The 111,990-nt window shown below is 72.4% G+C and carries 101 protein-coding genes, 1 tRNA gene and 5 pseudogenes (2 of these 107 running past the window's edge); 48 read left to right on the forward strand and 59 right to left on the reverse strand.

Annotated features, from left to right (window positions below; translation table 11 throughout):
* On the reverse strand, positions 1-1,663 hold the 5' portion of the coding sequence (locus ACZ4MF_RS00290; RefSeq protein WP_467488340.1) for a helix-turn-helix transcriptional regulator. The gene continues 1,256 nt to the left of window position 1, outside the view; the window shows 1,663 of its 2,919 coding nt (coding positions 1-1,663); its start codon is at positions 1,661-1,663; the stop codon falls past the left edge of the window.
* 155 nt (positions 1,664-1,818) lie between these two features.
* Between ACZ4MF_RS00290 and ACZ4MF_RS00295 the strand changes: the two genes are divergently transcribed.
* On the forward strand, positions 1,819-3,072 hold the full coding sequence (locus tag ACZ4MF_RS00295; protein WP_467488342.1) for a serine/threonine-protein kinase: 1,254 nt from the start codon (positions 1,819-1,821) through the stop codon (positions 3,070-3,072).
* Between the two features lie 203 nt (positions 3,073-3,275).
* On the opposite strand, the gene ACZ4MF_RS00300 is transcribed toward ACZ4MF_RS00295, so the two are convergent.
* The gene (locus ACZ4MF_RS00300) at positions 3,276-4,310 is read right to left on the reverse strand and encodes a LysR family transcriptional regulator (protein ID WP_467488344.1); all 1,035 of its coding nucleotides are present in this window, start codon (positions 4,308-4,310) and stop codon (positions 3,276-3,278) included.
* Positions 4,311-4,434: 124 nt separating this feature from the next.
* Between ACZ4MF_RS00300 and ACZ4MF_RS00305 the strand changes: the two genes are divergently transcribed.
* Positions 4,435-5,838: an MFS transporter gene (locus tag ACZ4MF_RS00305; RefSeq protein WP_467488346.1), complete on the forward strand. Its 1,404-nt coding sequence runs from the start codon at positions 4,435-4,437 to the stop codon at positions 5,836-5,838.
* A 96-nt stretch (positions 5,839-5,934) separates the two neighbouring features.
* On the opposite strand, the gene ACZ4MF_RS00310 is transcribed toward ACZ4MF_RS00305, so the two are convergent.
* From ACZ4MF_RS00310 to ACZ4MF_RS00330, 5 genes are all read right to left on the reverse strand, one after another.
* Positions 5,935-6,972, reverse strand: coding sequence for a rod shape-determining protein (locus ACZ4MF_RS00310; RefSeq protein ID WP_467488349.1), 1,038 nt, complete (start codon positions 6,970-6,972; stop codon positions 5,935-5,937).
* Positions 6,973-7,152: 180 nt separating this feature from the next.
* A complete protein-coding gene (locus ACZ4MF_RS00315) occupies positions 7,153-10,533 on the reverse strand; it encodes an SAV_2336 N-terminal domain-related protein (protein WP_467488351.1) in 3,381 nt (1,126 codons plus the stop codon).
* Positions 10,523-11,605 (reverse strand): AAA family ATPase, encoded by a 1,083-nt coding sequence (locus ACZ4MF_RS00320; RefSeq protein WP_467488353.1) that lies wholly within the window; start codon positions 11,603-11,605, stop codon positions 10,523-10,525. The genes ACZ4MF_RS00315 and ACZ4MF_RS00320 overlap by 11 nt, the downstream gene beginning before the upstream one ends.
* A gap of 44 nt (positions 11,606-11,649) precedes the next feature.
* Positions 11,650-13,404 carry a VMAP-C domain-containing protein gene (locus ACZ4MF_RS00325; RefSeq protein ID WP_467488355.1) on the reverse strand — a complete coding sequence of 585 codons (1,755 nt, stop codon included), beginning with the start codon at positions 13,402-13,404 and terminating at the stop codon, positions 11,650-11,652.
* Positions 13,401-13,943 (reverse strand): CU044_2847 family protein, encoded by a 543-nt coding sequence (locus ACZ4MF_RS00330; protein ID WP_467488357.1) that lies wholly within the window; start codon positions 13,941-13,943, stop codon positions 13,401-13,403. Before ACZ4MF_RS00330 ends, ACZ4MF_RS00325 begins: the two co-directional genes overlap by 4 nt.
* A 204-nt stretch (positions 13,944-14,147) precedes the next feature.
* On the opposite strand from ACZ4MF_RS00330, the pseudogene ACZ4MF_RS00335 reads away from it, so the two are divergent.
* Positions 14,148-14,723, forward strand: a pseudogene (locus ACZ4MF_RS00335) (S8 family serine peptidase); the annotation flags it as partial.
* Positions 14,724-14,953: 230 nt separating this feature from the next.
* Positions 14,954-15,133: a hypothetical protein gene (locus tag ACZ4MF_RS00340; RefSeq protein ID WP_467488359.1), complete on the forward strand. Its 180-nt coding sequence runs from the start codon at positions 14,954-14,956 to the stop codon at positions 15,131-15,133.
* Between the two features lies 1 nt (position 15,134).
* Here the strand turns inward: ACZ4MF_RS00340 and ACZ4MF_RS00345 are convergent, their stop codons facing one another.
* Both ACZ4MF_RS00345 and ACZ4MF_RS00350 read right to left on the reverse strand, forming a co-directional pair.
* Complete coding sequence (locus ACZ4MF_RS00345) at positions 15,135-16,496, reverse strand: carboxyl transferase domain-containing protein (protein ID WP_467488361.1); 1,362 nt, start codon at positions 16,494-16,496, stop codon at positions 15,135-15,137.
* Positions 16,489-17,940: an acyl-CoA synthetase gene (locus tag ACZ4MF_RS00350; RefSeq protein WP_467488363.1), complete on the reverse strand. Its 1,452-nt coding sequence runs from the start codon at positions 17,938-17,940 to the stop codon at positions 16,489-16,491. The genes ACZ4MF_RS00345 and ACZ4MF_RS00350 overlap by 8 nt, the downstream gene beginning before the upstream one ends.
* A 130-nt stretch (positions 17,941-18,070) precedes the next feature.
* Here ACZ4MF_RS00350 and ACZ4MF_RS00355 point away from each other — a divergent pair, with 130 nt between their 5' ends.
* On the forward strand, positions 18,071-18,940 hold the full coding sequence (locus tag ACZ4MF_RS00355) for an ATP-grasp domain-containing protein (protein WP_467488365.1): 870 nt from the start codon (positions 18,071-18,073) through the stop codon (positions 18,938-18,940).
* A gap of 9 nt (positions 18,941-18,949) precedes the next feature.
* Here ACZ4MF_RS00355 and ACZ4MF_RS00360 read toward each other — a convergent pair whose 3' ends face one another.
* On the reverse strand, positions 18,950-19,852 hold the full coding sequence (locus ACZ4MF_RS00360; protein ID WP_467488367.1) for a LysR family transcriptional regulator: 903 nt from the start codon (positions 19,850-19,852) through the stop codon (positions 18,950-18,952).
* Positions 19,853-19,952: 100 nt separating this feature from the next.
* Between ACZ4MF_RS00360 and ACZ4MF_RS00365 the strand changes: the two genes are divergently transcribed.
* Positions 19,953-20,783, forward strand: coding sequence for an oxidoreductase (locus ACZ4MF_RS00365; protein WP_467488369.1), 831 nt, complete (start codon positions 19,953-19,955; stop codon positions 20,781-20,783).
* Between the two features lies 1 nt (position 20,784).
* Here ACZ4MF_RS00365 and ACZ4MF_RS00370 read toward each other — a convergent pair whose 3' ends face one another.
* On the reverse strand, positions 20,785-21,375 hold the full coding sequence (locus tag ACZ4MF_RS00370) for a hypothetical protein (protein WP_467488371.1): 591 nt from the start codon (positions 21,373-21,375) through the stop codon (positions 20,785-20,787).
* Between the two features lie 114 nt (positions 21,376-21,489).
* On the opposite strand from ACZ4MF_RS00370, the gene ACZ4MF_RS00375 reads away from it, so the two are divergent.
* Positions 21,490-22,263, forward strand: a complete 774-nt coding sequence (locus ACZ4MF_RS00375) for an IclR family transcriptional regulator (RefSeq protein ID WP_467488373.1) — start codon at positions 21,490-21,492, stop codon at positions 22,261-22,263.
* Positions 22,260-23,111 carry an SMP-30/gluconolactonase/LRE family protein gene (locus tag ACZ4MF_RS00380; RefSeq protein WP_467488375.1) on the forward strand — a complete coding sequence of 284 codons (852 nt, stop codon included), beginning with the start codon at positions 22,260-22,262 and terminating at the stop codon, positions 23,109-23,111. Before ACZ4MF_RS00375 ends, ACZ4MF_RS00380 begins: the two co-directional genes overlap by 4 nt.
* On the opposite strand, the gene ACZ4MF_RS00385 is transcribed toward ACZ4MF_RS00380, so the two are convergent.
* Both ACZ4MF_RS00385 and ACZ4MF_RS00390 read right to left on the reverse strand, forming a co-directional pair.
* The gene (locus tag ACZ4MF_RS00385; protein WP_467488377.1) at positions 23,103-24,320 is read right to left on the reverse strand and encodes an MAB_1171c family putative transporter; all 1,218 of its coding nucleotides are present in this window, start codon (positions 24,318-24,320) and stop codon (positions 23,103-23,105) included. The genes ACZ4MF_RS00380 and ACZ4MF_RS00385 overlap by 9 nt on opposite strands.
* Before the next feature lie 149 nt (positions 24,321-24,469).
* Positions 24,470-25,078 (reverse strand): annotated as a pseudogene (locus ACZ4MF_RS00390) (toxin-antitoxin system, toxin component family protein); the annotation flags it as partial.
* A 218-nt stretch (positions 25,079-25,296) separates the two neighbouring features.
* Here ACZ4MF_RS00390 and ACZ4MF_RS00395 point away from each other — a divergent pair.
* The 3 genes and pseudogenes from ACZ4MF_RS00395 to arfA all read left to right on the forward strand — a co-directional run.
* Positions 25,297-25,631 (forward strand): annotated as a pseudogene (locus tag ACZ4MF_RS00395) (hypothetical protein); the annotation flags it as partial.
* Between the two features lie 47 nt (positions 25,632-25,678).
* Positions 25,679-25,924 carry a hypothetical protein gene (locus tag ACZ4MF_RS00400; RefSeq protein WP_467489488.1) on the forward strand — a complete coding sequence of 82 codons (246 nt, stop codon included), beginning with the start codon at positions 25,679-25,681 and terminating at the stop codon, positions 25,922-25,924.
* Between the two features lie 14 nt (positions 25,925-25,938).
* Entirely contained in the window at positions 25,939-27,459 is a 1,521-nt protein-coding gene (gene arfA, locus ACZ4MF_RS00405; RefSeq protein ID WP_467488379.1) for an arabinosylfuranosidase ArfA, read from the forward strand.
* Here the strand turns inward: arfA and ACZ4MF_RS00410 are convergent.
* On the reverse strand, positions 27,446-30,412 hold the full coding sequence (locus ACZ4MF_RS00410) for a glycoside hydrolase family 35 protein (RefSeq protein WP_467488382.1): 2,967 nt from the start codon (positions 30,410-30,412) through the stop codon (positions 27,446-27,448). The two genes, arfA and ACZ4MF_RS00410, sit on opposite strands and share 14 nt — an antisense overlap.
* Before the next feature lie 77 nt (positions 30,413-30,489).
* Between ACZ4MF_RS00410 and ACZ4MF_RS00415 the strand changes: the two genes are divergently transcribed.
* The 3 genes and pseudogenes from ACZ4MF_RS00415 to ACZ4MF_RS00425 form a co-directional block, all read left to right on the forward strand.
* Complete coding sequence (locus ACZ4MF_RS00415) at positions 30,490-30,948, forward strand: RrF2 family transcriptional regulator (RefSeq protein WP_467488384.1); 459 nt, start codon at positions 30,490-30,492, stop codon at positions 30,946-30,948.
* A 177-nt stretch (positions 30,949-31,125) separates the two neighbouring features.
* A complete protein-coding gene (locus ACZ4MF_RS00420; RefSeq protein ID WP_467488386.1) occupies positions 31,126-31,773 on the forward strand; it encodes a DUF4360 domain-containing protein in 648 nt (215 codons plus the stop codon).
* Positions 31,774-32,123: 350 nt separating this feature from the next.
* Positions 32,124-32,276 (forward strand): annotated as a pseudogene (locus ACZ4MF_RS00425) (arabinan endo-1,5-alpha-L-arabinosidase); the annotation flags it as partial.
* Between the two features lie 26 nt (positions 32,277-32,302).
* Here ACZ4MF_RS00425 and ACZ4MF_RS00430 read toward each other — a convergent pair.
* The 9 genes from ACZ4MF_RS00430 to ACZ4MF_RS00470 form a co-directional block, all read right to left on the reverse strand.
* Positions 32,303-32,578, reverse strand: coding sequence for a hypothetical protein (locus ACZ4MF_RS00430; protein ID WP_467488388.1), 276 nt, complete (start codon positions 32,576-32,578; stop codon positions 32,303-32,305).
* Positions 32,579-32,697: 119 nt separating this feature from the next.
* A complete protein-coding gene (locus ACZ4MF_RS00435) occupies positions 32,698-34,479 on the reverse strand; it encodes a pyridoxal phosphate-dependent aminotransferase (RefSeq protein ID WP_467488390.1) in 1,782 nt (593 codons plus the stop codon).
* A 101-nt stretch (positions 34,480-34,580) separates the two neighbouring features.
* A complete protein-coding gene (locus ACZ4MF_RS00440; protein WP_467488392.1) occupies positions 34,581-35,744 on the reverse strand; it encodes an aldose epimerase family protein in 1,164 nt (387 codons plus the stop codon).
* Between the two features lie 61 nt (positions 35,745-35,805).
* On the reverse strand, positions 35,806-37,050 hold the full coding sequence (gene mmsB, locus ACZ4MF_RS00445; RefSeq protein WP_467488394.1) for a multiple monosaccharide ABC transporter permease: 1,245 nt from the start codon (positions 37,048-37,050) through the stop codon (positions 35,806-35,808).
* Positions 37,047-38,633, reverse strand: coding sequence for a multiple monosaccharide ABC transporter ATP-binding protein (mmsA, locus tag ACZ4MF_RS00450; protein WP_467488396.1), 1,587 nt, complete (start codon positions 38,631-38,633; stop codon positions 37,047-37,049). Before mmsA ends, mmsB begins: the two co-directional genes overlap by 4 nt.
* Positions 38,634-38,688: 55 nt before the next feature.
* A complete protein-coding gene (chvE, locus tag ACZ4MF_RS00455; protein WP_467488398.1) occupies positions 38,689-39,798 on the reverse strand; it encodes a multiple monosaccharide ABC transporter substrate-binding protein in 1,110 nt (369 codons plus the stop codon).
* Between the two features lie 34 nt (positions 39,799-39,832).
* Complete coding sequence (locus ACZ4MF_RS00460; RefSeq protein WP_467488400.1) at positions 39,833-40,801, reverse strand: hypothetical protein; 969 nt, start codon at positions 40,799-40,801, stop codon at positions 39,833-39,835.
* Positions 40,802-40,934: 133 nt separating this feature from the next.
* Positions 40,935-41,939: a zinc-dependent alcohol dehydrogenase gene (locus ACZ4MF_RS00465; RefSeq protein WP_467488402.1), complete on the reverse strand. Its 1,005-nt coding sequence runs from the start codon at positions 41,937-41,939 to the stop codon at positions 40,935-40,937.
* Positions 41,936-43,096 carry a mandelate racemase/muconate lactonizing enzyme family protein gene (locus ACZ4MF_RS00470; protein ID WP_467488404.1) on the reverse strand — a complete coding sequence of 387 codons (1,161 nt, stop codon included), beginning with the start codon at positions 43,094-43,096 and terminating at the stop codon, positions 41,936-41,938. Before ACZ4MF_RS00470 ends, ACZ4MF_RS00465 begins: the two co-directional genes overlap by 4 nt.
* 201 nt (positions 43,097-43,297) lie before the next feature.
* Here ACZ4MF_RS00470 and ACZ4MF_RS00475 point away from each other — a divergent pair, with 201 nt between their 5' ends.
* On the forward strand, positions 43,298-44,515 hold the full coding sequence (locus ACZ4MF_RS00475) for a hypothetical protein (protein WP_467488407.1): 1,218 nt from the start codon (positions 43,298-43,300) through the stop codon (positions 44,513-44,515).
* A gap of 186 nt (positions 44,516-44,701) precedes the next feature.
* Positions 44,702-45,853 carry a serine hydrolase domain-containing protein gene (locus ACZ4MF_RS00480; protein WP_467488410.1) on the forward strand — a complete coding sequence of 384 codons (1,152 nt, stop codon included), beginning with the start codon at positions 44,702-44,704 and terminating at the stop codon, positions 45,851-45,853.
* A 61-nt stretch (positions 45,854-45,914) separates the two neighbouring features.
* Here the strand turns inward: ACZ4MF_RS00480 and ACZ4MF_RS00485 are convergent, their stop codons facing one another.
* Positions 45,915-46,334, reverse strand: a complete 420-nt coding sequence (locus tag ACZ4MF_RS00485; RefSeq protein WP_467488412.1) for an organic hydroperoxide resistance protein — start codon at positions 46,332-46,334, stop codon at positions 45,915-45,917.
* Positions 46,335-46,442: 108 nt separating this feature from the next.
* Positions 46,443-47,477, reverse strand: coding sequence for an NADP-dependent oxidoreductase (locus ACZ4MF_RS00490; protein WP_467488414.1), 1,035 nt, complete (start codon positions 47,475-47,477; stop codon positions 46,443-46,445).
* Positions 47,478-47,596: 119 nt separating this feature from the next.
* On the opposite strand from ACZ4MF_RS00490, the gene ACZ4MF_RS00495 reads away from it, so the two are divergent.
* From ACZ4MF_RS00495 to ACZ4MF_RS00510, 4 genes and pseudogenes are all read left to right on the forward strand, one after another.
* Positions 47,597-48,055, forward strand: coding sequence for a MarR family winged helix-turn-helix transcriptional regulator (locus ACZ4MF_RS00495; RefSeq protein WP_356031291.1), 459 nt, complete (start codon positions 47,597-47,599; stop codon positions 48,053-48,055).
* A gap of 36 nt (positions 48,056-48,091) precedes the next feature.
* Positions 48,092-48,928 (forward strand): EI24 domain-containing protein, encoded by an 837-nt coding sequence (locus tag ACZ4MF_RS00500; RefSeq protein WP_467488416.1) that lies wholly within the window; start codon positions 48,092-48,094, stop codon positions 48,926-48,928.
* A gap of 4 nt (positions 48,929-48,932) precedes the next feature.
* Positions 48,933-49,597: pseudogene (locus ACZ4MF_RS00505) on the forward strand (glycoside hydrolase family 3 C-terminal domain-containing protein); the annotation flags it as partial.
* 376 nt (positions 49,598-49,973) lie between these two features.
* The gene (locus ACZ4MF_RS00510; protein WP_467488418.1) at positions 49,974-50,690 is read left to right on the forward strand and encodes a hypothetical protein; all 717 of its coding nucleotides are present in this window, start codon (positions 49,974-49,976) and stop codon (positions 50,688-50,690) included.
* A gap of 23 nt (positions 50,691-50,713) precedes the next feature.
* Here the strand turns inward: ACZ4MF_RS00510 and ACZ4MF_RS00515 are convergent, their stop codons facing one another.
* Together ACZ4MF_RS00515 and ACZ4MF_RS00520 are read right to left on the reverse strand one after the other, a co-directional pair.
* A complete protein-coding gene (locus ACZ4MF_RS00515; protein ID WP_467488420.1) occupies positions 50,714-51,691 on the reverse strand; it encodes an aldose epimerase family protein in 978 nt (325 codons plus the stop codon).
* 32 nt (positions 51,692-51,723) lie between these two features.
* Positions 51,724-52,605, reverse strand: a complete 882-nt coding sequence (locus ACZ4MF_RS00520; protein WP_467488422.1) for an SGNH/GDSL hydrolase family protein — start codon at positions 52,603-52,605, stop codon at positions 51,724-51,726.
* Positions 52,606-52,884: 279 nt separating this feature from the next.
* Between ACZ4MF_RS00520 and ACZ4MF_RS00525 the strand changes: the two genes are divergently transcribed.
* Positions 52,885-53,379 carry a DUF3145 domain-containing protein gene (locus ACZ4MF_RS00525; protein ID WP_356031276.1) on the forward strand — a complete coding sequence of 165 codons (495 nt, stop codon included), beginning with the start codon at positions 52,885-52,887 and terminating at the stop codon, positions 53,377-53,379.
* Between the two features lie 72 nt (positions 53,380-53,451).
* Here the strand turns inward: ACZ4MF_RS00525 and fabF are convergent, their stop codons facing one another.
* The 5 genes from fabF to ACZ4MF_RS00550 form a co-directional block, all read right to left on the reverse strand.
* On the reverse strand, positions 53,452-54,714 hold the full coding sequence (gene fabF / locus ACZ4MF_RS00530) for a beta-ketoacyl-ACP synthase II (RefSeq protein ID WP_467488425.1): 1,263 nt from the start codon (positions 54,712-54,714) through the stop codon (positions 53,452-53,454).
* Positions 54,715-54,798: 84 nt separating this feature from the next.
* Positions 54,799-55,047 carry an acyl carrier protein gene (locus tag ACZ4MF_RS00535; protein WP_004001566.1) on the reverse strand — a complete coding sequence of 83 codons (249 nt, stop codon included), beginning with the start codon at positions 55,045-55,047 and terminating at the stop codon, positions 54,799-54,801.
* Positions 55,048-55,126: 79 nt separating this feature from the next.
* Positions 55,127-56,158, reverse strand: a complete 1,032-nt coding sequence (locus ACZ4MF_RS00540) for a beta-ketoacyl-ACP synthase 3 (RefSeq protein ID WP_467488427.1) — start codon at positions 56,156-56,158, stop codon at positions 55,127-55,129.
* Positions 56,159-56,168: 10 nt separating this feature from the next.
* Positions 56,169-57,101 carry an ACP S-malonyltransferase gene (locus ACZ4MF_RS00545; protein ID WP_467488429.1) on the reverse strand — a complete coding sequence of 311 codons (933 nt, stop codon included), beginning with the start codon at positions 57,099-57,101 and terminating at the stop codon, positions 56,169-56,171.
* A gap of 89 nt (positions 57,102-57,190) precedes the next feature.
* A complete protein-coding gene (locus ACZ4MF_RS00550) occupies positions 57,191-58,420 on the reverse strand; it encodes a PucR family transcriptional regulator (protein WP_467488431.1) in 1,230 nt (409 codons plus the stop codon).
* Positions 58,421-58,516: 96 nt separating this feature from the next.
* Between ACZ4MF_RS00550 and ACZ4MF_RS00555 the strand changes: the two genes are divergently transcribed.
* Positions 58,517-59,170: a pirin family protein gene (locus tag ACZ4MF_RS00555; protein ID WP_467489448.1), complete on the forward strand. Its 654-nt coding sequence runs from the start codon at positions 58,517-58,519 to the stop codon at positions 59,168-59,170.
* An 8-nt stretch (positions 59,171-59,178) separates the two neighbouring features.
* On the opposite strand, the gene ACZ4MF_RS00560 is transcribed toward ACZ4MF_RS00555, so the two are convergent.
* Together ACZ4MF_RS00560 and ACZ4MF_RS00565 are read right to left on the reverse strand one after the other, a co-directional pair.
* On the reverse strand, positions 59,179-60,000 hold the full coding sequence (locus ACZ4MF_RS00560) for a serine hydrolase domain-containing protein (RefSeq protein ID WP_356031416.1): 822 nt from the start codon (positions 59,998-60,000) through the stop codon (positions 59,179-59,181).
* A gap of 31 nt (positions 60,001-60,031) precedes the next feature.
* Positions 60,032-60,508, reverse strand: coding sequence for a GNAT family N-acetyltransferase (locus tag ACZ4MF_RS00565; protein ID WP_467488433.1), 477 nt, complete (start codon positions 60,506-60,508; stop codon positions 60,032-60,034).
* Between the two features lie 97 nt (positions 60,509-60,605).
* Here ACZ4MF_RS00565 and ACZ4MF_RS00570 point away from each other — a divergent pair, with 97 nt between their 5' ends.
* Positions 60,606-61,061 (forward strand): MerR family transcriptional regulator, encoded by a 456-nt coding sequence (locus tag ACZ4MF_RS00570; protein ID WP_467488435.1) that lies wholly within the window; start codon positions 60,606-60,608, stop codon positions 61,059-61,061.
* 32 nt (positions 61,062-61,093) lie between these two features.
* Here the strand turns inward: ACZ4MF_RS00570 and ACZ4MF_RS00575 are convergent, their stop codons facing one another.
* The 3 genes from ACZ4MF_RS00575 to ACZ4MF_RS00585 all read right to left on the reverse strand — a co-directional run bounded on the left by ACZ4MF_RS00575 (position 61,094) and on the right by ACZ4MF_RS00585 (position 63,957).
* Entirely contained in the window at positions 61,094-61,945 is an 852-nt protein-coding gene (locus ACZ4MF_RS00575; RefSeq protein ID WP_467488437.1) for a DUF4429 domain-containing protein, read from the reverse strand.
* A gap of 66 nt (positions 61,946-62,011) precedes the next feature.
* The gene (locus ACZ4MF_RS00580) at positions 62,012-63,229 is read right to left on the reverse strand and encodes an alpha/beta hydrolase (protein ID WP_467488441.1); all 1,218 of its coding nucleotides are present in this window, start codon (positions 63,227-63,229) and stop codon (positions 62,012-62,014) included.
* An 83-nt stretch (positions 63,230-63,312) separates the two neighbouring features.
* Positions 63,313-63,957, reverse strand: a complete 645-nt coding sequence (locus ACZ4MF_RS00585) for a TetR family transcriptional regulator (RefSeq protein ID WP_467488443.1) — start codon at positions 63,955-63,957, stop codon at positions 63,313-63,315.
* A gap of 66 nt (positions 63,958-64,023) precedes the next feature.
* Between ACZ4MF_RS00585 and ACZ4MF_RS00590 the strand changes: the two genes are divergently transcribed.
* Entirely contained in the window at positions 64,024-65,643 is a 1,620-nt protein-coding gene (locus ACZ4MF_RS00590; protein ID WP_467488445.1) for an MFS transporter, read from the forward strand.
* A gap of 378 nt (positions 65,644-66,021) precedes the next feature.
* On the opposite strand, the gene aceE is transcribed toward ACZ4MF_RS00590, so the two are convergent.
* The gene (gene aceE / locus ACZ4MF_RS00595; RefSeq protein ID WP_467488447.1) at positions 66,022-68,769 is read right to left on the reverse strand and encodes a pyruvate dehydrogenase (acetyl-transferring), homodimeric type; all 2,748 of its coding nucleotides are present in this window, start codon (positions 68,767-68,769) and stop codon (positions 66,022-66,024) included.
* Positions 68,770-69,125: 356 nt separating this feature from the next.
* On the opposite strand from aceE, the gene ACZ4MF_RS00600 reads away from it, so the two are divergent.
* The 6 genes from ACZ4MF_RS00600 (at position 69,126) to ACZ4MF_RS00625 (ending at position 73,613) form a co-directional block, all read left to right on the forward strand.
* Entirely contained in the window at positions 69,126-69,551 is a 426-nt protein-coding gene (locus ACZ4MF_RS00600; RefSeq protein ID WP_071370382.1) for a DUF3052 domain-containing protein, read from the forward strand.
* Positions 69,552-69,662: 111 nt separating this feature from the next.
* On the forward strand, positions 69,663-70,121 hold the full coding sequence (locus ACZ4MF_RS00605) for a peroxiredoxin (RefSeq protein ID WP_358649532.1): 459 nt from the start codon (positions 69,663-69,665) through the stop codon (positions 70,119-70,121).
* Positions 70,122-70,260: 139 nt separating this feature from the next.
* Entirely contained in the window at positions 70,261-70,836 is a 576-nt protein-coding gene (locus tag ACZ4MF_RS00610) for a TerD family protein (RefSeq protein ID WP_467488450.1), read from the forward strand.
* Between the two features lie 103 nt (positions 70,837-70,939).
* On the forward strand, positions 70,940-71,518 hold the full coding sequence (locus ACZ4MF_RS00615) for a TerD family protein (RefSeq protein ID WP_071370379.1): 579 nt from the start codon (positions 70,940-70,942) through the stop codon (positions 71,516-71,518).
* Positions 71,519-71,621: 103 nt separating this feature from the next.
* Positions 71,622-72,761: a DUF475 domain-containing protein gene (locus ACZ4MF_RS00620; protein WP_467488453.1), complete on the forward strand. Its 1,140-nt coding sequence runs from the start codon at positions 71,622-71,624 to the stop codon at positions 72,759-72,761.
* A gap of 114 nt (positions 72,762-72,875) precedes the next feature.
* Positions 72,876-73,613, forward strand: a complete 738-nt coding sequence (locus ACZ4MF_RS00625) for a TerD family protein (RefSeq protein WP_467488456.1) — start codon at positions 72,876-72,878, stop codon at positions 73,611-73,613.
* 15 nt (positions 73,614-73,628) lie between these two features.
* On the opposite strand, the gene ACZ4MF_RS00630 is transcribed toward ACZ4MF_RS00625, so the two are convergent.
* Positions 73,629-74,393: a TerD family protein gene (locus ACZ4MF_RS00630; protein WP_467488458.1), complete on the reverse strand. Its 765-nt coding sequence runs from the start codon at positions 74,391-74,393 to the stop codon at positions 73,629-73,631.
* A 185-nt stretch (positions 74,394-74,578) separates the two neighbouring features.
* Here ACZ4MF_RS00630 and ACZ4MF_RS00635 point away from each other — a divergent pair, with 185 nt between their 5' ends.
* Genes ACZ4MF_RS00635 through ACZ4MF_RS00645 form a run of 3 tightly spaced genes read left to right on the forward strand, consistent with a single transcriptional unit; the run spans position 74,579 to position 79,007 of the window.
* Positions 74,579-75,748, forward strand: a complete 1,170-nt coding sequence (locus ACZ4MF_RS00635) for an HpcH/HpaI aldolase/citrate lyase family protein (protein WP_467488460.1) — start codon at positions 74,579-74,581, stop codon at positions 75,746-75,748.
* On the forward strand, positions 75,745-78,198 hold the full coding sequence (locus tag ACZ4MF_RS00640) for a phosphoribosyltransferase (protein ID WP_467488462.1): 2,454 nt from the start codon (positions 75,745-75,747) through the stop codon (positions 78,196-78,198). The genes ACZ4MF_RS00635 and ACZ4MF_RS00640 overlap by 4 nt, the downstream gene beginning before the upstream one ends.
* On the forward strand, positions 78,198-79,007 hold the full coding sequence (locus ACZ4MF_RS00645; RefSeq protein ID WP_467488463.1) for an HAD family hydrolase: 810 nt from the start codon (positions 78,198-78,200) through the stop codon (positions 79,005-79,007). Before ACZ4MF_RS00640 ends, ACZ4MF_RS00645 begins: the two co-directional genes overlap by 1 nt.
* A gap of 163 nt (positions 79,008-79,170) precedes the next feature.
* On the opposite strand, the gene ACZ4MF_RS00650 is transcribed toward ACZ4MF_RS00645, so the two are convergent.
* The gene (locus ACZ4MF_RS00650; protein WP_467488465.1) at positions 79,171-79,383 is read right to left on the reverse strand and encodes an FmdB family zinc ribbon protein; all 213 of its coding nucleotides are present in this window, start codon (positions 79,381-79,383) and stop codon (positions 79,171-79,173) included.
* Positions 79,384-79,686: 303 nt separating this feature from the next.
* On the opposite strand from ACZ4MF_RS00650, the gene ACZ4MF_RS00655 reads away from it, so the two are divergent.
* The 3 genes from ACZ4MF_RS00655 to ACZ4MF_RS00665 all read left to right on the forward strand — a co-directional run bounded on the left by ACZ4MF_RS00655 (position 79,687) and on the right by ACZ4MF_RS00665 (position 84,434).
* Positions 79,687-81,792: a transglycosylase domain-containing protein gene (locus tag ACZ4MF_RS00655; protein ID WP_467489450.1), complete on the forward strand. Its 2,106-nt coding sequence runs from the start codon at positions 79,687-79,689 to the stop codon at positions 81,790-81,792.
* 50 nt (positions 81,793-81,842) lie between these two features.
* Complete coding sequence (locus tag ACZ4MF_RS00660) at positions 81,843-83,129, forward strand: polysaccharide deacetylase family protein (RefSeq protein WP_467488467.1); 1,287 nt, start codon at positions 81,843-81,845, stop codon at positions 83,127-83,129.
* Between the two features lie 189 nt (positions 83,130-83,318).
* Positions 83,319-84,434 carry an amidase domain-containing protein gene (locus ACZ4MF_RS00665; protein ID WP_467489452.1) on the forward strand — a complete coding sequence of 372 codons (1,116 nt, stop codon included), beginning with the start codon at positions 83,319-83,321 and terminating at the stop codon, positions 84,432-84,434.
* Here the strand turns inward: ACZ4MF_RS00665 and ACZ4MF_RS00670 are convergent.
* The 3 genes from ACZ4MF_RS00670 to ACZ4MF_RS00680 form a co-directional block, all read right to left on the reverse strand.
* Entirely contained in the window at positions 84,422-84,961 is a 540-nt protein-coding gene (locus ACZ4MF_RS00670) for a DUF4383 domain-containing protein (RefSeq protein WP_467488469.1), read from the reverse strand. The two genes, ACZ4MF_RS00665 and ACZ4MF_RS00670, sit on opposite strands and share 13 nt — an antisense overlap.
* A gap of 89 nt (positions 84,962-85,050) precedes the next feature.
* Positions 85,051-86,403 carry a hypothetical protein gene (locus ACZ4MF_RS00675; RefSeq protein ID WP_467488471.1) on the reverse strand — a complete coding sequence of 451 codons (1,353 nt, stop codon included), beginning with the start codon at positions 86,401-86,403 and terminating at the stop codon, positions 85,051-85,053.
* A 96-nt stretch (positions 86,404-86,499) separates the two neighbouring features.
* Positions 86,500-87,270: a DUF4097 family beta strand repeat-containing protein gene (locus ACZ4MF_RS00680; RefSeq protein ID WP_467488473.1), complete on the reverse strand. Its 771-nt coding sequence runs from the start codon at positions 87,268-87,270 to the stop codon at positions 86,500-86,502.
* 248 nt (positions 87,271-87,518) lie between these two features.
* Between ACZ4MF_RS00680 and ACZ4MF_RS00685 the strand changes: the two genes are divergently transcribed.
* A tRNA-Val gene (locus ACZ4MF_RS00685) sits at positions 87,519-87,590 on the forward strand.
* 44 nt (positions 87,591-87,634) lie between these two features.
* Here the strand turns inward: ACZ4MF_RS00685 and ACZ4MF_RS00690 are convergent.
* Positions 87,635-87,970, reverse strand: a complete 336-nt coding sequence (locus tag ACZ4MF_RS00690) for a hypothetical protein (protein ID WP_467488475.1) — start codon at positions 87,968-87,970, stop codon at positions 87,635-87,637.
* A gap of 158 nt (positions 87,971-88,128) precedes the next feature.
* Positions 88,129-89,109, reverse strand: coding sequence for a ketopantoate reductase family protein (locus tag ACZ4MF_RS00695; protein WP_467488477.1), 981 nt, complete (start codon positions 89,107-89,109; stop codon positions 88,129-88,131).
* Positions 89,110-89,202: 93 nt separating this feature from the next.
* Here ACZ4MF_RS00695 and ACZ4MF_RS00700 point away from each other — a divergent pair, with 93 nt between their 5' ends.
* A complete protein-coding gene (locus ACZ4MF_RS00700; RefSeq protein ID WP_467488479.1) occupies positions 89,203-89,424 on the forward strand; it encodes a DUF2277 domain-containing protein in 222 nt (73 codons plus the stop codon).
* Between the two features lie 111 nt (positions 89,425-89,535).
* Positions 89,536-89,979 (forward strand): DoxX family protein, encoded by a 444-nt coding sequence (locus ACZ4MF_RS00705; protein ID WP_467488481.1) that lies wholly within the window; start codon positions 89,536-89,538, stop codon positions 89,977-89,979.
* A gap of 131 nt (positions 89,980-90,110) precedes the next feature.
* Here ACZ4MF_RS00705 and ACZ4MF_RS00710 read toward each other — a convergent pair whose 3' ends face one another.
* Positions 90,111-90,641 carry a superoxide dismutase family protein gene (locus ACZ4MF_RS00710; RefSeq protein WP_467488483.1) on the reverse strand — a complete coding sequence of 177 codons (531 nt, stop codon included), beginning with the start codon at positions 90,639-90,641 and terminating at the stop codon, positions 90,111-90,113.
* A 227-nt stretch (positions 90,642-90,868) separates the two neighbouring features.
* Here ACZ4MF_RS00710 and ACZ4MF_RS00715 point away from each other — a divergent pair, with 227 nt between their 5' ends.
* Positions 90,869-91,483 (forward strand): DedA family protein, encoded by a 615-nt coding sequence (locus ACZ4MF_RS00715; protein WP_356030680.1) that lies wholly within the window; start codon positions 90,869-90,871, stop codon positions 91,481-91,483.
* 67 nt (positions 91,484-91,550) lie between these two features.
* On the opposite strand, the gene ACZ4MF_RS00720 is transcribed toward ACZ4MF_RS00715, so the two are convergent.
* Positions 91,551-92,204 carry an HNH endonuclease family protein gene (locus ACZ4MF_RS00720; protein WP_467488485.1) on the reverse strand — a complete coding sequence of 218 codons (654 nt, stop codon included), beginning with the start codon at positions 92,202-92,204 and terminating at the stop codon, positions 91,551-91,553.
* Between the two features lie 391 nt (positions 92,205-92,595).
* On the opposite strand from ACZ4MF_RS00720, the gene ACZ4MF_RS00725 reads away from it, so the two are divergent.
* Together ACZ4MF_RS00725 and ACZ4MF_RS00730 are read left to right on the forward strand one after the other, a co-directional pair.
* On the forward strand, positions 92,596-93,177 hold the full coding sequence (locus ACZ4MF_RS00725; RefSeq protein ID WP_467488487.1) for a TMEM165/GDT1 family protein: 582 nt from the start codon (positions 92,596-92,598) through the stop codon (positions 93,175-93,177).
* A 168-nt stretch (positions 93,178-93,345) separates the two neighbouring features.
* Positions 93,346-94,014 (forward strand): HAD-IA family hydrolase, encoded by a 669-nt coding sequence (locus ACZ4MF_RS00730; protein ID WP_467488489.1) that lies wholly within the window; start codon positions 93,346-93,348, stop codon positions 94,012-94,014.
* 153 nt (positions 94,015-94,167) lie between these two features.
* On the opposite strand, the gene ACZ4MF_RS00735 is transcribed toward ACZ4MF_RS00730, so the two are convergent.
* Positions 94,168-95,148 (reverse strand): peptidoglycan-binding domain-containing protein, encoded by a 981-nt coding sequence (locus tag ACZ4MF_RS00735; protein WP_467488491.1) that lies wholly within the window; start codon positions 95,146-95,148, stop codon positions 94,168-94,170.
* Positions 95,149-95,291: 143 nt separating this feature from the next.
* Here ACZ4MF_RS00735 and ACZ4MF_RS00740 point away from each other — a divergent pair, with 143 nt between their 5' ends.
* Complete coding sequence (locus tag ACZ4MF_RS00740) at positions 95,292-97,343, forward strand: MDR family MFS transporter (RefSeq protein ID WP_467488493.1); 2,052 nt, start codon at positions 95,292-95,294, stop codon at positions 97,341-97,343.
* Here the strand turns inward: ACZ4MF_RS00740 and ACZ4MF_RS00745 are convergent.
* Together ACZ4MF_RS00745 and ACZ4MF_RS00750 are read right to left on the reverse strand one after the other, a co-directional pair.
* Positions 97,336-97,833 (reverse strand): GNAT family N-acetyltransferase, encoded by a 498-nt coding sequence (locus tag ACZ4MF_RS00745; protein WP_467488495.1) that lies wholly within the window; start codon positions 97,831-97,833, stop codon positions 97,336-97,338. The genes ACZ4MF_RS00740 and ACZ4MF_RS00745 overlap by 8 nt on opposite strands.
* Positions 97,830-98,249 (reverse strand): DnaJ family domain-containing protein, encoded by a 420-nt coding sequence (locus ACZ4MF_RS00750; RefSeq protein WP_467488497.1) that lies wholly within the window; start codon positions 98,247-98,249, stop codon positions 97,830-97,832. The genes ACZ4MF_RS00745 and ACZ4MF_RS00750 overlap by 4 nt, the downstream gene beginning before the upstream one ends.
* Before the next feature lie 130 nt (positions 98,250-98,379).
* Between ACZ4MF_RS00750 and ACZ4MF_RS00755 the strand changes: the two genes are divergently transcribed.
* The gene (locus ACZ4MF_RS00755) at positions 98,380-98,772 is read left to right on the forward strand and encodes an FHA domain-containing protein (protein WP_376285141.1); all 393 of its coding nucleotides are present in this window, start codon (positions 98,380-98,382) and stop codon (positions 98,770-98,772) included.
* A gap of 24 nt (positions 98,773-98,796) precedes the next feature.
* Here the strand turns inward: ACZ4MF_RS00755 and ACZ4MF_RS00760 are convergent, their stop codons facing one another.
* On the reverse strand, positions 98,797-99,468 hold the full coding sequence (locus tag ACZ4MF_RS00760; protein ID WP_467488499.1) for an O-methyltransferase: 672 nt from the start codon (positions 99,466-99,468) through the stop codon (positions 98,797-98,799).
* A 144-nt stretch (positions 99,469-99,612) separates the two neighbouring features.
* The gene (proP, locus tag ACZ4MF_RS00765; protein ID WP_467488501.1) at positions 99,613-100,998 is read right to left on the reverse strand and encodes a glycine betaine/L-proline transporter ProP; all 1,386 of its coding nucleotides are present in this window, start codon (positions 100,996-100,998) and stop codon (positions 99,613-99,615) included.
* A gap of 341 nt (positions 100,999-101,339) precedes the next feature.
* Here proP and ACZ4MF_RS00770 point away from each other — a divergent pair, with 341 nt between their 5' ends.
* On the forward strand, positions 101,340-103,376 hold the full coding sequence (locus ACZ4MF_RS00770) for a bifunctional glycosyltransferase 87/phosphatase PAP2 family protein (protein WP_467488503.1): 2,037 nt from the start codon (positions 101,340-101,342) through the stop codon (positions 103,374-103,376).
* Between the two features lie 16 nt (positions 103,377-103,392).
* On the opposite strand, the gene ACZ4MF_RS00775 is transcribed toward ACZ4MF_RS00770, so the two are convergent.
* Positions 103,393-103,761, reverse strand: a complete 369-nt coding sequence (locus ACZ4MF_RS00775) for an ATP-binding protein (protein WP_467489454.1) — start codon at positions 103,759-103,761, stop codon at positions 103,393-103,395.
* A gap of 108 nt (positions 103,762-103,869) precedes the next feature.
* On the opposite strand from ACZ4MF_RS00775, the gene ACZ4MF_RS00780 reads away from it, so the two are divergent.
* Both ACZ4MF_RS00780 and ACZ4MF_RS00785 read left to right on the forward strand, forming a co-directional pair.
* Positions 103,870-104,697: a helix-turn-helix domain-containing protein gene (locus ACZ4MF_RS00780; protein ID WP_467488505.1), complete on the forward strand. Its 828-nt coding sequence runs from the start codon at positions 103,870-103,872 to the stop codon at positions 104,695-104,697.
* Complete coding sequence (locus ACZ4MF_RS00785; protein ID WP_467488507.1) at positions 104,678-104,866, forward strand: DUF397 domain-containing protein; 189 nt, start codon at positions 104,678-104,680, stop codon at positions 104,864-104,866. Before ACZ4MF_RS00780 ends, ACZ4MF_RS00785 begins: the two co-directional genes overlap by 20 nt.
* Here the strand turns inward: ACZ4MF_RS00785 and ACZ4MF_RS00790 are convergent.
* The gene (locus ACZ4MF_RS00790) at positions 104,850-106,019 is read right to left on the reverse strand and encodes a steroid 3-ketoacyl-CoA thiolase (protein WP_467488509.1); all 1,170 of its coding nucleotides are present in this window, start codon (positions 106,017-106,019) and stop codon (positions 104,850-104,852) included. The two genes, ACZ4MF_RS00785 and ACZ4MF_RS00790, sit on opposite strands and share 17 nt — an antisense overlap.
* A gap of 248 nt (positions 106,020-106,267) precedes the next feature.
* On the opposite strand from ACZ4MF_RS00790, the gene ACZ4MF_RS00795 reads away from it, so the two are divergent.
* A complete protein-coding gene (locus tag ACZ4MF_RS00795) occupies positions 106,268-107,503 on the forward strand; it encodes a cytochrome P450 (RefSeq protein WP_467488511.1) in 1,236 nt (411 codons plus the stop codon).
* A 40-nt stretch (positions 107,504-107,543) separates the two neighbouring features.
* Here the strand turns inward: ACZ4MF_RS00795 and ACZ4MF_RS00800 are convergent, their stop codons facing one another.
* The 5 genes from ACZ4MF_RS00800 to ACZ4MF_RS00820 all read right to left on the reverse strand — a co-directional run.
* Positions 107,544-108,242: a YoaK family protein gene (locus ACZ4MF_RS00800; protein WP_467488513.1), complete on the reverse strand. Its 699-nt coding sequence runs from the start codon at positions 108,240-108,242 to the stop codon at positions 107,544-107,546.
* A gap of 94 nt (positions 108,243-108,336) precedes the next feature.
* The gene (locus ACZ4MF_RS00805) at positions 108,337-108,753 is read right to left on the reverse strand and encodes an aggregation-promoting factor C-terminal-like domain-containing protein (RefSeq protein ID WP_467488515.1); all 417 of its coding nucleotides are present in this window, start codon (positions 108,751-108,753) and stop codon (positions 108,337-108,339) included.
* 301 nt (positions 108,754-109,054) lie between these two features.
* Complete coding sequence (locus ACZ4MF_RS00810; RefSeq protein WP_467488517.1) at positions 109,055-109,945, reverse strand: ECF transporter S component; 891 nt, start codon at positions 109,943-109,945, stop codon at positions 109,055-109,057.
* Positions 109,942-111,702: an ABC transporter ATP-binding protein gene (locus ACZ4MF_RS00815; protein WP_467488519.1), complete on the reverse strand. Its 1,761-nt coding sequence runs from the start codon at positions 111,700-111,702 to the stop codon at positions 109,942-109,944. The genes ACZ4MF_RS00810 and ACZ4MF_RS00815 overlap by 4 nt, the downstream gene beginning before the upstream one ends.
* A protein-coding gene (locus ACZ4MF_RS00820; RefSeq protein WP_467488521.1) for a CbiQ family ECF transporter T component crosses the window boundary here: on the reverse strand, positions 111,699-111,990 show its 3' portion. The gene runs 791 nt beyond the window's last position; only the last 292 of its 1,083 coding nucleotides appear in the window; the start codon falls outside the window, past its right edge — the gene reads right to left on this strand; its stop codon occupies positions 111,699-111,701. The genes ACZ4MF_RS00815 and ACZ4MF_RS00820 overlap by 4 nt, the downstream gene beginning before the upstream one ends.

A 111,990-nucleotide genomic window follows, 5' to 3' on the forward strand; every position in this document is an offset into this window, starting at 1 on the left:
CGACCAGGGTGAGCGCCTCCTGGAGCGCGGCGTCGGCGGCGCCCGCCTCCCCGGCCAGGGACCGCACCCGGGCGAGCGTGGCGAGCGCCCCGATCCGGGTCTCCGTGTCCCCGGCCCGGTCCGCCAGCCCGGCGGCCCGCCGGGCGTGCCGGGCCGCCTCCGCCAACTCCCCGCACAGCAGGCCGCGTACGGCCGCCCAGTGGTGCAGCCACGCCTCGGCCCGTGGGTCGCCGGCGGCGTCCCGCAGGCCGTCCTCGATCAGGTCGCGGGTGCCGTCGAGCGCCTGCCCGGCGCCCCGCAGCAGGATCAGCCGGGCCCGCACCCGCCGACGGGCGGAGCCCGACTCGGCGAGGACGGTCCTGGCCGACTGCCCCGCGGCCGCCGGGTTCCCGGCGTCGCACGCGTACTCGGCCGCGGTCAGCAGTCGGTCGGCGCGGTCGGCGGGCCGGTCGGCGGGGGTGCGGCGGGCGGCGAGCCCGGCCAGTTCGCAGGCGGCGTCGGGCGCGCCGCGGCGTCGTGCCTGCGCGGCCGCGGCCAGCAGGGTCCGAGCGACGGCCTCGTCCTCGTACGGGTGGGCGTGCGCGAGGTGCCGGGCCTGTTCCAGAGGCTCGGTGACCGCACGGGCCAGCAGGGCGTGCGCCTGCCGGCGGCCGTACTCCGGGGCGTCGGCGTAGAGGGCGGCGCGGATCAGCGGATGGCGGAAGCGTACGGTGCCGTCGGCGCCGGCCGCCGCGACGCCGACCCGTTCGGCCGCCGCGAGGTCCGCGGCCGGGTCGGGGAATCCGGCGGCCCGCAGCACGGTGAGGTTGGGGGCCGCGGCGGCGCTCGCGACGAGGAGGGCGTGCCGCACGGCCTCGGGCAGGGTGCGCGCCCGGTCCAGCACCAGGGTGCGCAGCCGCCGGGGCACGGGCAGCGCCCCGGCGGAGCCGGCGGACGCCCCGTCGTGCAGGGCGGCCCGCCCCAACTCCAGGGCGTACGAGGGATTTCCGGCGGCGGTGTCCTGGACCACCCGCAGCAGCGCCGGAGGCAGGACGGTGCCGAGGGCGGTGCGCAGGAGGCGGTCCGTCTCGCCGTCCGTCAGCGGTGGTACGGCGAGTTCGGCGGTGCCCGGCGGGCAGCAGTGCGGCCGTTCGGGCTGCTCGCCCTCCGCGACCCGTTCCGCGGCCACCATCCGCAGGCCGAGGCCGAGGCCGCCCGCACGGCGCACGGCGAAGGCGAGCACCTCGGCGCTGAGCGGGTCCAGCCACTGGAGGCCGTCGACGACCAGCAGCACGGGACCGGCGGCGGCCAGGGCGCGCAGCACCTCCAGGACGGCGACGCGCAGCGCGAGCCGCCCCTGGTCGCCGGCCGGTTCCCGGCCGCGCAGCAGAGCTGCCCGCAGAGCCGCGCGCGGCTCGGGCGGCAGGGCGTCCAGGCGGCTGTCCGGCACCCGTGCGAACAGGTCGACGAGTCCGGCGAACGGCAGCGGGGCGTCCTCCCGGCCGGGCGCGCAGTGCAGCACCGTGCCGGCCGCCGGGGCCTGCACGGCCAGGGAGTTCATGAGGGCGGCCACGAGCGTGGTCTTGCCGATTCCGGCGGGACCGTGGAAGAGCACTCCGGGACGGGTCGTCAACTCGGCCCGGGCGGTGGCGAGAAGCTCGTGGCGTCCGGTCAGTGGCCGCATGCGCACGGCAGTCGGCCACTTCGTGCCGTGGGGGTGGCACCCGTGGTGTTCGCGCATCGCAGCATGTGTTCATGACAGCCTTCGCGGATTCGGGTTGTCAATGGCGGCGCCGGGGGCACGCGGAGCCGGCGGTGCCCCACGGCCATACTGTGCGCATGGAACGTATAGGGGGGTACCTCGTCGAACGCCGGCTCGGCGAGGGCGGCATGGGCACCGTGTATCTCGCCCGGACGCGCGGCGGGCGGGCCGTCGCGGTGAAGGTCGCCAAGGCCGAGCTGGCGGCCGACGCCGTCTTCCGCGAGCGGTTCCGCAGCGAGGTCGAGGCGGCCCGCGCGGTGGGCGGATTCCACACGGCGCCGGTCGTGGACGCGGACGTCGACGGCGACCCGCTGTGGCTGGCCACGGCCTACATCCCCGGACCGACCCTCGCGGCCCAACTCGCGGCCGAGGGCGCGATGGACGAGCCCCGGCTGCGGGCCCTGGCCGCCGCGCTCGCCGAGGCGCTGGAGTCCATCCACTCCTGCGGGCTGGTCCACCGCGACCTCAAGCCCGGCAACATCGTCATGGCCGTCGACGGCCCGCGCGTCCTCGACTTCGGCATCGCCCGCGCCGTCGAGTCCACCCGCCTCACCGCCACCGGCACCGCCTTCGGCACCCCCGGTTTCCTCGCCCCCGAACAGGCCCTGGGCCACGATGTGACCGGCGCGGCCGACGTGTTCGCGCTGGGCGCCGTCCTGGTCGCCGCGGCGGGCGGCAGCGCCTGGGGCGAGGGCACGCCGATGGGGCTGATGTACCGCTCCGTCCACGAGCCGCCCGACCTGGCCGCCGTACCCGCCGGACTCGCCGGACTGGTCGCGGGCTGCCTGGCGAAGGACCCCGGGGACCGCCCGACCCCCACCGAACTGCTGGACCGGCTGACGGACGGGACACCGGCACCGGCGTACACCCCCGCGTACGGCCCGCCGCCCCTCGTGCCCCCGGCGCCCGCCACACCCCCGCGGCTCACCCCGCCCCCGGCGGCGCCGACCCGGCCGGCGCCGTACCCCGCCCTGCCCGCCGTGGCCCCCACCCCTCCTCCCGTGCCCGCCGCGGCCCCGCCGCAGGTCGCCTACGGGTTCGGGCCGCCGGTCGCGTACGCCGCGCCGGTGGCCGAGTTGACCGACGGGGAGTCCCGCGTCGTGGTGAACGCCACCGGGATCGTCCTCGAAGTCGGGGGCGCGTCAGCGGACTTCGCCTGGGCGGAGATCGCCGGTGCCTGGCGCACCTGGCGCGGCCACCATCTCACCGTGGCCGTACGGCTGTGGGACGGTGGCGTGTACGACTGCGAGCTGAACGCCCGCAGATCGGCGCGGCTCGGCGAGTGGCTGGCCCGGCTCGACCCGGTCCTCGGCCGGTACCTGAGGCGGTAGCGGACCGGCCGCCCCGCTGCCCGCCCTGCCCGCCCCGCTCGAACATCGGTCGGGAAGGACCGGAGCGGCGCTCCCGGCAGGGCGACGAGTTGGCCGGTTCAGGCTTGAAGCGCCGGTGTCATGGGCACGCACCTCCTACCGGCATCCACTGCCGAGTCGTACGGACCGAGGAGGCGTCATGGACGGTCGTATCCGGGTACGTGTCAGCCGGCGTCCTGCCGCCCCGCGCCGCGAGCAGGAGATCGACCGCAGGACCCCGTCCGGGCGGATCCTGCCGTACTGACACCGGGGCGCCGACGGCCGCTCAGGACGCGCGGGCCGATCCGGGTCACCTCGGGCAGGGGGTCCGCGCGGCGGGCCAGGTCGAGCAGGGTGTGCACGGTGCGCTCGGCCGCGCCCAGCCGAGGATGCCACTGGGCGATGATGCTGACCGGCCGCAGCGGCTCCGTCAGCGCCAGCGCGACCAGTTCGCCCTCCCGCAGCTCCCGGGCGACCGTCAGCTCGGGCAGCAGGGTGATGCCGTGCCCATGGCCGAGAAGGCGCAGCAGAGCCGCGATCGAGCCCTGGAGCAGGGTCTGCTGAGCGCCCGCCAGCAGGTCGGCGCCGAAGCGGTCCACCAGCATCTCCGAGGTGCAGCCGGGTTCGGCCACCAGGAACTCGTGGGGCAGCAGCTGCTCCGGCGTCACCGTCTCCTGCCGGGCCAGCGGATGGCCGGGCGCCGCCACCAGGAACGTGCGGTCGTGCCCCACGACCGTGTGCGGGCGGACCGAGCGGATGCCGTTGTCGTACTGGAAGACGAGGTCCAACTCGCCCGCTCCGAAGGCCCGTTCCAGCGCGCCGCGGGACGCCACGGTCAGGGCGACGTCCGCGCCGGCGTCCGGACCGGCGTCCGGGCCGCCCGCGCCGTACTCCAGCGCGGCCAGCACCTCGGGCAGCCAGGCGTGGGCCAGCGACTCCTGTGTGCCGATCCTGAGCCGGGGCCGGTCGCCGCGGGCCGCCCGGCGCATCCGCTCCTCCAGCTCCAGCGCCTCGCGCGCGTACGGCAGCAGCCGGCCGCCGGCCTCGGTGAGCACCGCCCCCGTGCCCGCTCGTACCAGTACGCTCACGCCCAAGTCGGCTTCCAGTCGCTTGAGTTGGGCGCTCACGCTCGACTGGGCGTAGCCCAGGGCCTGGGCGGCGGCGGAGATGCCGCCGTGCTCGACGACGGCGACGAAGGCGCGGAGGTAGCGGGAGTCCACGGGGGAAGGGTAGCCGTGGGGCGCACACGGCCCCGCGCCCCGGGGTGTTGCCATCGGACTCTCCGATGGGGCCATCGGACTTGCGGTGTCACGGGATCGGTCCGCCCGGGGACACGCTGCCCCCATGACCACAGCCGAACCCGTATCCAGACCAGCCACCTCTTCCGGCCCGGCCGCTCCTTTCGGCCCGGCCGCTCCGTCCGGCCCTGCTCCCCGCCGCGCCGCCCGGCTCGCCTTCGCCGGGATCGCCACCGGGAATCTGCTCGTCCTGCTGGACACCTCGATCCTCAACGTCGCCGTACCCGACATCCAGGCCTCGCTGCGGCCGGGCGCCGCCGCACTGCCGTGGACCGTGGACGCCTACACCGTCGTCTTCGCCGGGCTGCTGCTGGCCGGCGGGGTCTTCGCCGACCGCTGGGGCGCCCGGCGGGTCTACGCCGCGGCCCTCGGGCTGTTCGCCGCGCTGTCCGTGGCGTGCGCGCTCGCCCCCGGGGCGGCCGGCCTGATCGCCGGGCGCGCGCTGCTCGGCGCCGCGGGGGCCGGGCTGGTGCCCGCCTCCCTGGCGCTGCTCATCCACCTCTATCCCGACCCCGGCCGCCGTACCCGCGCCATCGGCGCCTGGGCCGCGCTCAGCGGACTCGGCGCCGCGGCCGGCCCCGTGCTCGGCGGCGGCCTGGTCGAACTCGGCGGCTGGCGGCTGGTGTTCCTCGTCAACCCGCCCCTCGCCCTCGCCGCGCTGCTCCTCGCCCGCCGGCTGCCCGCGCCGCCGGTCGGGGCCGCCCGCGCCCTGGACCGGCCGGGTCTGCTGCTGTCCACCGCCGGGCTCGGGCTGCTCACCTTCGGGCTGGTCGAGGCCGGGACCGAGGGCTGGGGCGCGCCGCGCGCCCTGCTGCCGCTCGCCGCCGCGCTCGCCTGCTTCGGCGCCCTCGCCGTCGTGGAGCGCCGGGCCGCCGCCCCGGTGCTGCCGCCCGCGCTGCTCGCGCTGCCGCGGGTGCGGGCCGCGATGGTCGCCGCGGCGGTGTCCTGCTTCGCCTACTTCGGCGGCATGTACCTGCTCGCGGTGTGGCTCCAGCGCACCTACGACCTGACCCCGCTGCGGGCCGGACTGGCCGCGCTGCCCATGGCGTTCCCGGTGTGCGTGATGCCGTTCTTCACCGGGCGGCTCGTGGCCCGTTGCGGCCCCCGTCCCGTGCTGCTGACCGGCATGTCCGCCACGGCCGTCGCCGGCGCGCTGCTGGCCTGCGCGGCCGGCCACCATCCGCCGCTGGCGCTGATCGTCGCCGCCGAGCTGGCGCTCGCCGCGGCCGGCACGCTGTCCATCCCGGGTGCCGCCGCCGCGGTGGCCGTCGCGGCGCCGGCGGAGTACGCGGCGACGAGCCAGGGCGCGCTGAACGGCATCCGGCAGGCCGGATCCGCCCTGGGCGTCGCGGTGCTGGGCACGCTGGGCGGCCTCACCGGGGCCGGGTACCTGCTGGCGGGGGTGGGGGCGCTCGGTGTGCTGCTGCTGGCCGGGACCCGTGACCGGTGACCGGTGGCTGTCGTCATGGTGCGGCGCAGGCGGGCGGCGGCCGGGCGGCGGTCCGGTCCGGAATCAGGTGGTCCGCCGGGCCGCGGGCCTTGTGGCTCAGGCGGCCAGTGGGTTCAGGACCAGCGGCTCGATCCGGCCCTCCAGCATCTCGCCGAGCCCCTGGGCCGCGCAGATGTCGGGCCGTTCGGCGATGTGCACCGGCATCCCGGTGGCCTCGCGCAGCATCTCGTCGAAGCCCGGCAGCAGCGCCGAGCCGCCGACCATCATGATCCCGCGGTCGGCGAGGTCGGCCACCAGGTCGGGCGGGCAGGCGCGCAGCACCTTGCCGATGCCGTCCAGGACACCGGTGAGCGGGGTCTGGATCGCGTCCCGTACGGCGGCGGTGTCGACCCGGACGCTGCGGGCCAGCCCGGTGGCCACGTCCCGCCCGTGGATCTCGGTCTGTGCGGGGCCCTGCGCGGTCAACCCGTTGCCGGACAGGGCCAGTTGCAGTGGCCGTACCGACTGGCTGGGGAGTATCAGCTCGTGTTCGTGCCGCAGGTGTTGCACGATCGCGTGGTCCACCGCCTCGCCGCCCACCGGGACCCGCTCGGCGGTCACGATGGAGCCGAGCGAGAGGACGGCCACCTGGGTGGCCGCCGCCCCGCACACCATGATCATGGTGGCCTCGGGGCGCTCGACGGGCAGCCCGCAGCCGATGGCGGCGGCGATGAGCGTGTCCACCAGCTCGACCTTGCGCGCGCCCAGCCCGACCAGCGTCTCGGTGGTCGCCCGCTGGGCCAGCGGATCCGCGTCGTGCGGGGTGCAGGCCGCCGCGCGCAGCCGCAGGTTACGGCGCAGGGCGCGGCGCGTCTTGTCGCCGAGGAGCTGGCGCAGCATGCGCTGGGCCATCTCGATGTCCACCACCGTGCCCCCGGCGATCGGCCGGACGACCCGGATGTAGTCCGGCGTCCGTCCCGTCATCTGCTCCGCGAACTCCCCGACGGCTATGAGCGCGCCGGTACGGGTGTTCACGGCGGCGGCGGAGGGCTGGTCCACGACGAGACCGGCCCCCTTCACATAGATCCGGGTGCGGGCGGCGCCCAGGTCGACGGCGAAGTGGCAGCGGCGCAACTGCTCCAGACTGACGGTCACGACGATCCTCCCGGTGCGCGGGCGTTGGTGCGCCCGGCCGGATGGCGGGCCTCACACACTGCATCCTGCGCGGGGGCGGGAGCGGGCGCCTGCTGGGGGCGGCCGGGCGGGGTGCCGCTGAACGGGGGTACTTTCCGGCAGCTCCGGCGTGTCTGCCGGAAATCCGGGGCGGCGGCCGGATCACAGTGCGCGGGCGGCCTCCAGCAGGGGTTCCAGGGACGAGAGGGTGATCTCGCTGCCTCCCTCGCGCAGGTGCCGCCGCCCGGTGGCGGTGGGGGCGTACCCGACGAAGGGGAGGCCGAGCTGCTGGGCGGCGGTGAGTTCGGCGACCGACGAGCCGATCAGGACGCCGGTACGGGCCGACGCGCCGGAGGCGCCCAGGGCGCGCAGCAGGCAGTCGGGGTCGGGCATCAGCAGGCCGAGGTCGTCGCGGCGGCCGTGGACGCCCGCGAGGGGCAGGCGGGCGGGCGTCAGACAGCGGTGGACGGCCTGCGTGCCCACGTCCGTCACCACGCTGACCCGGCGACCGGACCCGTGCAGGGCGCGGACGAGCGCGCGGGACCGGTGGGTCGCGGGCGCGTCGGGAACGGCCCGCAGTTCGAGGGCGTCGAGGCGCGCCCGCAGCTCGGGGCCGAGCCGGTCGTGGGCGAAGGCGCGCAGCAGATCCAGCGGATGCACGAACGCCTCCCGGCCGGTCTCGCCCGCGACGGCCGGCGCCCGGCCCGCCAGTGCGTCCCGTGGGTCACGGTGCTCGGCCACCACGGACAGCAGGTCGAGCACGGCCTCGCGTGCCGTCCGCGCCGAGAACAGCCGGGCGAGGGGGCCGTCGAAGCCGATCAGCACGTTCTCGGCGCGGGCGAGGAGGGCCGCCGGCCGGCCCCGCGACGGAACCGACGGTTCCGCCACCGGCTCGGGTGCGCCCTCCGGGACCAGGCGCACGGTGTACGACACCGCCAGCCCCGCCACCGGCCAGCCGCCCACCTGGGCGTTCACCTCCCGCTGGGCCGCGTTCGCACGACGCAGCGGGTGCCGCCCGGTGATGCGCGCCGCCGCGCCGCGCAGATGGTCCAGCAGCGGCCGGCGGACGCGCAGGGTCTCGCCGCGGACGAAGGCGACCGGATCGTCGACGCGCCAGGACAGCTCCACCGTGGCGGTGAAGGTGCCCTTGCCGGAGCTGGGCAGGGACATGGTGTCCCGCGCATGGTGCGGGGTGAGGTCGACCGAGTAGTACGTCTGCGGACGCGGTGGACGCGTGCCGCGCGGCTCGATCGGGTCGAGCACCCGGAGCGGGCCGTCGGACCGGGTGTGGACGATCGCCGTGCGGCCGGGGGCGGGAATGCCCAGCTCGCGCAGGTCACGGGTGATGAAAGGGCCCTGGACGAGGTCGCGTTCGTCGGACGCGGGCGGCCCGCTCGACGGTCCGAGGGCGCAGTACCAGGCGACCGAGGAGGCGTCCGGGGCGTCGTCGGCGTAGAGCGGCAGGAAACGCAGGGTGCCGCGGGCGGCGGAGCTGCCGGTGAAGTCGTCGTACAGCGCGGGAGGTACGACGACCATGGCGTACGCGGGCACCTCCGGCGGCCGGACGGGCGGCTCGCCGAACGTCACCCACAGGCGGGGCGGATCCGTCAGCCGCCGCTGGGCGTGCGGCAGTTCACGCAGCACGGCGACCAGGACGGGCAGGAGGAACGCACCGGGCTCGACGCGCACGAGGTAGCCGTCCGGGCGGACCCGCACCTCGTACTGGCGCGGGGTGAGCGAGCCGCGCGCGAGGATGTCGTGCACGGTGGCTTCGAGGGTGATGCGTGCTTCGGGGCGGCCGGCGAGGGCGTCGGCGACGAAGAGGATCTCGGGGCGGTCGACAGCGGGTCCGGCCTCGGTGGGGACAGCCGGTCCGGCCTCGGCGGGGACGGGGGGTGCGGCGTCGGCGGGGAGCGGGGGTTCGGCTTCGGCCGGGACACCCCGCGCGGCGCGGTCCGTGGCGAGCCGTCGCACGCTGTCCTCGCTGACCGTGGCGAACGGATCCCCCTCCACGGCCGTCCCCGCCCCGCGCGCCGACGGGACCGACACCGGGAACTCGCCCGGTGCCCGGCCCGCCCGGCGGTCGATGAACTCGCCGATCCGGTCGAGGAGTTCGGCGGTCTGCTTACGGGCGGTGCGCGGCAGGCCGAGCAGGAGCAGCTCGCGCACCCCCTCCCGGAAGGCGTAGCTGCCGGGCGCGCCGCCCGGCACCGTGGTGAGCATGCCGCTGAGGACGACCTCCGCCAGGTGCCGGGGCCGCGGATCCGGTTCGACGGCGGCCTGCACCAGCCGCATGACCGGCAGATCGGGGCGCCCCACCGCGAGATGGCCGGCCAGCCGGAACGCCTCGGGGGAGGCCGTCGCGCGAAACCGCAGGACCAGCTCCTCGGCGGACAGCAGGCCGACATCGGTCCGGTCCTCGGCGTCCGCCGGCAGCGGACGGCCCAACTCCGCGACGGCGGCGGGGAATTCGACCCCGCCCGGCGCCGTGAGCAGCCCCGCCCAGTGCCCCAGCCACCGCGGCTCCGGCTCCAGCACGGGCAGCGGCACGGCCCGGTCGGTCCCGGCGGGCCCGCCGAACCCCTCGGCCCCGGTGGACTCCGGCCGCTCGTACGAGGTGAACGTCAGCGTCGCCGTGGGCGCCGCCGGGTACGGGGCTGACAGACGGCCGGGCGTGGTGGGCAGGGCCGTGTCCCGCCACAGGTGCTCCGGGAGCGGCTGCACGACGGCCAGGGGCGTCCGGCGCGCCCACCGGTGCAGCGTGGCGTACCAGAGGGTGCCGGCGGGCCCCTCCCGCCACTGCGGGCCCATGCAGTCGCTGATCAGGAGGGTGACGCTGCGGCCGTCGGCGGGGGCGTGCGGGCCGGGGCCGCGTACGGTGCCGTCGGCGGCGGCGCGGTACAGGGCGACCGTGCGGAAGAGGCCCGACTGGGCGAGGACCGTGTGCAGTTCGTGGATCAGGGGGCGCCAGACCGGCATGGTGGGACCGGCGTCGTACACCAGGTTCAGCCGCAGCCAGCGCTCCCGCGCGGGGCGCAGCACCGGCAGCCACCACTCGGGGTCGGCACCCAGCCGGGCGATGCGGTCGGCGGTCGCCCGCTCCGCCAGCTCGTGGCCCACGGGCGCGTCGACGCGGCGGCCCAGCGGGCGCAGCGCGCGTTGCAGCGCGAGCGGGTGGCGCAGCATCGGGGGTGCCGGGGCCAGGAGCGTGGTGTGCCGCCGGTCCGCCGCCGTGGCGGCGTGCGGGGAGGGCAGGTGCAGGGCGACGCGGGCGGGCGGCGGCTGGGCCGCTCGGGCCGGGGGCGGTGTCTGCCGCTCCGGGGGCGCGGGCGGGGCGGCTTCGCGGCCGGTGACCTCGGGTTCGGCGGCGGTGGCGGGGTCGGGGTCGCGGTCGGCGGCGGGGGCGTCGGGCCGCATGTGCCGGGCCAGCCACAGCAGTTCGGCCAGTTCGAGCGCCGTCGGACGGACCCCGTGGGCCGCCCCGGCGAGGACGTCGGCGAGGCGGGCCAGGGGATCCGGGGAGCCGGGGCGCTCAGAAGACATCGGGCCGCGCGCTCTGTCCGAGGTACGGCATCAGCTGTTCGGCCAGCTGCTCCAGGGACCCGGCGTCCAGGTCGGCGGAGCGGGCCAGGTAGATCGCGTTGAGCAGCTGGTCGGTGGCCAGGTCGCCGGCGCCCGCCCGGGACAGGAAGCGGTCGATCAGGCTCTGCGCGTACGCGTCGGGCTCGCCCAGGTGGGCCCGGACGATCTCGGCGAGGTGCCGGTCGTCCGGCTGCCGCAGATGCAGCGTGACACAGCGGCGCAGGAAGGCGGGCGGGAACTCGCGCTCGCCGTTGCTGGTGAGGACGACGAAGGGGAACGCCCGGCAGCGGACCCGGCCGCGCGCCACCGGGACCCGCTCGTCGGTGCCGTCGGCCATCACCTCGGCGGTGCCGCCGGGGGCGAGCCGGGCGGCGCGCACCAGCTCGGGGATCTCGTACTGGCCCTCCTCCAGCACGTTCAGCAGGTCGTTGGGCAGGTCGAGGTCGCTCTTGTCGATCTCGTCGATGAGCAGGGCGCGGGGGCGGGCGTACGGCAGCAGGGCGGTGCCCAGCGGGCCGAGGCGCAGATGGTGCTCGATGCCGGACGCGTCGTCCGTGCCGTCCGTCCCGTCCGCCCCGTCGGCCGGGCCTGCCGCCCGGTGCGCCCGGCCCGCCTCGACCGGCCGGGTGGCCGTCTGCCGGGCCGCGTACAGCCGGGAGAGCGGGTCGTACTGGTAGAGGCCGTCGTGCAGCGTGCTGCGGCTCGTGATGTTCCAGCGCAGCACCGGGCCGAGCCGCAGCTCGCGGGCGACCGCGTACACGAGCGAGGACTTGCCGGTGCCCGGCGGGCCGGTGACCAGCAGCGGACGGCGCAGGTACAGGGCCGCGTTGACCAACTGGACCGTCTGCTCCGTGGCCTGGTAGGTCTCGGCGCGGTGCATACGGTCCGGGGAGACGGCCGAGGCGTCGGCGGCCGTGTCCGGGGCGTCGAGCACCGGCCGGCCGTCGAAGGCCCGCCAGGGCGGCGGCGGGGGCAGCTTCGTGATGCCGTCGTGCGGCTCGTTCGTACCGGTGTAGACGGGCCACAGGGGCATGGGCTCTTCTTCTCCGTGGGGGGCGGGGGCGTACGGGCGGTCGGTCAGCCGACGGGGGAGTGCAGGCTCGCGGTGGCCTCGGGGAAGCAGCGCGGATCGTCCCAGAGCAGCTGGAGGTCTCTCGCCCAGTGCCGGTCCGGGTCGTCGGCGGCGTCCGCTGTCAGCCGCAACGACAGGATGTGGCGCGGGAGTTCGGCGGGCGGGACCTCGGCGAGCGAGGCGGAGAGCCGGTCGAGGAATTCGCTGCCCGGGCAGGCGTGCGCGTCGTGCGCACCGCCGGGGCAGGCCGGATCCCCTTGCGCACCGCCAGCGCAGGCCGGACCCCGCTGCGCGCCGCCGGGGCAGCCGGTTCGGGACCACAGGAGGACCGGGACGGGGACCGTGAGACCGACCTCGAAGTGCTGGCGCGCCTCCGTGGGCGAGGTGGCGAAGGCCGCCAGTCCGGCGTCGCCGTCCCACAGCCGCTTGCGCAGGCTCGGCGGCCGCTCCCGGGTGCCGCACTCGACCCGGTGCACCTCGGATCCGCGCCCCGCGTCCAGCTTCTGCCACTTCTTGCGCAACTGGTGGCGCAGCCTGCCACTGTGGTGACGGGCGCGGTCGGTCACCACGAGGGGATAGGCGCAGCCGAGCGGCGTGCTGTCCTCCGCGCTGCACTCCCAGTGCGCCACCGCCTCGTTGAGCCACTCGCGCGACAGGACGAACGTCACCAGCTCGTCGGCGTCCGGGGCGAGGTGCGCGACGGCCTCGTCGATACGGCTCTGCACATAGGCCCGTACGGCGGTCCGCGGCAGCCGGCCCGCACCCACCGGCCGGCGCCGTCCGTCGCGGTACGCGGACACCTCGACGGTCACCTGGTCGGGACCGGCGCCGCTGTGATCGATCTCGACGACGACCGGCGACCAGGCGGAAGGGGCGGAGGAGGGGCGCGCGGGAGCGGGCTCCGGGGGCCGTGCCGCGCCGCCGCCCAGGAGTTCCTGGAGCCGGTCGGCGAGGCGGCTCACCGCCTGCGGGTCCGGTACCTCCCACTGCACATACGCGGCGGCCGCCCCCAGGGAGGCGAAACCGCCCGTCGGCAGGGGTGGTCCGAAGGCGCCCACCGCGTCCACGTACAGCCGGTTCGGATCGCACACCGGGTCGCCCGCCGCCCGCCGCAGCAGGGCGTACAGCCGCCGGCGGGCGTCGTCCGCGTGGCCGGGGGTGGGCACCAGCTCGCCCAGTTCGGGCCAGTACCGGGCCATGACGTCCAGCGGCAGCATGCGGCCCTTGCGCACCTCGGCCGTGCCCGAGGCGGCGGAGACCATGCCGACCACCCTGCCGTCCGGCAGCGTCGCCGCGGACCCGCTGAATCCGGCCACGAGCGGCTGCCCGTGCCCGCTCCACGCGACCAGTTCCAGCCACTCGTCGGCGATCAACTGGCCCGAGACGGCATGGTATTCGGCGAGCGTGCCCTCGTCGTAGCCCTCGGGGAAGCCGTAGGCGATCAGCTTGGGGTACGGCTCGGTGTACGCGGTGTCGGGCGGGGCGAAGCCGGCCGGGGCGAGCGGTATGTCACGGTCCAGTTCGAGTACGGCGACGTCGCCGGGGTCGGTGACCTCACCGGCCCAGCCGCCGTGGGCGACGACCGACGCGGACACCTCGCCCAGCTCCCGGGCGTGCGGAAAGGACACGGACACCGACGCCCGCCCGCTCCACCTGACGACGTGGGCACAGGTCAGCACCCGGCGGCCGGTGACCAGGAAGCCGGCCCCCACCTCGTCGCCGCAGCGGATCCGGGCATGCCAGGCGGCACTGCTTCTCACCGGTCGGCGGACTCCGGTCCCGACGCGGTCGGCCCCGCGGCGTCCTGCCCCGCACGGCCCTGCCCCGGCACGGTCTGCCCCGGCAGGGTCTGCCCCGGCAGGGTCTGTCCGGGCACGGTCTGCCCCGGTGCGCCGTGTCCCGGGCCGGCCGGCTGCACGGCGCCCTGCTCCGGCACACCCGGGCCCGCCGACCAGCTGAGCTTGACGACCAGGTGACCCTCCGTCGAGCCCTTCGCGATGACCGCGCCGGCCTCCGCGGACAGCTTCACGCCGAACTCGATCTCCACCTCGTCGGGGCGCAGGCTGCCGTCCCGGAAGACCCGCAGCGCGGACGCGGCCGCCGCCCGGACCCCCTCCAGCGCGCCCTCGAACGTGCGCGCCGCCTGCGCCGGGCCGTCGCCGCGCGAGACGAGGCGGGCGCCCGACCGGGTGCTGACGTCCTCCGCCAGCACGAGCGCGCCGTCCTCGGTCCTGAACTCCATCAACCCGTCCATGGCGACGCTCGCTCCCCGTTCGTACTCGTTGGTGACGCTGACCAACTCCTATGTTACGGACGGTGCTTCACAAGTCCCGTTTTCCCAGGCGAGCGGCGGGGCGTCGGCCGAGGTTGGCGGGAACCCGCCACTGCGCCACCACGCCGCCTCCGCCCGGCACCGCGGTGGCACGACCCGCCGGACACTCTTTCGCAGTACTCGACGCACCCGACGCACCCGACGCACTCGACCACACGAGAAGAGGCGTGGATGACCAGAGGACCAGTCGGACGCGGGGCGGCACCGCTGGCGGCGGGGCTGGTGAGCGCCCTGATCCCGGCCGGCCCGGTGGCAGCGGCGGCGCATCCCGCTCCGCACCCCGTCCCGCGCCCACCGGGCAGTGGCAGCCCGGCCGCGGCCACCACCGTCACCCTCGTCACCGGCGACAAGGTGACCGCCACCGATCCCGGGCACGGCAGGAAGACGGTCACCGTGCGGCGGCCCGAGGGCGCCACCGGGGTCGTGCGGACACAGGAGAGCGGCGGTGCGATCAGCGTCGTACCGGACGAGGCGCTGCCGTATCTGCGGGCCGGGACGCTGGACCGGCGGCTGTTCGACGTGAGCGGGCTGATCCGGCAGGGGCTGACCGACGCCGGGTCCGGCGCGACCCCGCTGATCGTGACCTACGGCCGGGGCGCGCGGGCCGCCACCCCGGCGGGTGCCGTGACCGAGCGCGCCCGGCCCAGCCTCGGCGGGGCCGCGGTCGAGGCGGCCGAGGGGCGCACCTTCCGGCGGTCGTTCACCCGCGGCGACGGCGTCGCCAAGGTCTGGCTCGACGGGCGGGTCGACCCCGCCCACTGGCCGCTCGCCACCCGGGGCCACACCGTGTGGACCTTCCGCTCGGCGGCCACCCCGGACGGCCACTGGACCTGTCTGCCGCTGGTCAACCTCGCCTACGACCTGGACACCGGCCTCGCGGGCACGGTGCGGGGCGGTTCGCGGATCCCGGTCGGGCTCAGCGCGTCGTACGTGGCGGGGGCCGCCGGCACGGGGACGCGGCCGCCGGAGGGCCGGAGGTGTCGTACGACGACGGCACGACGTGGCACACCGTGTCGCTGACCGGCAAGGACGCCGCCTGGCGCGGCAGGCTGACCGTGCCGCGCACGGCGACGTCGGTCTCGCTGCGGGCGTCCGCCAAGGACGACCGGGGCGGATCGGTCACGCAGGAGATCGTCCGGGCGGTGGGGGTGAAGTGACCTACGGCTGGGTGCGGTTCACGATCCCCCGGATCACCCCCAGCTCCACCAGGTCCTGCGGCCGGATGCGCAGGTGCCCGGCGGTCGCCTCGGTCTCGTCCGCGGGGCGTTTGAGGATGGCGGCCGCGAGCTCCGGGGCGATCACCGAGAAGTAGCTGTCCGGGGTGGCCCAGGTGTTGCCGGGGGCGGCCAGGGCGAGGGCGCCGCCGGAGCCGCCCTCGCCGATCACCAGGGTGGTGACGGGGACGCGGGCGGCCGCCACCGCGGCGAACACCTCGGCGATGGCCGGGCCGGCCCCCTGCCGCTCGGCCTCCGCGTCGTTCGCGGCGCCCGGGGTGTCCACCAGGGTCAGCACGGGGATGCCCAGCCGGTCCGCGAGCCGGATCAGCCGGGCGGCGGTGCGGTACCCGGCGGGCCGGGTCGCCGTCCCGGTCTGTGCCGCGTAGGCCACGGTGCGGCCGTCCCGCTCGCCGAACCCGCACAGCATGCCCTCGGGGTCCGTGCCGCCGCACCGGTCCCCGCTGATGCCGAGCCGGTGGGTGAAGCAGGCGTCCAAGTAGGCCTGGGCGCGCGGGCGTTCGGGGGAGCGGGCGCGTCGGACCGCGTCCCAGCCGGTGCGGGGGAGGTCCGTCCGTCCCAGGGCCGGGGGCAGGGGCGCCTCGGCGACGGGGGCCGGAGCCGGGGCCGTGGGGGAGAGCAGGCGCAGCCACAGCCCCAGCGTCTGCTTCAGCTCCCGCGCCGGTACGACCGCGTCCACCGCACCCGTCGCCAGCTGCGACTCCGCCGTGTAGGCGGCCGGGTCGGCGTCCGTCGGCCGGACGCGCGAGCCGGCGAAGCCCACCTGTACGCCGGGCAGGGCCAGGGTGACGTCGGCGCCCGCGCCGAGGGTGGCCCAGCCGCCGCCGGTCGTGGGGTCCCGCAACACCGCGATCTGCGGCAGGCCCGCCGCACGGGTGAGGGCCGACTGCCGGGCCACGCGCTGGAGTTGGGTGAGGGCGAGCATGCCCTCCTGCATCCGGCTGCCCCCGGTCGCGACCAGCGGCACGACCGGCAGCCGGTGGGCACGGGCGTGGCCGTAGGCCGCCTCCAGCCGGTCCCCGGTGCGTTCGCCGAGCGAGCCGCCGAGGAAGCCGAACTCGAAGGCGATCAGCACGGCCGGGGTGCCGTCGACGCGGGCGGTGCCGCAGACGACGGACTCCTCCTCGCCGGTGCGGCCGGCGGCGCGGGCGCGCGAGGCGTCGTAGCCCTGCCAGCGAAGGGGCCCGTCGGGCTGTGACTCCCGTTGCGGGGCCGGGAGTTCACCGAAGCTGCCGGGGTCCGTGACCAGCGCCAGGAACTCCCGCGCCGAGCGCCGCTCAGGCATCGGCCACCAGCGCACGCTTCATGATCTTGCCCATGTCGTTGCGGGGGAGGGCGGCGAGGTGGTGGACGACGCGGGGGCGCTTGTGGGGGGCCAGACGGCGGGCCACATGGTCCGCCAACTCCTCGGCGGTAGGCGGCGACTGCGGGTCCGCCGGGACGACCCACGCCACGATCCGCTCGCCCAGGTCCGCGTCCGGCTCGCCGGTGACGGCGGCCTCGCGCACCCCGGGGTGCTCCAGCAGCGCGTTCTCGATCTCGCCCGCCCCGATCTTGTAACCGCCGCTCTTGATCAGGTCGGTGGCCTTGCGCCCGACGATGCGGACGTACCCGTCGCGCTCGCGCACGGCCATGTCGCCGGTGCGGAACCAGCCGTCGGCGGTGAAGGCGGCGGCCGTGGCGTCGGGACGGTTCAGGTACTCGGTGAACAGGTTCGCCCCCCGCACCTGGATCTCGCCGACGCTCTCCCCGTCGCACCCGGCGATCTCCGTGCCGTCCTCCTCCACCAGCCGCAGCTCCACGCCCGGCAGCGGCACGCCGACGGTCCCGGGCCGGGCCTCGCCGTCGGCGCGGACGCTGGTGTTCATGAGGGTCTCGGTCATGCCGTAGCGCTCGATGACCCGGCGCCCGGTCGCCGCCGCGATCCGCTCGTGGTCGTGCACCGGCAGCGCGGCCGAGCCGGACACCAGCAGCCGGGCCCGGCCGAGGGCCTCGGCCAGCTCCGGGTCTTCCGGCAGGGCCTCGGCGATGCGGTGGTACATCGTCGGCACGCCGAAGAGCATGGTCGCGCCGCAGGTCAGCTCGCGCGCGACGCCCTCGGTGCTGAACCGGCCCAGGTGCCGGACGCTGCCGCCGCGCCGCAGCGGGCCCAGGGTGCCGAGCACGAGCCCGTGCACATGGAAGAGGGGCAGCCCGTGCACGAGCACGTCGTCGGCCGTCCACTGCCAGGCGTCGGCGAGGGCGTCGAGGGTCGTGGCGAGGGCCCGGCGGGGCAGGACGGCGCCCTTGGGCGGGCCGGTGGTGCCGGAGGTGTAGACGATCAGTGCCGGGTCCGTGTCGGAGACCTCGGCGGCGGGGGCGGCGGGCCCGGTGGCAAACGCGTCCACGTCCAGTCGTGCCAAGTCGCCCGGCCCGGCGGGCAGTTGGGTGCCGGGGGCGGCGAGGACGAGCGTGGGCGCGCTGTCGGAGACGATGTGCGCGAGCTCCTTCTCGCCCGACTTCGGGTTCAGCGGTACGGCGGCCGCCCCGGCCAGCAGCACCCCCGTCACGGCGACGGTTGTCTCCAGCTCCGGGGTGGCCCACACGGCGACCCGGCGGGCCCCGCGCAGCCGCCCGGCGAGCGCGCCCGCGGCCGCGGCCAGCTCGCCGTACGTCAGGGACCGCTCACCGAACCGCAGGGCGACCCGGTCACGCGGACCGTCCGCCAGAGCGGGAAAGAGGGAGGACACGCGGCGCACTCCTTACTGTCGGCACTGTCGACCGCCGGAACCGTCTCGGCACTGTCGTAGACCGTAACGGTCGGCACGCGGGTTGTTAGCCTCACCCTTGTCGAACCGTCGTACGACAAGGAGTCCCGCCGTGCCCCGCATCGCCCTCGCCACCTACGACCCCGGCGCCCTGGCGCACCGGGACGCCGATCTGCCGGTGCTGGTGCGGGCGCTCCAGGACGGCGGGGCCGAGGCCGAGGCGCGGTACTGGGACGACGAGAAGGCCGACTGGGGCGAGTACGACCTCGTCGTCATCCGGTCCACCTGGGACTACAGCTGGCGGGCCGCCGAGTTCGAGGAGTGGGTGGAGCGGGTCGCGGCGCGCACGAGGCTCGCCAATCCGGCGTCCGTGGTCCGGTGGAGCATGGACAAGCGGTATCTGGGGGCACTGGCGGCGGCCGGGGTGCCGACCGTGCCCACCTCCTACATCGCGCCGGGCGAGGCGACCCCGCTGCCCACCGGGCACGAGTACGTGATCAAGCCCACGTCCGGCGCGGGGGCGCGGTTCGCCGCCCGGTACGCGCCCGCCGAGCACGACGCGGCCCGGCGGCAGCTCGCCCGGATGCACGCCGAGGGGTTCACGGCGATGGTGCAGCCGTACGTGCGCGGCATCGACGTCAGCGGCGAGCGCGCGCTCCAGTTCTTCGGCGGCCGGCTGCTGCACGCCAGCCGCAAGGGGGCCGTCCTCGCGCCGGGCACGCCGTACGACGCCGCCAAGGTGGCCCACCCGGACCTGGAGCGCTGGCAGCCGACCGAGGCCGAACTCGCCGTCGCCGAGCGGGCGTTGGAGGCCGTGCCCGGCGGACCCGAGCTGCTGTACGCCCGCGTGGACCTCGTGGACGGGGAGGACGGCGCGCCCCGGCTGATGGAGCTGGAGCTGGTGGAGCCGAATCTGTTCCTGTGGCTGCACCCCGGGTCCCTGGAGCGGGTGACGCGGTCGATCCTGGCCGCGGCGGGCTGACCGGACCGCTCACCGCTCGACCGCGCCGCGGCACGCCCGTGCGTACGCTGCGACCAGCGGGCGGTGTGCGTCCTCGCGGCGCCAGGCCAGCACGTAGCGGCTGGGGCCGATGCCCCGGACCGGGCGGGTGGTGACGCCGCCCAGGCTGATCAGGGGCGCGTTGCCCGCGGCCACCAGACAGACGCCGAGGCCCGCGACGAGCGCCTCGTACGTCTCCTCCGCCCCGGAGATCTCCGCGCCGATCCGGGGCGGCCGGCCGGCGCGGGCGTCCAGGGCGAGCCAGTGGTCGCGCAGCGGGCCCGCGCTCTCGGACAGGGCGAGGAACGGCTCGTCCAGGAGGTCCGCGAAGTCCAGTTCGGCGCGCGCGGCCAGCGGGTGGCTCTCCGGCAGGGCCAGCAGGCGCGGTTCCTCGGCGACCAGCGTCCAGTCGTAGCGCTCCTCGTCCGGCAGCGGCAGCCACACGAAGGCGACGTCCGTCCCGCCGTCGGCCAGGCCGGCCGTCGGATCGTCCCAGGTCAGCTGGCGCAGCCGGAGCGTGACCTCGGGGTGTTCGGCGGTGAACCGGGAGCGCACGGCCGGCAGCAGCCCGCCCCGGCCCGGACTGGTGCTCATGCCCACCACGAGCGTGCTGCGCCGGTCCGCCTCGGTCGCCTCGACGGCCGCCGCGCCCGCCTCCCAGGCGGACAGCACGTCCCGTGCGTGGGGCAGCAGCGCCGCGCCCGCCGCCGTCAGTGCCACCCCGTGCCGGTCGCGTCGCAGCAGCTCCGCCCCCAACTGCCGCTCCAGCGCCCGGATCTGCTTGCTCAGCGCGGGCTGCGAGACGTAGAGACTCTCGGCGGCGCGCGTGAAGTGCAGTTCCTCGGCGACCGCGACGAAGTAGCGCAGATCGCGGACGTGGACGTCGATCGTCATAGCCGTTGGTTATCACCACGGGTCTTGGACGGGCAACGCTATCCGGCGGCAGTGTGGTCCGTGTCGAAGTCGAACACGGCGCGTGCGATCGGGAGTTGTGATGAACAAGGTGTGGTTGGTGACCGGGGCGAGCAGCGGGTTCGGGCGGGCGATCACCGAGGCCGCCGTCGCCGCCGGTGATGTGGTGGTCGGCGCCGCCCGGCGCCCCGAGGCCCTGGGCGACCTGGTGGCCGCCCATCCCGACCAGGTGGAGGCCCTCCGGCTGGACGTGACCGACACCGCCGCGATCGAGTCGGCGGTCCGGGATGTCCTGGCCCGGCACGGGCGGATCGACGTGCTGGTCAACAACGCGGGCCGCACGCACGTCGGCGCCGTCGAGGAGACCACCGAGCAGGAGCTGCGGGACCTGTTCGACCTGCATGTCTTCGGGCCGACGGCGCTCGTGCGGGCGGTGCTGCCGCACATGCGGGAGCGGCGCTCGGGGGCGATCGTGCAGATGAGCAGCATGGGCGGGCAGATGTCCTTCGCGGGCTTCGGCGCGTACAGCGGGACGAAGTTCGCGCTGGAGGGCATCTCGGAGGCGCTCGCGGACGAGGTCGCCGAGTTCGGGATCAAGGTGCTGATCGTGGAGCCGGGCGGGTTCCGGACCTCGCTGATGGAGCCTGCGCGGGCCGGGACCAGCGCGGACAGCGGGGTGTACGCGAAGGTCGCCGAGACACGCGGCATGGTGTCCGGCGGCGACGGCACCCAGCCAGGCGACCCCGCCAAGGCGGCGGCCCTCATCCGGGCCGCGCTGGAGGCGGAGCACACCCCGCTGCGGCTGCCGCTCGGCGACGACGGCGTGAGCGCGGTCCTCGCCCACCTCGACCGGGTACGGGACGACGTCACGGCCTGGGAGAAGCGGACCCGGGCGACGGGCTTCGAGGACTGAGTCAGTCCCGTACGGCCGTCCGCTGCAACAGCCCCCAGGTGAACTCGGCGACCACCTCGTGCCGTACGCCCGCCCGGTCCGGCGCGGTGAAGGCGAGGCCCCAGCGCGTCGGTGCCGTGCCCTCCAGGGGGCGGGCCGGGGCGAAGGCGCGGGCGGCCTCGTCCACCGTGCAGGACCAGGGGGTCAGGTCCTCCAGGGTCCGCAGCGCCGGCGGCGGCGCTGCGGGCGCGCGCACCAGCCACTCGTTCCACACCGCCCCGTCCGGCCCGACCAGTGCCTCGAAGCGCAGGTCGGGCCAGAGGGGCAGGGACCAGCGCCGGGCCTCGCAGTCGGCGTCGCCGAGGCGGCGGGGGACCACCGACTCCGGCTCGCCGAGGACGGAGCGGTACCGGGCGGCCGCACCGCGCGACCTGGGCGAGCGGACCATGGCCTGCCACCGCTTGTTGGCCTCCCGCATGTCCGCGAGCGACGCCCCGAGCCGTCGCCGGGCGTCCTCGACCAGAGCGGGATTGTGGTCGGCCATGCGGCGCAGCAGCACCAGCTGGAAGTCGACGTACATGCCCTTCATGGTGCCCGGCGTGCTCCCGCCCATTGCCCGTACACCTCCCCGTGACTAGCCTATGTTCGTCATGCCGATCGCCTGTTGATATCTCGAACATATGAGGGACGTCGACCGGGCGCTTAGACCCAAGGGAGGGGGCCGGACGTGGGACGCCTCGTGCCTGCCGTGACCCGGGCTCTCGACATTCTTGAGCTGTTCCTCGACGGAGACGGGACGCTCTCCGCCCCCGACATCGTGCGCAAGCTGCAACTGCCGCGCACCACCGTGCACGAGCTGGTCACCACGCTCGCCGCCCGGTCGTACATCGTGCCCGTTCCGGGACAGCCCGGACGTTACCGGCTCGGCGTGCGCCCGTACCAGCTCGGCAGCCGCTACGCCGAACAGCTCGACCTCGCCGCCGAGGGCCAGCAGGTGGCCCGCACGGTCGCCGAGACCTGCGACGAGACGGTGCACGTGGCGATCCTGGAGGGCACCGACGTCATCTACATCGCCAAGGTCGACTCCACGCACGCGGTGCGCATGGTCTCGGCGGCGGGGCGCCGGCTCCCGGCCCACTGCACCTCCGTCGGCAAGATGCTGCTCGCCTCGCTGCCGCAGCAGGAGCTGACGGCGCGCGTCCCGGACGACGCCGAGCTGAGCGCGATGACGCCGAACAGCATCACCGATCCCGGGGCGCTGCGCGAGGCGCTGGCGCAGATCCGGCAGCGCGGGATCGCGGTGGAGAGCCGCGAGTCCAACCCGGACGTGAGCTGTGTGGCGGCGCCGGTGCGCGACCGCACGGGCCAGGTGGTCGCCGCCCTGTCCATCTCGGTGCCGATGATCCGCTGGAGCGAGGAGCGCCGGACCGAGCTGGAGCAGCTGGCCGTGAAGGGCGCGGCGGACCTGTCCGAGCGGCTCGGGCACCGGAGCGCCGAGTGAGCGCGGGCGGACCCGAGGTCGCGGTCCGGGCGGAGGCGACCCTCGGCGAGGGCCCGACCTGGGACCCGGCGACCGGGCGGCTGCTCTGGCTGGACATCCTGGGCATGCGCCTGCACACGTACGACCCGGCGGCCGGGCGGCGTACGGTGCGCACGACGGAGCAGCACGTCGGCGCCGCCAAGCCGCGGGCGGGCGGGGGCCTGGTGCTCAACCTGCGGGACGGCGTGGGCCTGTTGGACCCCGACGACAGCTTCCGCTGGCTGCACCACGAGCCGGTGCCGGGGCGCCGTGCGAACGACGCCGCGGTGGCGCCGGACGGCTCGCTGTGGGCGGGCACGATGCGCTACGACGAGGCGGCGGGAGGCGGCACGCTGAGCCGGCTGACGGGCGACGGCAGGGTCGAGACGGTCCTGCCCGACGTCACGGTCAGCAACGGCACGGGCTGGAGCCCGGACGGCCGCCTGATGTACTACGCCGACACCCCGACGCGCCGCGTCGACGTCTTCGACCACGACGGCGGGTGCGTGGCGAACCGCCGCCCGCTGGTGGAGATCGAGGCGGGCGCGGGCTTCCCGGACGGCCTGACGGTCGACGCGGAGGGCTGTGTGTGGGTGGCCCTGTGGGACGGCGGGGCGATCCGCCGCTACACGCCGGCCGGCGCGCTGGACCGGGTGATCACCCTGCCGACCCCGCGCACGACGGCCTGCGCGTTCGGCGGCGCCGCTCTGACCGACCTGTACGTCACGACAGCCAGGGTCGGGCTGGAGTCGCCGGACCCGCTGGCGGGCTCGCTGCTGGTCGTCCCGGGAGCGGGGCAGGGAGTCGCGCAACCGGCCTTCTCAGGCTGACGGCACCCTCTCCCGCACCCGCGCCCGCACCGCCTCGATCTCCTCGGGGCGGCGCAGGGCGCGGGAGACCGGGGCGATGTCGCCGAGCAGGTTCGCCGGGTCGGGGCCGGTCACCGGCTCGGGCGGTTCCGGCGTACGGCGCTTGTGCTCGATCGCGTCCAGGACGGCGGCCGCCGCCGCCAGCGCGCGGGCGCGCTCGGCGGAGTGACCGAGGGCGCGCGCCGCGTCGTACAGGCGGGTCGCCAGGTCGCTGTCGAGGTAGCGGGTCAGCGGGAGCAGGACGTCGCGGACGAAGGTCTCGCGACGCGTCAGGCGCAGTTCCGGGGCGGCGCGGAGCACGAAGGGCACGCAGTCGCCGCTGACCGTGCGCATCAGCCGGTACAGCGGGCGCAGTTCGCGGTGGGCCAGGCGCACCCGCCAGCGGTCGTACAGGTACTGGCCCGCGTGCGGGAGGATGAAGCCCGCCGCGACCAGGATCGCGGAGAGCGACGCGACCGGCGGGGCGAGGTCCGTGCTGAGCCAGTCCAGGTCGTGCCCGGACCACCGCGCGCCGACGGCGGTCAGCTTGGCCCCGTCGAAGACGATGTTGAGCGCGTATCCGGCGCCCAGCAGCTTCAGGCCCCAGCGCAGGAAGCCGTCCAGTCCCCCGGCGTGCGCCCAGTTCCAGATGAGCCGCGAGGCGACCAGACAGGCCGCGGTGTGCGCGCAGAGGTACAGCAGGATCTCCTCGCGCATGAACGGCGTGCCCGCGTAGTAGGTGTCGAGGTCCCGTATCCGCTCCACGGGCGCGTCCGCCGACAGGAACAGCGCCCACAGCGCGACGATCACCGCGGAGTACCCCGAGACCACCCGGCGCACCGCCCGCCGCGTCGCCGCCGAGCGGTCGGACAGGCCGTTGCGCCACGTCACGATCAGCAGCAGGCCGGACGCGGACATCGCCGTGATGAGCGAATAGCACCAGGGCGCCGCGATGTTGGGCACCCCGGTCAGCCGGTTGACGCGGTGGATCGTGGACGGCGTGCAGAAGACGAACACCGCGCAGGCGAGCAGCAGCAGCCCGCCGACCGCGCGCAGCAGCGGGTCCCGCCACAGCCGGATGATCGTGGGCAGCTTGAGCACCAGCGCGGTGGTCAGCACGGCCGTGGGGATCCAGAAGGAGATGTAGAACGCGCCGAGGAACTGTGCGGGATCCAGCGCCAGTTCTCTCACCGCGCGGTTCCCCCTTCTTCGGACGCTCGGTTCACCTCCGGGGCGCTGGATGCCGGTGTCGAGAGACCGATCGTGCTCGGCGCCTCGCGCCTCCGCGCGTTCGCCCTCTCGACACCGGCGCGCCCCTTCGACTCACTCGCCTGCTCGCGTCCGCGGTAGCCGAGGGCCCGTTGGAGCGGGTCCGGCGGGGCGGGGCGGGTGACGGAGAGGCGGTCGCCGCTGAGGCGGCCGCGGAACAGGGTGGCCAGCCGGTGCCCGAAGTCGTCCGCCTCGGCCTCGTCGGCCGCCCGGGAGCCGTTGCGCGCGGCCACCGTGAGCGCGTCCGCCAGCCGGCCCGGCGCCTCGGCGAAGGCCCGGGCCGCCGCGTCGCCCGCCAGGCGGTGGTGCCGGTGCCCGGCGTGCAGATGCCACAACTCATGGCCCAGGATCACCAGTTGCTGCACCGGCGCGGCCCGCTCCTCCACGATCACCAGGTCGAAGTCCGCGAACTCCACGCACAGTCCGGTGACTTCGAGCTCGTCCGGGAAGCGTTCGAAGCGCAGCTCCACCGGCCGCCCGCCGCGCCGCGCGCTCATCTCCTCGCACAGGGCCCGGCACAACCCCCGTACGTCGTCCGGAACGTCGGGCCGGGAGCGGACGGCGTCGGCGAGTTCGCGGGCCAGCGCGCGCAGCGCCGAGCCCCGCCGCGAGACATGTCCGGAGGGTCGCAGTCGTGCGGCCAGTCGTGCCGACAGCTCGCGCGCGCCCGCGATGCCCATCGAACCCCCTTCCGCCGGTCCGAGCGTACGCGTCCGGGCGTATCCCCGTCACGGGATCCCGGCGACCTTCGTCGAAGGAGAAACCACCGACGGGCTTGTGTCCGACCCATTGACGTGGAAGCGCTTCGAACCTACGGTCCCGTTCGAAGTTACGAGCACCATTCGACATTTCGAACGTCTCGAATGTCTTGATCATGAGGGGACGGTGGGAGCAAGGCATGGGACGACCTGGCCTGAGTCGCGGGCAACTTCTCGGCGCGGCGGGCGGCTCGGCGGTGGCCGCGAGCTTCGGCTTCGGCGCACTCGGCACCGGAGCGGACGCACTCGCCTCCACCGCGCGCTCCCGGCCGCCTCCTGGACGCCCGGGACGTCGGCCTGCTCGCCACGTACGGCCTGTTGGGAGGCGGACCACAACCCCGGGCTGTGGCAGCGCGGCGTCATCGACGGCAAGCTCTACGCCCTCCCGCTCGACGTCCACGTCCAACTCTGCTTCTACCGCAAGGACGTCCTGAAGAAGGCGGGCCTGCTCGGCTCCGACGACCGGATCGTGCCTCCTGCGACGCCTGCCGCCAGGGCGCGAACTCCACCTGCAAGATCCGTGTGGGCCGCTCGACGTCGGTCACGGGCCCCTGCACGGACAGCACGGGCAAGCCGATGCCCGACGGCGGCGGCGACCTCGTCCTCGCCTCCCACGGCCGCCGCATCGGCCCCGGCGGCGAGTCGACGTTCCGCGCCCACGGCACGACCGGGCTGGCGTACCACTACTACGACGCGAACGACGACGACACCCCGAAGCCTGGCCTCCACCAGCTGGGCCGGCGTGCCGGCCGGCCTGTTGTGAAGTGACCCGAAAGGACCCCATGAGCAAGAGCACCGCCCGCTTCACCCTCGACCCCGCGTTCACCGTCGGCCCGGTCAACCCCCGCCTCTTCGGGTCCTTCGTGGAACACCTGGGCCGCTGCGTCTACACCGGCGTCTTCGAACCGGACCACCCCTCGGCGGACGAGGCCGGGCTGCGCACCGACGTGCTGGAGCTGGTCCGCGAACTCGGAGTGACGGCGATCCGCTACCCCGGCGGCAACTTCGTCTCCGGCTACAAGTGGGAGGACTCCGTCGGCCCCGCCGAGGACCGTCCCCGCCGCCTCGACCTCGCCTGGCACTCCACCGAGACCAACCGCTTCGGTCTGTCGGAGTACATCGCGTTCCTCAGGAAGGTCGGCCCGCAGGCCGAGCCCATGATGGCCGTGAACCTCGGGACGAGGGGCGTCGCCGAGGCACTGGAACTCCAGGAGTACGCCAACCACCCCGCCGGCACCGCCCTGTCCGACCTGCGCGCGGCCCACGGTGACAAGGAGCCCTTCGGCATCCGGCTGTGGTGCCTCGGCAACGAGATGGACGGCCCCTGGCAGACCGGGCACAAGACGGCGCACGAGTACGGCCGGCTCGCCGCCGAGACCGCCCGCGCCATGCGCCAGGCCGACCCCTCCGTCGAGCTGGTCGCCTGCGGTTCCTCCAGCCAGTCCATGCCGACCTTCGCCGAGTGGGAGGCGACCGTCCTGGCGGAGACCTACGACCTGGTCGACCACATCTCGCTGCACGCCTACTACGAGCCCACGGACGGCGACATCGACTCCTTCCTGGCCTCGGCCGTCGACATGGAGTCCTTCATCGAGAACGTGGTGGCCACGGCGGACCACGTCGGCGCCCGGCTCAAGTCCAAGAAGAAGATCAACCTCTCCTTCGACGAGTGGAACGTCTGGTACCTCTCCCGCTGGGAGGAGCACGCGCGGACGATCGCCCCGTCCGACTGGCCCGAGGCCCCCCGCCTGCTGGAGGACGACTACAGCGTCACCGACGCCGTCGTCTTCGGCTCGCTCCTCATCGCGCTGCTCCGGCACGCCGACCGCGTCACCGTCGCCTGCCTCGCCCAACTGGTCAACGTGATCGCGCCGATCATGACCGAGCCGGGCGGCCCGGCCTGGCGGCAGACGACGTTCTTCCCCTTCGCGCAGACCTCGAAGCACGGCCGGGGCGAGGTGCTGGACGTCCGCGTGGACTCGCCGACGTACGAGACGAAGAAGTACGGCGAGACGGACCTGCTGCACGCCACGGCGGTCCGCGCGGCCGACGGCACGGTCACCGTCTTCGCCGTGAACCGCGGCCGCACGGCCGCCCTGCCCCTCGAAGTCACGCTCAGCGGACTGGAGTTGACGGCCGTCACCGAGCACACCGCGCTCGCGGACGCCGACCCCGACGCCCGCAACACCCTCGACGACCCCGAGCGGGTCACCCCGCACCCGGTCGAGGGCACCGCCGTCACGGACGGCACCCTCACCGCCGTACTCGAACCCCTGTCCTGGAACGTGATCAGACTGGCGTGACCGGCAGCCCGCCCGTCGCGCTCCCCAGCAGCGTCAGGCGTACGGACCCGGGGCCCGACAGCGTGGTGAACTCCGAGAGGACCGCCAGCGCGAGGGTGTTGGCGCCCCGGGTGCGCAGGACGCCGTTCGGCAGCACGAAGGTGTGCTGGGGGCCGACGTTGTTGATGTACTGCCCCAGGTTCCAGCCGTTGAGGAAGATCTGCGCCCGGTAGGCCCGGTACGGGTCGTCCTGAAGGGTCAGGCCGACCGACGCGTCGACGTCGGCCGGCACCGAGAGCCGGAAGTCCGTCCGGTACCAGGTCACGCCCTGGTACCGGGCGTCGCGCGGGAAGGTCACCGGCTCCCAGTCGCGGTCCTCCCGGAAGTCCGGCAGATGCCAGCCGCCGCGCTCGCCGTACAGGCCGCCGTTGTTCATCGGCCCGCGCACCGGGTCCGGGGCCGCCTCGCCCTGGATCCGCCAGCTCACCTTCGGAGCGGCCCCCTTGAAGGCGGCCGCCGTCAGCCCGCGGGCGGCCTTGTGCGTGTCCCGCGCACCGCCGTCCATGTCGTGCTGCATGCGCCGGACGAGCACCGACAGCACGTGCCGCCCCGGCGAACGCAGCGCCTCGCGCACCGGGAAGACGGCCGTCGCCTCCCAACTCCCCTTGCGGGCCGTGGTGTTCTTGTCGGGCACGGGCATCCGGTGGGTGCCCAGCGGATCGCCGTCCAGCCAGGCCATCAGCAGGCCCTGGGTGCCGCTGCTGTAGGCGAGGGACAGCTCCTCCAGGCCCAAGGAGTCGGTGAAGGTGCCCCGGTACCAGACGTCCCCGTAGTGGAAGCCGTAGTCGTCCGCGAACAGCACCGGCCCGCCGTCGGGGACGGGCGTGGTGGAGAAGGACGTCGTACGGTCGGCGCGCCGCCAGCCCGAGTCGTCGAAGCCGGGCCCCGCCTCCGGGTTCTCCCGCCGCATCCGCCAGCCGCCCAGCTCCGGCAGCCGCACCTCGGGCACGGCGGGCAGCATGCCGCTGGTCATCAGGCTGCCGGACAGGGTCACCCGGGTGGGCAGGGTGCGCCCGTTCCACACCACGGTGTCGACCCCGCGCGGCGCCCAGACCTCCATGGCCGTCGTCTCGGTGAGGTCACCGGTCAGATGGACGGCCCGGCCGCGCACCTCGGCGTGGCGCAGCAGCGCCGGACCGTAGACCAGCACGGTCCCGGACGGGGTGTCGTACGGGAAGAGCCGCACGGAGGTGGCGTCGTCGCCGAAGAGGAGCACCAGCGGGGTGTCGCTGCCGCCCTTCTGCACCAGGACGCGGGTCAGCCCGCCCTCGCCGAGCGGCGAGGTCACCCGCAGCTCGGTGTCGTCGTCGAAGACCCAGGCGGCCTCCGGGTCCAGCCGCATGACGGACGGCTCCTCCGGGCAGGTCAGCACCAGATCGGCCATGTCGTTCGTGCGCCCCGTGAACAGGGCGATGTCCTGCCGCCCGGCCGTCACGCAGAAGACCGGCTGGGCGGTCGCGTACTTGAGCGTCCGCTCGCCGAGCTTCAGCCCGGTCGTCAGCAGCCGGGCGTCCTTGCCGGGCACGGTGATGCGCAGCGAGCCCGCGTCGGTGGGCAGAGAGGCGGTGACCGGGGCCGTGCCGTCGTTGCGGGCGACGTAGACATGGGCGCCGGTGTCCGGGTTGGTCAGGTGGTAGACCTTCAGCCCCGCGGCCCTGACCTCGGCCGCCCGGTCGAGCTTGGCGAAGTCCGGCACGCTCCGGAAGAGGTGGCCGAGCTGGTGCATCGGCGCGATCTTGGCCGTGACGCCCCGGGCCTCGTCGATCGCCGCGCCGTAGTCGTACGACGTGTAGACGACGGGCGCGGGCAGCCAGCCCCACGAGGTCCCGCCGAAGGTCATGTACACGTTGTGGAGCGTGAGCCCGTTGGCGAGGTTGGTGAGGTAGAACCGGCGCTCGTAGGCCGCGTCCCGGGTGCGCCGCGACTCGGCGTACCCCTTGCCGTCGAACCAGGCCCCGCCCCACGGGTCGAACCAGCCGCCGCCGAACTCGGGCACGAACCCGGGCGTGGTCGGCGAGGCACTGGCCCCGCCCTTCGCGCCGCCCGACCCGAAGGTCCCCCAGTCCGGCGGGGTGCCGGTGGGCGACGGATACCCGTCGAAGCCGTACAGCCAGCCGCCCTTCTCGCCGCCGGTGTCGAAGGACCCGGGCACCCAGTACCCGTTGCGGCCCTTGTCGTTGTGGAACAGCGGTACGTCGATGCCGTCGGCCCGCACCTTCTTGTACAGGTGGGACATGTAGCGCCTGCCGGTGGCGTCCCCGGCGTGGGCGTCGTACTCGTTCTCGATCTGGTACAGCAGGACCGTGCCCGTGCCCTGGGTGTACAGGTGCTTGCGGGCGATCCTGTTGACCTGCGTCAGCCACTCGTCCGCGAACGCGAGATAGGCCGGGTCGTCGGTCCGCGCGGTGCCCTTCGTCGCCGTCAGCCAGCCCGGGAACCCGCCCCCGTCGACCTCGGCGTTGATGTACGGGCCCGGCCGCAGGATGACGTACAGCCCGGTCTCGGCGGCCGTGCGCAGGAAGAGGTCGAGGTCGCGGACGCCGGTGAAGTCGTAGTGCCCGGGGGCGGGGGAGTGGTAGTTCCAGGCGACGTAGATGCTGACGGCGTTGTACCCGTGCGCCCGCATCTTCTGGAGGATGTCCCGCCACAGCGACGGACTCGGCAGCCGGAAGGGGTGGAACTCCCCGGACCACACCACCAGCCGGCTGCCGTCCACGAGCAGCGAGTACCGGTCGTAGCCGATCGTGTGCTGTGCGTGGTCGACGGCCGGCGGCAGCGGCGCCGGGCCGGTGGGCACGCTGCCGCCGCGCGCCGCGAAGGCCGAGAGCGCGCCGGACCCGCCGCTGCCGCCGAGGGCGAGCCCGAGCGCGGCCGAGCCGGCCAGGGCACTGAAGGTACGTCTGCTGAGCGCCAAGGTGGATCCTCCCGGGCGGCGATCTTACGGGGCGCGGGCGCGGCCGTTCGCCACGCGCGACGCCGCACAATGGATCCATGAGGATCTCGGCGCGGGCGGACTACGCCGTACGGGCGGTACTGGAACTGGCCGTACGGCAGGCTAACGGCCCCGTGAAGGCAGAGGAAATCGCCGCCGCCCAGGACATCCCGCACAAGTTCCTGGAGGGCATCCTGGGCGATCTGCGCCGGGCCGGGATCGTGGAGAGCAGGCGCGGCGGAGGCGGCGGCTACCGGCTCGCGAAGGACGCCGCGGCGATCACGGTGGCCGACGTCGTCCGGGGCGTGGACGGCCCGATCGTCTCGGTGCGCGGTGAACGCCCGACGGGCCTGACCTACACGGGCACGGCCCGGCCGCTGCTGCCCCTGTGGATCGCCCTGCGGGCGAACGTCCGCCGCGTCCTGGAGGGCGTGACGGTGGCCGACCTCGCGGCGGACGCGCTGCCCGAGCCGGTCCGGGCGCTGGCGGCGGAGCCGGCGGCCTGGGAGAACCCGTAGGGGCGGTGAAAATCCTGGATGTGAATGGCCGGAGTTCGCTCTCCCGGGGCGGGACGTGGCTACCTACGATGCTCACGCCTCCCGCCCTTCACAGGTCCCGCACAGTTCCTTCAGGCCGGACGAGCGACAGGGGCGGGTCGGAGGTACACCCCCCACTCGACGACATGGGAGAGAACCATGGCTCGTGGACTCCTCCTGGGCGGCGCCGTAGCCGCTCTGCTCACCGCCGCACTGCCCACCCGGGCATCCGCCTCGGGTGTCTTCGACAACCCGCCCCCGGACAAGATCGTCATCGACGTGGCGACCGTCAACGGCTCCGGCTGCCCCGCGGGTACGGCGGCGGTCGCCGTCTCGCCGGACAACACCGCCTTCACGGTGACCTACAGCGCCTACCTGGCCCAGGCCGGCGGCAACTCCGACCCCACGGCCTTCCGCAGGAACTGCCAGCTCGACCTGATCGTCCACGTCCCGCAGGGCTTCACCTACGCCATCGCCAGCGCGGACTACCGGGGCTTCCTCTCCCTCCAGCCCGGCGCGACGGCGACCCAGAAGGCCTCGTACTACTTCCAGGGCTCCTCTCAGACCGTGCCCAAGACCCACCCCTTCAACGGCGCCTTCAACGACAACTGGGAGGCCACCGACAGCACCGACGTGGCCCAACTGGTCTGGGCACCCTGCGGGGTGGAGCGCAACTTCAACATCAACACCGAGCTCAGAGTCAACGCCGGCACTCAGAGTCCGGACAAGGTCAGCTTCATGACCATGGACTCGACGGACGGCAACATCAGCACCGTCTACCACATGGCGTGGAAGCAGTGCCCCTGACCTGCTCCTCGGGTTGAAGCCCGAGGATTCCGGCCTTCTCTCCCGAACCCCGTTCAGCTACGCGGCACGGGGTTCGGGAGAGAATCCGTGACTTCCTGCTTCGTTGCGCTGTGCCGGGGCCTCTCCTGGTCTTACCGGCGCTCCACAGGCCGATGCCGCCAGTCCGGCGGCCGTTTCACATTCTTCGCGGCAGCTGGTGGTGGAAGTCACGGCGGGCATCGGCGACTTGTGCGTGGGTGCGGCGACCTTCAAGCGGGCTTTCTCCCGGTTCTCGGACCCCTTCTGCTTGCGGGACAGTTCCCGCTTGGCGCGCTTGAGCTGCTTCTCGGCGCGGCGCAGGAACCGTGCGCGGCAGCGTCATCGGTCCCGGCGGGCAGTCCGTCATGAACGACACCGACGGCGACCTGATCGCCTACCACCGCTACGACGGCAACGACAGCGGCACCCCGAAGCGCGGCATCAACCTGCTGAACTGGAGCACGGGTTGGCCGGTGGCCTACTGATCCAACGGGGCCGGGCCGTCGGCCGGTCAGCAGAGCAGGTTGATCAGGCCGACGCAGTCCGGCCCTTCCCAGTCCTCGTCGTGGTCACCGTGCTCGTGCTCGCGGCCGTGCTCATGCTCGCGGCCGTGCTCGTGCTCGTGGTCGCGGTCGTGGTCGGCTGGACGGGACTGGACGGTGGCGACCCTCGCGGCCACGGCGGACGAGGGCGTGGCCGCGGTGGTCGCGAGAGCGACGCCCAGGGCGCCGACGGCGAATGCTCGGGCGATGATCCTGTGTTGGCGAAACGCCGGTATGTGGTTCATGTGACTCACCCTGGCCGCCTTCGGAGGAAGTTTCACCTCGTGTGGGCCATTCGTGTGAGTCACCCGTGATCCGGGGGCCCCGATCCCTCAACCACCTTTCGGGGAAGGGGACTTCGGGCTCAGCCCGCCTGGTCCATACCGGCCGCGTTCGGCCAGCTCTGGGCGTTCGGCCAGCCCGTCGCCGGGGCCGGTGTCAGCCCGTTCGGGACGGCCGGTGCGGGCACCGCCGGGGTGGCCGGCGCCGTCATGCCGCGCACCTGCGCCGCCGTCAGGCCGCCGCGCGCCGGAACGCCGGGCGGGGTGGGCGCGAAGGCGGCGGGGGCCGGGGCGGGCACGGGGGTCGGCATGGGTGTGGGGGCCGGTGCGGGTACCGGTACCTGCGGCGGCAGGGGCGGGGGGACCGGCACCGGGGCCACCGGCTGCTGCACGGGCACCATCGGCTGCGGTGCCGGGACCATCGGCTGCTGGGCGGGGGCGGGCTGCGCCACCGCCGGAACCGGGGCCGGCGCAGGCGCCGGGGGAAGCGGCGCGGGGACCTGCTGAGGCGCCGCGGGCAGGGGCTGGGCTGCCGCCGGCATCGGCATCCCGGCGCCGGGTGGTGGCACGGCGGCGGGGAGCGGCATGCCGGTGCCGGCGGCCGGAGCGGGAGCGGCGGTCATGGCCTGGGCCTGCGCGGCCAGGCCGGGTACGCCGCCTCCGTTGGTCTCGCTCATCAGCCGGTCGACGGCCGCCGTACCCGAGCTGTAGCTGGTCCCTGTGCCCAGCTCGGGTACGGCGGCTCCCCTCCTGGTCCCGTAGAGCACCTGTTCCAGGCCGGACACCAGGCGACGCACGTCGACCTGGGGGCGCACCACGAGTCTCAGGAAGCGGCTGGAGGATCCGATCTTGTTGCCGCACTCACGGACCAGGATCCGGTGCTCGGCGAGCATCCGGTCCCGGACCACCGTGCCCACGGCGCCCAGGGGCAGCCGGACGAACAGGAAGTTGCCCTGGGAGGGGAAGACGGTCAGGCCGGGGAGCGCGGAGAGGTGGCTGGCCATTTCCAGGCGGTCCCGGCGGACCTGGGCCAGGCTCTGCGCGTACTCGGGGCCGTGGTCGCGCAGCATGAACACCAGGTGCTCGGCGAGGGAGTTGAGGTTCCACTTCGGGAGCATCGAGCGGACCCGGCCCGCGAGCGCCGGGTTCGCCACCAGGTAGCCGAAGCGGATGCCGTGCAGACCGAAGTTCTTGCCGAGGCTGCGCAGGACGATCACGTTGTGGCGGAGCACGGCCTCCTGGACGACGCTCGGCTCGGTCTCGGCGTCCGCGAAGTCCAGGAAGGACTCGTCGACCACGATCAGGTCCAGGTCGGCCATGGCGTCCAGGAACTGCACCAGGGACTGCTTGCGGGTGTAGCCGCCGTCGGGGTTGTTCGGGTTGCAGATCACGGCGACACGCGTGCCCCGGGCGCGGATGAACTCCGCGTACTGCGCGAGGTCCAGGGCGAAGCCGGACGCCTCCTGGAGCGGGAACATGTCGACCCGCTTGCCGGTCTCCATCGGCTGGTCGGTCCAGCGGCCGAAGGTGGGGACGGGGACCGCCAGGGACTCACGGACCAGGAGGTGGTCGATCCAGGTGATCAGTTCCGTGGAGCCGTTGCCCATCGCCACGCACTGCGGCGGCAGTTGGAGCAGTGCGCACAGTTCCCCCGTGATGGTGTCGGCGCCGCTCGGGTAGTACGTCACGATCTCGCGCAACCGGGCCGACAGCTCGTCGAACATGGCCGGGGTCGGGAAATACGGGTTGCACGGGACGCAGAAGTCCACCGGTCCCGTCCCGTCGCCGCCCTCCCGTGTCAGCGCCGCCATCGACGGGCTGTGCGCGGCGGTGCCGCGGAACAGCGAGGTGACGTTGCCGGCCAAGAGGACCTCCGTTCAAGGTGGCCCGTGCGGGGGAGCACGGGCCACCCATGAGTACGGAAGGGACGGCAGTGGCGTTCAACTCACCGGCCGTGTGAGCCGGTTCACGCGGAGAACGTGTGGATGGTCGTCGTCCGGTAGGTATGGCCGGGCCGCAGCACCGTGGACGGGAACGTCGGCTCGTTCGGGGAGTCCGGGAAGTGCTGCGTCTCCAGGGCCAGCCCGTCGCCCTGCCGGTAGGTGTGTCCGGAGGGGCCGACCAGGGTGCCGTCGAGGAAGTTGCCCGAGTAGAACTGCACGCCGGGCTGGTCGGTGAAGATCTTCAGCGTGCGGCCGGACTCCGGGTCGCGCAGGGTCACCACGTGCTCGGGCCGGGCGGTGACGCCCTTGTCGAGCACGAAGTTGTGGTCGTAGCCCTTGGCGGTGACCAGCTGCGGGTGGCCGGTGCGGATGTCCCGGCCGATCGGCTTGGGGCGGGTGAAGTCGAAGGGGGTGCCCTTGACCCGCGCCAGCTCGCCGGTGGGTATCAGGCCCGAGTCGGTCGGGGTGAACCGGCCGGCCGCGAGCCAGAGTTCGTGGTCGTAGATGCTGCCGCTGCCCTCGCCCGCGAGGTTGTAGTACGTGTGGTTGGTGAGGTTCACGACCGTCGGCCGGTCGGTGGTGGCCTCGTAGTCGATGCGCCAGTCGCCGTGCCGGGTGAGGGTGAAGGTGACCTTCGTCCGCAGCGTGCCGGGGTAGCCCATCTCGCCGTCGGCGCTCGTGTAGTGCAGGTGCAGGCCGACGTCGTGGCCGGCGGTGAAGGGCTCGATGTCCCACACCTTGGTGTTGAAGCCCTTGGCGCCGCCGTGCAGGCTGTTCACGCCGTCGTTGACGGACAGCTGGTACTTCTTGCCGTCGAGCGTGAACTGCCCCTTGGCGATGCGGTTTCCGTAACGGCCGATGGTGGCGCCGAAGAAGGTGGTGCCCTTCACGTAGGCGTCGAGGTTGTCGTAGCCGAGCGAGACGTTCGCGTACCGGCCGTGGCGGTCCGGGATCTCCAGGGACTGGATGATGCCGCCGTAGGAGAGGACCTTCAGCCGCGTGCCGCCGTTCTCCAGCGACCAGCGGTACACCTTCGTGCCGTCGGCGAGGGTGCCGAAGTGCTCCTTCACCGGCTTCCTGCCCTCCGGGCGGCTTGCGGCCTGGGCGGTGCCCGAGCCGAGGGTGGTGGTGGCGGCGATACCGGCCGCCGCCGCTCCAGCGATGACCGTGCGTCTGTTCAGTTCCATGAATGCGGCTCCCGCATAAAGGAGGGGCCCCGCCGGCTGTTCCGGCGGGGCCCGGTCTGACTTACGAACCGGACTTGCGCTTGTTCCACACGTCGAATCCGACCGCCGCCAACAGGGCCAGGCCCTTGATGACCTGCTGCCAGTCGGTGCCGACACTGAGGAGGTTCATGCCGTTGTTCAGCACGCCGAGGACGAGACCACCGATGATGGCGCCGAGGACGGTGCCGACACCACCGCTCATGGAGGCGCCGCCGATGAACGAGGAGGCGATGGCCTCCAGTTCGAAGCCGTCGCCCGCCTTCGGCGAGGCCGCGTTCAGACGGGCGGCGACCACCAGACCCGCCAGGGCCGCGAGCACGCCCATGTTCAGGAACACCTGGAAGGTGATGCGCTTGTCCTTCACGCCGGACAGCTTGGCCGCCGGCAGATTGCCGCCGATGGCGTAGATGTGCCGGCCGAAGACCGAGTTGCGCATGACGTAGCCGTAGCCGCCCACCAGGACGCCGAGGATGATCAGGATGATCGGCGCGCCGTCGTAGCTGGCCAGCAGCATGGTGAGGGTGAGGATCGCGGCGACCAGGGCGACCAGCTTGAGCAGGAACAGCTTCATCGGTACGACGTCGAGGGAGAACTCCTGCTGGCGGCGCCGGTCGCGCACCTCCTGCCACACCACGGCGGCGATCAACACGATGCCGAGGAGCAGGGTGAGGTTGTGGTAGTTGGTGTTCGGGCCGACCTCGGGCAGGAAGCCGTTGCCGATCTTCTGCAGCCCGTTCGGGAACGGGCCGAGGGTCTGGCCCTTCAGGAGGATCTCCGTCAGACCGCGGAAGAGCAGCATCCCGGCGAGCGTGACGATGAACGACGGTATGCCGAAATACGCGATCAGGAAGCCCTGTACGGAGCCCGCCACCGCGCCCACCAGCAGGCACAGCACCAGGGCGATCGGCCAGGCGACATGGTGCTGCACCGTCAGCACGGCCGCGAACGCGCCCACGAACGCCGTGATCGAGCCGACCGACAGGTCGATGTGCCCGGCGATGATCACCAGCATCATGCCGATCGCGAGGATCAGGATGTAGCTGTTCTGCAGCACCAGGTTGGAGACATTGCGCGGCAGCAGCAGGTCGCCGCCGGTCCAGATCTGGAAGAGGACGACGATCAGACCGAGCGCGATCAGCATGCCGTACTGGCGCATGTTGCGGCGCAGGCCGCCCAGCACCAGCTGCAACAGACCCTCGCCGCCGGCCGATCCGCCCCTGCCCGGCGGTGCGGCCGCCGGGGTCTTGTCGGTGACGTCCGTGCTCATCGCGTTACCTCTTCGTCCTTTGCGTTGTCCGTCGCGTCTGTCGGGGCCCGGTCCTTCGTCATCCGGCGCATCAGCACTTCCTGGGTGGCCTCGGACCGTGGCACCTCACCGGTCAGCCGCCCGGCGGCCATCGTGTAGATGCGGTCGCACATGCCGAGCAGCTCCGGCAGTTCGGAGGAGATGAAGACGACCGCCTTGCCCTGGGCGGCCAGCTGGTCGATGACCGTGTAGATCTCGTACTTGGCGCCCACGTCGATGCCGCGCGTGGGCTCGTCCAGGATCAGCACATCGGGCTCGGCGAAGATCCACTTGCTGAGGACGACCTTCTGCTGGTTGCCGCCGGACAGCTTGCCCACCGGCTCGAAGACCGTCGGCGCCTTGATGTTCATGGACTTCCGGAAGCCCTCGGAGACCTGCCGCTCCGCCTGCTCGTCGACCACGCCCCGCCGGGCGACCTTCTTCAGCGCGGTCAGCGAGATGTTGCGGTTGATGGTGTCGATCAGGTTGAGGCCGTAGTGCTTGCGGTCCTCGGTGACGTACGCGATGCCGTGGTCCACCGCCTCGGCGACGGACTTCGTACGGATCTCGACGCCGTCCTTGAGGACCGTGCCGCCCCCGTACCGGCCGTAGGTGCGGCCGAAGACGCTCATGGCGAGCTCGGTGCGGCCGGCGCCCATCAGGCCCGCGATGCCGACGATCTCGCCCCGGCGCACGCTGAGCGACACGTCGTCCACTACCTTGCGCTGCTGGTCGATGGGGTGATGGACGGTCCAGTTGCGGATCTCCAGCGCCGGGGCCGCGCCCTCCTGCGCCTCGTGCGGGGTGCGCTCGGGGAAGCGGTGGTCGAGGTCGCGGCCCACCATGCCGCTGATGATCCGGTCCTCGGTCGTGCCCGCGTCCTTGACGTCCAGCGTCTCGATCGACCGGCCGTCCCGGATGATCGTCACCGAGTCGGCGACCTTGCGGATCTCGTTGAGCTTGTGCGAGATGATGATCGAGGTGATGCCCTGGTTCTTCAACTCCATGATGAGATCGAGGAGTTTGCCGCTGTCCTCGTCGTTCAGCGCCGCGGTGGGCTCGTCCAGGATGAGCAGCTTCACCTTCTTCGACAGGGCCTTGGCGATCTCCACGAGCTGCTGCTTGCCCACGCCGATGTCGGTGACGCGGGTCTCGGGGTGGTCGTCGAGACCCACCCGGCGCAGCAGCTCGGTGGCGTGCCGCAAGGTCTCCCGCCAGTCGATGAACCCACCCCTGGCGTGTTCGTTGCCGAGGAAGATGTTCTCCGCCAGCGAGAGGTACGGCGACAGCGCCAGCTCCTGGTGGATGATCACGATGCCGCGTTGCTCGCTCGCCCGGATGTCGCCGAAGGCGCAGAGCTCCCCCTCGAAGAGGATCTCGCCCTCGTAACTGCCGTGCGGATGGACGCCGGAGAGGACCTTCATCAGGGTCGACTTGCCGGCGCCGTTCTCCCCGCAGATGGCGTGGACCTCGCCCCGGCGGACGGTCAGCGTGACGTCCGACAGGGCTTTGACGCCGGGAAAGGTCTTGACGATCGAGCGCATTTCCAGGACGGGTCCCGCCATGGTCGTGCCTTCCAATCAGTGTGGGGTCAGTTCGGCCCAGGGCAGTCGGGCGGGATCACTTGAGCTGGGACTCGGTGTAGTAGCCGCCCTTGACCAGGACGTCCGCGTAGTTGGTCTTGTCCACGCTCACCGGCTGGAGCAGGTAGGCGGGGACGACCTTGGCGCCGTTGGTGTAGGTCGTGGTGTCGTTGACCTGCGGCTTCTTGCCGTGCAGGACATCGTCGACCATGGACACCGCGACCGCGGTCTCCTTGCGGCTGTCCTTGAAGACGGTCTGGGTCTGCTGGCCGGCGATGATCGACTTCACCGAGGCCAGCTCGGCGTCCTGGCCGGTGATGACCGGCAGCGGCTTGCTCGCGGAGCCGTAACCGTCCGACTTCAGGGCGGCGATGATGCCGATGGAGATGCCGTCGTACGGCGAGAGCACCGCGTCGACCTTGCCGCTCGTGTACGTGGAGGTGAGGATGTCCTCCATGCGCTTCTGCGCGGTGGCACCGTCCCAGCGCAGGGTGGTGACCTGGTTGAGCTTGGTCTGCCCGGACTTGACCACCAGCTGCTTCTTGTCGATGTACGGCTGGAACACCTTCATCGCGCCGTTGAAGAAGTACTGGGTGTTGTTGTCGTCGTTCGACCCGGCGAACAGCTCGATGTTGAACGGGCCCGTCTTGCCGCTGTCCAGGCCGAGCTTGTGCACGATGTAGGTGCCCTGGAGGGTGCCGACCTTCTCGTTGTCGAACGAGGCGTAGTAGTCGACGTTCGGGGTGCCGAGGATGAGCCGGTCGTAGGCGATGACCGGGATGTTGGCCTGCTTGGCCTCCTGGAGCACGTTGTTCAGGGACTTGTTGTCGATGGCCGCGATGATCAGGCCCTTGACGCCCTGCGTGATCAGGTTCTCGATCTGCGAGACCTGGGTGCTCGGGTCGTCCTCGCCGTAGACCAGCTTGGTCTTGTAGCCCTTGTCCTGGAGGTTCTTGACCATGTCGTTGCCGTCGTTGATCCACCGCTCGGAGGACTTCGTCGGCATCGCGATGCCGATGGTGGCGCCCTTGACGTCACCGGTCTTCTCCTTGCTGCCGCCCGAGCTGCTCTGACCGCAGGCGGTCAGGGTGAGGGCGAGGGTGGCGGCTCCGGATATGGCGGCGAGTGCGGCTCTGCGGTTACGCATGATGAGTGTCCTTGGTTGTCTCGTCGTTGAGAAGTCACGCAGTGACGGGGAAGCGGTTGAGCGTTCCGGGCAGCCGGGAGCCGAGCGGCGCCATGTCGCCGTCCGCACCGTGCCGGGCGAGCAGGTCCAGGGCGAGCCGGCCGCGCCGCACCCGCTCCCGGGCGGTGTCCAGGGTGACGTCCCGCAGATGGGTGCCCCACGGGTAGATGCCGGGCGCCTTGGACAGGCCGAACTTCAGGTAGAGCGGTGCGCCGCGCCGGATCAGCTCGGCGACCTCGTACATCCGCACGTAGCCGCCGAGATCGTCGGGGGCCTCGATGTACATGTCCATCGGGGCACCGGAGACCCGGCGGATCTCGGTGAGGTGATCCAGCGTCAGATCGCTGGGCACGTTGAGGGAGTCGGCGCCGAGCCGCTCGTAGACGGCGTACGACGCCGGGTTCACGGGGCCGATGAGCGCCGAGACCTTCAGCGTGGTGTCGGCCGGGATGATGCCGGCCTCGCGGGCCCGGTGCAGCGTCCACAGCACGCCCTCGTCGGCGACGAGCAGGCACTTGACGCCCAACTCGGTTGCCCGGACGGCGTCTTCGAGGCAGCCGGCGACGGCGTCGTGGCCGCGAGCGCGCAGTCCGGCCCCCCGCGAGTCGGAGCGCACCGAGCCGCCGATGTCCCAGGTGCCGCGCGGGCCGGTGAACAGGCAGAGTTCGATGTCGCGTGCGGCGGTGGCCTCGACCATCTCGGTGATCTCGGCGTCGGTGAGCATCCACACGCCGCTGCCCTGGCTGATCCGGTGGATCGGCACATCGAGACGGGAGGCCTCCTTGAGCACGACCGCCAGCGCCTCGGGCCCCTCGCACGAGGGGATCTCGGTGCGCCAGCGGCCGCCGCCCGGGAAGCCGTGGGCGGAGGCGTCGGCGGGGTCGAGGGCGGGCGCGCCGAGGCCGAGAGCGGCGAGCACCTGCTCGCCGGGCCTGCGGGCTGCCGGGGCGGAAGCGTCGGTCACAAGCTGTCCTTCGTGTTCGAGGAGTTCTCGGTGTTCGAGATATCGGACAAGGTTCGCGGCTCTGGGTACGAAAAAGGCCTGGTTGTACGCCGGCCAGGGCGCCGTCAGGTAACGCCCTGACCGGCGTACGTCTTCAGGGGCGGAGCAGCACCTTGCCCACCTTGGGATCGCCGGCCCCGACGAGGTCGATGGCCTGGGAGAACTCGGTCAGCGGCAGCTCGTGCGTGACCAGCGGCAGCGGGTCCAGCAACCCGGCGCCGAAGACCCGCACGGTGTGCGCCCAGGCGTCCGGCGGCGCCCCGAAGACGGTGTGCACCTCCAGCTGCCGTACGACCAGGTCGGTCGGGTCGAGCCCGTCCGCGCCCGGTGCCGGGATCCCGGTCAGGACCAGGCGTCCGCCGCGCCTGAGCAGGGAGGCGGCGGTGCGCGCGGCGGACGCGGACCCGGCGGTCTCGATCACGACGTCGAAGTCGTCGGGCAGTTCCTGGCCCTTGACACGGAAGTCGGTCGCGCCGAACTGCCGCGACAGTGCCTCCCGGTCGTTCCTCGTCCCGACCACCAGCAGCTCGCCCGGCGAGATCGCCCGCAGGAACTGCACGGCGAACATCCCGAGCGTCCCGGTGCCGACCACCGCGACCCGCTCGCCCGGCCGGGCGCCCGCCTTCAGCGCGGCCGCCGCGATACAGGCGGCCGGCTCCAGCAGGGCGGCCGCCGTGAGGTCGGCGTCGTCCGGCAGGGCGTGCAGCAGCCGGGCCGGCAGGGTGAGCGTGGCGGCCATGGCGCCCGGCTGGGTGAAGCCGGTCTCCTCGTAGCCGTCGGTGCACAGCGTGGTCTCGCCCGCGTGGCAGCGGTCGCACACCTGGCAGTTGCGAAAGCCCTCGCCGACGACCTTGCGGCCGGTGAGGGAGGCCGGGACACCCGGGCCGACCTTCGCGACCGTGCCGGACCACTCGTGGCCCGGCGTCAGGGGGTAACGGACGTACCCCTCGGGCCGGTTGCCCTGGTAGACCTCGCGGTCGCTGCCGCAGATGCCGACCGCGTGCACGGCGACCAGCGCCTCGCCCGGACCGGGCTCGCGGGGCGTGTGCGGGGCGAGTCGGTGGCTGCCCGGGGCCTCGATGACGACGGCGCCGCTCACTTCCGGCCGCCCTTCGGCCTGCGCTGCTCCCAGCCCTCGGCCCACAGGTCGAACCGGGCCTGCTGCTGCGGGAACTCGGCGGCCGCGTCGACGTCGAGCTCGACCCCGAGGCCGGGCGCGTCGGAGAGGTGGAAGTAGCCGTCCACGACCTGCGGCGCGCCCTTGACCACCTTCTTGATCTCCGCGTCCGCGAAGTCGTTGAAGTGCTCAAGGATCTTGAAGTTCGGCGCGGTGAAGCCGACCTGGAGCGAGGCGGCGGTGAGCACCGGGCCGCCGACGTTGTGCGGCGCGACCAGCATGTAGTGCGTCTCGGCGGTGGCCGCGAGCTTGCGGGTCTCCCAGATGCCGCCGATGTGGCCGACGTCCGGCTGGATGATGTCCACGGCCTGGCTCTCGAACAGCTCGCGGAACTCGATGCGGTCGTGGATCCGCTCACCGGTGGCGACCGGGACGTCCACCTTCGCGGCCACCTTCTCCAGCGCCTTGAGGTTCTCCGGCGGCACCGGCTCCTCCAGCCAGGCCGGCTTGAAGGGGGCCAGCTCCTTGGCCAGCCGGACGGCGGTGGCGGGGGAGAAGCGGCCGTGCATCTCCAGCATCAGCTCGGCGTCCGGGCCGATCGCGTCCCGCACGGCCTCGATGAGCGAGACGGCGTACAGGCTCTGCTCGTGGTCCAGCTCGAAGTGCCCGGTGCCGAACGGGTCGATCTTCAGCGCCTTGTACCCGCGCTCCATCACCCCCTGCGCGGCCTTGTGGTACGCCTCGGGCGTTCGCTCGGTCGTGTACCACCCGTTGGCGTACGCCTTGACGCGGTCGGTCACCTTTCCGCCGAGCAACTGCCAGACGGGGACGCCGAGCGCCTTGCCCTTGATGTCCCAGCACGCCGTCTCGATCACGGCGATGCCGGACATGACGATCTCGCCCGCGCGGCCGTAGTCGCCGTACTTCATCCGGCGCACGAGATCCTCGACCGCGAACGGATCGGAGCCGAGAATGTGATTGGCCTCGGCCTCCCGCAGATAGCCGATCAGCGCGTCGGTGTGACCGAGCATCCGGGTCTCGCCGACTCCTGTGATCCCCTCGTCGGTGTGCACCTGGACGTAGGTCAGGTTGCGCCACGGCGTGCCGACCACGTGTGTGCTGATTCCGGTGATGCGCACGGCAGTTGCCCTTCAGCTGTTCGAGATTTCGTCACGCGTTCGAAATGCTGGCGTGACAGTAAGGACGCGGCGGCAGGAGTGTCAATGGGTCGAACAGGTAACGGTTTCGGCAAGGCTTTCGAGAATTCTTTGGCTGATCCACGAAACCTTCACAGACACCCCTAGGAACGTGACCGACGGGGAATCTAGTCTTCCGGCGTCATGGACTACTGCATCCCGTGCCAACGGCACCTCAACGGCGCCCTGGCCTGCCCCGGGTGCGGAGCACCGGCGCATGCCGCACCCGCGGAAGCGACGGCCACCTACGCGTACGCGCGCGCGGGGGAGACATCGGGACACGGCGGTGGTCACGTTCCGGCCGGAAGCGGCTACCCGCCGGGTGCGTACGGCGCCCCGGGCGCGGAGTACGGCGCACGGATCCCGGCGCAGGGGCACGGCGCGCCGCAGGAGTACGTGCAGGGCGGGGCACAGGGGTACGCGTTCGGCGACGCCCGGGAGTCCGGGGCCGCCGGGGCGGAGCAGGGGTCCGGGCCGCGCGGTGCGGGTGCGCCGCAGGAGTACGTGCAGGGCGGGGCACAGGGGTACGCGTTCGGCGACGCCCGGGAACATCCGGCCGCCGGGGCGGAGCGGGCGTCTGGGGCGGGTTCGGAGTCGGCGGCGGGGTCCGGGCCGCGCGGTGCGGGTGCGCCGCAGGAGTACGCGCCCGGCGACGCTCCGGAGTTCGGGGCCGCGGGAGTGGAGCGGACGGCCGGGCCGGATCCGGAGTCGGCACCGCAGCCCGAGCCGCACGGCGCGGGCGCGCCGGAGCCCGACGCCGAGGAGGACTCCGCGTCCGGGCCCGCCGGGTCCCCGGCCGGCGGCCGGGCCGCCCGGCGCAAGGGGCGGGGCGCCGCGACAGTGGGCCCCGCCGGTGCCGACTCCAGCCGGCGCGACCGCAAGGCCGCCGTCCACCGCCGCCGGCGTCGCCGTACGGTCCTGATCGCCGCGGGGTTCGTCATCGCGGCCGGCGGACTCAGCATCGCCGAACTGGGCACGGACGCGCCCTTCGCGCCGTTCTCCGGCGGCAGCCCGGCCGCGTCCGGGAACACCGCGGCGAACGGCGGTGCCGACTCCGCGACGCCGGGTGCCTCGGCGAGCGACACCTCCGGCGCCGCCCCGGGCGCGGGCGCCGCGCCGCGCGCCTCGGCCGACGCGTCCGCGAGCAAGCACCCCAAGGGCAGGGCCTCGACGTCGCCGAAACCGAAGGACACCGGCAGCACGGAACCGGCCGGGGCGACGGGTCCCGGTCCGACCCCCACGGCCCCGGCGCCCACGGCCCACCCCACCGCCGCCCCGACCGGCGTCCCGACGACGTCCAGGCCGACCCCCAAGCCGTCGCCGAGCAGCACCTGCAAGCAGTTCCTGTGGTGGTGCACCTGACCCCTGGCCCGCATCCGCGCACCACCCCCGCCCTCCGCCGTCCGGGGCATCGCAGACACTCACCGGCCCCCGCGGCGGTTGAGTCGAACAGGTACATCCCGCCGTAACGGTCTGGGGAACGTCCCGAACGGGAACGGGCGTTGTGCGAGGGGGAGCGGCGAGAGCGGCTCAGGGTGAGGAGAGCGGATGAGTCAGGAGATCACCGTCCACGGCACGGTCGCCGAGGGCTTCGAGGCGGTGCGCGAGGAGTTCGCCGCGTTCGTCGCCGGGGAACGGCGCGACTACGAGGGCCAGTTGTGCGCGTACGTGCACGGCAGGCGGGTCGTCGACCTGTGGGCGGGCGGCGAGGCGGACTCCCTGTACGGCGTGTACTCGTCCACCAAGGGTGCGGCACACCTGGTGGCGGCGCTCCTGGTGCAGGACGGCACGCTGGAGCTGGACCGCAAAGTGACCTACTACTGGCCGGAGTTCGCCGCCGAGGGCAAGGCCTCGGTGACCCTGCGGGAGCTGCTGGCGCACCGGGCGGGCCTGGTCGGGATCGACGCCGGGTTCTCGGCCGAGGAGATGGCGGACGACCGGGCGATGGCCGAACGGCTCGCCGACCAGAAGCCGTTCTGGCGCCCGGGCACGGCCTTCGGTTACCACGCGCTGGTGATCGGCGCGCTCACCGGCGAGGTGGTGCGCCGGGCCACGGGGCGCACGCTCCAGGAGGTGTACGAGGAGCGGGTGCGCGCCCCCTACGGCGCGGACTTCCACCTGGGCCTGCCCGAGTCCGAGGAACCCCGCTACCGCACCGCGCAGCCGATGCTCCCGACGCCGGAGCAGCAGGCGCTCATGGCGGCCCAGCCGGCCGGGCCGCACACCCTGGCCGCCATCGCGTTCAACCGGCATGTGCCGCGGCCGGGGACGCTGGAGGACTACGTCAACTCCCGTCTCGTACGGGCCAAGGGGCCGGCGTCGGCGGGCGGGGTCGCCTCCGCGCGCGGGCTCGCGACGATGTACGCGGCGGCGATCAGCGAGCTGGCGGACCGCCCGCCGCTGCTGAAGCCGGACACGGTCGCCGAGGTGGGCCAGATCCACTCCGTCGGGTACGACCTGGTGGCCCGCGCCCACAAGGCGTACGGCCTCGGTTTCCAGGCGACGGCCGACATGTGGCACCCGGTCCTGGGCGCGGGCACCTTCGGCCACAGCGGCGCGGGCGGCTCCCAGGCCTTCGCCGACCCCCGCAGTGGCCTGGCGTATGGCTACACGCGGCGCAGGACGGTCTTCCCGGGCGGCGCGGCCCCGGAGAACGAGGGCTTCGTGAGAGCGGTGCACGGCGCGGCACTGGCCCGCTGAGAGACACGGCAGCCGCACCCCACGTCCAGGGATGCGGCTGCCCTCGTGAGAACGACGGTGGTCAGGCCAGCGTCACGGTGACGTCGCCCCGGGTCGCCTTCGAGTACGGGCACACCTGGTGCGCCTTCTCTACCAGGCCCCGGGCCGCCTCGGCGGACACGTTCGGGATGTTCGCGGAGATCTCCACGATGATCCCGAACCCGTCGTCGTTCTTGCCGATGCCGACCTTCGCGGTGACCGTCGAGCCGGAGACGTCGGCGCCCTCCTGTCGGGCGACCACGGCCAGCGCGCCCTGGAAGCAGGCGCTGTAACCGGCGGCGAACAACTGCTCCGGGTTGGTCCCGGTCCCGCTGCCGCCCATCTCCTCGGGCGGGTTCACGACGACGTCGAGCTTGCCGTCGTCGGTCGCGACCCGGCCGTCGCGGCCGTTCTCGGCGGTGGCGACGGCGGTGTACAGGACGTCGTTCTGCGTGATGGGCATGCGGGTGTCCTCCTCCTCGGTCCGCCGCGACTCGCGCCCACGATCGACGGCAGATTTCGGAAAGAAGTTACCGCATGTCGAAATCGGCAGGGAAGGGCGGCCGGGGCCTCAGAGCTTGACGATCATCTTTCCGATGTTGTCGCCGCGCAGGACCCCGAGGAACGCCTCCAGGTTGTTCTCGATGCCCTCGGCGACCGTCTCGCGGTACTTCAGCTCGCCCGAGGCGACCCACGGCGCGACCTTCTGGACGAACTCGGGCTGCAGGTCGTAGTGGTCGCCGACCAGGAAGCCCTCGATGCGGCCCCGGGTCTGGATCAGCCGGGCGAGGTTCCTCGGGCCGGGGGCGGGCTCGGTGTTGTTGTAGACCGAGATCATGCCGCAGACGGCGATCCGGCCGCCCTCGCGGAGCGAGCCGATCGCTGCTTCCAGGTGCTCGCCGCCGACGTTGTCGAAGTAGACGTCGATGCCGTCGGGCGCGGCCTCGCGCAGCTGCTCGGCGACCGGGCCGTTCTTGTAGTTGAACGCCGCGTCGAAGCCGTACTCCTCGACCAGCAGCTTCACCTTCTCGTCCGAGCCGGCCGAGCCGATGACCCGGGAGGCGCCGAGCAGCTTGGCGAGCTGGCCGACCTCGCTGCCCACGGCACCCGCGGCGCCGGAGACGAAGACGATGTCGCCCTCCTTGAAGGAGGCGGTGCGCAGCAGACCGGCGTAGGCGGTCAGGCCGGTCATGCCGAGCACGCCGAGGTACGCCGACAGCGGCACCTCGTGGGCCTGGTCGTCGACCTCGACGGCCGGGATGACCGCCGGGCCCACCTTGACGGCGTTCTTCGCGTCCACGGCCGCGTACTCGCGCCAGCCGAAGAAGTGCAGGATGTGGTCGCCGACCTCGATGCCCTCGGCGTTGGACTCGATCACCTCGCCGACCGCGCCGCCCTGCATGACCTTGCCCAGCTCGAACGGGGCGGCGTACGACTTCGCGGCACTCATCCGGCCGCGCATGTACGGGTCCACGGAGAGGTACTTGTTCCGCACCAGCACCTGGCCCTCGCGGGGGGTCGGGACCTCGGTCTCGACCAGGGCGAAGTCCTCGGGCTTCGGCCAGCCGACGGGACGGCTGAGCAGGTGCCACTCGCGGTTGATCATGACGGGCCTTTCTTCGTGCTGCTGACGGGGGGTGCTGATTGCTGCAAATACTTCAGTACCTGAAACAACCATGCTCCTGAATATTTCATGATGTCAAGTAACGGAGTATCCTGGAGCGCATGTCCACTCCGTCGTCCGCCCCGTCCAGTCCCTTGAGGACCCGCCGCCCCGACGCCCTGACCCTGGAGGTCGTCGAGCTGATCGGCGACGTCGTGGCCCGCTTCTACGCGGACTACGAGAAGGCGGCGGGCGAGCACACGCTGACCGGCCCGCAGGCCCGGCTGCTCAGCCTGCTCTCGCTGGAGCCGCTGCCGATGCGCAAACTCGCGCAGAAGCTGAAGTGCGAGCCGTCCAACGTGACCGGGATCGTGGACCGCCTGGAGTCCCGGGGACTGGTCGAGCGGCGCCCCGACCCCGCCGACCGCCGGGTCAAGCTGGCCGCCGCCACCGACGAGGGCCTGCGCATGGCCAAGGACCTGCGCGAGGGCCTGCGCTTCGCCCGCGAACCCCTCGCCGGCCTCTCCGACGACGAGCGCCGCTCGCTGCGCGACCTGCTGCGGCGGATGCTGGACGACTGATGCCCGGGGCGTGATCCCGCGGGTAAGGTCTCGGCCATGCGTGATCTCGGGGTGGGATTCGGCCATCTGCTGCGGGGCCAGCGCTGGGTCGGCCGGCACGGCAGGCAGTACCGCTTCGGGCTGCTGCCCGGGCTGATCACCCTGGTCCTGTACGCGGCGGCGCTGGCCGCGCTCGCCGTGTGGGGCGAGGACGCCGTCACCTGGGCGACGCCGTTCGCGGACCACTGGCCCAGCCCCTGGCAAGGCCTGTTCCGCGGCTTCCTCACCGCCGTCCTCTTCGCCCTCGGCCTGCTGCTGGCCGTGCTCACCTTCACGGCCGTGACCCTGCTGGTCGGCCAGCCCTTCTACGAGAGCCTGTCGGAGAAGGCCGACGCGGACGTCTCGCCCGACGGCACCGCCCCGCGCTCGGACCTCCCGCTCTGGCGCGAGTTGTGGATCTCGGGCCGCGACAGCCTGCGCGTGCTGGTGCGGGCCGGGCTCTGGGGCGTCCTGCTCTTCGCGCTGGGCCTCCTGCCGTTCGTCGGCCAGACCGTGGTCCCCGTGCTCGGCTTCTTCGTCACCGGCTTCTTCCTCACCGAGGAACTGGCCGCCGTGGCCCTCCAGCGCCGGGGCGTGGAACTGCGCGCCCGGCTCGCCCTGCTCCGCTCCCGCAAGACCCTGGTCTGGGGCTTCGGCACCCCGCTCGGCCTGGCCTTCCTGGTCCCGTTCGCCGCGGTGTTCCTGATGCCGGGCGCGGTGGTGGGTGCGACGCTGCTGGCCCGGGACCTGCTGGGGGAGGAGACCGAGGAAGGCGGGGCGGGCGGGGCGGGCGGGGCGGGCACCGAAGGCCCCGCGCCCGACGGGCGCCCGCACCCACAGGGCGTCACCCCCTAGGGTCGCCAACCCGAACACCGTGGTGGTCGTCAATTCCGGCTCCCCGGTGGAACTGCCCTGGCGCGAGGACGCGGCCGCCGTCCTGCTGACCTGGTTCCCCGGCCAGGAGGGCGGCGCGGCCCTCGCCGACGTCCTCACCGGCGCCCACGAGCCCGGCGGTCGGCTCCCCACCACCTGGGGCTCCCTCGCCGACGCCCCGGTCACCCGGGTCGTCGCGGCCGACGGCCAACTGCCGTACACCGAGGGCGTGTTCATGGGCACCGCGCCTGGGAGCGGGCCGGCCGCATCCCGGCGTACCCCTTCGGGCACGGCCTCGGCTACACCGACTGGACCTACGAGTCCCTCGCGGCCGCCCCGCGGGCCGACGGCACCGTCACGGCGCGCGTCCGGCTGCGCAACACCGGCGAACGGCCCGGCCGCGAGGTCGTCCAGGTCTACGTCGCCCCGGCCGAGCCCGACCCCGAGCGCCCGGCCCGCTGGCTCGCCGGCTTCGCCTCCGTCCCGGCCGGACCCGGCGAGAGCGCCGAGGTGACGGTCACCCTCCCGCGCCGCGCCTTCGAGGTCTGGGACGAGAAGGCGAACGCGTGGGTGTTTGTGAAGGGTTCGTACGAGATCACCGCCGGACGCTCGATCGCGGACCACCGGCTCGCCGCGCCGATTAACGTCTGATCCGGGACAAGTCCCCCACATGCAGCCCCGGTCCGGGACCTGACCCCTGGACCGGGGCTCGTGGCGTCCGGGCGGGTGTGGCAGACTCCCGGCCCGCGAGAGACACCGGACACACCGGGTACGGGGGAGAGACGACGTGTATCCAGGCCAGCAGCAACCGGGGCCCTATGGGCAGCAACCGCCGGCAGGTCCGTACGGCCGGCAACCGCCCGCCGGGCCGTACGGCCGGCAACCGCAGTACCCGTACCCCCCGTACCAGCAGCCGCAGTACCAGCAGCCCTATGCTCCACAGCAGCCCTACGCTCCGCAGCAGCCGTATCCGCCGCAGCAGCCGTACCCGCCGCAGCAGCCGTATCCGCCGCAGCAACATGCCCCGGTGCACGGCCAGGAGGTCGGTGAGGGGCGCATGCGGCTGGATCCCGGCCTGACGCCCGCCCAGCGCGAGCTGACGCAGAAGATCCAGGCGAAGTCCAAGCCGATGGCCTACGGCATGGTCCTCGGCCTTCCGCTCACCTTCGGCGGCGTCCACTACGGCATCACACGGCAGCCCCTCGGATTCGTCGCCGCGCTCGTCGGACTGGGCCTGCTGGGCTTCGGCGTCTACTCGCTGCTGCAGATGCGGGCCCTCAAGCGGCAGCTGCGGCTCATCACGGCGGACGCCTGGCGCTCCCCGGCCGCGCACCTGCCCGGTGCCCGCAAGGCCGCGACCCAGGCCGCCTATCTCAACGGCGTGCTGGCGCTGCTGTCCCTGGCCGCGAGCGGCTACCTGCTCTACAAGGGCGTCGGCTGGGGCGCGTACGGCAACTCCTTCGGCTTCGGCGCGCTGGTGACCGCCGCCGCGCTGCCCTCCGGGATGGCGCTGGCGGCCGCGAGCACCATCCCGCAGCTGCTCCAGGTGATCCCGGCCGGCGCCAGGGTCGGCCGGAGCCTGTACTCGATCCTCTTCGCGCTGGCCACGACCGTGACGGTCGAGGGCATCAAGGGCCACGACGTCCCGCAGATCGCGGGCGGCGCGGTGGCCCTGCTCATCTGCGGCGGCGCCATGTCCCTGTTGGGCAAGGCGGCGAAGCGGATGCGGGGCGAACCGGTCTGACCCGGCCGCGTCCAGGGCCCGTCCTAGCGGACCGAGAAGGCGTACACCGTCTCCGACCTGAACACCTCGCCCGGCCGCAGCACCGTGCTCGGGAACTCCGGGCGGTTCGGGGAGTCCGGGAAGTGCTGGGTCTCCAGGGCGATGCCGGAGCCCGGGGCGAACGGCTCGGGCAGGTGGTCGGCGGTGTAGAGCTGGAGGCCCGGTTCGGTCGTGGAGAGGGTCAGGGTGCGGCCGGAGGCCGGGTCGTGCAGTTCGGCGGCCTCCTCCGCGGTCGCGGTCAGGCCCTTGTCCAGCACGAAGTTGTGGTCGTAGCCCGAGCCGCTCTCGCGGGCCTCGCGGAAGTCGAAACGGGTGCCGGTCACGTCCGCGAGGACACCCGTCGGGATCAGGTCCGCGTCGACCGGGGTGAAGCGGGAGGCGGCGATGCGCAGTTCGTGGCCGCCCGCGTGGCCGGCGTCCCGGCCGGCCAGGTTGACGTAGCCGTGGCTCGTGAGGTTGAGGACCGTCGGCGCGTCCGTCGTCGCCTCGTAGGCGAGGCGCAGGGCGCCGGACGCGTCCAGCGTGTACGTGACCGACACCGCCAGCCGGCCCGGGAAACCCTCCTCGCCGTGCGGGCTGACCCGGCTCAGCCGCAGGCCGTGCTCGACCGGCTCGGCGTCCCACACCCGCTTGTCGAAGCCGCGGGCGCCGCCGTGCAGGCAGTTGCGTCCGTCGTTCGGCTCCAGGGCGTGGACCGCGCCGTCCAGCGGGAAGCGGGCGTTCGCGATCCGGTTGGCGTACCGGCCGACCAGGGCGCCGAAGTACGGCTCCGGGTGGGCGAGATAGCCGTCCAGGGAGGAGAAGCCGAGGACCACGTTCGCCCGCAGGCCCTCGCGGTCCGGCACCTCCAGCGCGCGCACGATGCCGCCGTACGTCAGGATCTCGACGCGTGTTCCGGCGCGCTCCAGGGTCCAGCGGTGGACATCCGTGCCGTCGGAAAGTGTGCCGAAAAGTTCGCTCATGTGGGAAACCCTAGGTCAGGGCCGCTTCGCCGTCACAGTTCCGCCGTCACCGTGCGGTAGGCGATCTCGGCCAGCCGGGCCTGGCCGTCCTTGCTGGGGTGGAACCAGTCCCAGTGGCTGAGCTGGTCGGTGCCGAAGTCGTAGGCGTACACCGCGCCCCCGTCGAAGCGGCAGCGGCGGTCCTGGGCGCAGACGTCCTTCAGCACCTTGTTGTACTCCACCACCCGCTGCTGCACCTGGTCCCGGCGCCGGCCGGCCGAGCCGGTCAGGTCGTCCGCGTCGGACAGCATCGACGGGCAGATGCCGAGCTTCCACACCTGCCTGCCCAGCGGATTGGTCCGGCCCTCGGCCCACAGCCGCTTCAGGTTCGGCACACTCGCCACGTACACCTGTGTCTTCGGCGCCTCCTTGCGCAGCGTGCGCAGAGCCTCCTCGAAGTCCGCGCGGAAGTCGGCCACCGGGGTCATCGCCGACGTCGAGTCGCGGCAGGCGTCGTTCGCGCCCGCCATCACCGTGACCAACCCGGGGCTGTGCGCCGCCGCCTGGGTCATCTGCTCGGGCAGGTCCGCCATCCGGGCGCCGGTCACCGCGTAGTTCCAGCTGTTCCGGGCCGCGCCCGTCGCACCGAGCAGGCGCACCGCCAGGCTGTCCACCTGCGCGTCGCTGCCCGTCGCCCAGGACACCTCGGGGCAGTCCGACAGCACCGTGCACGCGTCGAAGCCGCGGGTGATGGAGTCGCCGACCGCGGCGATCGAGTCCGGGCTGCGGTTCCACAGCGGGGCGGACCTCGCGGCGCGCGCCTTGGTGGCGTCCGGCGCGGGTGTGCCGCCGCCGGCGTCGCAACCGGCGACTCCCAGCGCGGCCACCGCCACGACGGCGAGAGCGGCTCGCGTACGGCTGCTCGGCTTGCCCATCCCCTGCTGATCCCCTCGTCGTCGGCGCCCGGTGCCACTCCGGTCGTCGTAGGTGCTTCCTCCCCTCACAACGTGCGAGGGTTCCCGGGTCGGGCGCCCTGGAACGGCGCACCCCCGTACAAGCGTCCCCCTGGGTGAATGGCGGGGGTTTCCTGGCACCGGGACCGACGGTACGTCACACTCCTTGCGCCGCCGCAGGGTAGCCTCGCCATCAACGCGGCCGTCGCCCCACTGCCGCCCGCCAGTCCGCAAGATGTCCCGCTCTGTCCGGAGGTTCCGGTGACGACACGTGGAGTTCTGTACGTGCACTCCGCGCCGCGCGCGCTGTGCCCGCATGTCGAGTGGGCCGTCGCCGGGGTACTCGGCACGCGCGTCAACCTCGACTGGATCCGGCAGCCCGCGGCCCCCGGCACCTGGCGCTCGGAGTTCTCCTGGCAGGGCGAGGCCGGTACGGCGTCCAAGCTCGCCTCGGCCCTGCGCGGCTGGCACCTGCTCCGCTTCGAGGTCACCGCCGAGCCCTGCCCCACCGCCGAGGGCGAGCGCTACAGCTGCACCCCCGACCTCGGCATCTTCCACGCCGTCACCGGCATCCACGGCGACATCCTCATCCCCGAGGACCGGCTGCGCGCCGCCCTCCAGCGCAGCCAGCGCGGCGAGACCGACCTGGAGGCCGAAGTGTCCAAGCTGCTGGGCAAACCGTGGGACGACGAGCTGGAGCCGTTCCGGTACGCGGGCGAGGGCGCGCCGGTGCGCTGGCTGCACCAGGTGGTGTGAGCGGTCGCCGTCGCCCGCACGGGGACGGGAAAGGGCCCCTGCCGGTCGGCAGGGGCCCTTCGCGCAGGTGTCTCAGACGGTCCTGAAGGCCAGCACCACGTTGTGGCCGCCGAAGCCGAACGAGTCGTTCAGCGCGGCGATCCGGCCCTCGGGCAGCGGGCGGGCCTCGCCGCGGACGATGTCCGCGTTGACCTCGGGGTCGACGTTGTCGAGGTTGATCGTCGGCGGTGCCGTGCGGTTCACGAGCGCCAGGATCGACGCGACGGTCTCGATGCCGCCCGCGCCACCGAGCAGGTGACCGGTCATCGACTTGGTCGCGGAGATCGCCATGTGGTCGACGTCGTCGCCGAACACCTTGCGCAGCGCCTTGATCTCGGCCACGTCGCCCTGCGGCGTCGAGGTGGCGTGCGCGTTCACGTGCACGATCTCGGCCGGCTTCAGGTCGGTGTTGTCCATCAGGTTCTGCAGCGCGTGCGCGATGCCGTCGCCGGACGGCTCGGGCTGCGTGATGTGGTGGGCGTCGGCGGAGATGCCCTGGCCGACCGCCTCGACGTAGATCCGGGCGCCGCGGGCCTTCGCGTGCTCCTCGGACTCCAGGACGATCGCGCCGGCGCCCTCGCCGAGCACGAAGCCGCTGCGGTCGGCGTCGTAGGGACGCGAGGCGCCCTGCGGGTCGTCGTTGTTCTTGCTCATCGCCATCATGTTGCCGAACGCGGCGATGGGCAGCGGGTGGATGGCGGCCTCGGTACCACCGGCCACGACCACGTCCGCACGCCCGGTGCGGATCATCTCGATCGCGTACCCGATGGCCTCCGCGCCCGAGGCGCAGGCCGAGACCGGGGTGTGCACACCGGCGCGGGCACCCAGCTCGATACCGACGTTGGCCGCCGGGGAGTTGGGCATCAGCATCGGCACGGTGTGCGGGGAGACGCGGCGTACGCCCTTCTCCTTGAGGATGTCGTACTGGTCCAGGAGCGTCGTCACGCCGCCGATGCCGGAGGCGATGACCGCGCCCAGACGGTCGGGGTTCACGGACGCGTCCTCACCGGCCCTGGCGGTGAAACCGGCGTCCTTCCAGGCCTCCTGAGCCGCGACCAGCGCGAACTGCGCGGACCGGTCCAGCTTGCGGGCCTGCGGCCGGGGGATGATCTCGCCCGGCTCGACGGCGATCTGCGCGGCGATCTTGACCGGCAGCTCGGCCGCCCACTCCTGCTCCAGCAGGCTGACGCCGGACGTGCCGGCGACGAGGGCGTCCCAGAACGACGCCGCGGTGCCACCCAGCGGTGTGGTTGCGCCGATACCGGTGACGACCACGGTGCGATTGGTCGGGCTCACGGGAATTCTTTCTCCAAGCGGATGGGGATTCTACGGCGAAACACCGCCGGGTGGCGGGGCCTAGCGGGGAGGCTGAGGGGTGGCTCAGCCCTGGTGCTTGAGGATGTAGTCGGTCGCGTCGCCGACGGTCTTGAGGTTCTTGACGTCCTCGTCGGGGATCTTGACGTCGAAGCGCTCCTCGGCGGCGACGACGACCTCGACCATGGACAGCGAGTCGACGTCCAGGTCGTCGGTGAAGGACTTGTCCAGCTGGACGTCCTCAACCGGGATGCCGGCGATCTCGTTCACGATGTCGGCGAGACCGGCGACGATCTCTTCCTGAGTGGCGGCCATGTTGGCGCTCCTTCTTCGATGTTCAGACGGTTTGTGGCAGTTGTCCCCCTGCCGGACCAGGTGATCCGGCACGGAGTGCCTAGGGGAGGGTAACGACCGTGGCGGCGTAGACGAGACCCGCCCCGAATCCGATGACGAGCGCGGTGTCGCCGCTCTTCGCCTCCCCGGTCGCCAGGAGCCGCTCCATCGCGAGCGGAATCGAGGCGGCCGAGGTGTTGCCGGTGGTGCGGATGTCACGGGCGACCGTGACGTGCTCCGGCAGTTTGAGGGTCTTCACCATCGAGTCGATGATCCGCACGTTGGCCTGGTGCGGGATGAAGACGTCCAGGTCGTCCGGGGTGATCCCGGCCGCGTCCAGCGCCTGCTGGGCGACCTTCGCCATCTCGAACACGGCCCAGCGGAACACCGCCTGGCCCTCCTGCGTGATCGCGGGGAACTTGACGTTGCCCTCGCTGTCCAGCGGCAGCTCGGAGACGTCGCCGATCCGGAAGCGGTCCCAGGCCACGGTCTGCTTGATGGTCTCCGACTTGTCGCCCTCGGAACCCCACACCGTCGGGCCGATGGCCGGCTCCTTCGAGGGGCCGACGACGACCGCGCCGGCGCCGTCGCCGAACAGGAAGGCCGTGGCCCGGTCCTCCAGGTCGGTCAGGTCGCTGAGCCGCTCCACGCCGATGACGAGCACGTACTCGGCGGAACCCTCCACCACCATGCCCTTGGCGAGCGTGAGGCCGTAGCCGAAGCCCGCGCAGCCGGCCGAGATGTCGAAGGCGGCGGCCTTGTTCGTGCCCAGCGTGTCCGCGATCTCGGTGGCGATGGCCGGGGTCTGCTTGAAGTGCGAGACGGTCGAGACGACCACGGCGCCGATCTGCTCGGCGGAGATGCCGGCGTCCGCGATCGCCTTGCCGGCGGCCTCGACGGACATCGCGGCCACGGTCTCCTCGGGACCGGCCCAGTGCCGGGTCTGGATGCCGGAGCGCGAGCGGATCCACTCGTCGGACGAGTCGATCTTCTCCAGGATCACCTCGTTGGGCACCACCCGGGTCGGGCGGTAGCCGCCGACACCGAGGATGCGCGCATAGGGGGCGCCCTGGCTGGGCTTGATCTTCGCCATCTACGGCTCCTTAGGCGCCGGCGCCGGCGTGCTCAGCGATGAGCGCGCGGGCCGCTTCGAGGTCGTCGGGGGTCTTCAGGGCGAGCGTCTTCACACCGGGCAGGGCGCGCTTGGCCAGGCCGGTCAGCGTGCCGCCCGGGCACACCTCGAGCAGCGCGGTGACGCCCAGCTCCTTGAAGGTCTCCATGCACTGGTCCCAGCGCACGGGGTTGGCGACCTGGCCGGCCAGCCGCTCCAGGACCTCGGCGCCGTTGCCGACCGTCCTGCCGTCCTTGTTGGAGACGTAGGCGACCTTCGGGTCGGCCGGCGTCAGCTCCGCGATGGCCTTCTCCAGCGTCTCGACGGCCGGGGCCATGTGACGGGTGTGGAAGGCGCCGGCGACCTTCAGCGCGACGACCTTGCGGACGCCCTCGGGCTTGTCCTCGGCCAGCGCGGCCAGCTGCTCCAGCGTTCCCGCCGCGACGATCTGGCCCGCGCCGTTGATGTTCGCCGGGGTCAGCCCCAGCTTCTCCAGGTGCGGGACGGTCACCTCGGGGTCGCCGCCGAGCAGCGCCGACATGCCGGTCTCGGTGATCGCGGCGGCGTCGGCCATCGCCAGACCCCGCCGGCGGACCAGACGCAGCGCGTCGGTGTCGTCCAGGACCCCGGCGAAGGCGGCCGCGGTGATCTCACCGACGCTGTGGCCCGCGACCGCACCCGGCGCGACCTCGGAGATGTCACCGAGTGCCGCGGCGGACAGCAGGCCGGCGGCGACCAGCAGCGGCTGGGCCACGGCCGTGTCACGGATGGCGTCGGCGTCGGCCCCGGTGCCGTAGTGGACCAGGTCCAGGTCGATGGCGTCCGACCAGGCGGCGACGCGGTCCTTGGCGCCGGGCAGTTCGAGCCAGGGGGTCAGGAAGCCGGGCGTCTGGGCGCCCTGGCCGGGAGCGACGAGTACGAGCACTCTCACACTCTCTCTTGGGGACGGCCGGGGCCGCCCGTGGGGACAGGGACGAAGAACACGGGGGCGTTTTGTGGGCCCCCGACAAAACCCTATGTCTGAGGTTCGCCGTCGACCAGACGCCCCAGGATGAGCGCGATCCGCAGCGTGAAGGCGGATCGTACATCCGAGGGTGACCAGCCGGTGACGTCAGTCACACGTCGGAGCCGGTAGCGCACGGTGTTCGGGTGAACGAAGAGCATCCGGGCCGCGCCCTCCAGACTGCTCGCCTGCTCCAGGTAGACACTCAGGGTCTCCAGGAGCGCGGAGCCCGCTTCCTCCAACGGTCTGTAGATCTCCTCCACCAGCTGCTCGCGGGCGCTCGGATCGCCCGCGATGGCCCGCTCCGGCAGGAGATCGTCCGCCAGTACCGGCCGCGGCGCGTCCTGCCAGGCGGAACACGCCTTCAGCCCGGCGGCGGCGGCCTGCGCGGACCGGGTGGCGGCCAGCAGATCCGGTACGACGGGCCCGGCGACGACCGGTCCGGCGGCGAACGGGCCGATCAGCGACTTGGCGACGGCGAGCGGATTGTCGCTGCCGCCCGCGATGACGACGAGCCGGTCCCCGAGCACCCCGGTGAGCACCTGGAGCTTGGCGTGCCGGGCGGCCCGCCGGATGGCCTCCACGGTCAGCTCGCTGTCCCCGTCGGGCGCGGTCCCGAGGACGAGGCACACATGCTCGGGCGAGTTCCAGCCGAGCGCGGCCGCCCGGCTGACGGCCCCCTCGTCGGCCTCCCCGCTGAGCACGGCGTTCACGACCAGCGACTCCAGCCGCGCGTCCCAGGCACCGCGTGCCTCGGCGGCCTGGGCGTACACCTGGGCGGTGGCGAAGGCGATCTCGCGGGCGTACACGAGCAGTGCCTCGCGCAGCACCCGCTCGTCGCCGGGAGCGGCCACCTCGTCGATGGCGCTCTCCATGACCTCGATCGTGGTCCGCACCATCTCCACGGTCTGGCGCAGCGTGATGGCCCGGGTCAGCTCCCGCGGCGCGGTCCCGAAGACGTCGGTGGAGATCGCCTGCGGGGCGTCCGGGTACCGGAACCACTCGGTGAAGGCGGCGATCCCCGCCTGGGCCACGAGCCCGATCCAGGAACGGTTCTCCGGTGGCATCGCCCGGTACCACGGCAGCGTCTCGTCCATCCGCGCGATGGCCTGCGCGGCGAGCGATCCGGAGGACTTCTCCAGCCGCTTCAGCGTCGCGGAGTGCGGGTGGACGGCGGGTGCGCGGTGATCGGCGCGGGAATCCGCGTGGGGATCGCTGCTGCGGGATTCGGGTTCGGGCACGGGGACAAGACTGCCTTATCCGGACGACCCCGTGCGCCGCAGGGTAGGAGGCAGGTGAGAGGCCGGAGACGCGGCGGGGCTACCGTGGTGCCCGTGATGGAGGTACGGCGCGCCGCTGAGCGCTATCGCGGAGGGGACCCGCAGGCCGGGACAGACACCTGGCACGCCTTCTCCTTCGGCCCGCACTACGACCCCGCCAACCTGCGCTTCGGCGCCGTGATCGCCTGCAACGAGGAGCACCTCGCGCCCGGCGCCGGCTTCGACGAACACCCGCACAGCCACACCGAGATCGTCACCTGGGTGATCGAGGGCGAGCTGACCCACCGCGACTCCGCGGGCCACGAGACGACGGTCCGCCCCGGCGACGTGCAGCACCTCGGCGCCGCGGCGGGCGTCCGCCACGTGGAACGCAACGACGGCGCGGCCCCGCTGGTCTTCCTCCAGATGTGGCTGGCGCCGAGGGAGCCGGGCGGCGACCCCTCGTACACCATCGTCCCCGGCATCGCCGACTCCACGCCCTACGCCCTCCCGGCGGCCGGCGCCATGCTCCACGTCCGCCGCCTGGCCCCGGGGGAGCGGACGGCGGTCCCGGACGGTGCGTACGTCTACGTCCATGTGATCCGGGGCACGGTCCGGCTGGCGGAAGAGGAGCTGGCGGCGGGCGACTCGGCCCGGATCACCGGCGCGCAGGGCCTGGCGGCGGTGGGGACGACGGAGGCGGAGCTGCTGGTGTGGGAAATGGCGGGGTGAGGCCCGGCTCAGCCGCGCAGTTCCGCCAGCACCGCGTCCGTGAACACCGGCCACGCCTCGATCGCCCAGGGCCCGAACGCGCGGTCCGCGAGGGCGACCGCCGCCACCCCCGCATCCGGGTCGATCCACAGGAACGTACCCGCCTGGCCGAAGTGACCGAAGGTCCGCGGGGACGACGAACTTCCCGTCCAGTGCGGTGACTTGGCGTCGCGGATCTCGAAGCCCAGCCCCCAGTCGTTCGGGTTCTGGTGGCCGTAGCCCGGCAGGACGCCCTTCGTCCCCGGGTACTGCACCGTCATCGCCTGCGCCACCGTCCGCGGATCCAGCAGCCGGGGCGCCTGCACCTCCGCCGCGAACCGCAGCAGGTCCGCGACCGTGGACACCCCGTCCTTGGCGGGCGAGCCCGCCAGCGACGTCGACGTCATCCCCAGCGGCTCCAGCACCGCCTGCCGCAGATACTCGGCGAACGGAATGTCCGTCGCCTTGGCGATGTGGTCGCCGAGCTGCTCGAAACCGGCGTTGGAGTACAGCCGCCGCTCCCCGGCCGGCGCCGTCACCCGGTGCTCGTCGAAGGCCAGTCCGGAGGTGTGCGCGAGCAGGTGCCGCACGGTCGCACCGGGCGGACCGGCCGGCTCGTCCAGCTCGATCGCGCCCTCCTCGTACGCCACGAGCGCCGCGTAGGCCGCCAGCGGCTTGGTGACCGAGGCGAGCGGAAAGCGGTGCTCGACGGGTCCGTGCGTCCCGAGGACGGTCCCGTCGGCCCGTACGACACCCGCCGCGGCGGTGGGCACGGGCCAGTTCTCGATCGACGCGAGGCTCTTCAGCGACATGGGGAACGACATGGGGGCGAGCCTATGCGGCTCACAGGCGCAGCCGCATCGACGGGTCCGGGTCACGCGTGAAGCCGAGGGAGGCGTACAGCGGCTCGGCCTGCGGGGAGGCGTTGAGCAGCACGTGCCCGGCGCCCCGCGCGCGGAACCAGGCCAGCAGCTCCTCCATGCACGCGCGCGCGTATCCGCGCCGCCGGGCGTCCGGATCGGTCGCCACGCTGAAGACGTACCCGACGCGACCGTGCGGGTTGCCGGCCTTCCCGATGCGGTACTCCAGCGTCCCGGCCACCAGCGCGGCCAGCGCCCCCGGCCGGTCGGGGTGGTCCACGACGAAGGCCGCGAAGTCCCCGTCCTCCTCGGCCAGTCGCGCGCGCAGCGTCGGCAGGGACGCCGTGTGCCAGTCGGTCGATCCGTCAGGTCCCGCGATCGGCAGCGCGTCCAGCATGACCTGGCGCAGCCGCAGCACTTCCACGGCGTCCTCGGGCAGGGCCCGGCGTACAAGACTCATGCGGCGCACGCTAGCCAACCGCCCCGCTGTGCGTCCCTGGTATTTCTTACCGGGTTCCGCTTGCCTGGAGTGCACTCGAAGGCCATAGCGTGGGGCCATGACGGTGATGCAGACCAAGCCGGCGGACCCCGCACGCACGGCCCCCGCAGACATCTGCTCCGCCCCACCGAGACGCCATCCGCGCCCCGACGGCGAGGACCGCTACACGATCAGCGAGGTCGTCGCGTTCACCGGGCTGACCGCGCACACCCTGCGCTGGTACGAGCGGATCGGGCTGATGCCGCACGTCGACCGCTCCCACACCGGCCAGCGCCGCTACAGCAACCGCGACCTGGACTGGCTGGACTTCGTGACCAAGCTGCGGCTGACGGGCATGCCGGTGGCGGACATGGTGCGGTACGCGGAGCTGGTGCGGGAGGGCGAGAGCACCTACGCCGAGCGCCAGGAACTGCTGGAGTCGACCCGCAGGGACGTCCTGACCCGCATCGCGGAACTGCACGACACCCTGTCCGTCCTGGACCGCAAGATCAGCTTCTACGCGGCGGGCAAGTGATCCCCCAGAGCTGATCCCCGAGGTCTGATCCCCTACAGCTCGGCCAGCAACTCGGCCTTCTTGGAGGAGAATTCCTCGTCGGTGACCAGCCCGGCCTGATGCAGCTCCCCGAGATGCCGGATCCGCTCGGCGATGTCGGCGGGGTCCCGCCGCGCCGGGGCCGGCAGCGCGGGTACCGGCCCCCTCGTGCGCACGGCCGCCAGGACCGCCGCGGCGAACGGCAGCGACTCGTGCACCGGGCCGTACCCCAGCCCGAAGACCACGGCCGCCGGGTCCTGGTCGGCCTGCACCGCCGGGGCCGCCGAGTCGGCCGAGCGCCTGATCAGCCGCAGATGCCCCTCGAAGACCTCCGGCGAGCGCCACTGCACCCCGCTGAGGTCGGTGACCGGAAAGCTCTGGTCGCCCGCCTTCCACTTCGCCGAGGACGCGCCCGTCCAGGACCAGCGGAACTGCACGGCCGTCCCGTCGAAGGAGGCCTTCGCGTCGTACGCCTTGAAGTGCAGCGGCGCCTCGGGCGCGGGCACCATGTGGCGGTCGACCGGCCCGGAACCGGTCAGCAGCCCCTTCAGCTCGTCCGCGTAGTACTCGGCGAGCGTCTCCCGCTCGGCCGGCAGCACCAGCCGGTACGGATCGGAGCCGTCCTTGAGCTGCCCGTCGGCCGCCTCCAGCAGCGGATCGGCGCCGGCGCGCGGCAGCAGCCGCAGGACGACGGTGCCGCGCTTGCCCGGGGTGAGGCTCACGTCCTCGACCGCGGACAGCGGGATGCGCCGTTCGCCGAGCGCCTGGAACAGCTTCGGTGTTCGAATCCCCCGTTCGTAACGGATGAGCACGGAGTCGGACTCGAACTCCCAGACGGCATGAAATCCCGCCAGTACGTCACCCATGCGGCTCATCGTATGCGGCACGTGCTCCTCCGTCGCCACCCGCGCAGACCGCACTTCCTGCTGTTTCTACGCGCGTCCGGCCGTAGCCGTGCCGGGCGCACCGGCCCGGCACGCGTCGTTGTCCCGGGCGCACGTCACCGCGGCGTACGCGCCGACGCCGACGTCGGCGAGATTGCTCAGGCTGTCCGTGCCCGGCTGGAAATAGCCGGCGTGGCCCTGGGCGTCCCGGGCCGACAGCACACGCGCGCCGAACGCCGAGGACACCGGGTCGGCACCGTGCCCGAGCCCGCCCAACTCCAGGTACGGCACGTCCTGGATCCAGTCGGTGGCGTCCCGCATCGCCCACACCCGGGCGCCGGTGCGCAGATGAGAGGCCTCGGAGACCCGCATGCCGGGGCTCGCGGCCACCGCTATGTCGGACACCCGGCGGGGCATGTCGTGCGCGGCGACCCCGCAGACCACCGTGCCGTAGCTGTGGCAGATCGTCGTCACCGGCGCCGTGCCCGGCAGGGCCTCCAGCAGGGAGTTCAGCCGCAGGGCCCCCTCCGCGGCGCGCAGGCCGGTGGCCGCGTCCACGCCGAGCCCGTCGGGCGCGGTGTAGTCGGCCCAGGCGATCACGGCCGTGCGGGTGCCGGGGCTCGCCTTGCGCTCCTGCGCGTACAGCGCCGTGGCCATGCCGACCGGCGCGGTGTACGGCCGGTTCGTCTTCTGGAAGGTGAGCAGGTCGGTGTCGACGCCGGGGACGACGACCGAGATCCGCTGGGCCCGGTCCAGGTTTCCGAACACCTCGGCGATCCGGCCCGTGCCCTCGGGGTCGAAGGAGAGGATCTGCCGGCCGGGCGTGAGCAGGGACTCGTAGCGGTGCATACGACGGCCCGCGTCCTGGTGCCCGGCCGTGCTGAGCCGGCCGTCGTGCATGCGCTTCTGCTCGACCTCGCGGGCCTGCTCCAGCGCGATGCGGTTGGCGCGGTAGCGCAAGGTGACCGGGGCGCCGTTCATGTTGCCGACCGCGAGCGGATAGCGGTGGGCGAGGCGGCTCTGGTCCGCGGGGGAGAGGGACGCGAAGAAGCGGGTGAGGCGCGCCGGGTCGCCCTCGGGGTCCGGCAGGTGGTGGCCGTGCAGCCGGCCGTGCTCCCACGTGGCGAGCGAGGCCTGAAGGGCCGTCGACTCACGGTGGCTGCGCAGGGCGGTCCAGCCGGTGGTCGCGAGCATCACGAACACCACGGCCAGCGCCAGCAGTGCGCGCCAGACGTTCAGTTGCGGGGAGGTGTCGAAGGAAGTCACTGGGAGGACACACTAGGAGAACGGGACGGTCTCGCGGTAACCGAGTGACAGGTATCACGTTTCGTCGAAGATCGAACGCCCTGTCAGTCCGGTCGACGAGCCCCGCCCGCACGCCAGTTGCCGGTGAGCGCCGGACCCACCTGATCCAGGTAGGACGCGGTGAGTTGACGGATCGACTCCAGGCTGAAGTCCTCGCCCGTGCACCACTGCCGCTCGGTGACCCTTATCACCCCGCCGAACACGGCCACCGCCAGCCTCGGCCGGGGGTCGGCGTCCGGGTCGACGCCCTCGCGCTCGGCCAGCAGCCGCGCGACCGCCTCCTCGGTCGCGGCCGAGCGGCGCAGGTGCGCGGCGAGCAGCGCCGGCGTCGACTCGATCGTGCGGTACATGCGCAGGTACAACTCGACCGGCACCGCCGACTCGACCGTCTCGCGGATCGCGTCCCAGCCCTCCAGCACCGCCTGGCGCAGCGCCTCCATCGGGGACTCGTGCGCGGGGCGCGCCCGCACGCACGCCAGGAAGTGCTGTTCGGTCATGTCCTGCACCGCGAACGCCGCGTCCTCCTTGCCGGCGAAGTACCGGAAGAAGGTGCGCTGCGAGACGTCGACGGCCTCGGCGATCTCGTCGACGGTGGTGTGCTCGTACCCCTGGGTCGTGAACAGTTCGAGGGCGGCTCGCAGCAGCGACTCCCGGGTGCGCTGTTTCTTGCGTTCGCGCAGAGTTTTCACACGTGTCAGTTACTGTCATGTGAAATCGTTTGTCAACTGTCAGCAGCTGTCACTAGCCTCGAACGTATGACTAGTCAGACCACCATCGACGCCTCGGGGGCGGGGGACGGGGCGCCGGCGGCCCCGTTCGAGGCGCCCCCTCCCGCGGGGCTGCGCGGCCATCCGTGGTTCACCCTCATCACCGTCGCCGTCGGGGTCATGATGGTGGCCCTCGACGGCACCATCGTGGCCATCGCGAACCCCGCGATCCAGAAGGACCTCAAGGCGAGCTTCGCCGACGTCCAGTGGATCACCAACGGATACTTCCTCGCCCTCGCGGTCTCCCTGATCACCGCGGGCAAGCTCGGCGACCGCTTCGGGCACCGCCAGACCTTCCTGATAGGCGTGACCGGCTTCGCCGCCGCCTCCGGCGCCATCGGCCTGTCGAACAGCATCGCCGCCGTCGTCACCTTCCGCGTCTTCCAGGGCCTGTTCGGCGCCCTGCTGATGCCGGCCGCGCTCGGCCTGCTGCGGGCCACCTTCCCGGCCGAGAAGCTCAACATGGCGATCGGCATCTGGGGCATGGTGATCGGCGCGTCCACCGCGGGCGGCCCGATCCTCGGCGGCGTCCTCGTCGAGCGCGTCAGCTGGCAGTCCGTGTTCTTCATCAACGTGCCGGTCGGTGCCGTCGCCCTGGTCCTCGGCCTGCTGATCCTGCTCGACCACCGCGCCGAGAACGCCCCGCGCTCCTTCGACATCCTCGGCATCGGGCTGCTCTCCGGCGCCATGTTCTGCCTGGTCTGGGCGCTCATCAAGGCCCCGACGTGGGGCTGGGGCGACGGGAAGACCTGGGCGTTCATCGCCGCCTCGGTGCTGCTCTTCGCGCTCTTCTCGGTCTGGGAGACGAGGGTCGCGGAGCCGCTGATCCCCCTCGGCCTGTTCCGCTCGGTCCCGCTCTCGGCCGGCGTGGTCCTCATGGTCCTGATGGCCATCGCCTTCATGGGCGGCCTGTTCTTCGTGACGTTCTACCTCCAGAACGTGCACGGACTGACCCCGATCAAGGCCGGTCTGCACCTGCTGCCGCTCACCGGCATGATGATCGTCGGCTCGCCGCTGGCCGGTGCCGCGATCACCAAGCTCGGCCCGCGCATCCCGCTGGCCGGCGGCATGACCGCGACCGCCGTCGCCATGTACGGCATGTCGACGCTCAAGGCCGACACCGGCAGCGGCGTCATGTCGATCTGGTTCGCGCTGCTCGGCTTCGGCCTCGCGCCGGTCATGGTCGGCGCCACCGAGGTCATCGTCGGCAACGCCCCCATGGAGCTGTCCGGTGTCGCGGGCGGCCTCCAGCAGGCGGCCATGCAGATCGGCGGCAGCCTCGGTACGGCCGTGCTCGGCGCCGTGATGGCCTCCAAGGTCGACAGCGACCTGGCGGGCAACTGGACGGGGGCGGGGCTGCCGAAGCTGACCCCGGCCCAGCTGGGCCAGGCCTCCGAGGCGGTCCAGGTCGGTGTGGCGCCGCTGCCCAAGGGCACGCCGGAGCCGGTCGCCGCGAAGATCACCGAGGTCGCGCACCACACGTTCATCTCCGGCATGAGCCTCGCCTCCCTGGTCGCGGCGGGCGTGGCGGCGGTCGCCATCCTCGTCGCGCTGCTCACCAAGCGGGGCGTGAACGCCGAGGCGGGCGCGGGCGTGGGTCACATCTGACGCCGATCCGGGCGGAGTTCACCTATCAGGGTGACGCCGCTCAAGATCCCTCGCACCGGGCGCGCGCCGCAGGTCACAGTGGGTCAAGTCCTCCGCAGGGCATGGGAGGACGGCCGGGCCACGGCGCGCGCTGCGGAGGGGGCAGTGCGCGCCGGCCTGCGGCGCTTGGGCCGGGCGGCAACCGGTGTGGTGCCACTTCGCCGTTGCCGGGCGCGGGTCCGTGGTGGTCACTCGCGCAGTTCCCGCGCCCCTTCAGGGCGCTCGGCTGCAGCCTGCCAAGGGGCCCGGGGAACTGCGCGACCAGCCACGAACCACCGGTACCCGGCAACGGCGAAGCGATCCCTCCCCGGTCGCCGTCGGCCAAAGCCGAGCGCAGCGCTACGCGTCGCCGCCCGCCGCGCCCGGATGTGCCGCGGAGACATCCAGCAACTGGTACCGGTCGATGGCCTGCTTCAGCGCGGAGCGGTCGACCTTGCCCTCCCGGGCAAGCTCGGTCAGGACCGCCACCACGATCGACTGGGCGTCGATGTGGAAGAAGCGCCGCGCCGCGCCCCGGGTGTCGGCGAAGCCGAAGCCGTCCGCGCCCAGCGACTGGTACGTGCCCGGCACCCACCGCGCGATCTGGTCCGGAACCGAGCGCATCCAGTCGGACACGGCCACGAACGGCCCCTCGGCGCCGCCGAGTTTGCGCGTCACGTACGGCACGCGCTGCTCCTCCTCCGGGTGCAGCAGGTTGTGCTCCTCGCAGGCCACGGCCTCGCGGCGCAGCTCGTTCCAGGAGGTGGCCGACCAGACGTCGGCCTTCACGTTCCAGTCCTCGGCGAGGATCCTCTGCGCCTCCAGCGCCCACGGCACCGCCACGCCCGACGCCATGATCTGCGCCGGGATCGAGCCCGCCGTGGCCGGGCCGATCCTGTGGACGCCCTTGAGGATGCCCTCGACGTCCACGTCGGCCGGTTCGGCCGGGTGCTGGATGGGCTCGTTGTAGACGGTCAGGTAGTAGAAGACGTCCTCGCCGTGCGGGTGTTCGGCGTCGCCGCCGTACATCCGGCGCAGGCCGTCCTGCACGATGTGCGCGATCTCGTACGCGTACGCCGGGTCGTAGGCCACGCACGCCGGGTTGGTCGAGGCGAGCAACTGCGAGTGTCCGTCGGCGTGTTGGAGGCCCTCACCGGTCAGGGTCGTACGGCCCGCGGTCGCGCCCAGTACGAAACCGCGCGCCAACTGGTCAGCCATCTGCCAGAACTGGTCGCCGGTGCGCTGGAAACCGAACATCGAGTAGAAGACGTAGACCGGGATCAGCGGCTCGCCGTGCGTGGCGTAGGCCGAGCCCGCCGCGATCAGCGACGCCGTGCAGCCCGCCTCGGAGATGCCGTCGTGCAGCATCTGGCCGGTCGGCGACTCCTTGTAGGCGAGCAGCAGTTCACGGTCCACCGACTCGTACTGCTGGCCCAGCGGGTTGTAGATCTTCGCGCTCGGGAAGAAGGAGTCCATGCCGAACGTGCGGTACTCGTCCGGCGCGATCAGCACGAAGCGCCGGCCGATCTCCTTGTCCCGCATGAGGTCCTTGAGGAGCCGGACGAACGCCATCGTCGTCGCGATGGACTGCTGGCCCGTGCCCTTCTTCACCGTCGCGTACGTCTTGTCGTCCGGCAGCGGCAGCGGCTTCGAGCGCACGACGCGCGTCGGGACGTACCCGCCGCACTGCTTGCGCATGTCGTGCATGTACTGGATCTCGTCGGTGTCCCTGCCCGGGTGGTAGTACGGCGGCGGGCCCGACTCCAGCCGCTGGTCCGTGATCGGCAGGTGCAGGCGGTCCCGGAAGCGCTTGAGGTCGTCGACCGTCAGCTTCTTCATCTGGTGCGTGGCGTTGCGTCCCTCGAAGTTGGGGCCCAGCGTCCAGCCCTTGATCGTCTTGGCCAGGATGACCGTCGGCTGGCCCTTGTGCTCCTTGGCCGCCGTGAACGCCGCGTAGATCTTGCGGTGGTCGTGGCCGCCGCGGCCCAGGTGCAGGATCTGGTCGTCGGTCATGTTCTCGACCATGGCGCGCAGCCGGTGGTCGTCGCCGAAGAAGTGGTCCCGGATGTAGGCGCCCGACTCCGTGGCGTACGTCTGGAACTGGCCGTCCGGGGTGTTGTTCATCTTGTTGACGAGGATGCCGTCCCGGTCCTGCGCGAGCAGCGGGTCCCAGGTGCGGTCCCAGATCAGCTTGATCACGTTCCACCCGGCGCCCCGGAAGATCGACTCCAGCTCCTGGATGATCTTGCCGTTGCCGCGCACCGGACCGTCGAGGCGCTGGAGGTTGCAGTTGACCACGAAGGTCAGGTTGTCCAGGCCCTCGCGGGCGGCGATGGACAGCTGGCCGAGCGACTCCGGCTCGTCCATCTCGCCGTCGCCGAGGAACGCCCACACATGGGAGCCGGAGGTGTCGGCGATGCCGCGCGCCTCCATGTAGCGGTTCATCCGGGCCTGGAAGATCGCCCCGAGCGGGCCGAGGCCCATGGAGACCGTCGGGAACTCCCAGAAGTCCGGCATCGAGCGCGGGTGGGGGTAGCTGGACAGGCCGTTCGGGTACTTCGACTTCTCCTGGCGGAAGCCGTCGAGCTGGTCCTCGGTGAGCCGGTCGAGCAGGTACGCGCGCGCGTAGATGCCGGGGGAGGCGTGGCCCTGGAAGAAGACCTGGTCGCCGCCCCTGCCGTCGTCCTTGCCGCGGAAGAAGTGGTTGAAGCCGACGTCGTACAGCGAGGCGGAGGAGGCGAAGGTGGCGATGTGGCCGCCGACCCCGATGCCGGGGCGCTGGGCGCGTGAGACCATCACGGCCGCGTTCCAGCGGGTCGCGTTGAGGATCCTGCGCTCGATCTCCTCGTTGCCCGGGAAGAACGGCTCGCTCTTGGTCGGGATCGTGTTGACGTAGTCCGTGCTGCGCATCTCGGGCACGGCCACGCGCTTCTCGCGGGCCCGCTCGATCAGGCGGAGCATGAGATAGCGGGCCCGCTCCCGGCCGCGTTCGTCCACGGCGGCGTCGAGGGAGTCGAGCCACTCCTGGGTCTCTTCGGGATCGAAGTCAGGGACCTGACTCGGAAGGCCGCCAATGATGATCGGGTTGCGATCGGATCCGGAAGGCACGCTGTTCCTTACCTGTCAGAGGGCCGTTTTTCTGCTGTTTCCTGCGGTTTCCTGCTTGTCCGCACCTGCCTGCGCCGTTCCCCATCGTCTACCTCGGGGCGGCGTACGTCATCTCCGCCAGTGATTTCCGTTGGTGGAGGAGGCTTCGTAAAACAGGCAAATGTGTGTGATTTGGGTCACTCTGGATCGGGGTGCGGTGCCAGAAGTTGCGGTGACAAGGTCGGGATCGTCACCGTTTCGGCGGTCCGGAGGGCCGGGTACTTGCGCGATCCGCCCCGCACGTGTGGACTACGGCCAAGCATCACGCGCACGCGCGTGGCTGAGTTGTTCCCAAAAACATGATCAGGAGGCAGACCGTGAGCGCGACCGCGGACCACGCGGAGACGAGCCTGGCCGTCAGGCTGGGTTTCCAGCCCGACCAGGTGGTCCAGGAGATCGGCTACGACGACGACGTCGACCAGGAACTCCGTGAGTCCATCGAGCAGGTCACCGGCACCGAGCTGGTGGACGAGGACTACGACGACGTGGCCGATGCCGTGTTGCTGTGGTTCCGTGACGAGGACGGAGACCTGACGGACGCGCTGGTCGATGCCATCGGGTTCCTCGAAGAGGACGGCCACATCGTCCTGCTGACGCCGAAGACCGGCCGGGACGGGTACGTCGAGCCCAGCGACATCAACGACGCGACGCAGACGGCCGGTCTGTCGCAGACCAAGAGCATCAGCGCGGGCAAGGACTGGAACGGCAGCAAGCTGTCGACCCCGAAGAGCGCCAAGCGCTGACGGTCTCCCGCAGGTGAGCGAGGCGGGGGCGGCGGTCCCTCAGGGTGACCGCCGCCCCCGTCGCCGTAGGCTGTCCTCCTCCGAACAGCCCACCGAAAGGGAGACATCCCGATGGCGATCCAGGTCGGCGACAAGGCCCCCGACTTCGAGCTCAAGGACAACCATGGCGCCACCGTGAAGCTCTCGGACTTCCGCGGTGAGAAGAAGGTCGTCCTGCTCTTCTACCCCTTCGCCTTCACCGGTGTGTGCACCGGCGAGCTGTGCGAGGTGCGCGACAACCTGCCGAAGTTCGCCGACCGCGACACCCAGGTGCTCGCCGTCTCCAACGACTCCATCCACACCCTGCGCGTCTTCGCCGAGCAGGAGGGCCTGGAGTACCCGCTGCTGAGCGACTTCTGGCCGCACGGCAACGTCTCGCGCGCCTACGGCGTCTTCGACGAGGACAAGGGTTGCGCCGTGCGGGGCACCTTCATCATCGACAAGGAGGGTGTCGTGCGCTGGACCGTGGTCAACGGCCTGCCGGACGCCCGTGACCTGAACGAGTACGTGAAGGCGCTCGACACCCTGTAGGCCGACCGTGGGCCGACACCTGTGCGTCGTCGGGTCCAGGGTCTGCGGGGGGCGGGAACCCGTCACTAGGATCGGCACGTTGATCCCGTATCCGAAGCACGACGGGGCTCCCCGCCCCCGGACACCACATGGAGGACTCGTGGGAGTCAGCCTCAGCAAGGGCGGCAACGTATCGCTGACGAAGGAGGCCCCGGGCCTGACCGCGGTCCTCGTCGGTCTGGGCTGGGACGCCCGCACCACGACCGGCAGCGACTTCGACCTCGACGCCAGCGCGCTGCTGCTGAACAACGCAGGCAAGGTCGCGAGCGACCAGCACTTCGTCTTCTTCAACAACCTCAAGAGCCCCGACGGCTCCGTCGAGCACACCGGTGACAACATCACCGGTGAGGGCGAGGGCGACGACGAGGCCATCAAGGTCAACCTGGCCGGCGTCCCGGCCGACATCGAGAAGATCGTCTTCCCGGTGTCGATCTACGACGCCGAGAACCGCCAGCAGTCCTTCGGCCAGGTCCGCAACGCCTACATCCGGGTGCTGAACCAGGCCGGCGGCCAGGAGATCGCCCGCTACGACCTGAGCGAGGACGCCTCCACCGAGACCGCCATGGTCTTCGGCGAGCTGTACCGCAACGGGGCGGAGTGGAAGTTCCGCGCCATCGGCCAGGGCTACGCCTCCGGTCTGCGCGGCATCGCCCAGGACTTCGGCGTCAACGTCTGACGGCCGACGTCCGACCCCGCAACCGTCCGGCGCCGCACCGTTTAGGGGCGGCGCCGGACGCGCAGGACAACCAGAGAAGCACCACTAGGGGAGGACCAGCATCATGGGCGTCACGCTCGCCAAGGGAGGCAACGTCTCCCTCTCCAAGGCCGCACCCAACCTCACGAACGTCATGATCGGGCTCGGCTGGGACGCGCGGTCCACCACCGGCGCCCCCTTCGACCTGGACGCCAGCGCGCTGCTGTGCGGCGCCGGCAACCGGGTGCTGGGCGACGAGTGGTTCGTCTTCTACAACCAGCTCAAGAGCCCCGACGGCTCCGTCGAGCACACCGGCGACAACCTCACCGGTGAGGGCGAGGGGGACGACGAATCGATTCTGGTCGACCTCGCCAAGGTCCCGCCGCAGTGCGAGAAGATCGCCTTCCCCGTCTCGATCCACATGGCGGACGAGCGCGGTCAGACCTTCGGCCAGGTCTCCAACGCCTTCATCCGCGTGGTCAACCAGGCCGACGGCCAGGAGCTGGCGCGCTACGACCTGAGCGAGGACGCCTCCACCGAGACCGCCATGATCTTCGGCGAGCTGTACCGCTACCAGGGAGAGTGGAAGTTCCGGGCCGTGGGCCAGGGCTACGCCTCGGGTCTGCGTGGTATCGCCCTGGACTTCGGGGTGAACGTTTCGTAGCCGCTGGTACCGCCGGCAGGGTGCACCTCTACACTCGGGGTCAACGTTTAGCAAAGCCGAGTACGGCGCGGGGGAGACCCGTACCTAGATGATTGGGTAGCCAGTGCTTCTGAAAACCTTCGGCTGGTCGTTCGCGGTGACCGCGCTCGGCCTGGTCGCCGCGGTCTTCTACGGGGGGTGGGAGGCCTTCGGCGTCGTGGCGATCCTCGCCGTCCTGGAGATCTCGCTGTCGTTCGACAACGCGGTCGTCAACGCCGGGATCCTGAAGAAGATGAACGCCTTCTGGCAGAAGATCTTCCTCACGGTCGGCGTTCTCATCGCGGTCTTCGGCATGCGGCTGGTCTTCCCGGTCGTCATCGTGGCCATCACCGCCAAGCTCAGCCCCGTCGACGCGGTCCACCTCGCCTTCAGCGACAAGGACCGCTACCAGCAGCTGGTCACCGACGCCCACCCGGCGATCGCCGCCTTCGGCGGGATGTTCCTGCTGATGATCTTCCTCGACTTCATCTTCGAGGACCGGGACATCCAGTGGCTGCGCTGGATCGAGCGGCCCCTGGCCAAGCTCGGCAAGGTCGACATGCTGTCGGTCTGCATCGCCCTGATCGTCCTGCTGATCACCTCCTTCACCTTCGCCGTCCACGCCCACCAGCACGGCGGCTCCCATGTCGACAAGGCCCAGACGGTCCTGATCGCCGGCATCGCCGGCCTGATCACGTACATGATCGTCGGCGGTCTGTCCGGCTACTTCGAGGACCGGCTGGAGGAAGAGGAGGAGCGCGAGCACGAGGAGGAGGAAGAGGCCGCCCGCACCGGCAGGAAGAAGTCGGCGGTGCTGCTGGCCGGCCAGGCCGCGTTCTTCATGTTCCTCTACCTGGAGGTCCTGGACGCGTCCTTCTCCTTCGACGGCGTGATCGGCGCCTTCGCCATCACCAACGACATCGTGATGATGGCCCTCGGCCTCGGCATCGGCGCGATGTACGTCCGCTCGCTCACGGTCTACCTGGTCCGCCAGGGCACCCTCGACGACTACGTCTACCTGGAGCACGGCGCCCACTACGCCATCGGCGCCCTGGCCGTGATCCTCATGGTCACCATCCAGTACGAGATCAACGAGGTCATCACCGGCCTCGTCGGCGTCGTCCTGATCGCCCTGTCCTTCTGGTCCTCCGTCCGCCGCAACCGCGCGCTCGAAGCCGCCGGCGAGGACAGCGACGCCCCGGCCGAGGTGTCCTCAGGGGTGTGACGCCCCCGCGGGTGAGGAACGCTCTGAGCGGGGCGGCCGGCACGGGCCGGCCGCCCCGACGGCGTACAGGGGCATCGACGTACCGGCGCACAGCCGCGTGACCTGGGGGCGGGAATGGGTTTCTTCGACGGACTGCGGGGCGCCAGCGCCGCCAACTTCGACTCGGGCGAGGCCGCGACCGGCTCCATCCAGATGTCCGCCCGGCACCACACGGTCTCCCTCACCAAACAGGGCGCGGCCACGGGCAACCTGCGAGTCAACCTGACCTGGCGGATGCGCACGTCCGACGACTTCGACACCGCCCCGCGCGCCGGCCTCTTCCGGCACCCCTTCAGGGCGCTCAAACCGCCGGAGGTGCTCGGGCACGGCCAGAGCATGGTCAACGTCGACCTCGACCTCGGCTGCCTGTACGAACTGGCCGACGGCACGAAGGGCGTCGTACAGCCGCTCGGCAACCTCCTCGGCGACGTCAACGCCCCGCCGTACATCAAGCTCAGCGGCGACGACCGGTTCGGCTCGGCGTCGGGCGAGACGATGTACGTCAACCTCGACCACCGCGACCAGATCAAACGCCTGCTGGTCTTCGTCTACATCTACGACCAGACCCCGGCCTTCGACCGCACCCATGCCATCGTGACGCTCTACCCCAGCAACGGCCCGCGCATAGAGATCGGCCTCGACGAGCGCCATCCGCAGGCGCGCTCGTGTGCCGTGGTGATGATCGAGAACGTGAAGGACGAACTGCTCGTCCGCCGCGAGGTGAAGTTCGTGTACGGCTTCCAGGGCGAGCTGGACCGGCTGTACGGCTGGGGCCTGCAGTGGGGCAGGGGCTACAAGACGGCGGACCGGTGAGGGCGGGCCGCCCCCTCACCGCCCGATGAACTGGGGCCCCTGCGGCGGCAGCCGGAAGTTCGGGTCCAGCGGCCCGGCGGGCACCGGCACGGGCTGCGGCTGGGGGTAGCCGTACGCCGGCCCGGCCGACGTCGGCTGCGGATAGCCGTACGCGGGCGGCTGCTGCGGCACGACCGACGTCGGCTGCTCGGGAGGCAGCGGCTGGGACGTCGTGGGCTCCGGCGCCGGCTCGGCGCCCTCCGACTCGTCCACCGAGATGCCGAAGTCCGTCGCGAGGCCCTTCAGCCCGTCCTGGTACCCCTCGCCCAGCGCGCGGAACTTCCAGCCCTCCCCGCGCCGGTACAGCTCACCGCAGATCAGCGCCGTCTCCGCGCCGGTCTCCGGCTTGATCTCGAAGGTGGCCAGCGGCTCCCCGTCGGCGGCCGCGTCGTACAGCAGGATGCACAGCGCCGGCACCTGGTCGAACGTGACGCCGTCCGCGGAGGCCACGAGCACGATCCGTCCGACACTCGGCTCGACACCGGGAAGGTCCGACTGGATCGTGTCCGTCAGCCCCTCGGTGACCCGCTTCTTGCCGAGCCGCCACACCTTTCCGGACGGATGCCGGGGCTGGTTGTAGAAGACGAAGTCCTCGTCCGAGCGCACACGGCCGTCGGGTCCCAGCAGCAGGGCCGAGGCGTCCACGTCCGGGACCCCCTGCCCGGGCGTCCAGCGCAGCACGGCGCGGACCGTGGCGGCCTCCAGCGGGACGTTCGATCCCTTCAGCATGGCGTGCGTCATGCGGTCATCCTGCCCTCTCGGTCCTGGTCACGACAATGCGGGGGCAGGGCCGCGGACGGCCGCCGACACAAGCGGGTTACCGGAAATTCATGCCCGCAGGGAACCCAGGACATGGATCCGTACGTACTATTACCGGCCACCTTTTACCGAACTCAAACACTCGGGCCCGTGCCCTGGGGAGTCCTATGCGTCATTTCGGGCACATCGCCCCCGAGGTGCGGCAGCGCCTTTTCCACCGGGAGCCGGCCGCGTTCACCGCCGACTCCCCGGCCCGGCTGCTCGCCGCCGCCCTCGGCGCCACCCTGTACAGCCCGGCCACCCGGCCGCGGCTCGCCGACGACATCGTCAAACAGGCCGGGAACGGCGTGATCTCGATGGTGCTGTGCCTGGAGGACTCCATCGACGACGCGGACGTCATGGCCGGCGAGGAGAACCTCGTCCGCCAGTTCGCCGACCTCGCCGCCCGGCCCGGCTGCGAGCCGCCGCTGCTCTTCGTCCGGGTGCGTGCCCCCGAGCAGATACCCGACCTCGTACGGCGGCTCGGCGCGTCCGTCCGGCTGCTGTCCGGGTTCGTGCTGCCCAAGTTCACCGAGGAGCGCGGCATCCCGTTCCTGGAGGCCCTGACGGCCGCCGAGGCGGAGAGCGATCGCCGGCTGTTCGCCATGCCCGTCCTGGAGTCCCCCGAGCTGCTCTACCGCGAGTCCCGGGTGGACACCCTGGAGGGCATCTTCCGCGCGGTCGACAAGTTCCGCGACCGGGTGCTCGCGCTGCGCCTCGGCGTCACCGACTTCTGCTCCTCCTACGGCCTGCGCCGCGCCCCCGACATGACCGCCTACGACGTCCAGATCGTCGCCTCGGTGATCGCCGACGTCGTGAACATGCTGGGCCGGGCCGACGGCACCGGATTCACCGTGACCGGGCCCGTGTGGGAGTACTTCCGCCTCTCCGAGCGCATGTTCAAGCCCCAGCTGCGACAGAGCCCGTTCCTGGAGGTGCAGGCCGTCGAGCTGCGCGAGAAGCTGATCGAGCACGCCATGGACGGACTGCTGCGGGAGATCTCCCTCGACCACGCCAACGGCCTGCTCGGCAAGACCTGCATCCACCCCTCCCACGTGCTGCCCGTGCACGCGCTGTCCGTGGTCAGCCACGAGGAGTACAGCGACGCCCAGGACATCCTGCGGCCGGAACGCGGCGGCGGGGGTGTCCTCAGATCGGCCTACACGAACAAGATGAACGAAGTGAAGCCGCATCGCGCCTGGGCCGAGCGGACTCTGCTGCGCGCCGAGGCGTTCGGCGTGGCCCGCGAGGAGGTCGGCTTCGTGGAGCTGCTCGCCGCCGGGATAAGGGACGCATGAGGAACGCAGTGAACGACGGGGTCTGGTCCGGCAGTTGGGTCGCGCAGCGGCTCGGCGTCGAACTCGTGGGGGACGAGGGGCTGCGGCCCCTGCTGGGGCTCGCCCTGCGGCGCAACCCGAAGCGGGCGCATCTGCTGGTGTCGAACGTCCTCGGCAAGCACGTCCCGCAGTCGCCCTCCGTGGTGTACGGGCACGGGGTCCGGCTGGGCCGCCGGGTGGCCGGTCTGCTCGGCGAGTCGGAGGCGGCCCGAGCGGTCGTCCTCGGGTACGCGGAGACGGCCACCGGGCTGGGTCACGCCGTCGCCGACGGGCTCGGCACGGCGCCGTACCTGCACTCCACGCGGCGGCCGGTCGCCGGGGTCGCCCGTGCGGGCGGCTTCGAGGAGTCGCACTCGCACGCCACGTCGCACCTGCTGCTGCCGGAGGATCCCGCGCTGCTGGCCGGGGACGGCCCGCTGGTGCTGGTCGACGACGAGTTCTCGACCGGCAACACCGTGCTGAACACGGTGCGTGATCTGCACGCGCGGTATCCGCGGGAGCGGTATGTGGTGGTCGCGCTGGTCGACATGCGGTCGGCGGAGGACGTCGACCGGATGAAACGGTTCGCCACGGAGATCGGGGCGCGGGTGGACCTGGTCGCCGCCGCGTCCGGGACGGTGCGGCTGCCGTCGGACGTGCTGGAGAAGGGGCGGCGACTGGTGGCCCGCCACGAGGACGCCGGGCGCGGTGCCGCCGTGACCGGCCCGACGTCCCCGTACGGCCGAATCGAGCTGCACTGGCCGCACCGCCTCCCCGACGGCGGCCGGCACGGGTTCACCCCCGCCCATCGCGCCCGCCTCGAAGCCGCCCTTCCCGAGATGGCCGCCCGCCTCGCCGACGCCCTGCCCGCCTCCGCCCGCCGCGTCCTCGTCCTCGGCTTCGAGGAGCTGATGTACGCCCCGCTGCGGCTCGCCCGGGAGCTGGAGCAGGTCCTGGAGGCCGAGGTGCGGTTCTCCACCACCACCCGCTCGCCCGTGCTCGCGCTGGACGACCCCGGCTACGCCATCCGCACCCGCCTGGTCTTCCCCGCCCACGACGACCCGGCCGACGGGCCCGGCGAGCGGTATGCCTACAACGTCGCCGGCGGGGGGTTCGACGCCGTCGTCGCCGTGGTCGACTCCGCCGCCGACACCCCGGCCCTGCACGCGCCCGACGGGCTGGCGGCCCAACTCGCGGCGCACGTCCCGCACGTCCTGCTCGCGGTCGTCCCGTCCTACGTCCCCGAGCCCCAGCACGCTCCCGAAAGGCCGGCCATGCTGCCCGAGCCCCTCCGCGGCCCCGCATTCTCCTCGTACGCGCCCGAGGAGGTCGGCTGGCTGCTCCAGGACCTCTCCGACGTGAGCCTGGAGGCGCCGACCGAGGAGCGGGAGGAGGCCATCCAGAGCGGCGGGGCGCACTACGCCGAGTCGCTGCCGGTGGAGTACCAGCCCAGCGAGCAGTACCAGGAGCTGTTCCAGGCCGCCCTCGACGCCTCCGCCGCCCGGATCGCGCAGGCCGTCGGCGTGGTGACGGAGACGGTGCTCGCCGAGCGGTCGCCGCGGCCGGTGCTGGTGTCGCTGGCCCGGGCCGGCACCCCGGTCGGCGTCCTCATGCGCCGCTGGGCGCAGTTCCGGCACGGGCTCGACCTCCCGCACTACGCCGTCTCGATCGTGCGCGGCCGGGGCATCGACGCCACCGCGCTGCGCTGGCTGGCCGCGCACCACGACCCGCGGGACGTCGTCTTCGTGGACGGCTGGACCGGCAAGGGCGCGATCACCCGGGAACTCGCCCGGGCCGTCGAGGAGTTCGAGCAGGCGGAGGGCATCGGCGGCTTCGACCCGGAGATCGCCGTCCTCGCCGACCCGGGCTCCTGTGTGCGCACCTACGGCACCCGGGAGGACTTCCTCATCCCCTCGGCCTGCCTCAACTCGACGGTCTCCGGCCTGATATCCCGTACGGTGCTGCGCGCCGACCTGGTCGGACCGGACGACTTCCACGGCGCCAAGTTCTACCGCGAACTCGCCGGCTCCGACGTCTCCGTGGCCTTCCTCGACGCCGTCGCCGCCCGCTTCCCGGAGGTCGCCGACGCGGCCGGGACCGCCGCCAAGGAGCTGATGGCCGAGGACCGCACCCCGACCTGGGAGGGCTGGCGGGCCGTGGAGCGGATCAGCGAGGAGTACGGCATCCACGACGTGAACCTCGTCAAGCCCGGCGTCGGCGAGACCACCCGGGTGCTGCTGCGCCGGGTGCCCTGGAAGATCCTGGCCCGCAAGGGCGCGGCCGCCGACCTCGACCATGTGCGCCTGCTCGCGGACCAGAGGGGCGTACCCGTCGAGGAGGTCGGCGAGCTGCCGTACACCTGCGTCGGGCTGATCCACCCCAAGTACACCCGAGGAGCGACCGGCGCCGACGGCAGGGCGGTGAGCGTCTGATGCCGGTGCTGGTGGCGAGCGACCTCGACCGTACGCTGATCTACTCCTCGGCGGCCCTCGCGCTGACCATGCCGGACGCCCGGGCGCCCCGGCTGCTGTGCGTGGAGGTGCACGAGGCGAAGCCGTTGTCGTACCTGACGGAGACGGCCGCGCGGCTGCTGACCGAGCTCGGGGACGCGGCCGTGTTCGTGCCGACGACGACCCGGACCCGCAAGCAGTACCAGCGGATCAGCCTGCCGGGACCGCCCCCCGCGTACGCGATCTGTGCCAACGGCGGCCATCTGCTGGTCGACGGGGTCACCGACGCCGACTGGCACGCGCGCGTGCAGGCGCGTCTGGCCGCCGCGTGCGCGCCGCTCGCGGAGGTGCACGACCATCTGGCGCGGACGGCCGACCCGGCGTGGCTGCGCAAGCACCGGGTCGCCGAGGGGCTGTTCACCTACCTGGTGGTGGAGCGCGAGCTGCTGCCCGGGGAGTGGGTGAAGGAGCTGGCGGCCTGGGCGGAGGGCCGGGGCTGGGCCGTCTCGCTCCAGGGCCGCAAGCTCTACGCCGTGCCGCGGCCGCTCACCAAGAGCGCCGCGGTCCGCGAGGTGGCCCGCCGCACGGGCGCGGACCTGACCCTGGCCGCCGGTGACTCCCTGCTGGACGCCGACCTCCTGCTCGCCGCCGACCGGGGCTGGCGCCCCGGCCACGGCGAGCTGGCCGACACGGGCTGGACGGCGCCGGGGATCACCGCGCTGCCGGAGCGGGGTGTCCTCGCGGGGGAGCGAATTCTGAGGGAATTCTTGAAATCCGCCCGGCAGGGTTAGGGGGTGTCGTTCGGATCAGGCCGGCCGTGAGGAACGGCGCCTGTCGGCCGACCCGAGCGGGGTCGTGGGGGAGGCGGCGAGTGACGACAACGCGGCTGGGGGCGCCCTCTCTGGGGGACGGCGTGCCAGGCCCTGCGACGCCGTGATGGTCCGAAGGCACCCCCTAACCGCAGCAGCCTCCGCCGCAGCACCCGCCCCCGCCGCCACCGGCCGCGGGGGCGGGTGCGGCCTTGCCGCCGACCGCCACGGTCGACAGCAACTTCACGGTGTCGTCATGGCCGCCCGGGCACGACGCGGGTGCGGCCGACTCCGCCATCGGTCGGCTCAGTTCGAACGTGTCGCCGCAGGTCCGGCAGCGGTACTCATAGCGAGGCATGGGCCCAGGGTAGCCGCCGGGGCCCGGTTCGGGCCCTTGTGATCCGGGCGTGATCCATATCGAACGGGCTTCTTCACAGACACATGTGTGAGGGTTTCGAAAATACGCTGATAGCTTGTTTGCGCCGTTGGGAGAACGCTCAGCTCACCGCGCGAGCAAGAGCGAGTGCGGAGGGGAGACGCCGTCGTGACTGACGCGTCGCGGGGACAGGATCGTCCTCAAGGGGGGGACCATGGTGAGGAGTTGCCCGACAGCGAGGCGACCCTGCACATAAGGGTCGGTGCCGCCCGGGCGGACGAGACCATGCAGTTGCGGGTGCCCACGCCGCCGGAGCCGCCCGAGCGGGCCGGGGGCGGCCGGGCCGCGCGCCGGCGCAGCGCCCGCCTCTCGGCGCGCCAGCGCGCCGAGGCGACCGCCCGGCGCCTCCTCGCGCTGCTCGCTCCCCTGGCGCCGTACGCCCGCCGGCTCGCGCCCTACGCGCGCCGGCTCAAGCCCGTCTACCCGCGCCCCGGCCGCACCGGCTGGCGCCGCTGGATGCCCTCGTGGCGGCAGTGGATCGGCGGTGTCCTCACGTCGTTCGGCCTGCTCTCCGCCTTCCTCGTCACGGCGTACGCGATGACGGACATTCCGAGCAACCTGAACTCGTACGCCACCCAGCAGGACAACGTCTTCTTCTGGTCCGACGGCACCCCCATGGCCCGCACGGGCTGGGTGCAGCGGCAGGCCATGCCGCTCAAGGACATCCCCCAGGACGTCCGCTGGGCGGTGCTGGCGGCGGAGAACGAGACCTTCTACACCGACCCCGGCATCTCCGTGCGGGGCATCACCCGCGGCCTGTGGCAGACGGTGGGCGAAGGGGACACCGCGGGCGGGTCCACCATCACCCAGCAGTACGTCAAAAACGTGTATCTCAACCAGAACCGGACGATCAGTCGCAAGTTCACCGAGGCGATGATCGCCCTCAAGCTCGACAACAAGATGAGCAAGGACCAGATCCTGGAGGGCTACCTCAACACCAGCTGGTTCGGACGCGGCAGCTACGGCATCCAGCGTGCCGCCCAGGCGTACTACGGCAAGGACGTCAGCAAGCTCGACGTCTCCGAGGCGGCCATGCTCGCCGGACTGCTCAAGGGCGCCGGCCTGTACGACCCGACGCTCGGCGCGGCCAACCACCACCGGGCCGAGGAGCGCTGGAAGTGGATCCTGGACCGCATGGTCAAGATCCACAAGTTGACCCCGCAGCAGCGTGCCGCGTACAAGGCGTTCCCCGAGCCGCTGAAGACCAACCCGCTCTACAACACCGGTGCGCAGAGCGACTACCTGGTCGAACTGGCCTCGCAGTACGCCAAGAAGGCCGCCCACCTGACCGACCAGCAGTTCGACCTGGGCGGCTACCAGATCTACACGACCTTCGACCGCAAACGGGAACAGGCGCTCACCGACGCCGTCACCAAGGCCCGCAAGCAGGCGAAGCAGAAGGATCCGGGCCCGGCGAAGGACGCCCACTACGGCGCCTCCTCCGTCGCCGCGGACGGACGGATCCTCGCGGTCTACGGCGGCCCGGACCACCGTACGCAGGGCTACAACGAGTCCAACGCGGCCACCGTCCCGGTCGGCACCGCCTTCCTGCCGTTCGTCTACGCCGCCGGGCTGGAGCACGGCGTCCACAAGACCCGCGGCGGGCCCGCCACCCCCGTCACCCCGGACAGCGTCTACGACGGCGACGACAACATCCCCGTCATGACCCCCGAGGGGCCGTACTGGGACCGCAGCGGCAAGAAGGTCGCCGCGCACAACGACGGCAACACGTCGTACGGGAAGATCACCCTGCGCCAGGCGCTCGCCCGGTCGGTGAACACCCCGTTCATGCAACTCGGCATGGACACCGGCCTGGACAAGGTGCGGCAGACCGCCGAGGCCGCCGGGCTGCTGTCCGACAGCTTTGGCCCGCAGGTGCCCGCGCTGTCCCTCGGCACCTCCACGCCGAGCGCGATCCGGATGGCGAGCGGGTACGCCACGTTCGCCGCCGGCGGCACCCACACCGAGCCGTACTCGGTGCGCCGGATCACCCGCAACGGCGCGCCGCTCCCCCTGAACACGCCGCAACCGCAGCGCGCGGTCGCCACCGCGGTGGCCCAGGACGTCACCGACGCGCTCGCCGACTCCTTCCGCGCCGCCCACCCGTCCACGGCCGCCGCGCGGCCGCACCTGGCGGGGAAGGCCGGCACCGCCGCCAACGACACCGCAGCCTGGTACGCCGGCAGCGACGACTCCGTCTCCACGGCGGTGGTCGTCTACCGGATGAACCTGGCCGAGTCCCTGGAGCCGCTGCCACTCCAGGGGCTGGCCGGAACGTCCGCCGACAGCGTGCCGTACCGACTCTGGTCGGCAGCCATGGGACTGGGCTGACCCCGGACCCGCACCCGCACCCGCCGCCCTCCTCGCAGATTGAGCCGCGCATGTCCCGCAAGAAGTCGCCGCGCCGCAGGCAAGCGCCCGCCCCGGCCCTCATACGCCGGCCGCAGGTCCTGACACTGGCCGCCTTTCTCGTCGTCGCCTCGCTGGTGGCCGGGTACCTGGCCCTGACCCGCGCGGACCGCACCGCACCGACGGCCGCCTCCGGGCCCCAGCCGAAGACCGCCGCCAAGCCCAGCCCGACCCCCTCCTGGGACGGCAGGACCAAGATCCTCGGCGACGGCTCCACCTCCTACACCGGCCCGCAGAAGGGCACGCTCAAGCCGGTGCCGCTCAAACCCGGCGAGAAGCCGCCGCAGTTCGTGGTCTTCTCCTGGGACGGCGCGCTGGAGGGCGACGACCATCTCTTCTCGCACTACCGGGAGATGGCCAAGGAGTACAACGCCCACATGACCTTCTTCCTCACCGGCATCTACCTGCTGCCCAAGAGCAAGAAGTCGAAGTACCAGGGCCCGATGCACAGCCCCGGCGACGCCGCGATCGACTACGCCACCGACGAGCACGTCCGCACCACGCTGGAGCAGCTGCGCCTCGCCTACGAGCAGGGCAACGAGGTCGGCACGCACTTCAACGGCCACTTCTGCGGCGCCAAGGGCGGCGGCGACTGGAGCGTCGAGCAGTGGAAGAGCGAGATCGACCAGTTCTACTCGTTCGTGGAGAACTGGAAGACCAACACCGGCTTCAAGGACGTCCCCGCCCTGCCCTTCGACTTCAAGCAGGAGGTCGTCGGCGGCCGCGCGCCCTGCCTGGAGGGCCAGCCGAACCTGCTGAAGGCCCTGCAGAAGTACGGCTACGGCTGGCGCTACGACGCCAGCTCGCCGGGCGACTTCCAGATCTGGCCGACGAAGAAGAACGGCGTCTGGGACTTCCCGCTCGAAATGCTCCCGTACGCGGGCAAGGACTTCCAGGGCCTGTCGATGGACTTCAACTTCCTCTACAACCAGTCCAACGGCGAGGTGCACGGCGACCCGGCCAAGTACCCGCAGTGGGAACAGCAGACCGTCCAGTCCTACATGGACGGCTTCAACCGCGTGTACTACGGCAGCCGCGCACCGCTGTTCATCGGCAACCACTTCGAGAACTGGAACGGCGGCATCTACATGAAGGCCATCGACCAGGTCATCCCGAAGATCTGCACCAAGAAGGGCGTCAAGTGCGTGTCCTTCAAGGAACTGGCCGACTGGCTCGACGTCCAGAAGCCGCAGACCCTCGCGGCGCTGCGCGCCCTCGACCCGGCGCAGTCGCCGGACTGGTCGGCGGTCGTCCGGTGAACGTCCTCAAGTGACAAGCGAGTAACAGTAGTTCCGCTTGTGCAGCTGTCTTCACACCAGTCACACGATCCGTGCGAGGATGCGTACCGCTCGGTAGGCCTACCGGCATAGAGGGGAACATCATTGAGATCGAGAAAACTGAGCCGTAGCCGCCGCCGCGCCACCATAGTGGGCGCCGCGGCCGCCTCGCTGGTCGCAGGCGTGGCCCTGGTGCCCAACTGGACCGCGGGCGCCGCCGTCGTCGACGACCCGACGGTGAACGCGGCCACCAAGGCGACCTTCCAGAAGCTGGCCGACGCGGTCTTCACCGACCGCACCCAGGCCCTCGTGGACGGCGCCGGCAGCAAGGGCACGCGGCACACGGCGGGCTTCTCCGGGTCCGTGCGCATGTCGGGCGGGCAGAGCCACCAGGAGTCGTCCGCCGTGAAGACGCTGACGGCCCGCAAGAACCTGCTGGCCAAGCTCGGCGAGAAGTACCGCGCCGGCAGCACGCAGGTCACGCTCGACGCGACCGAGGTGCACGGCCGCAGCGCCAAGGTCGCCGTCACCGAGACCACGACCCTGACCTACGAGAAGCCGTCGGCCAAGGGGCCGAAGACCACCGGCTTCCAGGCCCACCACGAGCTGACCTTCAAGGCCGACCGTCACGGCGACTGGCAGCTGAGCGGCATCAAGGACACCGACAACGGCTACCTCGCCGTGAACCAGGTCGTCGCGCCGTCGGTCGCCAAGGCGAAGACCACGCCCGCCGACGACGGCCCGCCGGACGCGCCCCGCGCCGCCACCAGCTGGCCGGCACCGGCCAACCCGAAGACGCTCACCGGCGGCGCCTACGACTACCAGGCCATGGTGGCGTACGCGCAGAAGTACTGGCGCAACTACAACCCGGACTACCCGGACTTCAACGGCGAGGCCGACGGCGGTGACTGCACCAACTTCGTCAGCCAGTCCCTGAAGGCGGGCGGCTGGAAGCACGTCCCCGGCGACGGCACGGACTTCCACAAGTGGTTCGGCAACTCCGAGATCCAGTCCGACTCGTTCGTCGGCGTCAACGAGTTCTCCTGGTTCGCCCTGTCCTCCAAGCGCGTCACGCCGCTCGCCGACGTCTACCAGGCGGACCTCGGCGACGTGATCCAGATGGACTTCAACCGGGACGGGTCCAAGGACCACTCGATGATCGTCACCTACCGCGACCGCTACGGCGTGCCGTACGTGACGTACCACTCGACCAACACCTACAACCGGTCGGTGGCGAGCCTCGTCGCGTCGTACCCGGGCGCGTACTTCTACGCCTACCGCACCTGATCGTCCCCACGCCACTCGGGCTCGCCCTCCGAGGGATGGCGGGCCCGCCAGTACGGGTTGTCGTGCGGCAGGGTCGAGCCGACCCTGCCGTACATGCCGAAGGTCATCAGCAGCAGGCCCACGACGAAGCTGAAGAACACGTTCTGGATCTTGAACGCCAGGAAGTTCTGCGGTGTGTCCAGCAGGCCGAGGAACAGGAAGCCGGCCAGCAGGAACAGCACCCCGAACACCATGTTCAGCGTGGACGCCACGTTTCCGCCGATCACCATGCCGGCCAGCAGGATCGCCCCGACGACGATCGACAGCACGCTCAGGGTGTCGTTGGTGTTCAGCCCGACGACCTCGGCACCGCCGGTGCTGAAGAAGCCGATGTTGTGGAGCAGACCCAGAATGCCGAAGGCGACGAGGAACGCGCCGATCAGGCCCGCGCCGATCCGGTAGACCGTGTTCAGCCGATGGTCCACCGGCAGATGCTGATCGAACCGGATCCGCTGCCGCTGTGGTGGGTGCGCTGCGTGTGTGGCCATATCCGCCTCCCTCGGGCGTGTAGCGGAGGCCATCCGTCCACCCAATATCCGCCCACCTCACCGGGTGGGGCAACAGCAGTGCCCGCCGCTCAGTGCCCCCCGCGCTCCTCACGGATCCGCGCGACGACCTCCGCCGCGGCCCGCCGCACGGCATCCGTCTCGGTCAGGAAATGCCAGTAGTCGGGGTGGCGCCCCTCCAGCGAAGCCGCGGCCCGCTCCAGCCGCCCCACCGCCTCGTCCAACGGCCCCGCATGACGCGGATCCGGCGTCGCCCGCCCGCTCATCGCCAGCCGCTGGGCGTCCCGGATCGCGAACCGCGTGCGCTCGATCTCGGCCTGCGGATCCTTCTGCACGGCGTTCAGCCTGGTCAGCCGGTCACCGGCGGCCGACACGGCCTCGTCGGTGGTGTTCAGCAGCGCCCGGACCGTCGACAACAGCGACGTGGCGTCCGGCCAGCGCTGGGCCTCCCGTGCGGCCTGCGCCTCACGGAGCTTCAGCTCGGCCTGCCGTACGTTCTGCGCGGCCTGCTCGGGCACGTGCTGCAGATCCTGCCAGCAGGCCGCCGCGAACCGCCGCCGCAGCTCGCTGAGGACCGGGTCCACCTGTCCGGCCCGCGTGGTCAGCGCCTGCGCGCGCGTGCGCAGCGAGACCAGCCGGTGGTCGATCTCGGCCGCCAGCTCCGGCAGCCGCTCGGCCTCGGCCCGGATCGCCCCGGCCTCCCGCTGCACCCGCTCGGCCCGCTCCAGCGTCTGCTGCACGCCGTGCTGTCCGGCGCCCTGGTTCAGCTTCGTCAGCTCCGGGGACAGCGCGGCGAGCCGGCCCGCGAGGTCGTCGGCCCGCAGCCCGCGCTCCCGTACGGCGTCCAGCGCGTTGCTCGCGCCCAGCAGCGCCTGCCGGGCCCGCTCCACGGCGGGCGCCACCCGGGCCAGCTGGGTCTCGGCCTTGCCCAGCAGCGGCCCGAGCGAGCCGCCGAACCGGTCCAGCTCCTGCTTGACGCGCAGCAGCTCGTCCTTGGCGGCGGTCAGCTCCGAGCGCGCGCGGGACGCGGCGGCGGCCTCCAGGTCGTCCCGGTCGAGATCATGGGCGTCGACGGCCTGGATGTACCGCCGGCTGACCTCGTCGATCCGGCCGCCGAGCGCCGCGAAGTCGCTCGCGGCGCGCCGGGCGGCCGGGGTGTCGTCCACCGCCGTGATGGTCTCGACGGAGATCCGCAGGTCCCGCTGGGCGGTGTCGAGTTCGTAGAACGCGGCCGCCGCCGCGTCCTTCGCCGCCTGCGCCTCGGCCCGCTGGCTCTCCGCCCGGCCGCCGAACCAGCGCCGGGTGCCGCCGCCGGCGAACGCGGCGGGCAGCGCGAGCGCGGCCAGCACCGGCAGGCCGATCAGAGTGAGGGTGTCGCGCAGAGCCGTGGATCTGAGAACCGTGGGCCCTCTCCTCGCCGTCACATCCCTCTCCCGTGCTGTGGTCCGCCCTGGGTGGAGTCATTCTCCCACCCGTGGAAGACGAACACACGGGCCGGTCAGTTGCCGTGGGGCAGGCCGTCAGTTCGCCGTACGGACCGTGATCCCGCCGTTGGAGGTGTCGGCCGTCACCGTGTGCGCGCTGCTGTCGGAGCGCGGCACGGACACCGTGACTCTGCCGCCCGCGGAGCCGGTCCGGACGCGGTAGTCCGCGCGGGGCACGGTGATCGTCACGGATCCGTTGCTGCTGTGGGCGTTCACGCTGTCGGGTATGGAGCTCAGGTCGAGGTGGACCGCGCCGTTGCTCGTGCCGGCCCGGACCTGCCGGGAGGAGGCCTCGGCGCTGACCGCGCCGTTGCCGGAGTGCAGTTCGAGCGGTCCGCTGGAGTCGGTGACGCGCACCGCGCCGTTGCTGCTGCGGATGCTGACCGGATCCGAGAAGCCCTGCGCGCGCACGCTTCCGTTGCTGTCGGCCACCGTCAGGGCGATCCCGCGCGGCACCTCGATGCGGTACTCGGCCGAGCAGTCCGCGATGAATCCGGTGCAGTGCAGACGCAGCTTCAGCCGGTCGTCCTGGAAGGACCAGCTCACCCTGGGGCTGCCGCCGACGACGACCTTGCCCTGGAACCACCGGGTGACCTGGACCGTGCCCGCCCTGGCGCCCTGCGCGGAGACTATCTCCAGTGCCGCGTCGTCGGAGTCGACGGTGAGCGTGCGGCCGTGCAGCCCGAAGGACTTGTGGTCGGGGTGTTTGTCGTTCCCGGCGGAGGCGCCGCAGGCGCTCACCCCCGCGAGGAGCACCCCGGTGACCGCGGCCATGACGGCGGCGCGGACGGCAACGGAACGGGCCATGCGATATCTCCCCCTGAACCGGCCCGCCGGGTGCGGCGGCCGGACTGTGTCGGTCTGTCATGACCGTAGAAGATCGCGGCCGGTCCGGGAATCAGGGAGCCTCCCGGACCTTTGCTGGGGACAACCCCCGGAAAACCCTGACCGGCCCCCTGCCCGACACCCTGATCGCCCGCCGGAACGGGTTTGCGGTACACGGGGCCCGGCAAGGTAGGCTGTCGACTCGACCTGGGCACTCGCCCGGGTGTTCGGGGTGCGTAGCTCAGGGGTAGAGCGCCTGCCTTACAAGCAGGATGTCGGCGGTTCGAAACCGTCCGCGCCCACCGACGAGGAGCCCCCGGCCGCACGGCCGGGGGCTCCTCTTCATCTACTCCTCTGTCCACTCGGGGGCGTGCTTCAGCCGGGTGCGTATCTCCACCCGGTCCGGCGCCGCGACGTCGGCCCAGAAGCGGTGCGTGCTGATGAACACCGCCAGCTCGTGCTCGCGCCGCCGCAGCTTCTCCACCTCGGCCTGCTCGTCCTCGGTCCAGCCCGGGGACGCGGGCCGCTCCACCTTGCGCCAGCCGGTGTCGTCACTGAACCCGTCCATCGGCGCCACCGACCAGGGCAACTTCTTGAGCAGGGCCGACAGCTCGGCCCTGACCTGATGCAGCTCCTCCTGACCGGCGAGGAGGTCACTGGGGAATTCGTAGGGCGTAGCCACGCGGCAATGCTACGCCTGTTCGATTTTGAGGTGCGAGCTCGTTCGCGGGGTCGGAGGGAGGTTCAGCCGAACGGGTGGCGGGGGGGGGAGTGGTGGGATGCGGGGCGAACGGACCGGCCCGCCGCCCCGCACCAGGTCAGTGGCCGTCCCGCACCGGGTCAGTGACCGGCGGCCCGCAACTCGTCCACCAGGCGGGACGTCACCGGTACCGGTACGCCGTGCCGGCCTGCCGCGCGCAGCAGTGCCCCGCCGACGGCGTCCAGCTCCAGCGGGCGGCCCGCCTCGGCGTCGCGCAGCATGGACGACTTGGCCGCGGGCGGGAAGGCGTCGTAGCGGGTGAGGGCGCGGGCCGGGTCGGCGGGGGCGCCGCAGGCGCGGCTGACCGCGGCCGTCTCGGCGACGAGGGACTCCAGCTCCTCGCGGTGCCGGGTGCGGACCTCGCCGAGCGGGAGGCCGTATCGCGTGGTGAGGAGGGCGAACGGCGCCAGGAACGCCATCTTGGCCCACAGCGCCGCCGTCTCGTCCTCGACCACGCGGGCGGCCGCACCGGCGTCGGCGAGCACGGCGGCCAGGGCGTCCAGCCGGGCGCGCGGCACGCCGTCCCCGGCGAGGTCGATCTCCGTGAACGGGCTGCCGTGCTCGATCACGCCGGGGGAGACGCGGGTGGACTCCACGCGGATCACCGCCGGCGCGACCCGGTCGGGGCGGTACCGGGCGCGCAGCGCGGCGGGGTGCTCGACGCCGTTCAGCAGCGGGACGACCAGGGCGTCGCCGAGCACGGCGGGCGGGACACGGGTCAGGGCGGCGGCGAGCGCGGTGTGCTTGACGGCGATCAGGCAGGCGTCCACCGGTTCGCGCAGCTCGGTGTCCGCCTCGACGGACGCGGTGAACGTGCCGAACTGCGCGCTGCGGACGGCGATTCCGGTGCGGCGCAGGGTGTCGGCCGTGCCGTCCTGGGCCAGGCAGACGACGCGGTGGCCGGCGCGGGAGAGCAGGGCGGCGAGGAGCCCGCCCGTGCCGCCGGGGCCGAGGACGGCCACGGTGCTCCCCGTGCTCCTGTCTCTCGCGCTCTTGTCGATGGGCCCGCTGTGCTCGGTGGGCTCGGCGGTGTCCGCGGGGTCGGTGCGTTCGGTGGCCATACGGCTGTTCCTTTCGACGGTCGGCCCCGGGGATCGGTGGCCGCCTTCGCCGTGATCATCGCAGGGGCGGGCGGCGAGCGGGAGACTGAAGGCATGTGCCGAAGTATCAAGACGCTGCGCCCGCCCGTCCTGCCCGGCGAGGCCACGGACGAGGACATCCATGCCGCCGCGCTCCAGTACGTGCGCAAGGTCTCGGGCTTCCGTGCCCCCGCCGCCCACAACCGCGAGGTCTTCGAGCGGGCGGTGGCCGCGGTGGCGCAGGCGACGGCGGAACTGCTCGACGGGCTGGAGGTGAAGGGGCGGACGCGCGCCTGATGTTGAACTTGCAAGTACTGATTAGGTTCGCCTAACCTGTGATCCTCGCTCGGTACACCCCCCCCACGACCGGCCACGTCCCCGGCCGGCACCGAAGAGGAGAACCCCCACATGTCCGCACGCCTCAACTCCGCCCAGCCGTACGTCATCGCGCTCTTCCGCGTCGTCGTCGGCCTGCTCTTCGCCGTGCACGGCGCCGCCTCCCTCTTCGGTGTGCTCGGCGGCGCCGCGGGCACCAACGGCGGCACGATCCCGTCCGGCACCTGGCCGGGCTGGTACGCCGCGGTGATCCAACTGGCCGCCGGCGCCCTGGTGTTCCTCGGCCTCGGCACCCGTGGCGCCGCGCTGATCGCCTCGGGCTCGATGGCGTACGCCTACTTCGACGTGCACCAGCAGGCCGCGCTGTGGCCCATCCAGAACGGCGGCGAGCTGTCCGTCCTGTTCTGCTGGGCGTTCTTCCTGCTGGTCTTCACCGGCCCCGGCGCCTTCGGCCTCGACCGGCTCTTCGGCAGGGGCGCGGCCGCGGACGGCGAGCGGGCCCCGACGGCCGCCTGACGCGCCCGGCGCCCGGCGCGGGACCGCGCCCTTCCCCGCCGCGAGGGGGGAAGGGCGCCGCTCTGTGTCGTCAGGCCGTCAGGCCGTCACCGTCACCGGCGCCTTCGCCGGCGACGTCCGCCGGCCGTCGCTCACGACGCGCTGCCGAACGGCACGGTGAAGCAGGCCGCCCGGGCCCCCTTCGTGCCGGGCTCGCTGTGGATCACCACCGAGGCGGCCTGGCCCTTGCGGAAGGCCCAGTCGTGCCGCGCGGTCGCGTGGCCGATGCCGTTCGCGTCGGCCTTGAAGTCCAGCCAGGCCTCGTTCTTGTCGTTGACGTGGGCGGCGTCCGTGCCGGCCTTGTCCTGGTAGTGCTTGCCGGCGGCGTCGGGCTTGGCCCCGCAGGCCTTCTGGTGGATGTGGGCCCCGTACTGGTGGCCGGCCTTGAGGCCCGCCACCCGCAGCTCGACCGTCGTGGCGCCGCCTGGCCTGGTCTGCTGCCGGACGTTGATCAAGGCGCCCGCCGGGACGAGTTTCTGGTCGTACGTCACGGCCTTCGACGCGACGGTCGCGGTCGGCGGGCTGAACACACCGGAGGCGTCCAGCGTGAAGCCGGGCGCGCTTGCGGTTCCGGTCGCGAACAGGGCTGCGGCGAGGGCGCCCGTGTATACGGCTGCCACCATGAGTGCACCTTTTCCTGCGCTAATGCGCCGTTTCGTTCCTTTACATGTCTTCTGTCCGAAGACAGGCCTCTCTACGTTGCTACGGGACACGGGACCGCTCCGCCGCACGGGGGGCGCCGGAAGAGTGAACCGACGCCCGGAATCGCCCCATCGGCCCCCCTGGCCCCGGCTGTCACACCCCCCGCGTACGCTGTATGGCTGTCAACGGGGGAGCAACGGGAGTCGTGGTGTTCGAGAGTGTGGGGTCACTGGCCGACGGGCCGTGGATCTACGCGGTGGTGGCTTTGTCCGTGCTGCTCGACGTGTTCGTACCGGTGCTGCCGAGCGGTGTGCTCGTCATCGCGTCGGGCACGGCCGCGGCGGCGGGCTCCGGCGCGGCCACCGGCCAGGTCCCGCACGGCGTGCCGGACCTGCTCGTCCTGATCGTCTGCGCGGCGACCGCCTCGGTCCTCGGCGATCTCGTGGCCTACCGCCTGGCCTGGCGGGGCGGGGAGCGGCTGGACCGGGCCATAGCGCGCTCCCGGCGGCTGACCACCGCGCAGGAACGGCTCGGTGACGCGCTGGCCCGGGGCGGCGGCGCGCTCGTGGTGCTGGCCCGCTTCGCCCCCGCCGGCCGCTCGGTCGTCTCCTTCTGTGCCGGCGCCGCCCATCGCCGCGCCCGCGACTTCGTCCCGTGGTCCGCGCTGGCGGGTCTGTCCTGGGCGGCGTACAGCGTCGCCCTCGGCTACTACGGCGCCCAGTGGCTCGGCGCGACCTGGCTCGCCACGGGCGTCTCCCTGGCGGCCCTGTTCGGCGCGGGCGCGGCCGCGGGCTTCCTGGTGCGCCGCCGCCCGGCCTCCTGACCGGCGGCGACGGAAACGGCGGGCCGGGCGGCCCGCCGTTTCCGTCGCCGTGGCAGGCGTGCGGACGTCAGCAGCTCGCCAGGTCCTTGGCCAGGGCGTTCTTCTCGGCGGTGTCGACCGAGAGGTCGTAGTAGTACTTCACCTGCACCCAGGCGCGGACATAGGTGCAGAGGTAGGCGGACCGGGACGGGACCCAGGTCGAGGGGTCCTGGTCGCCCTTGGACTGGTTCACGTTGTCGGTGACGGCGAGGAGCTGCGGGCGGGTGACGTCGTTGGCGAAGGCCTGCCGCTGGGCGGTGGTCCACTTGCCCGCGCCGGAGTCCCAGGCCTCGGCCAGCGGGACGAGGTGGTCGATGTCGACGTCGGAGGCGGCGGTCCAGGTCGCCCCGTCGTACGGGGAGTACCAGCTGCCGCTGGTCGCGGTGCAGGCGGAGTCGGTGACGACGTTCGTGCCGTCCCGCTTGAGGATCCACTCACGGGTGTTGCAGGTGCCGGAGACGGTGATCCAGGTGGGGAAGAGGGAGCGCTGGTAGCCGGTGCGGTCCTCGGTGGCCACGGTGAGCTGGGCGAGGTAGCTGCGGGCGGTGGCGCCGCCGACCGGCGTGGGGAGGGCGGCGGACGCGGCGGGCGAGTCGAACAGGGCGGCGGAGGCTATGAGAACGGTAAGAGCCGCGAGTATGCTCAGTCGTCGACGCGCGTAGATCATCGCGGAGCGGGCCATGCGAACTCCCTTGTGGGGTGGGGGTGTTGGGGTGCGAGCGGGGGAATACTCGCGAGGCGGCGTAGCCGCGAGGTGAGCGTTCGGTAAGAAGTTAATGACGCGTTCATGACACAGCAAGGCCTCGGCTGGTTCACGGCCGAACTTTCACATCCCGTACGATGGGTCGCGCAGAAGGGGAGTAGCTCTTCGCCGGACCGTCGACATACTGCTCAGCGAGCCTGAGCCGGCGCCCGGAGGCGGACACCGAGTCTCATCGGGATCCGTCGGCGAGACCTTCGGCAAGCAGTGCACGTCCGTGCCCACCGGCGCGGGCGCCGAGTGTGCTGCCATGCCGAGGTGTCATCGTGACGTACCACACTCTCGGCGGGGCGGCCCGACCGATTGAGGAACCTTGATCAGCATTACCGTGACGGCGCTCGTCTTCGGCGTCATCTTCCTCGCCGAACTGCCGGACAAGACCGCGCTCGCCGGTCTGGTCCTCGGCACCCGCTACCGGGCGAGCTACGTCTTCGCGGGCGTCGCCGCCGCCTTCCTGCTGCATGTCGTGCTGGCCGTCGCGGCCGGCAGCGCGCTGACCCTGCTGCCGCAGCAGATCGTGCACGCGATCACCGGAGTCCTCTTCCTCGGGGGCGCGGCCATGCTGCTGCTCCAGAAGCACGAGGACGAAGAGGAGATCAAGAAGCCCGCCGACCAGTCCTTCTGGAAGGTCGCGGGCACGGGCTTCACGCTCATCCTCGTCGCCGAGTTCGGCGACCTGACCCAGATCATGACCGCCAACCTCGCCGCCCGCTACAACGACCCGATCTCCGTCGGCCTCGGTGCGACGCTCGGCCTGTGGGCCGTCGCCGGACTCGGCATCGTCGGCGGGAAGGCCCTGATGAGGAAGGTGCCGCTGCGGCTGATCACGCAGATCGCGGCGCTGCTGATGCTGGGGCTGGGCGTGTGGAGCCTGTACGAGGCCGTCGCCGGCTGAGCTGAACGGCGGGTGAACCCTCGACGGAGCCGCTGGCGGGATCGGGCGCTGTTTTGTACCGTGGAGGAACAAAGTGGCTCCCGCCCGTTTTCCCTGACCGGCGGGCGGGGCTCCTTTGTCCCCTACGGTCCCTCCCCGCGGGGATCCTCTTCGTTCCTGGAGCTGCCGATGACGGCCACCGCCACGCCCACGGTCCTCACCGCCCGCGCCCTCCTGCTCGACATGGACGGCACCCTCGTCAACTCGGACGCCGTGGTCGAGCGCATCTGGCGGCGCTGGGCCGAGCGGCACGGGCTGGCCGGCGACGAGGTGATGAAGGTCGTTCACGGCCGCCAGGGGCACGCCTCCATGGCCGTCCTGCTGCCCGAGCGGCCCGTCGAGCAGAACCTCGCCGACAACGCCCGCATGCTCGCCGAGGAGACCGCCGACACGGACGGCGTGGTCGAGATCCCCGGCGCGAGCGCCTTCCTGGCCGCCCTGCACGGTCTCCCGCACGCCCTGGTGACCTCCGCGGACGTCGCGCTGTCCACCGCGCGCATGAACGCCGCCGGGCTGCCGCTGCCGCAGGTCCGGATCACCGCCGAGTCGGTGGGCGCGAGCAAGCCCGACCCCGAGGGCTTCCTGAAGGGCGCCGCCGAGCTGGGCGTGGCCCCGGCCGACTGCGTGGTCTTCGAGGACTCCGGGGCCGGGATCGCCGCAGGGCGGGCCGCGGGGATGACCGTGGTGGGCGTCGGCCCCCGGGCCGGCCTGCACGAGCCCGACGTGGCCGTGGCCGACCTCACGCGCGTACGGGTCGAGGCGGGCGCCGACGGGACCGTCCGGCTGCACATCGGCTGACGCGGGCGGACCGGTGCCGCCGAGCGCTCCGCCGGGAGTGGCGGACGGTGCACGTCGGTCGTCTGCGGCGCCGGCCTGGCTGGTCGCGCCCGCGCGGCGGACCCGCATATGGAGGGAGCCCCGCGCCCTTCCGGGCGAACGCGGGGCCCGCCCTCACTGCTGCGACGGCTGTGACGTCTCCGACTCCAGACGCTGCCGGGTCGCCGGGCCGAACTCCCCGTAGGGGTCACCGGTGATGCCCCGGGCCAGCTGGTAGGTGCGCACCGCGTCCTCCACGGGGCGGGTGAAGACGCCGTCGACCTGGTCGGCGTACAGGTTCAACTGCCGCAGCCGCTCCTGGAGTTCGGTCACCTGCGGGCCCTGGTCGCCGCGGCGCAGCACCGGCGCGGCCGCGGGTGTGGTCCGCGCACCGGCGGAAGCCGTCGCGGCGGGGGAGGGCGAGCGGAACGCCGTGGGGGACGGTGCCGCGGAGGTCGGCGGCGCGGACGGCGTGGCCGGCCGGGCCGGGGCCGGCGGGGCCGAGGACGGCGGGGCCGAGGACGGACGCACCAGCGAGCGGGACACGGGCGGGGAATCCGCCGCCGGCGAGGACGACGACACCGGCGCGCTCACGTCCGGGACGCTCGCCCGGACCTCCTGGGCGGCGGAACGGTCCCGCGACGACGGGGTGTCGTACGAGAACAGCCCGCTCGCCAGGCCGGCCGCCGCCACGACCGCCACGCCCGCGCCGGCGGCCGACAGCAGGACGGCGCGCCGGGGACGCCGGCGTGGCGCCTCGCCCGGCACGGTCTCCGCCGTGGCCGCGCCGTCCGCCCCGCCCCCCTCGAACATCCGCAGGTCCGTCGTGCTCGGCCCCGGTATCGGGCGCAGGGGCAGCGTGGCCTCGACGGGCGGCACCGCGCCGGTCTGCGCGGGCTCGTCCACCTCGACGTACGGGCGGATCCGTAACGGGTCGAAGTCCTCCGCCGCCGCCGCCTCGGCCGTCCGCGTCTCCCGCAGGGCCTCGGCCGCCCGCTCGGTGCAGTCGCACGACGGACTCCGGTCCAGGCCCCTCGGCGCCCCGCACCGCGGGCACGTACGGCCCTCGGGACTCCCGGGACTCTCCGGACCGCCGGGCCTCGCGGAATCACTCATGTGTTCGTCCTCCCCTTGCGGACTTCCGAGACTATGCGGACCTTGTCCGCATCCGCCGTCAAAAACGCGGGACTCGGCAGGCCATAACCGGTCACACCGACGACGATGGAGAAGGTGCATTCCGAGCCTCCCGGGAGGTCTCCATGACCCTCGACACGCACGGCACGACGAAGGACGTGAAGGACAGCGAACACGTTCCCGGCAATGTGTTCGTCCCCATCGGCGCCCTGCTGCTCGGACTGCTGCTCGCCGCGCTCGACCAGACCATCGTCTCGACCGCGCTGCCGACGATCGTGAGCGATCTCGGCGGCCTGGAGCATCTGTCCTGGGTGGTCACCGCCTATCTGCTGGCCTCGACCGCCGCGACCCCGCTGTGGGGCAAGCTCGGCGACCAGTACGGCCGGAAACGGTTGTTCCAGACGGCAATCGTGATCTTTCTCATCGGCTCGGCGCTGTGCGGCATGGCGCAGAACATGGGCGAGCTGATCGGGTTCCGCGCGCTCCAGGGCCTCGGCGGCGGCGGGCTGATGGTGCTGTCGATGGCGATCGTCGGTGACCTCGTACCGCCGCGCGAACGCGGCCGCTACCAGGGGCTGTTCGGGGCCGTCTTCGGCGCGACCAGCGTGCTCGGGCCGCTGCTCGGCGGGCTGCTGACGGAGCATCTGAGCTGGCGCTGGGTGTTCTACGTCAACCTCCCCGTGGGCGTCGTCGCGCTGGCCGTGATCGCCACCGCGCTGCGCCTGCCGCGCCGCAGCGAGCGCCACGTCATCGACTACCTCGGCACCTTCCTGATCGCCGCCGTCGCCACCTGCCTGGTCCTCGTCGCCTCGCTCGGCGGTACGACCTGGCCCTGGGCCTCGGCGCAGATCATCGGGCTCGCCGTGCTGGGCGTGCTGCTGGCCGTGGCCTTCGTGGCCGTCGAGCGGCGGGCCGCCGAACCGGTGCTGCCGCTGAAGCTGTTCGGCATCCGCACCTTCACGCTCGCCGCCGTGATCAGCTTCATCGTCGGCTTCGCCATGTTCGGCGCGATGACCTATCTGCCGACCTTCCTCCAGGTCGTCCACGGTGTCTCGCCGACCGTGTCCGGGGTGTACATGCTGCCCATGGTGTTCGGCCTGCTGCTGTCCTCGACCGTGTCCGGACAGATCGTCAGCCGCACCGGGCGCTGGAAGGTGTTCCCGGTCACCGGCACCGCCGTCACCGCCATCGGCCTGCTCCTGCTGCACCGGCTCACCGAGCACAGCCCGACCGCCGTGATGAGCGTCTACTTCTTCGTCTTCGGTCTCGGCCTCGGCCTGGTCATGCAGGTGCTGATCCTCATCGTGCAGAACGCGGTCTCGTACGAGGACCTGGGCGTGGCCACCTCCGGCGCGACCTTCTTCCGCTCCATCGGCGCCTCCTTCGGCGTGGCCATCTTCGGCACGATCTTCGCGAGCCGCCTCGGCGACAAACTCACCGCCGCCTTCCGGGGAGTCCCCCTGCCGCCCGGCGTCAGTGCGAACGCCGTGAAGTCCGACCCGCGGGGCATCGCCGCGCTGCCGCCGACGCTGCGCCCGGCCGCGCTGCACGCGTACGCCTCCGCCATCACGGACGTCTTCCTCTACGCCGCCCCGGTCGCCCTGCTCGGCTTCCTGCTGGCGTGGTTCCTGAAGGAGGACCCGCTGCGCGGCTCGGTCACCGCACCGGACGTCTCCGAGACCCTCGCGCCCAATCCGGTCGAGCGTTCCTCCTACGACGAGTGCTGCCGCGCGCTGTCCGTGCTCGGCACCCGCGAGGGCCGCCGGGAGATCTACGAGAAGATCACCGCACGGGCCGGCTACGACCTGCTGCCCGCCGCCGGCTGGCTGCTGCTGCGCATCCGCAGGTACGGCTCGGTCGAACCCTGCGTGCTCGCCGAGCACGGCCCCGTCCCGCTGGAGGTCCTCCTCGCCGCCGCCCGCCAGGTCGAGGAACGGCGCCTTGCGCAACGCGAGGGCCTGGACCTGTACCTGACCGACGCCGGCCGCGAGGTCGCCGACCGGCTGGCCGCGGCCCGCGAGGAGTCGCTGGCCGAACTCCTCGGCGACTGGTGGCAGCCGGACCGCTCGACCGACCTGACCGAGCTGGTGAAGGAACTCACCGGCGAACTGTGCGGCTCCGCGCGCGAACAGCCACGCGAACAACCGCACGGCCGGCCGGTGACCGGGCTCAGCTGACGGTCAGTTCCTTGCGGAACCAGTGCTCGGCGTACGCGGCGTCGTTGTGCGGCTCGGTCTCCGCGTAGCCGAGGCGGGCGTACAGGGCGCGGGCCTCGACCAGATCGCCGCGGGTGTCGAGCACGATCCGCCGGGCCCCGAGGGCGCGGGCGGCCTCCTCGGCGGCGGCCACGAGCAGCGGGGCGCCGCCCTTGCCGCGCAGGTGATCGTGCACGAACACCCGGGTGAGTTCGGCGGTGTCCGGGTCGAGCAGCCGTACCCCCGCCGAGCCGCCCGCCTCACCCGCGTACCAGCCCACCAGCAACTGCCCGGCGGGCGGCGCGAGTTCGGCTCCGTCCCCGGCCGCGATCTCCCGCTCCAGCTCGCCGGGGTCGGTGCGGTGCCCCTTGTGCAGCACGTACCAGCGGTCGCTGACCTCGGTGTAGTACGCCCGCCACAGGGCGGCGGCGACAGGGGAGTCGTACGGTTCCGGTGCGATGGTCCACGTCATGCCGGAGTGTCACCCCCGGCCCGCCGCCGGTGCCACTCCCGTACGACCTCCTCGACGTCGTACGGCTTCCTGCCCAGCGGGGGGCCGGGCGGGGGCTTGAACATCATGTCCTTGATCTTGACGTTGACGTCCTCGACGATCTTCCGGGCGATCCGCTCCGAGGGGGCCGCGTAGGCCGCGTCGAGGGCGTCCTCGGCCTCCTTGCGGAGGGCGAGCGCGGGCGGCAGGACGGACAGGCCCTCGCGCGCCATCTTCCGTTTGATCCACCACAGTTCGTCGTAGGCGGAGTCGACCTCGCTCGGCAGCGGCTCGCCCGCTCCCGGCAGTCGCTCGAATTCACCGCGCCCCTGCGCGTCACGGATCTGCTTGTCGACAAACGAGTCGAACGACACACCCGGTGGCTTTCGCTCGGTCATGACTCCATTGTGCCGGACGCGGCCCGGCGGGGCGTTCTATCATGCGGCGGCGGCAGGCCGATCCGGCCTCGTCGCGAGGACGTGCACGGATAGTGCACGGACGTGCACGGACATCACAGGGGGAACGCACGTGCTCGAACTCACCATGGCCACCGTCTCCGAGGCCGACTCCGGCGCCACGGCCGGTATGACGATGGCCGACGCGCCGAGCGAGCCGGGCGCCGCGCTCCGGGTCGGCCGGGACGCGGCGGTGTGCAAGCTGGTCACGCCCGACGACTGGCTGTTCGTCTCCCGCGTCCACCTGGAATTCGTGTGCGCCCCCGACGGCGGCTGGCAACTGACCTGGCTGCGCGGCTCACAGGCCGAGCCGTCCGCCGAAGTGCGCCTGGTCTCGGGGGAGTTCAGCCAGCCCCTCGGCTACGGCGCGACCGTACGGCTGCCGCACGGCGGGTCCGGCGAGATCGTCGTCCAGGACCGCACCGCGCCGCGCAGCGTCAACGTCGGCTTCTACCACGAGGCGTAGCGCCCCCCACGCACCCGGTGCGGCTCAGGCGAGCACCCGGGCCAGCGCGAACCCGTCGTAGCCCTTGGTGCCGACCGTCTGGAGCGCCGTACCGCTCAGCCTCGGGTGGGTGGCGATCAGGTCGATCGCGGCGCGGGTGCCGAGCACGTCCGGATCGGTGCTGTCCGGGTCGGCGACCCGGCCGCCGCGCACCACGTTGTCGATCACGATCACGCTGCCCGCACGGGTGAGCCGCAGCGCCCACTCCACGTAGTGCGCGTTGTTGGCCTTGTCGGCGTCGATGAAGACCAGGTCGAACGGGGGCGGGTTCTCGTCGGCCAGCTTGGGCAGCGACTCCAGGGCCGGGCCGACCCGCACCTCCGCGATCCGGTCCAGGCCCGCCCGGGTGATGTTCCGCACGGCGACCTCGGCGTGCCGGGCGCTGTACTCCAGGGAGACCAGCCGGCCGTCCTCGGGCAGCGCCCGGGCCAGCCAGATCGTGCTGTACCCGCCGAGCGTGCCGATCTCCAGCACGGTGCGCGCGCCCTGCAACTGCGCGAGGAGCTGGAGGAACTTGGCCTGTGCGGCCGTGACGGCGATGTCCGGCAGCCCGGCCGCCTCGTTCTCCCGCAAGGCCGCCTGAAGCGCCTCGTCGTCGGGCGCCAGGTGGCTGATGAAGTAGTCGTCGACGTCGTCCCAGAGCTGCGAGCCGGTCATGCTCCTGCTGCCTTTCCCGAGTGCCTGCGCTTCCCCTGCGCGGTCATCGTCTCAGCCGAGGGGCAACGAGGGGGAGATCGGCGGCCGGGCCCGGACCGGTGGCGGCGCGGCCCACGCCGGGAACCCGGCGACGGTGAGGACCGCCTACCGCGCCTCCCGGCCCTCCACCGCCGGCGCCGACCCCGGAAGGGGGCGTCCCGCCGACTCCGCCATCCGCCACACCGCGAACCCGCCCACGACGGCCGCGGCCATCATGTAGTACGCGGGCATCATCATGTTCCCCGTCGCCCCGATCAGCGCGGTCACCACCAGCGGAGTCGTGCCGCCGAACAGGGACACCGACACGTTGAAGCCGATCGACAGGGAGCCGTAGCGCACCCGGGTCGGGAAGAGCGCGGGCAGCGCGGCCGGCATGGCCGCCGTGAAGCAGACCAGGAGCAGGCCCAGCGCGCCCATGCCCAGCGCGACGGCGAGCAGGCTGCCCTGGCGGATCAGCAGCAGGGCGGGGACGGACAGGAGGAGGAAGCCCGCACAACCGGCCGCGATCACCGGGCGGCGGCCCACCCGGTCGCTCAGCGCGCCCGCGAACGGCTGGACGACCATCATCAGGGCCATCACGCCCAGCACGACCAGCAGCCCGTGCGTCTCGTCGTACTTCAGCTCGCTCGTCAGATAGCTCGGCATGTACGACAGCAGCATGTAGTCGGTGACGTTGAAGACCAGCACCAGGCCCACGCACACGAGCAGGGCCTTCCACTGGCCCGCGACCATCTCGCGCAGCGGCACCTTCGGGCGCCGCGCCTCCGCCTTCTCGACCTGTGCCGCGAACGCCGGGGTCTCCTCCAGCCGCATCCGCAGGTACAGGCCGATGACACCCATCGGGCCCGCGATCAGGAACGGGATCCGCCAGCCCCAGGACAGCAGGTCGGCGGACGACAGCAGGGCCGTCATCAGCGTCACCAGGCCCGCGCCGCCGATGTAGCCCGCCAGCGTGCCGAACTCCAGCCAACTGCCGAAGAAGCCGCGCTTCTTGTCGGGCGCGTACTCGGCGATGAAGGTCGACGCGCCCGCGTACTCGCCGCCCGTCGAGAAGCCCTGCACCAGACGGGCCGCCAGCAACAGCAGCGGCGCACCCACGCCGATCGACGCGTACGACGGGATCAGGCCGATGGCGAACGTGCCCGCCGCCATCATGATCATCGTGACGGCGAGGACCTTCTGGCGGCCCACCCGGTCGCCCAGCGGACCGAAGACCATGCCGCCCAGCGGCCGGACCAGGAACGCCGCGGCGAAGGCGCCGAACGTCGACAGCAACTGCGCGGTCGGGCTGCCGGAGGGGAAGAAGACCTTGCCCAGGGTGACCGCGATGTAGCTGTAGACACCGAAGTCGAACCACTCCATGGCGTTGCCGAGCGCCGCCGCCTTCACGGCGCGCCTGACGAGCGCGGGGTCGACGACGGTGACGTCGGTGGGGGCCTGCGCGGCCCGCGGGGTCTTCGGGTGCGGGGTGACGGCTGTGGCGACGGCCAAAACGGGGCTCGCCTACCTTTCGACGGGGACAGGGGCAAAAGGTGACCATAGGTGGCTTTCAGGTCCTTACGTGACGTAAGTGCGCGACTGCACAGCGCGGCCAAAGGGGGTGTGTACAGGCAGGTCCGTACGCTGCGGCCGCGCTCCCCGGCGCCCCCGCTGTGACCCTTCTCGCGCCCCGGCCCCGCAACCGCACAGGGTGCGCACTATCGTCATCCGGACAAAAGGCGGACGAAAACCGGGCGGACGTCAGGTGAAGTGGGGGTTGCCCGCGTCTCTGTCCAGAGCCGGTGGGAACCTCATAGGGTTTTGAGAAGGACGGGGCGGGAGGCCGACGGGGCGTGGCGAACGTGGAGCACAGCGGGCGGCCGACGGATGCCTTCGGGCAGGACTCCCCCGGAGCACGACTGCATGCGGCCAGGCTGGGACTGTGGGCGGTCGCGGCGATCCTCGCCGTACGGCAGATGGCCGCCGTCCTCAGCACTCCGAGCGCCGAGCGGTTGACCGACCTGGAGACCTGGGTCGGCCCGCACGGCGTCCTGCACGTGGACGGCTCGATCTACGACTCCTCCCGCTTCACCGGCACCCCCTTCGGCGGGCTGGTCCTCAAGCCGCTGACCCGCTCCGCCGAGGCCGCGCTCGGCTGGGGCTGGACCTTCGGCACGCTGCTGCTCGTCGTCGCCCTCGGCCTGGTCGCCGCCCGCGCACTGCCCCAGCCGGTCAGCCGCCGCACCTCGCTGCTGGCCGCGCCGGTCGCGATCAGCCTGCTCATGCTGTCGCTGCCGGTCCGCAACGCCCTGTGGCTCGGCCAGACCAGCATCCTGCCGGTGCTGCTCGTCCTGCTCGGTCTGTTCGCGGTCCGCGGGGAGCGGGCCAGCGGCCTGTGCATAGGCCTCGCCGCCGCGTTCCAGCCGACCCTGCTGATGTTCGCTCCGCTGGTGTGGTTCACCGGCCGCCGCCGGGCCGCGCTCAGCACGGCCGGCACCTTCGCCGCCCTGACCGCGCTCGCCTGGGCCGCGCTGCCGCACGACTCGTACGCGTACTGGGTGCACCACCTGGCGGGGGCGGGCCTCGGCGGCAAGGCCGACGCCCTCGGCAACCAGTCACTGCACGGCGCGCTGCTGCGGCTCGGCGTGTCCGGGTGGCCGGAGATCACCGTCTTCCTGCTGCTGGCCTCCGCCGTCGCGGCCCTCGCCATGCGCCGCGCGGTGCACTACGCGGCCGACGGGCAACTGCTGCTCGCGGTCGCCGTCACCGGCTGTGCCGTCGTCGCCGTCTCGCCCACCGCCTGGCAGTACCAACTGCTGTGGGTGCTGCTCGCGGTCGTCGGCCGGGTCGGCAGGAAGGCCTCCGACCGCTACGTCTGGCCGGTGGCCGTCGTCCTCGTCACGACGCTCCCGGCGAAGATGATGCTGCCGAACACGCCGGCGCTGTACCCGCTGCGCGACAACCTGGTGCTGCTCGCGGCCCTGGCCGCCGCGACGACGGTCCCCTTCCTCTCTCGAACCTCCCCCTCCTACCGGACCCCGATCCACACGGAGTACGCCCCACCGGTCCCGGCCCGCTTTCGACGCGTCCCCCTCCTCCCCTTCCTGCGCCGCGTCCTGACCCGCCCGAACCTGCTGCTGGAACTGCTCCTCATCCGGGTCGTCTACGCCGCCTACTCACAGGTCCGCCTCGCCGCGACCGGCGGCACCGTCTCCGGCGGCCGGGCGCGCGCCGAGCACCACGGGCACATCGTGCTCGACATCGAGCGGTTCCTGCACATCGACATCGAGCACTGGGTCAACCACTCCGTGGCGAAGATCGAGTGGCTGCGGGACTTCTTCAGCTTCTACTACGAGTCCTTCCACTTCGTGTTCCCGCTGACGGTCCTCGCCGTCCTCTACCGGCGCCGCCCGGTCGACTACCGCTGGGCCCGCGCCTCCCTCGGCTTCGCCACCTTCCTCGCCCTGATCGGCTTCTGGTTCTTCCCGCTGGCTCCGCCGCGCCTGATGCCGCACCTCGGCATCATCGACACCGTCCACGGCGCGCAGAACTTCTCCAAGCCGGACTACGGCGCGCTGACCGCGCTCACCAACCAGTACGCGGCGATGCCCTCGCTGCACTTCGGCTGGGCCCTGTGGTGCGGCGTGGTCATCGCGGTCATCGCCCCGAAGCGGTGGATGAAGGCCCTCGGCCTGCTGCACCCCTTCCTCACCGTCTCGGCCATCATCGCGACCGGCAACCACTGGGTGCTCGACGCGATCGGCGGCGCGGTGGTGGTCGGCGCCGGCTTCGGGCTGTCGTACGTGCTTCAGGGGCCGAGGCTGAAGACGGTCACGGCGGTGACAGGAGCCCAGGAGGAGGCAGAGAAGGTGAGCGTCGGCAGCACGTGACCGTGCGGCCCAACGGTCACTGCTCGACTCCGCACTCGAACCACACCGTCTTACGGCCCAGCACCCACGGGGTCACGCCCCACTTGCCGACCACGGCATCCAGCAGTGCGAGTCCCCGGCCGCCCTCTGAGTCAAGGTCCAACTGGCGGGGCGGCCGGGGAAGTTGGAAGAACCCGTCGGCCACCTCGACCCGGACGCCGGCGGTCTGCCGTACGAGCAGGACGGTGCAGCGCCGGTCGGGAACGTGCCGTACGACATTGGTGACCAGCTCGCTCAGGCCCAGCTCCACGGCGCACGTCAGCTCCGTCAGCTCCCATTCGTGGAGGAGCGAGCGGGCGATACGGCGGATGTGGCGTACCGAGTGCTCGCCGACGGTGAGGTGCATGCGGTACTGGGGAGTGCGGGGAATGTTGAGGTTCACAGGGCGAGGCTGACCTGGGATCACTACGCTGGGCAACTGGACGAACACAACATGTCCGGGAGGGGACTTGGCATGGTCAACATCAACACCCTCGACCCCAGCGCCTCACCGCTCGACTACTACGGCTTCGAGCTGCGCCGGTACCGGGAAGCGGCAGGGCTGACGCAGAGGCAGTTCGGGGACGTCATCAACTACACGGGGTCGATGGTCGGCCAGGTGGAGACGGCCCGGAAGCTGCCGACGCTGGACTTCAGCCAGCGGTCGGACGCGGCGCTGGAAACGGGCGGGTTGCTGACGCGGCTCCACCCGCTGGTGATGCGAAGCCAGCTTCCGGCGTGGTTCCAGCAGGTGGCGGAGTTGGAGGTGCGGGCCGTTGAGATCTGCTCCTTCCAGACGCATATGGTCCTCGGCCTGCTTCAGACTCCGGCTTACGCCCGTGCGGTGCTCGGAGCCGTGGATCGTAGCGACCTCGACGACCGCACCGCAGTCCGGCTGGCTCGACAGAGCGTTTTCGAGAAGGAGGAGCCGCCGGTCTTCTGGGCGGTCCTCAGCGAGGCCGCACTCCACTTGGAGATCGGCGGCAGGAAGGCCATGCACGGTCAACTGGCTCATCTGTTGGCCTTCGAGCACACCCCCCGGATCAACATCCAGGTGCTGCCGTTCTCCGCAGGTGCGCACGCCGGTACGCAAGGCTCGTTCGACCTCTATCGCTTCGCGACCGATCCGGCCATCGTCTACACCGAGGGGTACGGCAGCGGGCATCCGAGCGCGCACCCAGACACCGTCAAGGACTGCTCGCTCCGTTACGATCATCTCCAGGCCGCCGCACTCTCCCTCAAGGACTCGGCGGAGTTGATCCGGCGTGTGATGGAGGACCGCTATGGAGAGCAAGTGGCGTAAGTCCAGCTACAGCGGAGACCAGGGCGGTCAGTGCCTTGAAATGGCTGAACTGCCCGACGAGGGCATTGCCATCCGTGACTCCAAAACCCCCGCGGGGCCGATCCTCACCCTCGGCCCCGCCGCCTTCACCACCTTCGTCAACTGGACCTCGGCTACAGCCGCTGAATGATCGTCCCCGTCGCCAGCCCACCGCCCGCGCACATCGTGATGAGCGCGAACTCCTTGTCCGTGCGCTCCAGTTCGTGCAGGGCGGTGGTGATCAGGCGGGCCCCCGTCGCGCCGACCGGGTGACCGAGGGCAATCCCACCGCCGTTCACGTTGACCTTGTCCAGGTCCTGTTCGAAGACCTGGGCCCAGCTCAACACCACCGACGCGAACGCCTCGTTGATCTCGACAAGGTCGATGTCCTTCAGCGTCATCCCCGCCTTGCCCAGCACCGCCCGCGTCGCGTCGATCGGGCCGTCGAGGTGGAAGTGCGGGTCGGCGCCGACCAGCGCCTGAGCGACGATCCGTGCCCTCGGCCTCAGCTTCAGGGCGCGGGCCATCCGTTTCGACGCCCACATGATGGCCGCCGCCCCGTCCGAGATCTGCGACGAGTTGCCCGCCGTGTGGACCGCCGTCGGCATCACCGGCTTCAGCCTCGCCAGTGCCTCCATCGAGGTGTCCCGCAGGCCCTCGTCCTTGTCGACCAGGCGCCACATGCCCTGACCGGCGTACTGCTCCTCCTCGGTCGTCGGCACCTGCACGGCGAACGTCTCGCGCTTGAAGCGTTCCTCCGCCCACGCCAGTGCCGCCCGCTCCTGGGACCTCAGCCCCAGTGTGTCGACGTCCTCCCGTGTCAATCCCCGGTGGCGGGCGATGCGTTCGGCGGCCTCGAACTGGTTCGGCAGGTCGACGTTCCACTCGTCCGGGAACGGCTTCCCCGGGCCGTGCTTCGACCCCGACCCCAGGGGGACCCGGCTCATCGCCTCCACGCCGCAGCTGATCCCCACGTCGATCACGCCGCCGGCGACCATGTTGGCCACCATGTGCGAGGCCTGCTGCGAGGAGCCGCACTGGCAGTCGACGGTCGTCGCGGCCGTCTCGTAGGGCAGGCCCATGGTCAGCCAGGCCGTGCGCGCGGGGTTCATGGACTGTTCGCCGGCATGGGTGACGGTGCCGCCGACGATCTGCTCGACCGCGTCGGCGGGGATGCCGGTGCGACCGAGGAGTTCACGGTAGGTCTCGCCCAGGAGATAGGCGGGGTGCAGGTTGGCGAGCGCGCCGCCGCGCTTGCCGATCGGGGTGCGGACGGCTTCGACGATCACGGGTTCGGCGGCCATGGGTGCGGGTCCTCTCCGAGGGCTCTGCGAGGGCTCTGCGGGGCTCTCCTCCAGAACGTGCAGAACTAGTACGCGTTCTAGTTCTCAGGGCAGTTTGCTGACGTGATGTCCATCACCGCAAGGGTCTTGCAGCGGATGGAGCCGGATTGGGGGTGTCATGCCTCTTGTGAGTTGTAGAACCCGTTACTACGGTCACGGCATTCAGCATCCACTGATGGACCGTCAGGACTTGACGACGGGAGCCACCGATGCCCTGTCCCGCGCTGCCAGACGGGTTGGACCTCACCGACCCCGATCTGCTCCACCACCGCGTGCCCCTCCCGGAGTTCGCCGAGCTGCGCCGCACCGAGCCGGTCCGCTGGATCCCGCAGCCGCACGGCGTCGCGGGCTTCGCCGACGCCGGCTACTGGGCCGTGACCCGGCACGCGGACGTCAGGTACGTCTCCACGCACCCCGAGCTGTTCTCCTCCACCCTCAACACCGCGATCATCCGCTTCAACGAGCACATCCAGCGCGACGCGATCGACGCACAGCGCCTCATCCTGCTCAACATGGATCCTCCGGAACATACGCGCGTCCGGCAGATCGTGCAGCGGGGCTTCACGCCACGTTCCATCCGCGCCCTGGAGGAGCGGCTGCGGGCCCGCGCCGAGTCCATCGTCGCGGCCGCCCGCGCTCGCTCCGGGCCCTTCGACTTCGTCACCGAGGTCGCCTGCGAACTGCCGCTCCAGGCCATCGCCGAGCTGATCGGCGTACCCCAGGAGGACCGGTCCAAGATCTTCGACTGGTCCAACAAGATGATCGCCTACGACGACCCCGAGTACGCCATCACGGAGGAGGTCGGCGCCCAGTCGGCCGCCGAGATCATCGCCTACGCCATGAACATGGCCGCCGAGCGCAAGCAGTGCCCGGCCCGCGACATCGTGACGACCCTGGTGGCGGCGGAGGACGAAGGCAACCTGAACTCCGACGAGTTCGGCTTCTTCGTGCTGATGCTGGCGGTGGCCGGGAACGAGACCACGCGCAATGCGATCACCCATGGGATGCACGCGTTCCTGACCCACCCCGAGCAGTGGGACCTCTTCCGGCGGGAGCGGCCCGGGACGACGGCCGAGGAGGTCGTGCGCTGGGCGACCCCCGTCAACGCCTTCCAGCGGACGGCCACCCAGGACACCGAACTGGGCGGGGTGCTGATCAAGGAGGGGGACCGGGTCGGGCTCTTCTACGCCTCCGCCAACCACGACCCCGAGGTCTTCGCCGACCCCGACGCCTTCGACATCACCCGCGACCCCAACCCGCACCTGGGCTTCGGCGGCGGCGGTCCGCACTTCTGCCTCGGCAAGTCCCTCGCCGTCCTGGAGATCGACCTGATCTTCAACGCCATCGCCGACGCCATGCCCGGCCTGCGGCTGGCCGACGAGCCCCGGCGGCTGCGCTCGGCCTGGATCAACGGGGTCAAGGAACTCCGGGTCACCGCCGGATGACGCACCGACTTCCGCGCCCGCCCACTCCTGTGCTCCCGGCTCACTCTTGGCCGGATGCCACCACCGCCAGCACGGCGGAGACGGCCGCCGCGAGCGCGAGCGGCAGGCCGAGGCCGTGGTGCAGGACCAGCCACGCGCCCAGGAAGGCACCGGCGAGCATGGCGATCACCGAGGCCGTACGGCGCGGGGAGCGGTGGCCGGTGGCGTCGCCGAGCCGGGACTCGGAGGCGAGGCCGGTCAGGGTCATCGTCAGCACGGTGGTCGTCAGGTCGGCGACGCCCAGCTTGCGGACCGTGGCGTTGCGCAGGCCCATCGCGTAACCGGTCAGGGCGATCAGGGCGTAGACGGTGCCGGTGGCGCGCGGCCAGCCGAAGGCGACCGCCGCGGACACGCCGACCAGGGCCGCCTCGGCCACGAGGGTCAGCCGTGTCCAGCGTCGGCGCGAGCCCCCGCCGACGCGGGCCGCCAGCCGGCCGCCGGTCACCGCGCCCAGCAGGAAGCAGCCCAGCGAGGTGGCCGTGTGCGGGACGGAGAAGCCGGGCGCTCCGGCGGCCGCGAAACCGAGGACGACGACGTTGCCGGTCATGTTCGCCGTGAAGACGCGGCCCAGCCCCAGATAGCTGACGGCGTCGATGAGCCCGCTGACCACGGTGAGCATCAGCAGTACGAGCACGAGCCGCAGCCCGCGCGCCTCGGGGTCGCAGGTCTCCTGTGCGGGTGCGTCGTCCGCTGGGCTCATCGCCCCAGTGGACCATGCCGGGGCGGGAGAACGCCGAAGGCGGCGGCCCCGGATCGGGGCCGCCGCCTTCGGCGGTGGTGCGGTGCGGGCCGGCTCAGTACCAGCCGTTCGCCTGCCAGAAGCTCCAGGCCTTCACCGGGCTGCCGTAGCGGGAGTTCATGTAGTCCAGGCCCCACTTGATCTGGGTGGCCGGGTTGGTCTTCCAGTCGCCGCCGGCGGAGGCCATCTTCGAACCGGGCAGGGCCTGGACCAGGCCGTAGGCGCCGGAGGAGGAGTTGGTCGCGGCCGGGTTCCAGCCGCTCTCGTGCGAGACGATCTTGCTGAACGCGTTGAACTGCGCGGCGTCCGGGATCATCTTGTGCGCGATCGCCTGGGCGGAGGAGGCCGTGGCGGGCGTGGCGGCCTGGGCGGGCGCCGCGGTCAGAGCCAGACCGGCGGTGGCGGCGGCCACGGCGGCGGTCGTGAGGGCCTTCTTCGGGGAAGCGATGCGGCGGATGAAGGAGGCGGTCACGGAGAACCTCTTGCGTCGGGGACAGGAGATCGCCGGTATGCCGTGCACCGCCGCTTGCGCGTCGGCCGCATCCGTTCGCATACGTCGGCGCCGCGGCCCGGGTGGGCTCGTGGCGCCTGGCGACGTCCTCCAGAGAAGCAGGCCCCGAACCCGCCCGCAATGACCCCTTTTACTAGTTGAGGCCGGATCCGCGAGAATCGTCGGCTCTGTGGCGTGGCTCTCCATGCCCAGGTCAAGAGGGGTGCCAGGGGGGACGTAACGGATATGTGGCACTACGGCCCCGGGTCGTAGGTGATCCGGGTCATGTGGGGTGCTTCACCGCCGGGGTGCCGCTGGGTGAGGTGCCGTGCTCGTCCGGTGAGGGATCCCGGGCGTCGAATGTGACCGCGGTCTCGAAGGCGGCCCGCCGGGTGGCCCGGCGCAGCGCGCGCAGCACCGCCGGGCCGAGGAACAGGGTCAGCACCACCGTGCACACGGCCCGGCCCAGGTCCCAGCCGAGCGAGGTGGCCAGGCAGTACGCGATGAAACGGGCCAGATTGGCGGGGACGGAGGCGTGCGCGTCGAAGGAGATGTCCGAGGCCGCGGTGGCGAGGAAGGGCCAGCCGGCGAGATTCATGACGGTGCCGTAGGCGAGGGAGGCGAGGAAGCCGTAGCCGGCGAGGAGGAACAGCTCCCACCTGCCCCGCAGGCGCACCGCCCCCGGCAGCAGCCCGGCCCCCATCGTGAACCACCCCATCGACAGCATCTGGAACGGCAGCCACGGCCCGACCCCGCCGGTGAGCAGGGCCGACGCGAACATCGTCACCGAGCCCAGGGTGAACCCGAAGCCCGGGCCGAGGACCCGGCCGCTGAGCACCATCAGGAAGAACATCGGCTCGATCCCGGCCGTCCCCGCGCCGATCGGGCGCAGCGCCGCCCCGGTCGCGGCCAGCACGCCCAGCATGGCCACGGCCTTCGGCCCGAGGTCCGACTCCGAGAGCGTCGCCGCCACGACCGCGACCAGCAGGACGAGCAGGCCCGCGAAGAGCCAGGGGGCGTCCTGGGCGTGGGCGCTCAACTGCGACGCGGGCGGGGCGAGGAAGGGCCAGCCGAAGGCGACCACGCCCACCGCGCCGACCAGCACGAGCGCGGCGAGGGAGCGGGGGCGGACGCGGACGGCGTGCAGGCGGGTCCCCGGGCGCGGGGCGCTCATGCCAGCGCCTCGCGCACCTCGGCCACCGTGAGCCACCGCTGCGGGGCGAGGACCTTCGTCACCTGCGGGGCGAAGGACGGCGACGAGACGACGACGTGGGCGGTCGGCCCGTCGGCGATGACCTCCCCCTCGGCGAGCAGCACCACCCGGTGCGCGATCTCGGCCGCCAGCTCCACGTCGTGCGTGGCCAGCACGATCGCGTGCCCCTCGGCGGCGAGCGCGCGCAGCACGGTCACCAGACGGGCCTTGGCCGCGTAGTCCAGGCCGCGCGTCGGCTCGTCGAGCAGCAGCAGGGGCGGCCGGCCGGTCAGCACGACGGCCAGGGCGAGCGCCAGACACTGCCCCTCGGACAGGTCGCGGGGGTGCGTGTCGTCCGTGATGCCCGGCAGCAGCTCGGACACCAGCGTCCGGCAGGTCCCCGGCTCGGCCCGGGCGTCCCGGTCCGCCGCCGCGCACTCGTCGCCGACCGTGTCGGCGTACAGCAGGTCACGCGGCTCCTGCGGGACCAGGCCGACGCGGCGCACGAGGTCGGGCGGTGCGGTGCGATGGGGGATGACCCCGCCGACGGTCACGCCGCCCGTGGTGGGGGTCACGAGGCCGACGAGGGAGCCGAGCAGGGTGGACTTTCCGGCGCCGTTGCGGCCCATGAGGGCGACGGTCTCGCCGGGCGCCACGGTGAGGTCGATCTGGCGCAGGGCGGTGATGCGGTCGCGGCGCACGCAGAGGGCGTGGATCTCGGCGGCGGCAGACGAGGCGTCGGTGGGTGGGGTGGGGGAGTTGCGGCGGCGGAGGCGGAATCGGCGTCCGGTACCGGTGTCGGCCGGGGGTGGGATCGCTTGCCGGCGCCGGCCGGGTGCCTCCCCCGCTCTCGGCTTCGCTCGCGCGGGGGAACCCCCGTCGCCCACCCGTGCCGCCCGGGCGGCACTGCCCGCAGCTGGGGCGGCTGCCAGTCGTTCCCGCAGGTCACCCGCTCTGCGCCGGGCGTCACGGACCGTCAGCGGAAGAGGGGTCCAGCCGGCCAGCCGGCCCAGGGCGACCACCGGCGGGTACACCGGGGAGACCGCCATGACCTCGGCCGGGGTGCCCACGACCGCGGCCTCGCCGGGGGCCGGGAGCAGGACGACCCGGTCGGCGTAGTGGACGACGCGTTCCAGGCGGTGTTCGGCCATCAGGATCGTCGTGCCGAGGTCGTGCACCAGGCGCTGGAGCACCGCCAGCACCTCCTCCGCCGCGGCCGGGTCCAGGGCGGAGGTCGGCTCGTCCAGGACCAGGACCCGGGGGTGCGGGGTGAGGACCGAGCCGATCGCGACGCGCTGACGCTGGCCGCCCGAGAGGGTGGCGATCGGGCGGTCGCGGAGCCCGGCGAGGCCCAGCAGGTCGAGGGTCTCCTCGACCCGGCGCCGCATCACCTCGGGGGCGAGGCCCAACGACTCCATCCCGTAGGCGAGTTCGTCCTCCACGGTGTCCGTGACGAAGTGGGCGAGCGGGTCCTGGCCCACCGTGCCGACCACGTCGGCGAGTTCGCGCGGCTTGTGGGTGCGGGTGTCGCGGCCGGCGACGGTGACGCGGCCGCGCAGGGTGCCGCCGGTGAAGTGCGGCACCAGCCCGCTCACCGCGCCGAGCACGGTGGACTTGCCGACCCCGGACGGGCCGACGAGCAGCACCAGTTCGCCCTCCGGCACCTCGAAGTCGATGCCCTGGACACAGGGTTCGGCCGCGCCGTCGTACACCACGGCGACGTCCTCGAAGCGGATCACGACGGCTCCTCGGGGCGCGTGGGTACGGCGAAGGCGGGCAGGAGGGAGAGGAGGACCGCCGCGGCGGGCCACAGGGGCAGGGCCGGGGCGACCAGGGGGACGACCCCCGGGTGCAGCGCCTGCGGGTCGCGGTCGGCGGCGAGGGTGAGGAGTGCGGCGACGGCGGCGCCGGAACCGGCCACCAGCCAGGCGCGCGCGTCCCACGGGTCCGGGCGGTACCGGGTGCGCAGCGAGCGCCGGCCGCCCAGCTTCAGCCCCGCGAGCGCGGCGGCGACCCCGGCGAGCAGC

Source organism: Streptomyces sp. NPDC025793 (assembly GCF_055558375.1).

Bases quoted from the DNA above. Each gene is read 5' to 3' on its own strand.
- ACZ4MF_RS00295 (WP_467488342.1), top strand. From the start codon at position 1,819: ATGGAACGTATAGGGGGGTACCTCGTCGAACGCCGGCTCGGCGAGGGC.
- ACZ4MF_RS00305 (WP_467488346.1), top strand. From the start codon at position 4,435: ATGACCACAGCCGAACCCGTATCCAGACCAGCCACCTCTTCCGGCCCG.
- ACZ4MF_RS00315 (WP_467488351.1), bottom strand. From the start codon at position 10,533: ATGTCTTCTGAGCGCCCCGGCTCCCCGGATCCCCTGGCCCGCCTCGCC.
- ACZ4MF_RS00320 (WP_467488353.1), bottom strand. From the start codon at position 11,605: ATGCCCCTGTGGCCCGTCTACACCGGTACGAACGAGCCGCACGACGGC.
- ACZ4MF_RS00345 (WP_467488361.1), bottom strand. From the start codon at position 16,496: ATGCCTGAGCGGCGCTCGGCGCGGGAGTTCCTGGCGCTGGTCACGGAC.
- ACZ4MF_RS00360 (WP_467488367.1), bottom strand. From the start codon at position 19,852: ATGACGATCGACGTCCACGTCCGCGATCTGCGCTACTTCGTCGCGGTC.
- ACZ4MF_RS00365 (WP_467488369.1), top strand. From the start codon at position 19,953: ATGAACAAGGTGTGGTTGGTGACCGGGGCGAGCAGCGGGTTCGGGCGG.
- ACZ4MF_RS00370 (WP_467488371.1), bottom strand. From the start codon at position 21,375: ATGGGCGGGAGCACGCCGGGCACCATGAAGGGCATGTACGTCGACTTC.
- arfA (WP_467488379.1), top strand. From the start codon at position 25,939: ATGAGCAAGAGCACCGCCCGCTTCACCCTCGACCCCGCGTTCACCGTC.
- ACZ4MF_RS00415 (WP_467488384.1), top strand. From the start codon at position 30,490: ATGAGGATCTCGGCGCGGGCGGACTACGCCGTACGGGCGGTACTGGAA.
- ACZ4MF_RS00420 (WP_467488386.1), top strand. From the start codon at position 31,126: ATGGCTCGTGGACTCCTCCTGGGCGGCGCCGTAGCCGCTCTGCTCACC.
- ACZ4MF_RS00430 (WP_467488388.1), bottom strand. From the start codon at position 32,578: ATGAACCACATACCGGCGTTTCGCCAACACAGGATCATCGCCCGAGCA.
- ACZ4MF_RS00440 (WP_467488392.1), bottom strand. From the start codon at position 35,744: ATGGAACTGAACAGACGCACGGTCATCGCTGGAGCGGCGGCGGCCGGT.
- mmsB (WP_467488394.1), bottom strand. From the start codon at position 37,050: ATGAGCACGGACGTCACCGACAAGACCCCGGCGGCCGCACCGCCGGGC.
- mmsA (WP_467488396.1), bottom strand. From the start codon at position 38,633: ATGGCGGGACCCGTCCTGGAAATGCGCTCGATCGTCAAGACCTTTCCC.
- chvE (WP_467488398.1), bottom strand. From the start codon at position 39,798: ATGCGTAACCGCAGAGCCGCACTCGCCGCCATATCCGGAGCCGCCACC.
- ACZ4MF_RS00475 (WP_467488407.1), top strand. From the start codon at position 43,298: ATGGACTACTGCATCCCGTGCCAACGGCACCTCAACGGCGCCCTGGCC.
- ACZ4MF_RS00480 (WP_467488410.1), top strand. From the start codon at position 44,702: ATGAGTCAGGAGATCACCGTCCACGGCACGGTCGCCGAGGGCTTCGAG.
- ACZ4MF_RS00485 (WP_467488412.1), bottom strand. From the start codon at position 46,334: ATGCCCATCACGCAGAACGACGTCCTGTACACCGCCGTCGCCACCGCC.
- ACZ4MF_RS00490 (WP_467488414.1), bottom strand. From the start codon at position 47,477: ATGATCAACCGCGAGTGGCACCTGCTCAGCCGTCCCGTCGGCTGGCCG.
- ACZ4MF_RS00495 (WP_356031291.1), top strand. From the start codon at position 47,597: ATGTCCACTCCGTCGTCCGCCCCGTCCAGTCCCTTGAGGACCCGCCGC.
- ACZ4MF_RS00500 (WP_467488416.1), top strand. From the start codon at position 48,092: ATGCGTGATCTCGGGGTGGGATTCGGCCATCTGCTGCGGGGCCAGCGC.
- ACZ4MF_RS00515 (WP_467488420.1), bottom strand. From the start codon at position 51,691: ATGAGCGAACTTTTCGGCACACTTTCCGACGGCACGGATGTCCACCGC.
- ACZ4MF_RS00520 (WP_467488422.1), bottom strand. From the start codon at position 52,605: ATGGGCAAGCCGAGCAGCCGTACGCGAGCCGCTCTCGCCGTCGTGGCG.
- ACZ4MF_RS00535 (WP_004001566.1), bottom strand. From the start codon at position 55,047: ATGGCCGCCACTCAGGAAGAGATCGTCGCCGGTCTCGCCGACATCGTG.
- ACZ4MF_RS00540 (WP_467488427.1), bottom strand. From the start codon at position 56,158: ATGGCGAAGATCAAGCCCAGCCAGGGCGCCCCCTATGCGCGCATCCTC.
- ACZ4MF_RS00555 (WP_467489448.1), top strand. From the start codon at position 58,517: ATGGAGGTACGGCGCGCCGCTGAGCGCTATCGCGGAGGGGACCCGCAG.
- ACZ4MF_RS00560 (WP_356031416.1), bottom strand. From the start codon at position 60,000: ATGTCGCTGAAGAGCCTCGCGTCGATCGAGAACTGGCCCGTGCCCACC.
- ACZ4MF_RS00565 (WP_467488433.1), bottom strand. From the start codon at position 60,508: ATGAGTCTTGTACGCCGGGCCCTGCCCGAGGACGCCGTGGAAGTGCTG.
- ACZ4MF_RS00570 (WP_467488435.1), top strand. From the start codon at position 60,606: ATGACGGTGATGCAGACCAAGCCGGCGGACCCCGCACGCACGGCCCCC.
- ACZ4MF_RS00575 (WP_467488437.1), bottom strand. From the start codon at position 61,945: ATGGGTGACGTACTGGCGGGATTTCATGCCGTCTGGGAGTTCGAGTCC.
- ACZ4MF_RS00590 (WP_467488445.1), top strand. From the start codon at position 64,024: ATGACTAGTCAGACCACCATCGACGCCTCGGGGGCGGGGGACGGGGCG.
- ACZ4MF_RS00605 (WP_358649532.1), top strand. From the start codon at position 69,663: ATGGCGATCCAGGTCGGCGACAAGGCCCCCGACTTCGAGCTCAAGGAC.
- ACZ4MF_RS00615 (WP_071370379.1), top strand. From the start codon at position 70,940: ATGGGCGTCACGCTCGCCAAGGGAGGCAACGTCTCCCTCTCCAAGGCC.
- ACZ4MF_RS00625 (WP_467488456.1), top strand. From the start codon at position 72,876: ATGGGTTTCTTCGACGGACTGCGGGGCGCCAGCGCCGCCAACTTCGAC.
- ACZ4MF_RS00630 (WP_467488458.1), bottom strand. From the start codon at position 74,393: ATGACGCACGCCATGCTGAAGGGATCGAACGTCCCGCTGGAGGCCGCC.
- ACZ4MF_RS00635 (WP_467488460.1), top strand. From the start codon at position 74,579: ATGCGTCATTTCGGGCACATCGCCCCCGAGGTGCGGCAGCGCCTTTTC.
- ACZ4MF_RS00640 (WP_467488462.1), top strand. From the start codon at position 75,745: ATGAGGAACGCAGTGAACGACGGGGTCTGGTCCGGCAGTTGGGTCGCG.
- ACZ4MF_RS00645 (WP_467488463.1), top strand. From the start codon at position 78,198: ATGCCGGTGCTGGTGGCGAGCGACCTCGACCGTACGCTGATCTACTCC.
- ACZ4MF_RS00650 (WP_467488465.1), bottom strand. From the start codon at position 79,383: ATGCCTCGCTATGAGTACCGCTGCCGGACCTGCGGCGACACGTTCGAA.
- ACZ4MF_RS00655 (WP_467489450.1), top strand. From the start codon at position 79,687: ATGCAGTTGCGGGTGCCCACGCCGCCGGAGCCGCCCGAGCGGGCCGGG.
- ACZ4MF_RS00660 (WP_467488467.1), top strand. From the start codon at position 81,843: ATGTCCCGCAAGAAGTCGCCGCGCCGCAGGCAAGCGCCCGCCCCGGCC.
- ACZ4MF_RS00670 (WP_467488469.1), bottom strand. From the start codon at position 84,961: ATGGCCACACACGCAGCGCACCCACCACAGCGGCAGCGGATCCGGTTC.
- ACZ4MF_RS00680 (WP_467488473.1), bottom strand. From the start codon at position 87,270: ATGGCCCGTTCCGTTGCCGTCCGCGCCGCCGTCATGGCCGCGGTCACC.
- ACZ4MF_RS00695 (WP_467488477.1), bottom strand. From the start codon at position 89,109: ATGGCCACCGAACGCACCGACCCCGCGGACACCGCCGAGCCCACCGAG.
- ACZ4MF_RS00700 (WP_467488479.1), top strand. From the start codon at position 89,203: ATGTGCCGAAGTATCAAGACGCTGCGCCCGCCCGTCCTGCCCGGCGAG.
- ACZ4MF_RS00705 (WP_467488481.1), top strand. From the start codon at position 89,536: ATGTCCGCACGCCTCAACTCCGCCCAGCCGTACGTCATCGCGCTCTTC.
- ACZ4MF_RS00710 (WP_467488483.1), bottom strand. From the start codon at position 90,641: ATGGTGGCAGCCGTATACACGGGCGCCCTCGCCGCAGCCCTGTTCGCG.
- ACZ4MF_RS00720 (WP_467488485.1), bottom strand. From the start codon at position 92,204: ATGGCCCGCTCCGCGATGATCTACGCGCGTCGACGACTGAGCATACTC.
- ACZ4MF_RS00730 (WP_467488489.1), top strand. From the start codon at position 93,346: ATGACGGCCACCGCCACGCCCACGGTCCTCACCGCCCGCGCCCTCCTG.
- ACZ4MF_RS00735 (WP_467488491.1), bottom strand. From the start codon at position 95,148: ATGAGTGATTCCGCGAGGCCCGGCGGTCCGGAGAGTCCCGGGAGTCCC.
- ACZ4MF_RS00740 (WP_467488493.1), top strand. From the start codon at position 95,292: ATGACCCTCGACACGCACGGCACGACGAAGGACGTGAAGGACAGCGAA.
- ACZ4MF_RS00745 (WP_467488495.1), bottom strand. From the start codon at position 97,833: ATGACGTGGACCATCGCACCGGAACCGTACGACTCCCCTGTCGCCGCC.
- ACZ4MF_RS00750 (WP_467488497.1), bottom strand. From the start codon at position 98,249: ATGACCGAGCGAAAGCCACCGGGTGTGTCGTTCGACTCGTTTGTCGAC.
- ACZ4MF_RS00760 (WP_467488499.1), bottom strand. From the start codon at position 99,468: ATGACCGGCTCGCAGCTCTGGGACGACGTCGACGACTACTTCATCAGC.
- ACZ4MF_RS00775 (WP_467489454.1), bottom strand. From the start codon at position 103,761: ATGCACCTCACCGTCGGCGAGCACTCGGTACGCCACATCCGCCGTATC.
- ACZ4MF_RS00780 (WP_467488505.1), top strand. From the start codon at position 103,870: ATGGTCAACATCAACACCCTCGACCCCAGCGCCTCACCGCTCGACTAC.
- ACZ4MF_RS00785 (WP_467488507.1), top strand. From the start codon at position 104,678: ATGGAGAGCAAGTGGCGTAAGTCCAGCTACAGCGGAGACCAGGGCGGT.
- ACZ4MF_RS00790 (WP_467488509.1), bottom strand. From the start codon at position 106,019: ATGGCCGCCGAACCCGTGATCGTCGAAGCCGTCCGCACCCCGATCGGC.
- ACZ4MF_RS00795 (WP_467488511.1), top strand. From the start codon at position 106,268: ATGCCCTGTCCCGCGCTGCCAGACGGGTTGGACCTCACCGACCCCGAT.
- ACZ4MF_RS00800 (WP_467488513.1), bottom strand. From the start codon at position 108,242: ATGAGCCCAGCGGACGACGCACCCGCACAGGAGACCTGCGACCCCGAG.
- ACZ4MF_RS00810 (WP_467488517.1), bottom strand. From the start codon at position 109,945: ATGAGCGCCCCGCGCCCGGGGACCCGCCTGCACGCCGTCCGCGTCCGC.